A 108,828-nucleotide genomic window follows, 5' to 3' on the forward strand; every position below is an offset into this window, starting at 1 on the left:
GTGGAGAGAGCTTTTGGCATTGGGCCCTCGGCGCTGACGGAGGCCATGGGCATGCTCAACCACCATTTCGCAGCAGCCGCCTGATCGGCGCAGAGCGACAGCCTACCTCTGACTGCCGCCAATCTTTGCAACAGAGCCCACGGTGGCAAGGCCAACGGCTGCCGAGAGAGCGAACATCGCAGTCTTCGGGATCGCGGGCGCAAGGACGTTGACGAGGATGGGCCAGAAGAATCCGCTGTATGCGAGCACGTAGAAGATGCCGGTGAGCAGCGAGCGGTCTTCAATTCGAGCGATGAGCGGGATTGCCCGCAGGCCAGCGGTGAGCAGGAACCCGTAGGCGCAACCCAGAAGCACAGCCGCGGGGAACAACAGAGGCGTGTACCGAGTAAATTCCATTCCCGCACCGGCGATCATGCCGAGGCACAGAAGCACCAGGCCGCCGACGAATGCGGTGCCGAGTCCCTGGCGTAGCGCCAGCCGCGAAGCGACCGGCTGCACCAGGACGCCGCTCAGCAAGGTCAAGGCGGCTACGGCCCCCGTTGCGGCAATGCCGGCCTCCCCGAGATCCGCGGTCTGCGGGAGCACGACAATGGCTGCGGCTATGCTTCCGAACACCCAGGGAGCGGTGGGAAGCACCAGGCGAAGAAATAGCGGGTTCCGAAGCGCCGCGCCGATTGTCGGCCGGTTCTTCGCCGACGTGCGCGGCGCGGTCTCCGGGGCGGACCAGACGATCGGAGCGACACAAAGCATCAGTCCGATATGGACGAGATACGGAAGCGCTGCAGGGAGGATCAGCCATTGAGCCAGTCCGCCCGACACCAGCGGCCCCAGTGCGAAGCCGCTGGTAAGCGCGACCGCCGTCAGGATGGGGGCCGACCGTCGGGAGCCGGAGCGGTCGTTCAACTCGCTGAGCCACACCGTTCCTGGACCAAAGGCAGCGCCGGCAGCAAGGCCGACGATCACTCTGCCGAGGGCGAGCAGCCCGAAGGAGCTGCCGGCGAATAGCAGCACGCCGGAGCCGACGATCGACACGAGGATCACCGCCCGCATCAGGTTGCGTCGCCCCCAACGGTCCGACAGCCGCGCACCGAAGAGCAAGGACGGAAAGAGCCCGAGCCAGTAGGCGGCGAACACCACGGCGATGGCGGTACCGCTGAGGACCTTCGCGTAGACGAGGAGCATCGGGGCGAACATGTTCGCTCCCCATCCGACGGCGAACATCGCAACGGCGGGACGGTACGGGCTCTTTGAGGTGATTTGCTGTTCTTGCATGCCGATCCTGGTGGTGCGACGCCACAGGTTCGGTTCAACGAACGGGAAGGATTTCGAGTGCGGGCGTGTCGAATCGACCCGTTCACCTCAATCGGCCGGATTTCGGCGATGCCTGGCGACGCCCTGCGATGGTCGGCCTTGCCATCGTTGGAATGTCAACGGGGGCGTGGAAACACGGTCATGCGTCACTGCGGCCAGGCGGGACATCGTCCCCGCCCAAACCGTGGTTTTCCTTGCATTGCTTCAATGCCGGTGACCGAACGCCGGGTGATCGTGGTCGTGGTCGTGGTCGTGCCGCCCCGGACTCTGGCGCAGATTGCAGGCGTTCTCGTCCACCTCCGAGTTCCAGTCGATCGCAACGGTGGCGTGCTGGATGTTGAACTGCTCGCGTAGTGCCTTGTTGACGAGCTTGACCACCGCCTTGGCTTCATCGTCGCTCTGCGGACGGATGTGCAGCGTTGCCATCGTCCGGCCGGAGGTGAGCTGCCACACATGGACATGGCTGACGGCCGCCAAGCCGGGCACGGCGCCCAGCAATCCACGCTCCACCTTCTCTGGAGAAGCGTCCTCGGGCGCGCCTTCCAGCAGGATGTGCAGCGACTTGGCCAACAGCTTCCAGGCACTGCGCAGGATCAGTGCTGCCACGGCCACCGAGAGGATGGGATCGATGGGCGTCCAGCCCGTGTAATAGACCACGATCGCAGCGACGATCGCGCCCACCGAGCCCAGCAGGTCGCCCATTACATGCAGGATGACCCCCTTGACGTTGACGTGGTCGGTCTCGCCGCGCGTCATGATCCACAACACCAGGAAATTGACCAGCAGGCCGACGATGGCCACGATCAGCATGGGGCCGGCCAGGATTTCAGGCGGCGCGAAGAAGCGCTGCCAGGCTTCGTATGCGATCCAGCCCACGATGGCGAACAGCGTCACGGCGTTCACGAATCCGGCGATCACCTCGAAGCGTAGATAGCCGAAGGTGCGCTTGCTGTCGGCAGCGCGCCGGCCGAACCGGAATGCGGCATAGGCCAGGGCCAACGCCGCCGCATCGGTCAGCATGTGGCCTGCATCGGCCATCAGGGCGAGGGAGCCAGAGAAGGCTCCGCCGAGCGCCTCCACCACCATGAAGGTGAAGATCAGGACGAAGGACAGCAGCACCTTGCGCTCGTTCGTGCTGGTGACGGTCGGCGCGTGCGAATGGTCGTGGTCATGACTGTGACCATGATGAGAGTGGGAGTGGGACATCGGGGGCCTCGGCCGCTTGGATTGACGATGCAAGAAAATATAACACATGAACATATGTTCATATGAACTATATGAATCAAGCTCGCTCGCAACGTGGCGGCGGTATCCGGGGCATAAGGCTTGGGGTTGGGCAACAGCGACCCTCGACGGGCCGCTGTTTGGCATGACCGACCTGGCGTCGCGCCCGGCTATTCGTCGCCGTGGTCTTCGGCGATGTGGATGGCCATATCCAGCAGCACGTGGCTCACGTGCTTGTCCGCCACTTCGTAGAAGATCTGCTTGGCTTGGCGCACGCCTTTGACCAGGCGAGCCCCGCGCAGCAGGCGCAGATGGTGGCTCACCAGCGATTGCGAGAGTTCGAGGCTTTCCGCGATGTCGCCCACCGCGGACGGCCCTTTCATGCAGAACAGCAGGATGCGCAGCCGCGACGGATCGCCCAGCAGCCGGAACGTCTCGGCCAGGATGGTCACGTCGTTGCCGGACAGCGATGCCAGATCGATGCTACTGCGGGGACTGTCGGTTGATTTCTTGCTTTTGGTCATTTCTCGGAGACTCCTATCCTTGGAAGGTCGTCCCTGCCTTCCCGGGACCGACGAAGCTGCGGCCATCGACAGGGAACGGTGCCCATCTGCAACATAGTGCTTTACCTTCCCACGATGGTAAGCCGCAAGCTATGCCCATGTCGAACTTCAACTGTGGAAAGTAAACCATGAGCATGCCAAGCATCTCAGATAGCCGGGCCGCGTTAGCCCCTATCAGTCTGCCCATCGAGGGCATGACCTGCGCGAGCTGTGTCGGCCGCGTGGAGGCTGCCCTGACCAAGGTCGAGGGCGTGGACAGCGTGTCCGTCAACCTTGCCACCGAGAAAGCGGAGATCCGCCTGGCCGGCCCGGTGGATCGCGCGGCGCTGATCCAGGCCGTGGAGAAGGTGGGCTACGAGGTGCCTGCCAGCGTCGTGGAGCTGGCGGTCGAGGGCATGACCTGCGCCTCGTGCGTGGGCCGTGTCGAAAAGGCACTTAAGGCGGTGCCCGGCGTTGCAGAGGCTGCCGTTAACCTTGCGACCGAGCGCGCCACCGTGCGCGGAACGGCCTCGATGGATGCCTTGGTGGCCGCGGTCCAGAAAGCCGGCTACGAAGCCAGGGCTGTCGATAACAGCGCCCAGGCCGACGACGAGGCTGCGGAGAAGAAAGACGCCGAACGGGCCGGACTCAAGCGCGACCTGATCCTGGCCGCCGTGCTGGCGCTGCCGGTGTTCGTGCTCGAAATGGGCTCGCACCTGGTCCCCGGGGTGCACCATTGGATCAAGTCCACCATCGGCATCCAGCAGAGCTGGTATCTGCAGTTCGTGCTGACGGCGCTGGTGCTGGCCTTCCCTGGACGGCGCTTCTACACGAAAGGCTTCCCGGCCCTGATGCGCCTGGGGCCGGACATGAATTCGCTGGTCGCGGTCGGCACGGCCGCGGCGTTCGGCTACTCGGTGGTGGCTACCTTCCTTCCCAACCTGCTGCCGGCGGGAACGGTCAACGTCTACTACGAAGCAGCCGCGGTCATCGTGGCGCTGATCCTGCTCGGGCGGTTCCTGGAGGCGCGCGCCAAAGGCCGCACCTCGGAGGCCATCAAGCGGCTGGTCAAGCTGCAGGCCAAGGAAGCGCACGTGCTGCGCGATGGCCGCGCGGTGGATATCCCGATCCAGGATGTGGCGTTGGGCGACATGGTGGAGGTGCGTCCTGGCGAACGGGTGCCGGTCGATGGCGAAGTGACCGACGGCCGCAGCTTCGTGGACGAGTCGATGATCACCGGCGAGCCGATCCCCGTCGAGAAGACGATCGGCAGCACGGTGGTCGGCGGCACCGTCAACCAGAAGGGGGCGCTGACGCTGCGCGCCACCGCCGTGGGTGGTCAGACGATGCTCGCGCAGATCATCCGCTTGGTCGAACAGGCGCAAAGCTCCAAGCTGCCGATCCAGGCCGTGGTGGACAAGGTGACACTGTGGTTCGTGCCGGCGGTGATGCTGGCAGCGACGCTGACCTTCTTGGCCTGGCTCATCTTCGGGCCGTCCCCGGCGCTGACCTTCGCACTGGTCAACGCGGTGGCCGTGCTGATCATTGCCTGCCCCTGCGCCATGGGGCTGGCCACGCCCACGTCAATCATGGTCGGCACCGGCCGGGGCGCGGAAATGGGCGTGCTGTTCCGCAAGGGCGAGGCGCTACAGTTGCTTCGGGACGCCAAGGTGGTCGCGGTGGACAAGACCGGCACGCTCACCGAAGGCCGCCCGGTGCTCACCGACCTGGAGATCGCGCCCGGCTTCGACCGCAGGCAGGTACTCATGCAGGTCGCTGCCGTGGAATCGCGTTCCGAGCACCCGATCGCCCGGGCCATCGTCGAATCTGCGACGGAGGGAGGCACCACGCTGCCGACCATGGCCGATTTCGATTCGGTCACCGGCATGGGGGTGCGCGCCACCGTGGATGGGGTTCGTGTCGAAGTGGGTGCCGATCGCTTCATGCGCGAATTGGGTTTGGACGTCGGCGGCTTCGCCGGAACGGCCGAGCGGCTGGGCAACGAAGGCAAGTCGCCTCTGTATGCCGCCATCGACGGCCGGCTGGCCGCCATCATCGCGGTTGCCGATCCGATCAAGTCCAGCACGCCCGCCGCCATCGCGGCCCTGCACCAGCTCGGCCTGAAGGTGGCGATGATCACCGGCGACAACGCGCGCACGGCGCAGGCCATCGCCAGGCAATTGGGCATCGACGAGGTGGTGGCCGAGGTGCTGCCCGAGGGCAAGGTCGAGGCGGTGCGCCGGCTGAAGGCCACCCACGGCCAGATCGCCTATGTGGGCGACGGCATCAACGATGCGCCTGCGCTGGCCGAGGCCGACGTGGGTCTGGCGATCGGCACCGGCACCGATGTGGCAGTGGAATCGGCCGACGTGGTGCTGATGTCCGGCAACCTGCAGGGCGTGCCCAATGCCATCGCGCTGTCCAAGGCCACCATCGGCAACATCCGCCAGAACCTGTTCTGGGCCTTCGCCTACAACACGGCGCTGATCCCCGTGGCCGCCGGGGCGTTGTACCCGGCCTGGGGCGTGCTGCTGTCGCCGGTATTCGCCGCTGCGGCCATGGGCATGTCGAGCGTGTTCGTGCTCGGCAACGCACTGCGCCTGCGCCGCTTCCAGCCGCCGCTGGATACGGCCTCCGCGGCTTCACACTGAGAAAGGAGGACGACCATGAACATCGGTGAAGCGTCCACGGCATCGAAGGTCTCGGCCAAGATGATCCGCTACTACGAGGAAATCGGCCTGATCCCGCCGGCGAACCGAACCGACGCGGGCTACCGCGCCTACACGCAGTCCGATGTGCACCGGCTGCATTTCATCCGGCGCGCGCGTGATCTCGGATTCTCGGTCGCCGAGATCAGGGACCTGCTGGGCCTTTGGAACAACAAGTCGCGCCAGAGCAGCGACGTCAAGCGCCTGGCCCAAGAGCACATCGAGGACCTTGAGCGACGCATCGAGAGCATGTTGCAGATGGCCGAGACGCTTAAGACGCTGATCAGTTGCTGCGCGGGCGATGACCGGCCTGACTGCCCCATCCTGCATACCCTTGAGCAGCCGGACGACAACGATGGAGAACCCGAGGCGCGCACGGGGGCAGTGCAACGCCGACGGCGCACTCCTGCATCAAAGAAGGGCTCACGAGCACGCTGAGGACGTCGGGCGGGACAGGAACTCTCCATCAGGATCAGTGAAATGTTCCTGCCGCTGAGCGACTAGAGCGTCCTTAGCCAGCGAGAGATACGGGTTTCCTCCTCAAGGCGACCGCCAGCGACAGCACGGCCAATGCCAGAGGAATGAAAGACACCCAGAGTACCGTGGTCCAGCCATAGGTACTGAGCAATCCACCGGACAAGAAGGAGCCTACGGCCATCAATCCAAAGACGATGAAATCGTTGAGGGATTGAACCCGTGTCTTTTCCTCGGGGCGGTGGCATTCCAGGACCATCGCGGATGCTCCCAGAAAGCCGAAGTTCCACCCCAGGCCCAGCAGGATCAGCGTTGCCCAGAAATGGGCGACGTCGATACCTGCAAGGCCCACGGCAGCGGAGAGCCCGGTCAGCAGCAGACCCACGGTTGCCACGCGGCCCGCGCCGAAGCGTTTGATCAGGCTTCCGGTAAAGAAGCTCGGCCCGTACATGGCGATGACGTGCCATTGAATTCCCTGGTTGGCCGATTCCTGCGAATGGCCGCACATGTGCATCGCCAGCGGCGCGGCCGTCATCAGGAAGTTCATCAGCATGTAGGTCACCGCGCCGGTGATGGCCGCCGCAACGAAGCGCGGTTGTCGCGCAATCACCGCCAGCGGCCTGCCTCCGGCCACCTCGGCCGCCGTGGGCATCGGCAACCGAACCCCCAGCAGGATGAGCGCCGACACCGCTGCGACAGCGCCTTGTGCGAGGAAGGTGGCCGCAAACATGTAGGGCGGCCACATGTTCATCGTGTAGTTCACGAGCTGCGGCCCCACGACTCCGGCCGCAACGCCGCCCGCCATGACGAGCGATAGCGCACGCGCACGCCGATCCGGTGCCACGCCGTCAGCCGCCGCGAATCGGAAGGTCAGCACTACGGCGGCGTAGCCGCCACCCAGGAAGGTTGCCAGGCAGAACAGCCAGAACGAGCCGATGATGACCGCGAGCATGCCCAGCAGCCCAGTCAGCACGCCGGCCCCGGTTCCCACGAGGAAGGCTGTGCGACGCCCGTGACGCCGGGCTATCGCTCCCGCAGGCAAGATGCACGCGGCCATGCCCACCACGAAGATCGAGATGGGCAAGGTAGCCAACACGGGAACCGGCGCGAGCATGTCGCCGACGATTGCCCCGGTGGCGTAAAGCACGGTCGAGTTGGCCCCCGCCAGCGCCTGCGCGATGGAAAGGCGCCAGATGTTTCCGCTCTGCACTTTCTCGGGCAGTTCGTCCGAAGCGCCTCCGATGGAGGCTGTACCGTTATCTGTCATAAGTTCTGGCTTTCGCTCGGAAGCCCTGCGCGCAGGGCTGGATTGGTCAAATTCAATCTGGGCGGTTCATGGTCAACACCATGCGGAACTTCACGTCGCCGGATTTCATCCGCTGATAGGCGTCGTAGGCCTTTTCCAGAGGCATGGTTTCGATCCAGGGTCGCACGTCTGCCAGGACGCTGAAGTTCAATGTCTTCTCGTTCTCGTAGGGCGTGCCGGTGATCGAGCCGAGGATGCTGCGCTGGCCGCCGACCAGCAGGCCGGCGGGCACTTGCAGGGGCTGCTTGCTCGGGTTGAGCACCACCAGTCGCCCCTCGGGTGCCAGACCGGCCAGTAGCCCCGATACCGTTTCGGCATGGTCGATCATGGTCACGATGGCCTGTGCGCCGCCCAGGCTCTTGAGCCGGGCGGTCGCGTCCTCCTCGTTGGTGTCGATGTAGAGGTGGGCACCCAGCTTCAGTGCATCTTGCGCGATGTCGCTGCCCCGGCCAATGGCGATGACCTTGAATCCCATGCGACGCGCGTACTGCAATGCCATGTGCCCCAGGCCGCCGATGCCCAGGACGGCCACCGTGTCGCCGGCCTGCGCGCCGCATTTCTTGAGCGCGTTGAAGGTCGCAATGCCGGCGCACAGAATCGGCGCGGCTTCCTCGGCATCGAGTTCGTCCGGGATCGATACCAGCCCGGTGGCCCGCGCCAGCATCATTTCGGCGTAGCCACCGTCGCGGCTCGCTCCTGTGATGGGCTGGTTCAGGCAAAGCTGGAAGCGTCCCTGCCGGCACTGCACGCATTCATTGCAGTGTCCTCCCATGCGGCCCACGCCCACGCGCTGTCCCACCTTCCAGATCGAGGGGGTGTGCTCGCCGAGCGCGGCAATGCGGCCGACCACCTCGTGTCCCGGTACGCGCGGAGGTTGCAGTGCGGGATCGGCTCGCTCGATGTCGCTGGCATCGGCACCGCAGATGCCGCAGGCTTCGACCTCGATCAGCACCTCGCCGATACCCGGCAGCGGTGCCGGGCGCTCCACCAGCTCAAGGAAGCCCGGCCGGGTGACTTGCATCGCGCGGTAGGTAGTCTTCATGGTCGCTCCAAAAATCGTTGAAATAGGCCAAGGGCGTCAGGGCAAGGCCGAGGCCAGGCGGCTCAATGCCTCATCGACCACGCTGCGCGGGCAAGCCAGGTTGATGCGCATGAAACCTTCGCCGGCCGCTCCGAACTTGTGCCCCGGGTCCAGCCAGAGCCGCGTGCGACGCAGCAGGAAGTCATGCAACTCGGCCGGCGGCATCCCGAGTGCGCGGAAGTCCACCCAGGCCAGGTAGAGCGCGTCGGTGGGCGTGACGGTCAGCGGTAGCCCCAAGGCCTCGACCTGCGCGGCGAAGTGCCGCTGGTTGCCGCGCACGTAGTCGAGCATGGCGTCCATCCATGGTTCGCCGTGCCGGTAAGCCGCTTCACAGGCCGCCGTGCCCATCGTGTTGACGAGGAACACGCCGTTGCGCTCGCACTGCGTCCAGTACCGCTGCCGATGGCGTTCATTGGGGATGAAGATGTTGGCGCAGGAAAGCCCGGCGATGTTGAAGGTCTTGCTCGGTGCCGTGCAGACGATGGTGTTCGATGCGATCTCTTCGTCGAGCATCGCCAGCGGAACATGACAGCGCCCCTCGCCGAACACCAGATCCTGGTGCACCTCGTCGGAGACGATCAGGATGCCGTGCCATTCGCAGATTGTGGCCATCGCCAGCAACTCTTCGGCCGTCCATACATTGCCGGTCGGGTTGTGCGGATTGCAGAGGATGAACAACCGGGTGCCCGGCTGGATGGCGGCCTCGAACGCCTCGGGATCGAAGCGGTAGCGGCCCGCATCCAGCGTCAGCGGTGCCAGGGCCAGGCGGCGGCCGTTGTTGACGACATCGTGCAGGAAATGGAAATAGACCGGCGTCTGCACCAGCACGTGGTCGCCTGGCTGGGAGAACGCCTGGACCGCCATGTTCAGCGCGCTGATGACGCCCGGCGACTGCACCAGCCATTCGGGCCGGGCCTGCCAGCCGAAGCGGCGCGCTTGCCAGTCCACCGCGGCTTCACGGTAGCTGTCCGGTGTGCCGCCGTAGCCGAGCACGCCCATCTCCACCTGTTTGCGCAGGGCGTCGAGGATCGGTGGAGCTACCCGGAAATCCATATCGGCCACCCACATCGGCAGCGGATCGGCCGCTTGTTGCTCGGGCGTCAGGAACGCTCGCCCATGTTCCCACTTCATGGAGTTGGTGGTGCGCCGGTCGATGAGGGTGTCGAAGTCGTACATCGCTGTTTCTTTCCTCTGTCAATGCAGGACGGACGCCGCCGTGTTGGGGGCGCACAACGCTTCGACCCCAAGGCGTGCTGCCTCGATAGCTCCGGCCACGTAGCCGGGGAAGTTGGGCGACCATTCGCTGGCGATCCCGACGATCCGGTTTCGCCAAGGGCCCTCGGTCGAACTCCTGGGCGGTGGAATCGGATGGTTGAGGTCCGGGTTGTCATCGCCGGCAACCGCGGTGTACGGGTCGGCGGCCCAGTCCTTCAAGAATTCCGCCTTCGGCCGCGCTGCCTTGTCTCCGAACAGCCGGACGAACTGGGCGCGACAGTGGGCAAGCAATACCGCGTCCGGTGTCTGGCGCCGCACCTGGGCGGGCACGCCCAGAAACCCGAACAGCGCGGCGTCGCCCTGGTTGGACGAGGCGTCGTGGATCTCGCCCATCGGCCCGACCGCGCTGCGCGCCTCGCCGGACAGGCCTTGCTCACGCCAGAACGGCGCGTCATAGACAGCGACGTACTTGGCATGGGGCGCCATCCAGGTTCCACATGCCTGCCATCGCCGCTGCAGCACGTCCGGCAGGGCCGGCGTAAACTCGATGGTGCTGGTGGCGAGCTTGGGCGGGACCGCCAGCAGGACATGCGCGACGTGGTAGGAGGCGGCTTGTCCGAGCGCGTTGTCGGTTTGCACCTCGATGCGATCGTCATGCTGCCGCAGACCCGTCACCTGGCGACCGTGCACGAGCCGGTCGGCAGGCAGGCGGGCGCGGATGGCGTCCACGAGCGCGCCCATGCCGCCAGCCAGGCGCAGCGCGGGCGGCGCGGAGGTAAAGCCATCGACACGGCTTGGCGCATGCGCCCTGGACCGCTCGATCAGCATCTGGCCGTCTTCATGCTGCTGGACGGTCTCCAGGCCGAGCTGTTGCACGAGCTGCTGCAGGGTCGGGTGCATTGCCGGCCAGTACCAGGTCGCACCCAGGTCGAAGCGCCCCATGATCGACCTCTCGGCCGTGCCATCGTCATGGTTTCTGGAAGCATCCGGCCAGGAAACGATCCGGCCGCCGAAGGTCCCTCGGGCCTCCAGCACCACGTAGTCGTGGATGCCGCGCTCCTCAAGCAGCGCAGCCGCGTACAGTCCGCTGAGGCCGCCACCGACGATGGCGATGCGTGCATGCTGCATGGCTATACCTCCACCGCCGCCGCGGCCAGATGGCCGGTCTTGAGATAGACCGTGGCACCGTGTTCACCGGCGCTGATCTGCGCACGATCACCCACGGGCAGGCGTATCCAGCTTCTGCTGTCGCAGCGCTGGTCATCCACCATCATCTCGCCGGACAGTACCAACAGCTCGGTGCCGCCGTCGGGATCTGCCGGCAGCACCTCATGCGCTGCCAACCGCTGCAAGCTGACCTGCTCAACAGCACTGGAGAACAGCCGGCAGACCTGGCGGCCATCCTGATGGGACCAGGCGGCCGGGTCCAGCGTATCGATGCGCACACTCTGCCGGTCGTCCGGCTGCATCTGCCAGAGCTTGACGAAGATCAGCGCGCCTTCGCCGCTAGAGGGCTGATGGCTGGAGCCAGGCGGGTTGCGCAAGTACCAACCTGCCGGGAAGTGGGCGTCACCTTCGGAGAAGGTCCCCGACAGCACGAGGATTTCCTCTCCACCCGGATGCGGGTGATGCGGGAACCAGGAATCCGGTGCGTAGCGCACGATGCTGGTAGCCCGGGCTTTCTCCGCACCCACGCGGTCCAGCATTACGCGCTCGACCCCTCCTTGGGGGGAAGCGACCCACTGATGCTGGCTGGGCGTCACGATGGCTCGGCGCGAGAAATCGGCGTTGATGCGCATTGGGAATATTCCTGTCGCAGCAGAAACGCGAATTGGCCCGGATCGCGGGCCAACCCGTCGTTGCCTGCATGGCTTACTTGCTGGGCAGTTGCGCGTGGGTATCGAGTACCCGCGCCGAATAGACGAGTGCTGCACCGGCATTCAGGGCAATGGCGACCCCAAGCGCTTCAGCGATCTCTTCCTTGGTGGCACCGTACTCCGCTGCCTTTTGCGTGTGCACGGAGATGCAGCCATCGCAGCGCGTGGTCACGGCGACGGCCAGGGCGATCAGCTCGTGAACCTTGGGGTCCAGGTGCCCGGGCTTGGCGACGAATTCACTGAACTTGGCCATGCCCTCCATCACGTCGGGGACCAACGCAGCGAAATCGCCCACACGCTCTTGCAGCGCGCCTCGGTATGCGTTCCAGTCTTGCATCATGAGATCAACCTTTCTTTGTCAAAAAATGCCGGGTGGGCGGTGGGCACACCCGGCAACGATGAGCATCACGCAACCTGGTAGATGCGCACGTCGGGATCGGCTTCGAGCAGGGGCTTCAGACCCGCCACCACGTCGGCGGTGAACAGCTCGCTTTGCAGGTAGGCGCTTGCGTTCTCCTTGGTGTCGAACCCGTGCAGCACCTGCACGTCTTCGTCGCGCACGAGCAATTCCTTCGACTTCGCGCCGGCGATGGTGTCGAGGAACGGGCCCTTGTACTTCTGGTAGACACCGGCGGCGGCCGCGCGGTTGGCGTCGGCGATCTTGAGGGTGATTTGCAGATAGACCATGTGCATTTCTCCTAGATAGGGTGATGAAACAAACGCAGGTAGGGGCAAGCGCCAATGCTTACCCGTCGTGCCTCAATTGCGGCCAGCCATGACGCCGCCGTCCACGTCCCAGATCGCGCCAGTCACCCAGCCCGCCTTGTCGGAGAGCAGGAAGACCACAGCCTCTGCGACATCCTGCGGGGTGCCGACGCGGCCAATGGGATGGAAGCTGTTGAAACCTTGCATCGCGCCATGCACTTCGGCTTTCGGAATGAAGCCCTCGTAGATCGGGGTTTCGACCACCGCTGGCGACACGGCGTTGACGCGGATGTGCTTGGGAGCCAGCTCCATCGCCAGGTGCTGGGTCAGGGAGTGCAGGCCTGCCTTGGCCATCGAATAGGCGGAAGACGGGGTGGCGGCGATGGCCTGCTTCGCCCACATCGAGCCGATGTTGACGATGGCGCCCGGCTTGCCCTTGGCGGCAAGATTGCCGGCGACCTTCTGGGTGATGAAGAAGAACGCCTTGTTCAACTTCATGTACTGGTCATAGTCGGCGTCCGAGTGTTCCAGGAAGGGCTTGGGGAAGAACACGCCGGCAGCGTTCACCAGCAGGTCGATGTCGGGGTGCTGTTCGTCGATGGCCTTCAGCAGCGCGGCCACGTCCTCGTCCTTGGTCAGGTTCGCGGTCAGCGCCGACACCTGGCCCAGCGCGGCCAGCTCCTTGCGCGCTTCCTCGGTTTTCTCGGGGCGGTTGCCCACGATCACCACGTTGCCGCCCTGCGCCAGCACCAGCCGGGCCGTTTCCTTGCCCATGCCGCTGGTGCCGCCGACAACGAGTAGCTTCTTGCCGCTAAATTGATTGCTCACTGTGAATCCTCTCTATGCTGGGGATCGCGGCGTTGCCGACAAGAAAAGCTGTCGTGCGTCGTTGGGACAATTGGCCTGTGCCGGCCGCCGCCTTCGTAACGGATATATTCAATCCACTGGGGTATATGAATTTTTCCTCGATTCCCATTCCTAGACAAATGAGATAAAGTTTTTCTGTGTAGAAGAAAAACTTTATTGCAATGAAATCACCCGTCCACCTGAATGCCTTGCGGGCGTTCGAGGCCAGCGCGCGCCACCAGAGCTTTTCCGCGGCAGCGGCCGAACTGAACGTGACGCCGGCAGCCGTTGGTCAGCTTGTGCGCACGCTGGAGGACGCGCTGGGGGCGCCGCTGTTCGAGCGGAGCAGCAGTGGGAAGGTGCGGCTGGTGCCGACCGAGGCGGCCGAGCGCGCGCTACCCGATATCCGGGCCGGGTTCAGTCGGTTGACGCTGGGTATGGAGCGATTGCGCGAGGGATCGACCAGCGGGGTGCTCACCGTGACGGTCAGCCCGGCGTTCGCCGCCAAGTGGCTGCTGCCGCGCATCGACCGATTCCAGGCCGCGTGCCCGGATACCGACGTGCGCCTGGACACCAATCACAAGTCGGTGGATTTCGTGGCCCAGCGGATCGATATCGGCGTGCGCTACGGCCTGGGGAACTGGCCGGGCCTGCAGGCCGACAAGCTCATGGATGAAGAAGTGTTCCCGGTGTGCTCCCCGGATCTGCTGCGCCAGCGCGGAAAGCTGCGTAAGCCGGGCGATCTGGCACGGCAGACCCTCATCCATGACCTGTCGATGGTCGGCCATGCGGGCTTCCCCACATGGGAGGCGTGGATGGAGAAAGCCGGAGTGGCAGATGCCGCGATGATCTGGCGCGGCTTGCAGATCAACAATTCAGCGGCCGTCCTGCAGGCGGCAATCGAGGGACACGGCATCGCGCTCGCGCGCAGCGTCATGGCGCGCGACGACCTGGCAAGTGGCCGCCTGGTGCGGCTCTTCCCCGACGTCAGCTTTGCTCTGGAGGTCGCCTACTACGTGGTTTATCGCCCCGAGTGCGCCAGCCTGCCAAGGCTGGTGGCTTTCAGGAACTGGCTGTTGGATGAGGCGGCGTCGCAGAACGAGCCATCCGCTATCTAGGCGATCCCTTCGCGTGGGCCGCCAGAACGCCGGGGCGGTGCCTTCGTATGTTCGCGTTTTCGGGACGATTGCCCCGTTCCAGATCGCCCGGCATGGAACGCTTGAGGCGAATCTGCCCGCCGTGGGACGATGGTGCCAATGTATTAGGCTGAATTGTTCAGAAGAGCATACGGAGGGATTCATGCAATCGAGCAAGATTCGCGGGCTGGCGCTTTCTTGGCGGGTGGCTGTAGCAGGACTGGCTCTGGGATTGACCATGACAGGTGGGGCCGCTGCCCAGGATGCAAGCCATCCCGTCATCGCTGGCTATGGCGCGATCATGCCTGCGAAGGATGTCGCCAATGCCCCAGACCCATCGCTGCGCTATCGGGTAGCGTTCGAGGTTACGCGGTCGGCAAGCGACAACAAAGAGGTCAACCCTGCGCTTGATCGGGTTGCCCGCTTCGTGAATTTGCTGGGAGCATCGGGAGTCCATCCCGCTCAGGGCGACATCGTGGTGGTGATTCACGGCCCGGCCACACCGTCGATTCTGACCGATGCCGCTTATCAAGCGCGGTTCCACACGGAAAATCCGAATGCCGCGCTGGTAGCGGCACTGCAACAGGCCGGCGTCAGCGTCCACGTGTGCAGCTACGCACTCGCCAATCAGAAGATTGAGAGGAGCGCCGTTGCCAAGGATGTAACCATCGACGTCGCAGCGATGACTACGCTTGCGACCCTTCAGTTGAAGGGCTGGGCGCTGATCTCCGGTTGACGATTCAAGCATTGGGCAGGCCCGTTCAAGAAACATCGCTGGACCGGGGTGCCGAGCCAAGGTGCTACGGCTGCACGGATAGGTAGGGGTTGTTCGGCGGGAGTTCGCCGAACAGTCCCGCAGGGTCTTGCAGCAGGTAGCCATGCAATCGGCGGGACTTCCTCGGGCCAGTGACTTCGCAGGTCCAGATGTTCAGGCCGTTGGCATGTTTACGGTGCAATTGCAGCCGCTCGAAGCGCTTTTGCACCCACTGCCAATCCTGCAGGTTCTCCTGCTTGGCCAGCGCGCCTACCTGCAGGTGCTCTTGCGCATACCGCTGGAACACGCCGGGACTGACCAGGTATCCGGTATCGCTCACGGTATGCACCAGCGCCTTCGCATCGTTGATGATGAGCCGGTGGGAGGCGATGCCCTGTTGCAGCCATGCCATGAAGTGCTCGCCAGACGGTTGCGTCGCCGAGGACGTGGGTACGGGTACAGGAGCCGGAACCGGCGCGGCTGTATTGGGTGGTGCGGCAGGCGCCTTGTCCAAGATGGCTTCCGCGTTCTGCGTGGCGTCGGGCGAATCGCCCATTCCCACCATCGCCAGCATGTCTTCCATCACGTCGGGCATGGCCGGGGCCTTGGCTTGGGGAGACGGCGCGATGCTGCCGCCTTCCCACGGCGGAGCCTCTTGGCTTTCCACGGTGGACGTCTTGCCGTCCACAGGAAGGGGAAGCGATGCCTCGGCCTCTTTGTCCGCGGGTGCCGTATCGATCGCTACCGTGCCTGCGAACGGAGGCGGCCGCTCGTCAGGCTCCCAAATCAGTGCCGGTGCGAGGCGCAACAGGGTGAACGAGTGGGACCAGCCGGTCGAACTGGTCACGGTCGCGCGCCAGATCGCCTTGCCTTCGGCCGTCGGCTGCAACATGCGGTGGTCCTGGAGCACATTGAACACGGCGGTGTTGTTCGCAGGGATGCCATCGACGCCCTGGGACAGTAGGTGTGCGCGGAGCTTGTCGGAAACGGTCTTGCTCACCAGCCATAGCGCATCCTCGGTGAGCCAGCCATCGGAGGCTTCGGGTTGGTTCAGTTTCAGCTCTTCCTTGAGCAGGTAGCGCAGCCCGTTGACCAGCTTGCGTTGGAGCGAGTGCTTGGGTGCGGCCATGGCGCGCGCGGGATCGCCGCCCAGCTCCTGGGCGACGGAGGCGCGGTCGGCTTGCACGACCAGCTCGCCCAGCACCCCGGCGTGCTCATATTGCCCAGCCAGCACGTAGAGCAGCGGTGCCCACAGGGACGGATAGCCGCTGAGCCAGTCGAGCAGATCTCGGTCGAGCAGTTGCCGGTAGAGCAAGCCCGTCGCGGCGCTGTGGAGCCGGTACTCGCGATCGTCGCGGTAGCGGAAGCGGTACGGCTGACGTAGGGGGCCGTGCCATGGGTGCCAGGTGCTGCCATCGGCCAGCTCGACGTGCAGATCGACCGCCACCTTGCCGATGTCGTGCAACAGTGCCGCGTAGGCGACGGCCGCAGTCCAGGCTTCGGCCTGCGCCGCCTGATCCTCGGGGCTGGCACCGACGGGTAGCAGATGGGACTGCCGCAGCTTCAGGCCGTAGGCGACGATTTCCAGGCCGTGGTCGAGCATGCCGCCCAGGTAGGCATGGTGATGTGCCTCGGAGGCCGGAAAGCCCTGGACCAGCTCGGCGTAACGCTCCAGCGGCGCACGGTACAAGGTGGCGAACTGTCTGCGCGAAAGAGAGGTGCGTTGCCAGATGTGCTCCAGCAACTTCTGCCGGCGCGGGGTGGCCAGCAGCGATGCGGCCGACTCCGGCCGCATCAACCCTTTCGGGAGGTCGATGGCGGGCGGTGGCGATGGAGCGGCGGCGACCGGGGGCCGTTTCCGCTGGAACAGGGAGAGCATGTCGATGTCCTCATGGCGGGCCGGCCAGGAGGCCTTTTGGCCTTTTCGAGGTAGGGCCTTTCCCCTTGCGCCCCATTCCCGTGCCGTTTCGGCCCTTTGGCCTTTCACCGTTTTGGTATAGCGGGGCTTGAGCTGCGGCTCCAGCGTCAATGCGGAACTCGCTTGAATGGATTGGACGGGGACCCAGCACCGCCCTCGGCCTATGCTCCGAGAGCGCTTTCACCAGGTAGGTCGTTGCCAAGGCGACAAAGTTGACAAAGGCGACAAAGGCGACTAGAGTGAATCCTGTCTCAAACCTACTTGGGAGATGACCATGCCCACTGCGATCGAATTCATTGCCGACCGTCTGCCGCGCGTCACCGTGGAGGATGTGCGCCGTTTCGCGGATACCGTCGAAATCCGCAATGCCCCGGCTTTCGCGGCCGAGTTGCAGGCGTTCATTCACGAGCGCGTGGAAGCGGTGAAGCTGCCCGCCAACCTCGAAGGCGAAACGGTGGCGCAGGCCTTGGAGCGCAAGGCGGCTGCGCTGCGCGCCGACACGCGCTGGGCACCGACTGAAACCGACGTCCAGCGAGGCCGCGCCGTGCTGCTCGAAGCCTTCAACCAGCCGCACAACCTGCCGCCCGCCGAGTTCGCCAAGCTGGCCGACAAGTCGCGCCAGCAGATCTACAAGGACATCCTCGCGCGCCGGTTGCTGGCGCTGAACGTGGGGCCGCGCGGCCAGAAGCTGCCCGACTGGCAGCTCGACCCGGTGAAGCAGCAATTGACCCAAACCGTGCTCCAGGAGATCGATGGTATCGACCACTGGACGATCTATCGCGCGCTGTCCGAACCGCTCGAAGGCTTGGGCGGCCGCTCGCCGGTGGATGCGGTGACGCATGGCACGATCGACGACGTGGCCGAGGCCGTGTTCAACGTGCTGGGCGTGCAGGTGCATTGAAGCGAGACCGTCATGAGCCACGAGCTGCCTTCGTTCCTGATCGATGCCGGTGAACTGCTCCAGCATGTGAGCCGCGTCGCCTATCGGGGCAGCCCCCTTTACTACGGCCGCAGCGGCACGAATCGCTACGATGACCCGGCACGGGCCTATGGCGTGCTCTATCTGGGGCGCGACCTGCCTACGGCGCTGATGGAGTCGGTGTTTCACAAGCACCAGTGGCTCGCGGACACGCAACGCTCGATCGCGCTGAAAGAAGTCCAGAGCCGGTTGGTGCGTGCCGTAGGCGTTCTGGAAGACGTGCGCCTGGCCGACCTCACGGCACCGGGCGTCATGGCGGGCTACTTCGGCCTGAACCTGGAGCAGTTGGCCAGCCGCGACTACACGTACACGCAGCAGGTGTCTGCCCAGGTGCATGCGATGTGCCGAGACGACCGCCAGCCTCTGTTCGACGGCGTGCTCTATCCGTCGCGCAACAACTATCCCGACAAGAGCATCGCACTGTTCGAGCGGACGGGATCGAAAGTCGGCGTTGTCGAGGACATCGACCTGGTTGACCATGTGGACTGGCCGCGTTTCGTTGCCACCTACCGCATCGGCGTGGAGCCCGATCCCGGTCCGGCTGGGCCATAGGACGAAGCGTCCTGAAGTAGCAAGAAGACACGTTGACGCCACGAACCGAATGAAGTGGAGCAAACTGGAATAGGTATTCCTCAGTAGTAGGAGACGACCATGAACACCACCACCACCCGCATCAGCACCGCAGAACGCCTCGGCCGCGCATTTGGCCGCGGATGGCGTGCGTATGCGCGAGGCGAACGGCGTGTGTCGAACTGGTTGGCATCCAAGGGGATGCCGCTGGCCGCCGCTGCCGTGCTGGTGTGGATGGTCAAGCTGGCCGCGCTGGGGGTATTGCTCTACACCGCCTTCTGGCTGGCTCTGTTGCTGTTGTTCGTCATGGTGGTTGCCTGGATGGCCCGCAACGCCGACTCGGGCGAAGCGTTGCCCGAGCCAGAGTGGCGAAACGGACCGGCAGGTTTCGGCCTTTACACCTACGATGGTTTCCGCATCGATCCTCATGTCGAGGATGACTAGCGGTGTTCACTTCTTCGCCACTGCATTGATCGCGATACTTCCGCCTTTCCCGCCGGCGGCCTTGGCATCAGCGGTCGCCCCGGCGAGGCCTTGCAGGACGTTGCCGGCGCGAACGCCCGCCCAAGCCAGCGCCATGATCCAGAACGTAGGCAGCACGATGAACATCGTGCCCATGACGAACATCATGAGCATGTCGCCGAAGGCGTTGTTCAGCCCCACCAGCGGATCGAAGTTGGTATGCGGCCGGTTCCACCCGAAGCCCCACCCATAGAGCGCATCGAGGATGGTGCTGTCGATCCAGCGGGCGAGTTGGAACCAGAAATCCGTGAAGAACAGCGCGAACTGCACGACGCTGACGGTAACGACTGTCTTGAGGTCGTAGGTGCCCACGAGCAGCACAAGCGGGATGCAGATGACCAGCGCCATCTTGAGCAGGGCGAGCACCATCGGTACGGCCTGGCGTACTACATCCATGGCGGGGAATGCGGCGATCGCCCCGACTGTCATCCCCACATCGCCCGCGGCACGGGTGACGATGTTCGGTAAGGACTTGTCGATCTGACCGCCGTAGTCCGTATAGACGCTGCCCTGGTTCAATTTCTGCTGCCGCGGTGACGCGATGGCGCGGATCACCGAATCGTCCACCTCGGCCCGGCTCAGGAACCCGGCCCAGCCCGCCAGGCGATTCAGCAGGCTCGGGTCCACTTGCCCCAGCAGCCGCGCGCGCAGGCCGTTGCTGCCGTCTGACCACCACTGCCTGCAAGTCGGGTAGCCGCCGCCATTGGCTACCTGCGCGAGCCCCGCATCGCGGGTGTCGTCATAGGGCCATGCTTCGCGCGCCGTGCTGGAGCGGTAACTGTCGTAGTAGCCACCCGTGTCCGTGAAAAAGCGCGAGCCGATCCAGGTCACGTCGTGCATCTGTTGCTCATCGAGATCCGGGCGCTGCATGAACAGCTTGGCGCGCGCCGGCCCGTAGCAGTCCCGCGAGAAATCCGCCACTTCCTGGGCCAGCACCGGGTCGTCGATACGGGTCGCGTCGATCTCCATCCGCATCTGCCGCAGGTCAGTGCCGCACGGGATCGCAGCCACCGAGGCGCTCGTGACGGCACGCGAAAGCGCGTGCATGAAGGCCCACCAGACCGGCACCTTCGCCGACTGGTTGTTGATGGTGCTGAAAGACTGCGACCAGCCGGTCTCCGCGGGCTGCGGCACGCTGACTTGGCACTGTGCCGAGCGTGAGCTGTCGTATTGGATGGTGCTGAGGTCCACGTCGATGAACGGAATGCCGGCGAACATCACCACCACGATGGCGACGAAGACCCGGTTCTCGATGCGCGCGGCCGAGAGCACACCCTTGTTACCTTCGTCAGCGCCTTCTGCGCGGGCCTTCAGCCATTCCTGCACGACGATGGCGACGAACGGCAGCGCGAACACACCGCTGGACACCAGTACGGCCCAGATGCCGTTGTTGACGATCCAGGACACGAGGGTGAGGTAGTACTCCAGGTAGTCGGTCGTGAAAAGCGTCATGGCCTTGATCTCCCTCAAGCGGCCTGGGTCAGCAGGCCGGCCTCCAGCGCGACGATGGCGGCGACGCCGGCGATCTCGGCGCGGATCAGCCTGCGCCGCGCCTGCCCATCTGTCCCGCTTTGGTCTTCGCGGGCCAGCACCCGGCGGCGCATCCAGAGCCATCCGTAGGCCGTTGCCCCATACACGCCCAGCCGCCAGATGAAGAAATACCCTGCCGAGGCCGCCAGCCACCGCTCCCAGGCCGAAACACTGCCGACCAGGTAGATGCCCGCGACGTTGACCCCCACAGCGGCGGCAACGGCCAGCACAAACCACAGCAGGGTTTTCGCCGCGCGCCGGCTGAACAGCCAGCGCAGGGGGCGCCAAGTCATGCGCGCCTGGTTCATGGCTGACTCCCCGGATTGCCCTTCTGGAGCTGGTCGAGACGATCAGGCACCGGGTCGCCCTCGTAGATGCCGCGCGAGCCAGTCGCGCGCGCGCCGTGGCGCTGGATGATCGCCATGGGCGAATTGTTCGCCAGCTCGCGCCGCAGCTCCAGTTCCGTCTTGAGGTTGCGGATTTCGCGGTCGAGTGTGTCGCTCTCCTTGTTTACGGCATCCACCGCAAGCTCGTTGGCCGCGACGTTGGGCTCCTTCTTCCCCGTGAGCAGCGTGCGCTGCAGCAGCAGCGCTTTCTCCAGCACGGACGACAGCGCGACCTCGGACGCCAGGCGCTGCGACAGCAGATGCTGGTCGGGCTCGTCGCGCAGTGCTTCGATCACGCCGCGCGTGATCGGCAGCGATGCACTGCCGGCCTCGCGCAGGTTCTCCGGCGTCGTGTTCTTCGCCTTGGAGACGAGACCCTGGAGCGCCTGCAGCTTCGCGTCGTACTCTTCCTGGATCAGCGGCGTCAGCCCGACGCCGGGCGTCGTCTCGGTCTTTGTGCAGGCATCGCAAGTGCGTTGTTCCTTCTCGCCGAGCACGCGCGTGGCCCACTCGACGGCCGCCTGCGGCGAGGCCCAGGTCTGGCACGAGAGGCTGCTGCAACTGGACGGCGCGATGGACGACGTATCGGTCACGCCGCGGCCGTTGACCAGGTTGTAGCCGGCGCGGGTGACATCGCCGACGACCTTGATTGCGGGCTGACCGGAGCCGCCCGCGTTGCTGCCCCCGATCCACGGCACGCCGTCATTGCCGCGGCGCGTCTCGGCCTGCTCGATGGCCGAGACCGCATCCGTACTCGACACAGCATCGCGCAGCGCCAAGCCTTCGGCCATCTGGCTCCAGCCGAGCTGGCCGCCTGCCGTGTCGGCCATCTTCTCGGCCATGGCACGGCACGTCAGCTTGGAGCGGTCGAAATCGAGACGTGCCTGCAGCACGCCATTGGTAAGCAGGTTGTAGAGGCCGGGATCGGCGCGCTGGATGATCAGCGCAGGCAAAGACGCCACCGCGCTGGTGGCGCTCTGGATCACTGACGACATGATTTGCTGGAAGCCGTTGGTGATGCCGTTGAGCTGGTTCTTCAACGTGGTCTGGATGCTCATGTCGCCGCAGATCAAGTTGCTGTTCCAGCCCACGCCCACCCCGAGGGAGCGCATGCCGGCCGCGCGTCCCATCGACACGGCACTGCCGCCGCCGATCGAGTACATGACGTCATCGCCGATGACGCTGCCGCTGGTCTGGTAGCCCAGTTGGCCCCAGGCCACGCCGCTGGCCAGCGCGAGCGTGCCGGCCAGCGCCAGGACGATCTTCGTGTGGCGTGCCTGGCGGGAGAGCGGATTGAGTGCGGTACGAATCTTCATGGTGCCACCTCAGTTGAAATCGACGCTGCCGAGGAAGACCTGGCCCTTGCGTTCGCAGCAGGCATAGGGCCGCCACAATGCCCAGGCGTAGTCGCCTTGCTGGGCCTGGGTCAGGAAATCGTTACGCGGGAAAACCGTGCAGGACGAGGACAGAACGGGCGTGAGTTCCTGCCACTTCCCGGTCGATGCGTCGCCCTCCACCAGCGCGCCGGCAGGCCAGTAGCCGGGCCGCGAATCGGCGAGCAGCGGCTGATAGACGTGGATCTGCCCGCGGCGCGTGACAACATCACCTGCACGTTGGGCCACCACGGCACCAGCTTTGTGGTCGTCGGTCTGGTGCAGGAAGCCGCCACGGGGATACACGTTGCCCCAGAGGTTCATCGTGGTGCGTGCGCCGACCTCGCGCATGCCTGGAACCAGCGCTTCCGGGTAGGCCATCTCGGGCACGTTGTAGCGCCAGGCCAGCGTATCCAGCGTGCTGAGCAAGTACGGCATGAACGCCGTACCCGCGCCCTCGCAGAAGTAGCCCGACGACGAGACGAACTGGTTGAACACCTCGACGCCAGGGTGGCCGATCACGTCGGCGTTCTTGAACTTGGCGAGGTCGTTCTCGTGGTCTTCGTTCGTGGTTCCGTCGCCGCCTGCTTGGGCGGATGGGTTGGGCGTGCTCATCGCCCGGACTTCGACCCAGGGGTTCTCGCCGGTATTGCTGTAGCTGGAGACGACGGCATCGGGGATGTAGTGGCGAACCTTGATAGACGTGCGCACGGTGCAGCCGGTCCAAGTGCAGTAGAGCCAGTAGCAGATGCCGACGACCCGGTATTCGAGGCAGTCGGGCGATGCCACCGAGCCGACGACGGTGGCGGTGTCGAGGGCGTAGCTTCCGGTGGCACTGAGTAGCAGCACGGACGCCACGCCAGCGCGCAGGCGCCTCAACAGGTCGAATGGTCGGGTCACGGCTGGTTCCTCCGGTACTGCTCGATGCGCGCGACGGCGCGAGCCACGTCCGGTTCGCCGTAGACCACGTAGCGTTGGTCTACGACGACGGCCGGGATGCCGGTGATGCCCAGGCTCCATGCGTCTGTGACGCCCTGGTATGCGGAAGCGATGTGTCGCTGGAGATCGGCACCGCCGCTGGAGAGCCGGCGCCTGACGATGACTGTTGCCTGTTCGGAGTCGGCGGACAGTCCCGCCGAAAGCTCCGCTTCAATCCGGTGGGCTTCGTCCAGTTCGATCAGCCGTTCGCCGCCCATGGTCTTGACCGGGTGGCGACTGTCGGTGACGACCACTACGTCGGCGGCGAAGGTGGCCGGGCTGAAAACGGCCAGGGCGGCCGGCAGCGCGACGGCCAGGCCGAGGGTTCGCCAGCCCGGCGCGAACCTGGAAAGAGATGCTGGCATGTCGCGTGCCCTTGAAGTTGATCAGGACAGTAGTCAAACGCGAAGCCGATGCGGCCCCAACAAACAATGCGCATCGCGGACTGCCCGCATACCTGCTTGTCTTCCACCCATGAAAAAGCGGAGGCCGAAGCCTCCGCATAGATCAAGGAGCCGATGTCATTGCTACAGCATGTCGGATTCCGCGAACGAGTACGGTGTACCCTGGCCGACGATGAGGTGATCCAGCACCCTCACATCGATCAGTGCCAAGGCAGTCTTCAATGTTTGCGTTATCGCGCAGTCTGCGCTTGATGGCTCCGTACAGCCAGAAGGATGTTGGTGCGAAAAAATGACGGCTGCGGCGTTCAGTTCCAGGGCACGCTGCATGATCGGGCGCGCATGTACCGTGGCCGAATGGATCGTGCCCTTGAACATCGGTTCGTAGGCGAGTACCTCGTGCTTGTTGTTGAGGAAAACGACAGCGAAGATTTCGTTCGGCTCGGCGACCAATTTCAGGCGCAGGTAATCCTTGACAGCGGTGGGCCCATCCAGGAATGGCCCCTTCTTGAAGATCCGCTGTTCCAGCAGCGCGATGGCTTGCCGGATGATCCGGTCATCAGATTGGGACGCTGGGGCAAAACGTGGCTCCACGCAGGAGCCATTGACGATGAGAGACATGGCGAACCTCCAGAATGTAGACGGAAGGCGCCACCCTGGGAGGGCAAGCCCTCCTGGGGATGGAAACAGCGGAGCAAGTTGCATCCACCACCGCGCAGCGGTGATTGTTCGCAGCCAGGATGCGAAGCGAACGGGTAGCGGTCAGCGCGGCAAGCCGAGCCGTAGCCTCCAAGACCGAGGGCTACCTGGGCATGTCGCCGACAACGTCGGCAGGCATTTCGGATGTGGGGGTGGTGACCACGGCCGCCGCATCGCTGGCCGGGTTATCGGCCGCCAGCATGTCCATCGCCGACAGCAAGGCGTCGCCCTCGATCGGCCCCTGCAGCAGGATGGCCTGTCCCGTCTGGCGATCGAGCAGGCGCAGCGACGGCGTTGCGGTTACGCCGCTCTTGGTGGCTTCCGCGGCTTGGGCGCGAATGGTCGCATCGGGATGTTCGCTTGCCATGCACTGCTCGACGGCCGGTGTGGATTCGGGGTAGCGCAGCCCATCCGGCAAGCCCTGGCCGTCGCTGCGCGTATGGGCATAGACCCATTCGACTGCCTGCCAGAACGCTGCATGCCCGCCTGCTTCGGCGGCGCACTCGGCCAGGCGGGCCTCGGCCGACGCGGCCGGCTCGTGCGCGGCCAGCGGCTGGTGGTGCCATTGCAGCGCCACGTCGGTGTTGTTGCCGACCCAGTGCTTGAGCTGGGGGAAGTACTCCCGGCAGAACGGGCATTCCAGGTCGGCATAGAGCGTCAGCGTGAAGCGACCCTCCGGGTTGCCCATCTGCCAGGGCGGGCCGGAGGGCTGCATGATGCTGGCCGGCGCGGGCGGCTGTGGCGAGGAATCACCGGGCGACCGGGACACCAGCCAGATCAGCAGCAGCGCGACCAGCGCAGCAGCCAATACCCAAGGCCAGCGGAGCCGCCGATTGCGACGGCGGAACGCCTGGACCTGCATCGGGATGGAGGGACGTTTCGGTTCCATGGCGTTCTCCGGCTTACGACAGTTCCAAGGCCGGCGACTCGATGCCGCGTGCTTGGTCGATCTTCTCGGCTACCTTGAAGGCCGCTTCCAGTTCGGTGCAGCCGTATTGCTGCATGAGCTGGTAGCGCTCGGCCTTCTCTTCGGGTTCGGTCTGCGCAAGCGCGAGGTACAGGCTTGGCGGCACGGCGCGGAACAGCACTTCCATGCTCTTGGAGAGGATGACTCCCTCGGTGAACTTGCCCGCCTCCTTGCGGGCCGACAGCATCAGCGCCTTCTGCGCGGGCGAGAGTTCGCGGAACCGCGCGATCTTCTCGACTTCATCGGGTGGCATGCTGAGGCAGATCCACCACTCGATCATGTTGAGCATTGGCTCCGCGGCGCGTGGCAGGTCGTCGATGTTCTGCGTCGCGAGCCAGAACCAGGCCCCCAATTTCCTCCACATCTTTGTAATTTTCACGACGTAGGGCGCGAGCAGCGGATTCTTCGTGATGATGTGTCCTTCGTCGGTCACATTGATGATCGGGCGCCCCAAATACTGGTCGCGTTCGGCGATGTTGTTCACCGTGCTGATCAGGCTGATATAGGCGATGGAGAGCTGTGCGTTGTAGCCCTCGCGGGCGTAGGTCGCCAGATCGACCAGGGTGATGTCGGCTTCCGGCCATGGTGTGCCGTCGCGGTCAAACATCTCGCCATCTGTGCCTTGGCAGAACATATCCATCGCATCCGCCATTTCCAGCAGTCGCACGCGGCGCATCTCGGGCAGCGTTGGGTCCTGGCCGCGGGTGCGCAGTGCATTGCGCACGTCGCGCGTGAGCACCGTGCGCTTCTCGGCCACGCAGTGCTCGGCGGCGTCGAGGATGCACTGGCGGATAAGCGAGCGATCGGCCCGCGTCATCCGGGCTTCTTCCTTGTCCTCGCCGCCGGTGATCATCAGCCGTGCCGTGATCTCCAGTTCGCCCAGCACGTCGCGCTGCTCGTCTGCCTCCATCGCCGCGACATCCGGTGGCAGGTCTTCGTCCAGCGCATCGGCATCGAGCGTCTGCACGTCGCTGGGCGTCTCGATCAGCCGGCGCGCGTCGGCGAAGGGGGCCAGGCTGATGCCCGAGCCGGGGGCCAGCTTGACCCGGTTCACGGTCAGGCCCAGGCGCTTGGCGAAGTCGCTGAACAGGCCGAAGCTGTTGCCGGCTTCCACGATGAACAGCCTTGGCCGGTAGATGGCCGTGACCTGATTCAATAGGTTGTTGAGCGTGGCGCTCTTGCCGGAGCCGGTGGGGCCGAACAGGAACAAGTGGGCGTTCATCTGTCGGTCTAGGCGGTTGAGCGGATCGAACGTGATCGGGCCGCCGCCGCGGTTGAACACGGTGATGCCGGGATGCCCGGTACCCTGGGCGCGGCCCCACACCGGCGATACGTTCGCGATGTGCTGCGCGAACATCAGTTGGGTGTACCACCTGCGCCGATCCTGGCCGGGGTTGTAGCAGCACGGCAGCCAGCGCAAGTAGCTGTTGAGTGGCGCCACCTCGTCGTCCTCGCGCACCGGCTGCAAGCCGGCGTTGAGCATCACGTTCGCCAGGTCCAGGCCGCGCCGGTCCAGTTCCGCCTCGTCGCGCCCGCGCAGGTAGAACGCCAGCGTTCCCCGGTAGAGCTTGTGCGCGCTGCCGATCAGGGACCGCGCCTCCTGCACGTCCTTGAGCGTCTGCTCCGACGCCAGCGTCTCGCCCACGGCCTTCTTCGCCAGGTGGTTCAAGTCCGCTTCCAGCACATCCTGCGGTGTGGCGACCATGGTGAGACACATCAAGGTGTCTTCCGGCATCTGGTCGAACAGGGTGTTGATCGCATCGCCCTTGCGGGTTTCGCCCGTCAGGTGACCCGTGGCGGGCGGCATGCGGAGCCGGTCGGTGATCAGCACACGGTGCGGCATGCCGTCGAAGTACCAGGTGCCGTGCTCCACGTCGGAGCGTGGCTGGCCGAAGAACAACCGCTGGCTGAAATCCCGCCCGCTCGCCAGCTCGATTTCGCCTTCCTCGGTCTCGTCGGGGTAGCGCGCCAGCGCGTAGAAGCGCTCCCGGTCCTCTGCACTCGGCCCGAGCATCGCGGGGCGCGGATTGAACCACCGCAGCAGCCAGTCGTGGACGTCGGCTGCGACCATGCGCCGTGCCTGGATGCCGGCGTTCGCCAAGCCGCCGCACAGGCGGTCGCAGACGATGTTCAGCATCTGCTCGGGTGTCTGGCCGCGGCGGCTTGCCTGCCCGGTGGCACGGCGATAGATCACCATGCGCACCCGCCGCGTCTGGCCGCGCCAGCGCAGCCGCGTGACTACCGTGTCCTCGAACAGGCCGCCCGGCTTGGCGACCGCGCGCAGATGGTGGCCGAAGAAGCGCAGGTAGAATTCGGTGAACGCGGTATCCCGGGCGCGCGGCTGCACATAGTCGCGCAGGGTCTGCATGTACTGGTCGAAGCTGGGCTCGTCCTGGGCGTAGAGCTGGAGCACCCAGGGGTTTTCGTCCAGCTCATCGAACGAGTCCTGGAGCGCGTTCTCCAAGGCATCGCGGGCATGCGCAAGCCAGCCGGGTTCCCGGCCCTCGGTGCCCAGCGGCACCAGCTCGTAGAAGGCAGCGACCGACTGCCCATCCTCCAGCAGCATGGACTTCGACTGCGGCAGGAACTCCACCCAAGGCAGCAGTTCCGCGAACGACGGTGCGACGTCGTACAGCGCCTGCTCGTCGGCTACCGTCGCCGGCCTGCGGCCCTGGACCGCTGCGCCAGGTTCGGGGATGCCGGCCTGGCGCAAGGCATCGACGTGGCGCTGCCAACCGTCCGGCTGCTCGTCGTCGCTGGCGCTGGATGCGGCCAGCTTCGGCCAGGGAAGTTTCCAGCGCATCAGTATTCCTCCACGCGCTCGCCCGGCATGGCGTACTGCACGCGCTGATAGAGGGGGAAGACCGTCGTGTAGCCCGGCACAGGTACAGGGTCCGAGCCCGCCAGGTGCGGATACACGTACATGACGAGATCGGGATTCGGCAGCCGGTGGAACTGGCGATAGACCTCGTTGCGCGCGGTGCGCGTGTAGCGCGTCTGCTCGGCGGGCGCGGCCTGCACGTCGGCCTCGGTCAGCGGCCGGCGCAGGCTCTGGCGGGCATCGAGCAACTGCCGGCGTGCCGCCTGGCCGGCGCTCCCGCCGCCGTCGCCGGCGTTCTGCTGCCAGATGTCCATCATCGTGCTGTCGCCGTGGGGCAGCAGCTTTTCCTTGCTGGTGGCGCAGCCGCCGAGCACCGCGACGGCGAGGGCCAGCGCCAGGCCCCTATTCAAGTTCGAGAGCATGGCTTTCTCCTGCGCGGTGATCGACCTTGCGGCCTTCGGGATCGAAGTCGATGGCGAGCGGCTTTTCGAGGTGGACGGCGACCTTCGCGCCGGGCTGGACATAGACGGCCGCGAACGCCTGCCCGTACAGCTTGTTCACCCAGTCCGCCATGTCGCGCACGCCACCGGCCAGGATGCGGCCCACGGCCTCGTTGCCCGAGATGCCGACGCTGCCGATGGAACCGTCGGCGCCGACGTAGGACATCTGGCCGCTGTCGCTGTCGATCAGCGAGGCCACGCCGGCACCGGCCGCGGTGATCAGGGCCTGCGAGCCGAGGTACTGCTGGGCGTTGCTGCGCCGCTCGCCGCTGACGCAAGGGATGCCATACGGATCGCTGATCCAGCCCAGGCCCCCGGTTTGAGAGTTCTGCTGCTGGTTGTTCTGCTGGTTGCCGTCGCGGTCTTCGGGGATGGTGCGGATCGTGCCGTCGTGGAAGACGAAGGTGATGCTGCGCACCTGACCGCGCACGCACGAAAGCGTCCAGTCGCCCGATGCGGTGCCGGAGAACACGGCGCCGGCCACGTCCGGGATGTCAATCCCGTTCGCGGTCAGGTTGTCTGGGCCGACCAGGATTTTGAACGGATACGGGTCGTTCACCGTCCCGTCGATCGGCACGCGGCCGATCAGCGCCGTCATCGCGACCGACCCCATCAGCGTCGAGTTGGTTGGCACGGTATAGACCGGCTTGGCGCTCTTGACGCCTGCCGCACGTGCGCCGGCGTTCGCCACGGTTTCCGCGGTCGTTTCCAGCGTGCTTTGCGCCGGGCCGAAGCTCGTCGGGAAGCTCATGCCGCTGCCCGCGCCACGACTGCCGTTGCGTCCCTCGGCCTTCTTCGCGTCGTCCGGTTCGACCCAGCGCATGCCGCCTTCCATGCCGGCCTCGTCGCCGTCGCGCAGCCCCAGGCCCACGGGCAGATCGGCATGGCCGCCGCCGCGCCCGCCGATGCTGTCCAGACGCCGCTGCAGGTCGGCGAGCAGCCCTTCGGTCTGCTGGCGCGCACTGGCCGCCTGTTCCTGGTCGCGGCGCAGGTTCGAGCGTTCGGATTCGAGGGCCGAATTGATGCGCTGATCGATGGAGTTCTCGCGCTGGCGCAGGCGCTGGTTTTCCTCGCGCTGCGACTTGTTGTCGGTCAGCGCGGTCTGAAGCTCGGTGCGCAACTGCTTCACCTGGGCGACGAGCGTTGCCACGGTATCGCGCGGGGTATCGCCTTCGATGCCCAACGCCTTCATTTCCTCGGGCGTGAGCTTGGAACCGGCATCCGCGGCGGGCGGTGCCGACGTGCTTCCGCCGGAGAACAGTCGGATGGCAACGAACAGCACCAGCAAGGCGACCGGGATCATCAGCCACTTGAGCAAGCCGTTACTGCGCATGGCGGGCCTCCTTGCCGTCCTCGGCTTCCGCTTCCGGCTGCGGCAGGTGCGCAGCCGGGTCGAAGCGGTGGATCGCCGGCAGCAGCGATTGCGCGAGGCCGCGTCCGCGTGTCACCAGGTACAGGACGGTCGTGTCCTCGGGCGTCCCGCGGGGGCCGAGCGCTTCGTGCTGGAAGGTGGCGGTGAGGAAATCGCCTTGCAGCACGCGCGGGTCGAGCGTGACCCAGCCGCTGCTGCTGTTGGTCAGACGCACGGCGGTGACCCACTGGTCTTCCAGACGCCACGACGCGAGAGCGACCGCGCGCACGGGCAGCGTCGGCATCAGCGTGCCAAGGTCGAGGCCACGGCGCAGGTTCACCCGCATGACGCCCGCCAGCGGCTCCACGGTGCGCAGGGGCGCGTAGAGGTTCTGCGCGGCGAAGCGCGTCAGGACGACCGGAACCGGCGTCTCGCGCCGCGCTGCCCGAGCGACTGACTGGTCCTGGGCGCGCGCCGGGTCCTCGTCGGCACCGCCTGCCTGATCGCCATAGCGCGCCGGGGTGCTGCTGCCCTCGACGATGCGCACCGGCTCCAGCTCGGCTTCGCCGTCCTTGGGCGGCTCGGCCGCGATGTCGAGCAGGATCAGCGCGCCGGTGTCGGCGTCCTGCAATTGCAGCCGCGTGGGCTCGATCGGCTCGCTGGCGCGCAGGTACACCGCGCCACCCGCGCTCTGCACGCGCAGGCGTTCGCCCACGCCTGCGGGCACGCCCACGCGGACGTTCCGGTCGATGAACACGATGCGCTCCTGGCCGACCTTCAGCGGCACCGCCAGCGGCATGCGCTCCCAGCGCAGGATTTCCACCGCCTGAGCGGGGGCCACGGCGACGGCCAGCAGCCCCAGCAGCGTGAGTACAGGATGCTTCATGGGGTGTTTTCTCCTTGGGGCGCTTGCGGAGACAGGCCGCCAGGCGCCGGGCGCGTCGGCTCCGGGGCGCTGATGCGCTGGGGCGCACCGTCGTAGCAGTCCAGCGCCAGGCCGAACGGGTTGCGGGCGGGATCGACGTCCACCCGCGTGACTTTCACCGGGTAGCGCACGAGAGCGCGCTTGACCTGCTCGGCGCCGTAGTACTCGTCGGCGGTGATGTCGAGCGTCACCACCCAGTCGCGGTCGGAGACCACGCGCACGCGCGCCGTGGGGTCGTCGCCGTAGCCGCGGCCGGGGATTTCGTAGATGCCGCGCACGCGCTGGCGCAGCTCGCCCGTGCTGCGGCGGTAGTCATAGTCCGCGCGCAGGAAGGCCTGGCAGGACGGGGTGAGGTACGGCGAGAGCGTATGGAGGTTGCGTGCGTAGTCCTCTTCGCCATTCGTCGGCCAGCGGTTCAGCGTCTGGAACACGTAGAACGTGAACGCATAGACCGATTCGGGCGGTACCTCCCACCATTTGCGGGTACTGCCGGAGCGCAGGTCGGGCGGGACGTGGATGGTCAGGTCGCGCGGGGCGCTCCACCAGCCGGCGCCCATGACCAGGGCGACGACGACCAGGGCCCCAGCGCCCAGGCGGAGCGTCTTGATGTGCGCCTGCAGGTGCGAAATTTCGTTCTTGAAACGGCTCATTGCGTGCTCCTGCGTGTGGTCCAGAAGCCCGAGCGCGAGATCAGCGCATGGCCGCCCACCCAGCCGGCCATCAGTGGATGGCGAGTGGCGATTCGCCATTGCAGTTGCCGATACAGCCAGGTGTCGGGACGTCCGCGCTTGAGCCGGCGCAGGATGCCGCCGCCGACGAAGATGCCCAGGGCCACACCCAGGACAACGAACGTCGGCGCGATGGCGATGGTGCGGAACACCCAGGACAACGGGGCACCGACCAGCAGGCCGGCGGCACCGGACAGGCCGCAGCAGATCCACAGCTCGTCGGCGGTGAGGCCGCGCACGACAACGGGATGACGGTTGAGCCGGTGCGGAAGGAACGTGACCGTCCCGTCCGCACGGACGTGCTGCTGCTCGGACATACCGGCCTCGCCTTACAGGATGCCGGTGGCTTCGGTGAGTAGCCAGATGCCGATTACGAGCAGCACGGCACCGATCGCGACGGTGAGGCCGAACTGGCCCCAGGTCTTGCGGCCGGTATGGATCTCCGCGTAGGTCCCGTAGGCGTGATAGCAGACGCCGATGAACATGGAGGCCACCACCAGCAGGGCCACCAGCATGATGATGTCGTAGCCGTAATTGCGGATGGTCTCCATGATGCCGTTGCCGGTGCCACGGGTCGGGTTCTCCAACTGCGGCAAGCCTTGCGGATACGACAGAACCGGAGGCGTGGCGAAGGCCAGCGCCACGGCGATGCGTTGGGCGATGCGGGAAGTGAGGATGGTTTGCATAGTCAGTCCCTTCAGGGTCAGGAGAGGAGGAAAAAAGTCAGCACGAGGTACATCGCCAGGAAGCGGACGACGACGCCGAGAAACTGGCGCTGGTTGAGTCGGTTCTCGGCCCAGCCGACATAGGCCGTGCGGATGGCCCAAACGCCCCACACGAGGAGCACCGCGAACACGACGCCGATCAGCACGGTCGCCATCGCGGAAGGCGCAATGCCGCTATTGGCTTGAAATGCCGAGATTTGGGCACCGTTCATGGCTTGCCTTCCGCAGTCGCCGTCGGCGATGGCGAAGCGGCCCGCTCGGCGCGGTAGTCGCCGGCCAGTTCGGAGGGATCGCGCGGCTGGGCACGCGACGGTGCGAGATGGGCCTGGATGCCGGCGCGCACGCGCGCCAGGTCAGCCAGCAGCCGCGGGTAGTCGAAGTGGTAGCGCTCGCCCGGCTGGACGGGGGCATGCGCGGCGCTGTCGGCGACGGAGCGCTCCAGCGCGCCGAGCTGGCGCAGCGCGGCGACCAGCTCCTGGCGCTGTGCGGGGGATTCGGCCAACGCCATCGGGGACTGACCCAGCAGGGCCGTCACGAGAAAGATGGGCACGCCGCGATGCGCGGCACGCTGCCAGATCGGAGCCAACATCGCGCCATTCCTGTGTGATCAGCAATGGCTTGATCGTGGGCAGCGAGGGGCTTTTAGGCCGCAAACAATAGGAACTCGCGCATGCCCGGATTGATGACCTAGAGGTACTTCTTGAAGCTCCCCGCGGTCAGGGAGACCGCCAGCCCCAGCAAGGCGGCGCTCGGCAGCAGGATCAGCAGCGGATGCACCGAGATCGGCAGCGCGAGGTACGTGACCCACGGCAGCACGGCCAGCGGCATCAGGCTCGCCTTCGCGCGGTGGTAGATGAAGCCGGATTCCCGGCCTGCGCCGAACCGGCGCACGTCCCGGCGCACCAGGCCGTCGATCAGGCCAACGAACGCGGCGGTGAAGATCAGCGGCAGCGTGAGCACCAGGATCAGAAGGCGCACCAGGAACGTGAGCGTCGTGAAAGCAGCGGCGATCAGGTAGCTCTCGGTCCAGACATAAACCTGGCTGATGTAGTAGCGGAAATTGTGCGTCTGTCCCTGGCTGGGAGCGCGGGCGCGTCCGGCGGTCTGGCTCATGCGTTCCAGCAGACCGGAGCGCACGAATACCCATTCGTAGCCGGTGTCCACCAGCTCGTGCGCCGTGCGCCCCGGCTCCTGCACGACCACGCTGCGCGTGAAGTGGCTGGACAGGTGCCCCAGTTCGTACTGCAACATCTCCTGCGAGTGCCGCCAGCCCTGGTCCTTCCAGAACAGGTGCATGCCGACGCACTCCACGACGATCGAGAACAGCAGCGAGCCGATCAGTACCCCGAGCAGCCGGAACGGCAAGGTGATGGTGCCGACGATCAGGCCCTGGCGCTGGTTCTGCTCCCTCTGCGCAGTCGAGGCGGCGTCCTTCATTGCGAGGCCTCGTTGCCGGCGCCATCGTCGCTGACGGTGGCCACCGCGGGAGGTTCGGCCGGAGCGGCGTCATCCAGCAGGTCGTCGGGCAGGCCTGTCTCCTGCAAGGCCGGGGAGCTGGTGAACTCCCACCACTGCGTCGCTTCGCTGTAGCTCTGGCGCATGTACCCGGCCAGTTGCTGCAAGTCTGCCGGCATCACCTCGTCCGGGTCCGGCGCCGGCAGCGGCATGCGCACTTTCCAAAGCTGGCCGCCCTGCAGCAGCGCGAAGCACTGGCCCTTGGGCAGGCCGACGACATGCGACGGCTCGATCATCGGCACGCTGGACATGCTGATGCGGTCCTGGGTGTTCGACGTGAAATCCGTCGCCCCGCGAATGTCCGAGCTGTCGGTCGCGCCGCTCACGATGGTGGTCGTATAGACCTCGACCTTCGGCAACTGCCTCGTTAGGAGTTCGGCCGTCGCGGTCTCCCTGACCCTCAGCATGAACAAATTGTTGAAATTTCCGATCACCTGACCGGCCTTGGCGCGGTTGCCGATGCGGGCCTCGATGTCCGAGAGGGTCTGCGTGTAGGCCGTGACTTGCAGGCCGGCACCGCCGCCTTTGTTGATGAGCGGGATGAACTCGTCGCCCATCAACTCGTTGAACTCGTCGGCATGGACATTGATCGGCACGCGCGCACCGGCCGATGCTCCCGGCAGGCCATCGTCGATCCCGTGCTTGTAGATGTGCCCGGCGACCGACACGAGATCGCTGAACATCGAGTTGCCCACCGCTGCGGCGACCTCGGCGTCGGACAGCGCGTCCAGGCCCACATAGACGATGGCCCTCTTACGGATGATCTGCATCCAGTCGAAGATCGGGCGCGGGTCGGTCAGGTCGGAATAGTTCGGGGCCAGGAGCTGGGCGATCTTGCCGCTTGTCAGCTTCTCCAGCAGCGGAAGCAGCGATGCGACGATCTTGTCGAAGTACGTCTTGTCGTAGCGAACCGCCGAGCGCAGGCCATCCAGCACCGGGTCGTAGTTGCGCGCCTGCGAGAGGTACTGCTCCAGCGCCACCACGCGCTTCTCGCGCCCGATCATGTTGCGCGGGATGTTCTTCTCGTTGAGCTTGGCCTCGATCTGGACGATCACCTCCCAGGCCTTGGGCTCCGTCTTGGCGAAGTAGTGCTGGGCGTACTCGATGAACAGCGCGTCGATGTTGATGACGTGCCGCTGGATCAGCATGTAGTCGGGCCGCTGTCCCAGCTCCACCAGGGCGCGGGCGATGATGTTGACGAATCGCCACGCAAACTCTCGGAAGGCGGCTGAGTTGCCTTCGCCGGAAAGCTGCCCCGCGACGCGGGTGGCCACCTCGCTGATGCGGCCGAAGCGGCCCACGGCGTTGTAGCGCGCGGAAATGTCCGGCCAGCCCAAATGGAAGACGTAGAACTCGCGCTCGCGGCCCGCTCGCTTGGCCTCGACGTACATCCGCTTGAGCAGGTCCGCGTCCCCCTTGGGATCGATGACGATCACGACCTCGTGCTCGTCCGCGGCGTTCTTGCGCCGGATGTCCTGGGTCACGAACAACTCGGCCAGTCGCGTCTTGCCTACGCGCGTAGTGCCCAGCACCAGCGAGTGCCCGACGCGCTCGCCCAGCGGCAGGCTGACGTCCACCTCGTCGGGTTCGATGCCGTGCAGGCGCGGCAGGCCGCCAACAGGCGGCAGCGGCCGCACCGGGTTGAAAGGCACGTCCCAGCCGGTGAGCGCAGGCAGCCGGGACAGCGGGAACGGGGCGAACTCCAGCCGTTCTTCCAGGCGACGCGCCAGCCGGTAGGCCGGTGTCGGCTCGGCGTAGCGGCGGAACTCCGGCCGGTACGTCTGCATGAGCCTATGGGTATGCTTCTGCTCCCACAAGAACCCACGCCCCACGAACAGCCGCTGCTGGCTGACCGGCACGTCCCTGCTGGTCATCACGTAGCGCGGCAGGCGGCGGATGTTGCGCCGGTAGCGCAGGATGACCCGGGCATCGCGGTAGCGGATGGCGCCGTAGGCCCCGAACGCCAGCGCGCTGCCGACGCCCATGGCGGGGCTCAGCGCGAGCGACCAGGGTGCCACCAGGGACAGAAACGCGGCGCCTGCACACGCCGCGACGGTATATAGCTCCACCGCTGGGCGAAGCAGTACCTCAACTGGCTGTTTCCCCGACATGGCTTCATTGCTCGATGCCGGTGGCCGTGATCAGCGCCGGGTAGTGCTGCAGGCCCAGGCGCTCGGCCAGGTCGTCGCCGGACACGGGTGCGAGCGGCACGCCGGGCACCAGGGCGCGCAACCGCGCCAAGGCCTGCACGGTCTCGATGTTGACCACCAGGCCGACCGCGCCGCGCTCGCGCAGCGCAACCGCACGGCGACGCAGCCAGGCCCGGGAAGTTTCGTCGTCGCCGACGACCACGAAAGGCCGCAGACCCGGAGCCTCGATGACCCGCTGCGCGACGGTGCCGGGTGTGAGCTTGGCGCTGCGTACCGGCAGCATCGCGGCCTCGTCTGCCGGCGTGGAGGGAACCTGGGGCATCGGGATCGGCGGCCGGGCCGGCGCTCCGGCGCGCGGCTGGAGGTTCAGGGCTTCGTAGTACGGCAGCGCCGCCGCGCCGCCCCGGTCTTCGACCACGATCAGCGGCTCGCCGGCACGCGAGGCCAGCGGCAGGCCCGCCAGCAGTACGAGCAGACCCCGAAAGGCCAGATGGGATGTCGTCATGGGGATGTCTCCTGGCGCGCGGCGAGGGCCGCGGCGGCTGGGCGCGCGCCCTGCACACGGGCAAGGTGGCGGGACACGCTACGGCGATAGCGGGCAGCGGGTTCACCGCCCGCGGGGCGGTGGTAGCGGCCGATCGCCAGCAACCAGTCCTCGCCGGGGGCGTGCTGTTCCTTCAGGATCTCGGCAGCGGTGGCGAGGTTGCGGTACGGGTCGAGCAAGTCGCACGCATTGGCGTAGCGCCGCTGGTGATAGCCGAGGTTGATCTGGCCCAGGCCCGCGTCGATGCGCGTGTGCGGCGTGGAGCGCATCGCCTGCTGGAGACCTGCGCAGGCATCGGCGCGCGTGGCAAAGCGGCGCGACTGGCCGGCGACGTTGAGGGACCACGGCCACGGGACGGTGCGACCGTTGCGGCGGATGCCGCTCTCCTGCAAGGCCACGGCGTAGAGCACCGTCGAAGGGATGCCTGCTCGCTGGGCGGCAAGCTGGTAGGCCGGTGGCGGAACCTCCTGGGCCTGGGCTACGCAGGCGCACAAGCCAGCGACGAGCATCAGTGCGCGCAGGGGGACGGCTACGGCTGGCGCTGCCATTGGCCGTTCACCTCGCGCACGACCGCGGGCAAGTCGCCGGGCAGGCCCAGCGACAGCCAGCGGCCGCCGTCATGGTTCAGCGTGATGGTGCCGCCGCGCACGCGCGCAGGATCGACGTTCGCGCGCTTGGCCCAATCGCGGATGCGCCCGTCGTCCTGGCGGCTACCCACCATGTACAGGTCGAACTCGGTGCCCGCCGATTGCAGACGCTGCACGAGCTGGTCGCAGGCCGCGCAACCGTCCTTCACGAACACCGCCGTGCGACCCGAGCCGCGCGTGGCTCCGGCCGCTGGCTTGTCGTCAGGCAGGTTTACCCGTTGCATGCCGGGGTTCAAGCGCTGCCAGGCCTCGTCGTAGGCACGCTGATAGGCGAGCAGCTTCTCCACGCGGCGCGCTTCGACTTGCACTTGCAGTTCGGCATAGCGCCGCCGTTCTTCATCGGTGCGGGCCTCGATGCCCAGGGCCGACAGCGGGTCCAGATTGGGCGAGTAGATGCCCAAGGGCCCGTCCATCAGTTCGCGGTAGCGCGCCCATTCCTGTGGTTGCAGCCCCCAGTCGCTTGCCACCCGGTCGTCCAGGGCGCGGGTGGCCAGCGGGCGCTCCTGGCTCTGCGCATTGCGGGCGGGAGCGGAGGTGGGCTGCTGGGCCCAGGCGGGCCACTGGGCCGAGGCCAGCAGGAACGCGGAGAGGATGATCGACGGCTTCATGGTGTGCTCCGATCAGGGAATCGCCACGCGGCGGATTTGGGCGCCGGCCTGGAACACCGCGGTGCTGCCCTCGACGGTCTGCAAGCGCCACGGGCCGACCGCATCGCCGGGCAGCAGCACCTGGAGCTGGTCGGGCGTGAAGTCCCCGCCGCTCGGCGCGACGGACACGCTGCGCTGGCCGGCGCGCAGTTCGGCACTGACGATGCGGAACGGGAACGGCGGTGGTTCGGATTTGGCGGCGGGCTTGCTCGGTGCGCGAGCCGCGCGCGCAGCGGTCTGGCGCGTCTTGATCTGCTCGACCTCGGCGCGCAGTGCCTGAAGATCGTCGGCAGCGGCGTAGCCGCTGAGCGATTTCTCGACCTGGGCCGCGCGTGCTTCCAGGATTTGGCGGGTGTCTTTGAGGTCTGCCGCCGTGGCGACGGCCGGACGCTGCTGGATGGCCTCGACGGCCTCGGCCAGGCCTGTTGCCTGCGCTTCCAAGCGTTGCAGGCGGGAATCGAGGCGATCTTGGTCGGCCTGGTCGTTCATGGCCTGGTAGCCCAGGGCCACCAGAACACTGAGGCCGATCAGCCAGAGCCACATCAGGCTCTGCACCACCACGGCGGCCGTTGAACGGTGGGCGGGCTGCGGGGCGTTCATGGCTGACCTTCCGATGCCTCGGGCACCAGCGGGAACGTCTGCACCGCCTCGGTGGCGGGCGGCGCGGGTACGTTGTCGGCGGTCATGCTGTCGCCGGGCCGCTCGAAGCAGATTTGCCGCGCGCGGTCATCCGCGTGCAGTTCCCAGGCCGGACCAGCCAGGGTGAGCAGCGCATCGCGCAGGGTCATGGGGCCGAGGTGCAGGTGCGCCGCCGGCAGCGGCAGGGTGTACAGCTCGATCACCGCGTGCGCCGTCCGGCACAAGCCGTAACCGCTGCGCTTGAGCACATGCCGTAGCCCGTCGCCGACCGTGGCGCGTGCATCCTCGGGCATCGACACGTCGATGGTCTGCAACAGCAGGTCGCGCTGCGCTGCTGTTGGTGCCAGTTCCACGAGGGTGTAGCGGTCGTAGCGCACGACGGGGATGTACTCGGGCGCCTCGGGTACGGGCGCGGCCGAGACTTCCTCGATGGTGTCGGGCGCGACCGGCGCGCTCGCCGTCGCGCAGCCGCCAGCCAGCACCGACCAAAGCAGGCCGAGAAAACCCGCCAGCAGGCGGCGTTCGGGATGGTGAAACCAGGGGGGAGAGGGGCACATGGCTCGGCGTCCTGAAACATCGAGCCCTCACCATCGCCGCTCAAGCGGTGCGCGGCAGCAAACAATACGATCTGCGGATTATCCGATTATCGGCATGCCGTTAGTGACGGCCGGGTCGCTCCCCTAGGACAGAAGCCATGTCGGGTGGATCAGAAGCCCTGCGCCAGCGGTGGGTCATGATCGTCTGTTCAGAATGCGAGTTGCGTCCACAAGCCTGCCTCGTGACTCTCTATCCGCACGTTCGCCATCTCCTGCAGCACGCGCTTGCCTACTGCTGCCAGACGCAGGTGACGATTGGGTTTCCACTCCACACCGATCACGTGGTAACGCTCCTGCATGCGTGGGTCGATGTCCAGGCTCATGCGAGTCATGTCGTGGCGGGTGAACAGCGCATACCGAGGGGTGATCTGGTGGCTCGCCCATGCCGACCATCCACGCTGGTCATCGTCACCGGGCTTGGTGACCCGGGTCCAATTGTCGGCGTGGAAATACTGCCCGCCGATGCGTCCACGTTCGCCGACCCAACTGGCCATGGCATTCCAGCGCCGCGCGGTGTGCTCGCGCGGTTTGTGACCGGCATCCTGGGCGCGGGTGCCGCGGTAACCGCCCACTGCCAGCTCTAGGCGTTTGCCTGGCGTCCAGCCGAGCCTCATCTCAACATCGGCCCGCTTGCCCAGGCGAGGTCGCTGGAAGCCCGCGCCGGTCACGATCGATGCGGCATAGGTGAAATCCCCACGCACATACTGGACGTGCGCTCCGTAGTCTGCCGGTGCGCCCATCTTGGTACGTGCGATCAGGCCGGCATCGATGTAGCGGTAGCCTTCACGCATTGACTCCTGTTGAATCCATGCCGTCGGCGCATTACCCAGACGCAGCCAGCGGCCCTTGCCGAAGCTGCGCTGCAGGTAGGCATGGCGCAGCCACACGTCGCTCGGATCGTCGTTGCGCAGCCACTGCACGTCGGTCGTTACCTGCGCTGACCAATTCTGGTTGAAGCGATGGTCAAGGGTAATAAAAGTGCGCTTCAGATCCAGCGCCGGGTCTTCGTCGGCGCTGGTCACGTCGCCTCGGTCGAGCTGGCTGGCGTTGATGAATATTTGCGCCGACACGTCGGTGGCAGGTGCCACATTCACTGCCAGCGCCGGTGCGCAGGACAACATCAGTACCACCGGCAGTGTTTTCCAAGGAATGAGCCGGACTGATTCTCCCCTGGTCTCGGTTGCTGCGCGTGGCATGCCTTCGACTGCATGCGACCCATAGGGTGCGTGCAGCCCCATATGTCTATCAACACCCTTAATAGCGCGCATCAGCGGGCTTCTTATCGTTGGGCCAGTCCTTACCCTTGGGCGCAAAATCCGGGCGATCCATGTGGGTGAAATATTCGGCCACGTCCACGGCCTCTTGGTCAGTGAGCCCTCCTTGGCCGAGTGGGAAATGGGTGCCAAATGCGATGGGCATGTTCCGCTTGACGAAGGCCGCCGCTGTGTAGGTGCGGGCCATGCCGGCGCCGATGTTGAAGGACTCGCCGCCCCACAGCGGTGGATAGACCATCTCGCCCTTGGCGTTCCTGACACCTTCCCCGTTCGCGCCGTGGCACAGCGCGCACTGGGCGGCATAGATGCGCTTGCCGTTCTCGGTGTTGGGGATGAGCGTTTGATCGACCTTGCCCACGCCGCGGCCTTCCACCTTGTCTTCGGGCTTGGTTTCTCGCTTCATCCAGTCGAAGTAGGCGACCATCGCCTTCATCTCGTCGCTGGTGATGGGCAATGGCTTGCCGTGCATCGAGCGCTGGAAGCATCCGTTGATGCGCTCTTCCAGCGTGATGACGCGACCTGCGCGCGAGGCGTAGCTGGGGAAGAACGCGGAGACCCCGACATAGGGCGAGCCGTCGGCCACCGTGCCGGCATTCAGGTGGCAACTGGCGCAGTTGAGCTTGTTGCCCACATTGCTCGGCAGCATGCGCGCCGTGTCGATGTTCAGGCGTGCCCCCAACACCAGTTGCTCCGCGTTCTTTTCCTTGAGCATCTCTGCCAGGCGCGGTGTCTCGAACGGACGGTGATTGTCGGCGGTGGCGTCAAGGTGCTTGCGGGCGCGGCTTACTTCGCTGGCTCTGATTTCATGAGCGTCGGCCCGTCCCCAGGCGCGGCGTGTGAAGTTCAGGATTTCGGCGATCTCCTGGTCGCTCAACTGCGCGAACGAAGGCATCGTCAGTGGCCGTGCATGACTTTGCGTGACCGGCGCCTGCCAGCCCGTCAGCATGATGTGGATCAGCGTGGCCGGGTCCTGCGATTGCAGGGTGTTGTTGCCGGCCAGCGACGGGAACGCATTGGGTACACCATCGCCGTTGGAGCGGTGGCAGTCGGCACAGAATTGCAGGTAGCCAAGGCCACCGCGCGTAGTGAAGATGTCACCGGGCACTTCGCCGGGTTTGGCCATGCCACCAGTCCGGTACGGTGGGATGCCAGACTCCGGGCCCTGGGCGAGCTGCATGGGTAGGTCGTCCTCGCCGGGCGGCAACGATTTCAGAAAGATGCCGATGGCCATCAGGTCGTCGTCGGTCATGTACTGGGTGCTGTGCTGCACCACATCCACCATGTTGCCGGAGACGGTGCCGTGCTTGTTGCGTCCGGTCTTGAGCATCTCGGCGGTTTCCTCCGGGGTCCAGAGGTTGCGCAGGCTCAGAGCACGCCAGCCTTCGACGGTTTCACCGGCCAGGAACAGGTGGCCGGCGGAGCCCTCGCTGGTCATGGTCTTCTCCTGGAAGCCAACGCCGCGAGGCGTGTGACAGGCACCGCAATGGCCTAGCCCCTGCACGAGGTACGCCCCTCGGTTCCACACCTCGTTCTTGTCCTGCACAGGCTGGAAGGGTTCGTCTTCCAGGAACACCGCGTTCCAAAGCGCCAGCCCCCAGCGCTGGTTGAACGGAAAGCCCATATCCGAAGGCCGATTCGCTTGTTCGACGGGCGTGACGCCGTGCATCAAGTAGGCATAAAGCGCCTTCATGTCGTCCGGCGTCATCTTCGCGTAGGACGGGTACGGCATGGCCGGATACAGGTTGTGACCATCGGCCGCCACCCCAAGGCGCATGACGCGGTCAAACTGCTCCAGGCTGTAACCGCCGATGCCCGTGGCCTTGTCCGGCGTGATATTGGTGGAATAGAGCTTGCCGAAAGGCGTTTCCAGCGCAAGGCCACCTGCCATGGGCTTGGAAGGCTCAGACGTATGGCAGGCAACGCAATCGCCCAAGCGCGCGACGTAGCGGCCCTGTTCAACCAGCTGGTGCTGCTGCGGGGTCAACTCGGTCGCGCCGCTGACCGGGAGACCATCATCATTCACTGCGACACGGGAAGTGCGCGTGTTGAACACGGCCACCGCCAGCCATATCAAAAATACCGCTCCCACCAATGCGACCGAAAGCATCAATAGGCGGCGCTTCCTGCCGGAAGGATGTGTGGATTCGAGAAGGTGCCTCTTGGCCATTGCGAGCATCCATTGACGTCCAATGACTGAAGTATGGGTGCTGGCCGAATTTGTTTGATTGATCTAAATCAATCGGTAAGTTTATGATTTATATTGAAAAATAAATCCCTGATAGATTATTTCATATGTCGATTAGTTGAAAATTAAGACTCGTTCTTTATCGTTTTAATGGCTCGGTGGAAATAAAGGCGGCGACTGGTTGTTTTCTTTTCCGATGCGTCGATGGGTGATTGAAATATCTTCTGGTTTGCTGCGGGACGTAACTCCTGGTCTGCGTCCGCGTGTCAAAAAAACAGGCCCCGAAGGGCCTGTGAAAACGCACATCGAACTTGCCGATCAAATCTGAGCCGGCTTCAGGCCGGGATCGACCTGCGCCAGTTGGGCGTGCGACCAGCAGCGCACGAGCTGCCCGTTCTCGCCGAGGGGCCGATTCGCCACGGCCGCCGAATGCTCGTCGGTGTCGCTGGTGTCGTAGCAGACAACCTTGATCTCGCCGCTGTCGCAGCGAATGGAGTGGATCTGGCCGTCGGTCATATCGACTACGACGACCTGCGGGACAAGGCCCAGTTCGCGCGCTGCCGACACGATGGCTTCCTGTTCGGCCATATCAAAGCAAACGAACGGTCCTTCATACCCGGATTCCTCGGCCAGTGCTTCGGCCTTGTCGTAGTGGACACCTAGGTCGTATTCCTCCTGGGTGGCGCTGACGATGAATACCGGCATGTCGGGCATGCCCGAAGCGTTGACGCAGGCGACCATGACTGGCGTGCCGAAGTCACTACGATGCGTGACCGCGGTCGATACGGTGGCCGCAGCCTCGTCGCCGTCATCCAAGCCCATGCGCTCCCGCATTTCGGAGACGAACGTCTCGGGAGGCATAAGACCGTAGCGCGCCAAGCGTGCCGGGACATCTTCTGCGCACAGGTTTCCGTCTTCGATGCGCTGTCGCAGGAAATCAGCGATCTCGGCTTCCAGTTTCAGGCGGGCGCTGACGGTTTCGGAAGATTGGGTGTTGGTGCTCATGGAAATCTCCTTGGGATAAAGAGCGCAGCCACGTACACGGAGACCGTGAACGTGGCTGCTAGGTGGGAACAACGGAAAGCCGGCGGCGCTAGGCCGGCGTTGGCGTGGGGATCAGGCGGCGACCAGTTGCCGGGCCAATGCGACCTCGACGGAATCACCGTCCTGGTTGAGCACATCCAGGCCCGATTCGGGTACGTCGCCCGAGGTGGACTGCGAGACCATGATCTTCTTGGCCATCAGCTCCAGGCAGGTCATCTGCGAGGAACCGGCGTAGCCGAGGTAGATCACGCGCACCGGCTGTTTCTGTCCGATGCGCCAGGAGCGGCGTGCCGCCTGCTGGAGCGAGTACACGTTGTAGCCCGACTGCATGAAAACGATCGTCGGGAAGTCCAACAGGTCCAAGCCCGTCTTGACCAGCTCGGGGTTGGTGATGAGCACGTCGATGCCACGGTCCAGTTGCTCGGCGATCCAGTCCTCGCGGCGGCTGGCGTCCACGCTTGCGCGCAGCACCGCCACCCGAAAACCTTCTTGTTCCAGCAGCACCTTCAAGCGCGATGTGGTGTCGCGCGTGCCGGTATAGACCGTGTACGCCAAGACCTTGCGGCCCTGCGCCTTCTCTTCCTTGCAGATGTCGATCAGCTCGCGCTCTTTCGGCGTCACCTCGAACTCGTTGAACTGAGCCGGGACGAACGCCAAGGTGTTGCGCGTGCGCGGATGCACCACGGTTTCCGACCGGAAGCAACAGTCCGGCCAGGCAAGCAGCACGTTGAGCACCACGCCCAGCAGCGTCGTATCGCGTCGCGCCAGAGCCTGTTTCAGCTCCGCGGTCAGCCGACCCGCCAGGTCGCGGTAGGCCGCGGCTTGCGCCGTGTCCATTGCGACTTCACGGAACTCCTCGTCATACGGCGGCAGGACGTTGCCACCGATGTCCTTGAGCTTGAGGAAAATCGTGAACGGCAGGATGCACCGCAAGACCCCTTTCGGCCCGAAGCCGGGAGCCTTGACCGTGCGCACCGATACCTTGGTGCCCTTGGCCGTCTTGTGCGCCGTGCCGGCGCTCTCGGAGTAGATGTCCTTCAGGACGCCGTGATCGCGCATGAACGCCATCGCGGCCGAAGTCATGCTCCCACTCGTGCTCGGGCGGTAGCCGTCTTCGATCATCCGTCCAGGCAGTGCCCGGAACAGCAGGTGGAACAGGTCGTCGCCGTAGCCGCCCATCAACGTGCCGGTCAGCAGCAAGGTCTTGCGAGCCTTCGCCGCCAGCACGCCCATGGCCTGGCCTTGGGCGCTGCCACCGTTCTTGTACTCGTGCGCCTCGTCGGCGATGAGCAGGTCGAACGTGCCCTGTGGCAGGTAGCGCTTGATGAACTCGGACGGCTGGTAGCCGCCTTCGCCGAAGCCGAACTCCATGTTGGCCATCGCTCTTTCCATGCGATGCGCCTGGCGGTCAGAGAAGACCAGTTCGCCGTTGCCATCCATCAAGTTGATGAACTCGTGGATGTTGTCGCCCAGCATCGACGCCAGGAACCCGTCGCCGAACTTCTGCATCAGCTTCTGCGCGGTGACTTCCCCGATCGTCGGGATGCGCTTCAAGGCTTTCAGCACGGCCGAGGACTGGTCGCTGCCGGACAGGCTGCGCGGGCGGATCAGCGTCCACAGGGGCGCGGCGCAATGGCTGCACTTCCTGCGGTATTCCTCGGCTTGGAGCGCGACCGGATTGACCGGCTCGCCATCGAGGTCGGTGATGACCGTGCCGCAGTCCGGGCACGCAGCCACGTGGCCGTGGCGGGTACGCCGCTGGGTGAAGACGGGCTTCCAGTGGAACCCCATCCGCATCCGCACGCGCCCCAGGATGAAGAACTCCTGGCCCGTGGGGTGTACACCCAACTGCTCGCGCAGCTTGATGAGTTTGACCAGCGTATCCGGTCCGTTGAGCACCCAGACCTTGGCACCTGCTACGGTTTCCTGGATCTCACGCCGCCACTTGTAAACAAGGTGCGGTGGCGAGAGAACTAGGGTGCGGCGGTAGCCTTCGGCGTTGAGCACCGCGGCCGTGGCGATGCCGACGGTCGTCTTGCCGCAGCCCATCTCGCCGTTGACGATCGCAGCGCGTTCGCCACGGTCGATCAGCAATTCGGCAGCGGCGTGGACAACTTCGGCCTGGGCCGGGAACAGCTTGCGCTTGAGGCCGGCGACGATGAGTTGCCGGCGCGTCTGTGGCTGGCCGTTATAGACCGGCGGGTTTGCGCTGTTGAGGGCGTCGAGCAGTTCGTCGCCGAATTCGCCGACGAAATCCTGAAGGCTCAGGGTCAGAGGGGAAGATTCCGCATCGAGCAGTTCGCCCTGTACGGGCGTGGCTTCAGCGGCGGTGGTTTCGAGATCGAGGGACATGGTGATGCTCCAAAGAAAAATGGGGCATGCACCACCCCCAGCGGGGCAATGGCATGCCCCGCAGTGGGAAGGAAATCGGCACTTGGCCGAGGTGGTCGAAGTTGCCGGCCGTGGCGGCCTGCTGGTGAATCGTGCTCAGTCTTCGGACGACAGCACGATGGCGGTGACGTTACGGCCTCCATCTGTGATGATGCGGATGGCGAGCCCTGGGTGGATCTCGTAGTGCGATTCCAGCGGCGCACCCGATTGAAGTGCAGTGGTATTGGCTTGCCATTGCTGAACGCTGACATCACCCCAGTCGCCACGAGCGTGCCGTCTGAAGTACGGAATCGGGTCCAGATAACCCGCTTGCATGAGGCGATTAACGCTTCTACTGAATATGAGAGCACCGATTGGGAACGCCAGCCTTTGGCTATAGGTTTCGATGCGATGTGATGCCATGGCTTCCTCCTTGATGAGTCATTGAGCCACGACACTCCTGACGGAGTGAAGTAGCTCCGTCAGATGGATGAAGTTGACGAGGCAGCTCCTTCAGAGCATGTCGCGTTCTTCGGGAAGCTGGATCACCGTGGTCTGGTGGTCCTCGCTGGTCTTGACGATCAACACCAGTTCGGGCGTGATCCTGAAGTGGGAGATCATCAGATCGTCCCCACGGATTGCGACGTCGTTGGCTTGGCGGGTGGCCTCGTCGGTCTCGCCCCAGTCACCGCGCACATGGCGCTGGACATAGGCCAAGGGATCGATCAGGCCTTTGCGGGCCAGCCAATGCACCTTCTCGCTCAACTGCAACGTACCTGGTGCGAACAACGGTTGTTTCTGCGGCGCGGGCCGCTTGAACAGGCTTGAGAACATGGGTGTTTCTCCTTCGATGTGGTACAGCAGGACGGCAGGGCGTCCGGTGGATTAACGGATGGTCAGGACCTCGCCCCGTGTAGCGGAGTCGGGTGTCATGTCCCACGCGCGGATGACAGGCACGAACTTGTCGGTGAGGATGCGGGTCTCGGCGACGGAACCGTCTTCGCGTTCGGTGAATTCGCGTTGAAGCGTCTTGTCCTTGTGGGTGTCACCTTTGACGACGAGTACGCGCCCGGTCTTGGAGCGCACAACCCCCGAGATCGCGCCTGCGGCCAGGGCCAGGGCGAGATGCCAGTGGGACAAGGCACGCGCCGGTGGACGCAGCGACTGCTGCGCGGCCCCCAGGTGCGTGTCCTGCGATGGCCAGAGACCTTGCAGCCGGCCGACTTCATCGGCGAACTGCTCCGGCTCCATCGTCACGCGGAAGAAGTGCTCCGGTTCGGCCGGACTGGCGGGGACGATGTACGGCAGGAACGGCCATTCGCTCGGCAGTTCCTCGGCTTCGACTTCGCCAAGCCCAACCTGCAGCAGCAGATTGCGCACGGCCTTGAGACCATCGGGTGCCAGCTCGCGCTGACGCACCCTGCGGCCGAAGATCACCACCTGCTTGAACTGCGTCTCCACCGCTCGGTAGATCCGCAGGTCCGTGTAGTGGCGTGTCAGCCAGCCGACCAGCTCCGCATCGAGCACGTAGCCGGGGACGATGAAGACCAGCACGCCGCCATACTGCAGCAGCGACAGGCTGCGCTGGTAGAACAGTTTCTCGAAGCGGGGACGGCCCTGGCCTTGATAGCCGATGTTGCCGTTGACGTCCTTGGACAGATCGCCATACGGCGGGTTGAGCCAGAGCAGCCCGAAGGACTGCTTGGAGATCATTGTGTCCATCAGGTCCGCGTGCAGGCAGTGATCGACCAGGCCGCGGGCATGGCGCGCCCGTTCCGCGTCGAACTCGACGGCGAACGCCTTGGCCTGCTCGCGCCCGAGGGCATGAGCGGCTTCGGCGATCGCCACGCCTTCGCCGGCGCAGGGATCGAGGATGCACATCGGGCCATCGCTGGGCATCAGTGCGTTGAGGGCTCTTTCGAGCGTGGGTTCGTCGGTCGGGTAATACCCGTTCTTGGCGAAATTGCGGGCGAGCCGCGGGAACATGAGGGCCATGGAAGTCTCCTGGTTGGCGGGGATGAAGTGCGAGAGCACGCCTTGGCGTGCTCTCGCGGGTGGGTCAAGCCGCTACCGCTTCCGGCGTCCAAATCTTGGCCGGATAGGGATAGGCGGTGAGCACGTCACTGTGGATCAGGGAGCCCAGCGCCAGGGTCAGCGCCGGCACGTCGATGGCGAGCCGATGGCCTTCCAGCGGCCCGAGGGCGAACGGAAGACGGGCCAGCATCTCGCGGGTCTGTAGCAGCTCCAGCACGGTTTCGCGCCAGTGGTCGAGCAGCGGCAGTGGGCAGGTGTCCCGTACCAGCATCCACAGGCGGTCAAGCCGGTGGGCGCTGCCCTTGGGCAGCAATGCCAGTGCGCTGGCGTTGGCCTTGTCGGGCTTGACGCAGCGGCGGTCGAACAGCCACACGTTGGACAGCGAACCGAACAGCGTTCGCCGGTAGGCGCGGGTCATGCGCTTTTCCAGGCGATCGACGTTGCTGACGAACACCGGGACGCTGCCGCCCTGGTCGGTGATGACGTGGAACTGGTCCAGGCCCTGTTCGTCGCGCCCGAGGGTCAGACGAGCGAGGAACTGCTGGACGGCGGTGTCGCGCGCCCAGATCGACAGGAAGATCAGATTGCCCTGGTCATCGCCGACGCAAGCGTCGGCCATCACGTCGGAGCATTCGTCGATGCGATACAGCGTGGTGGAAGAAGTGTGTGCGGGCATGGTGGTGTCCTCGGATCAACGGGAACAGCACCGCCCGCTGGGGCAAGTACTGCCCCAGGGGGTGGAAGAAAGCCGCTCAGTCCGGCTCGAACTGCCGGGTGTGCGGGTTGAAGTGCAGCGCCTCATCTACCGAAGTGATTGGCGTGAAGCCCTCCAGGTAGATGTTGTTGAGGTACTGGTCGCGGTAGGTCAGTGCCTGCCGTGCCTGTTCCTCAGTGAGGCCGTTACTGATGAAGTACTCCAGCATTTCCTCGTCGGACGAAACTTCGTCGTTGGACAGACTCCCTTCAACGAGCTTCAACAGCGAGGGCGGAAGCGCAGCCAGGATCGGGTCCATGTCGGTTCCTCCTGGCTCAGGCCATCAGCGCTGCGGTGGGTGCCGCAGGTGCCGTGGGTGTGCGCCGCCGCGCGTGGTAGGCGCGAACGCCTGCGCGCCAGTCGGCGGACTGCTCCGGTGCGAGATCCAGATAGGACAGCGGGCACTAGTAGTACGGGTGCATGGACTCGTCCAGCGGCTTGTAGCCCCACTGGCCGCCGTTGCGTTCGAGCAGATCGCAACGGATGTAGCGCAGGGATTGACCCGGCTCCAGATGACGATGCACGCCTTCGACTTTGGCCGTCACTTCCGCGACGGACCACAGGACGTTGCCGCGCAGAGCGTGGGCGATGACCTTGACGCTGGCGCGCTCGGTCTCTTGCGGTGCGATCAGTTCCGCGATCAGTTCAGACCGCGATTGGGGGGAGAAATACCAGCCCATGAAAGGCCTCCTGAAGAATCGAGCCGGAGGCCTCCCCGTGGGGGAGAGCCCCCAGCGGGTGATGGAGTGCCGCGCGTGCGGCGATGGAGTCCGGTGCGGACTAGGAACCGCAACCGGCTGGGCAGTAGCCCAGTTCGATGCCATGGGAGCAGTAGCCGTTTGCAGCGTTCCACTCCTGCGTTTCCTGCCGTTCGGCAGGCGTTGCGTAGTCCCATTCCTGGGTCGCGATTTCCAGGGCCTGAGCCCGCTGGTTTTCCGGCAACCGACTGGCTTGCGCGTCGATCTCCGAACTGAAAAGCGTGACCCAGTGATCCCAGGACAGGCCGCAACCACGCTGGGCGTGCTCGGCGGCCGTCTTGCAGACAGCGCGCCACGCGGGTTCGTCCAGCGTGGAATGAGGTGCATCGCAAGCGATGGTGGACATGATGGAGACCTCCAGAAGAAAGCCGGAGCCTCCCCCGCATGGGGAAGGAACCCCGGCGGGTGGATGAAGAACACCGCGGATGCGGCGTCTGCGATCACGCAGGTTGCAGTTCGGCCTGGCGGCTCCACTCCTGCGTCTTGAAGTCCAGCGCGTAGCCCAGTTCACCCAGGCGGGCGATCTGCGCGCGCAGGGTGCGACGGTCGATGGTCGAATCCAGTTTCACGGACTCACCCAGCGGCCAGAGCAGCCCGAACAGTGCGGCGTCGCCATCTTCGGTGCTGCCGGGGGCAGCCGCCGCAGCGGGCGTCGGCGCATCCACGCCGAAAGGCGTGGTATCGACCATCGGGTCCGCGGACGCCTGCACGGATGCGGGCTTGGCGGGTCTGGATGCCTTGGTGGACTTGGCCGGCGTTGCCGCAGGCTGCGCCCCCAGTTCTTCATCGAGCGGATCGATGTCCTGGGTGGAAAAGCTGCGAATATCGTCGCGGCTCAGTTTGTCAACGCCGAAGAGCGTCATGCCATCCAGGTTGCAACGAATCTCGAACTTGATGCCGCCCCGCATGGGGATCGGGTTCGGAAAGATGTAGCGGATCACGAACTCCCCGTCGTACTTGCCTTCGGGGTATTGCTCCAGCTCCGCGTCCTTCACCGCGAAGTTTCCGATAGGAGTGACGAGGTAGCCGACGCAGAACGGACCATTGCGGCCGTGGATTGTGCGAATCGAAAGCTGGCCTGATACGACGATGGGCAGTGCCGATCTTGTGGATGCCGATGTGGCTGCCATGATGGTTCTCCTTGGGGAATAGGAAAAAGGCAAGGCCCCGTGAGGGGCCATGCCGGATCAGAACGAAGCAGCCAATGCCGGCTCCTGCTCCTCGACTTCACCTGCGGGCTCGCGCTCGGCGGGCTCGACAGGCTGGTCGGCAGCGGTTTCGGCGGCAACCTCGGCTTCGGGCGCGGGTGCGTCCTCGGCTTGCGGCGCCTCGGCTTGCGTCTGGCTCGTCGGATAGACCTGGGTGCCGTCGATCTTGATGAGACCGATGTGGACCAGCGTCGATTCCAGGCTCGCTCCCGGTTCCCCGGCGCGCTCGCCCTTGGTGCGGATGTACGGATCGATCTTCATGTCGTTCAGACGGAAGGCGATCAGCACCTTGCGGTCCCCTTCGATGGCCTGCACGCACCGGCGAACCAGGTGCTCGGCTTCAGGGGTGGCGACGATGGTGTCGAAGTACCGATATTCCGGTTCACCGACAGGTCCGGCCAGCGCCGCGACGCAGCACGACAGGAACGGATCGCCATCCTTGGGGGAGACGTCCTTCGGACGGCTGAGGTAGCCGATGCCGCGGGTGATCAGCTCGTGCTGCTTGATCGAAGCCAGTTCGGCCCGGTCAAGCGGCTCGGCCTTCAGCAGTCGCGCCTTCAGAGACGCGGCGGCCTGGCCTTTGTGCTCACCCTTGTCGCGGATGTACGCATCGCCCCAGAGGTCGCCGAGGCGAAAGCGCACCAGCGGCCGCTGCTTGGGATCGTCAACGCCGATGTAGCGCTCGACCAGTTTCTTGGCCTCGGCACCCGAGACCTTGACGTCGAAGTAGCGGTAGCTGGGGTCCTTGGCGGAACCGACCAGCGCGGCGATGGTGCATGCCAGGAAGGGCTGCGCACGGCGGCCGCCCCGGACGGGAACCTCGCGAGCACGCTGGATGTAGCCGATGCCCGAGGTGTGGAGGTCGAAATACGATTTCTCGTTGGACGTGGTGCTCATGGTGAATCTCCATAGGGATGAAGCGGAGACACACCGGCCCCACGCATGCGGGGAAAGGTGCGTAACCCCGCGGTGGGTTGATAAGGCGAAAGCATCCGCCACCAGGACTGGTGGCCGCTCGCGGATGGATGCGGTGCGAGCTGGCTCGGTCACGCAGTGGGAACTGCGCGGCAACCTCGAAGACCGATGGTTGCCTGGCATGTCGCTGACAACGTCAGCAGGCATGGGGTCAGCATGGCCGGGCCTCGCGCGCGCGGCAGCAATCAATCGGCATCCGGGCGTTTCCTTTTTTCCGGGTTGCCTGGTTCCGCCCAAAAGAAAGCCCCCAAACTGGGGGCTTCAAGGGGGACGGGGACATTTCTGGGCTACGCCCATTCCACCGCCGCCAGTGACAGATACGTCGAGGTGACGGTCAGCTCCAGATCGTCCGAGCTTTGCAGAATGCGGGTGAAAACGCGGTCCGTCGGGTCGAAGAACTCGCCGAAGTCGTCGCCACCCAGCTCGGCGCGCGCCAGTTCCCACCAGTCATCGAACGGGTCGGTATCCGGGTTGCAGCCGACGGCATAGGCCAGCAGCTTCACGCGGCCATCGGGGCGGCGCTCCCCGTGCTCGGCGAGGAAGTACACGCCTTGGTCCTTGGCGAGGACAATGCGGCATTGGTTGGCAATGGCCTCGGTCAGCACGGGGCGCATGTCGGAGCCTTTGAATCGCAGTGACATGGTTGATCTCCTGAAGAAAAAGGCCTTCCACCCGAATGGATGGAAGGCCTGTGGGACAAGTCGCCGGTGGGCTGCGGATTCAGCCGTAGTGCCGCAGGGCTTCCTGCCACGGAACGAAGCGCGCATCGCCACCAGTCGAGAACGGAAGGCGCAAGCGCCCGGTCTCTTCCGTCGAGAAGCGCGTCGCCTGGTCGAACGGAACCCAGCCGAACTCGTTGGACCAGAAGCCGGCACCATCGTTGCTGATGGCTGACTCGTTGGGCGAATGCACCACCCAGCAGTTGCTTGTCTCGCACGTCATGCCGCAACCGCCTGGCGTCGCCGGGTGGCCTTGGCGTCGATCACGCTCACGTCGATCAGGCGCCAGCGCCCGTCATCGATGAGCCGCTCCAGCACTTCGCCGAGCATGTCGAAATAGACCTCGTCATGCCGATCGACCAGTGCGCCGTCCCGATGCAGTTCCACCACGTAGGTGTCGCCGCCGCGGTCGTAGAGGATCGTCACTTGGCCCTCGAACTTCGCGGTCGAGACCGTGAAGCTGATCGCCGGAGGCGTCTCGATGATCTTGGACGGCTTGGGATCGACCCAGGTGAAGTCGCGGGCGCCCGCGTCGACCAGCATGTGGGTGATGCGCCGGAACCCGTCGGGCGCCGGCATTTCCTCCAACTGCTGGATGAGCTGGCCCAGTTCCATGCACTGCGGCTCGGGGATGGGAAGCTTGGCCGGCGCGGAGCCGAGGATGTGCGTCTTGATGGTGTAGGGTCTGCCATCTGACGTGTACTCGGTGCGCTCTTCCGGCGTGTCCGCGCGCAGGCCGTCGAAACGGCGCCGTGCGTAGGGCTGGACATGCACCTTGGCACCCTCGCTGGGAACGGTGGTGACCAGGTTGGGATCGAGCACCGCGAACTCGCTGGGCTTGAGCTTGACGACGATGGCGTCGTCGTTGGCCGCGACCACCTTGCCGTCGAAGGGCTGGGGATCGATGGCGAAGCCCAGCGTCGAGGACTGCGGCTGATCATCGAACACGCGGTACTTGAACGACCGCACGTTGCGGGGCACATGGCCTGCGACAAGCGAAGGCATCATGGATTTGATGAGGGAACGGTCCATGGGAATCTCCTTGAGGAAGAACAAGGGATTCCCCGCCCGCAAGGGAGAGGTCCCTTGTGGGTGGATGGACGCGGAGCGTCCGTAGGAAGAAACGACCAGCACGGTTTCCCGCGCTTGCAGCCTCGAAGGTCTCGGCTGCCTGGGCATGTGTCGGCAACGCCGACGAACATGGCGCAAGGATGGCCCTGGGCCGGGCTACTCGCCTGCATGAAATGGCATTTCGCCGCACCCGGTTTCCTGTGCTGCGGGCAAGAAAAAGCCCCTCGAAAGGGGCTGGTCGGGTCAGGCTTCGTACACGAAGTAGTGCTCGCGCTGACGCGGGAAGAAGACATGCTTCCACGTGTCGCCGTTGGTGTTGCCACCGTCGAAGACGACCATTTCGTAGTCGTCAATGTCGGTATCTACCAAGTCGGCGCTGGCGATATGGCGCATGTGCAGCGTGCCACGCATGCGCTCGAATACCAGGATCTGGCCGATGGCGTCGTCCTGGCTCATGGCATTGACGCAGGCTCCGAGTTGGTGCTCGAAGTCGGGTACGCGCGAGGTGAGTTCAGGGAACATGAGGGTGCTCCTATGAAAATGGACCAGCCCGGCTCCTGGCGAGGAGTCGGGCCGGCTTGGGGGAGACAAAGAGGAAGGCCGGTGCGTGGCGAGGCTGCTAGGACTCGACTAGCGGCAGGCCCAGCAGCACGGGAGCGTCGGCGTCGAGGATCAGGATGCGAACATCGGCCTGGCCAGCCAGTTCAAGGATGTTCGCCAAGTCGTCCGGCATGCCCTTGTTCCGGTGCTCTTGTCGAAGCTGCTCTGCGCTGATGCCCACGGCGTGCTCCAGGTTATGGTCCGTCCAGGGCGTGGAGATCAGCTTGACGCCGATCGCCGGGCTGTACGGAACCCGGAACGCGATGAACAGAAAGGCCTCCGGCGTGGCGAGGTCAGCCAGGTTGGCGAGGTACTGGCCGGTTTCCTGGCTGATGTGTGCGGTGCTGATTTCCCAGCAACGGCTGTAATAGCCGGTCTCGAAACTCAGGCGCTGCACGGCTTCCCGCGCGGCCTCTGCCGAATAGGTGTCACCGACGTGAACCGGGCGACCGTCGAAGTCCTCGCCATGGATGGCATAGACCACGGCACCGATCACGCCCTCGCCGCCGACGCCTTCACCGGCATCGCACTCGGCCAGCGCTTCGGCACCCAGGGGTTCGGGGCTGTTGCTGACCACCGCGACATCGCTGCTGACGATGCAGGAGGATGAAACCAGTTCCTCGTCGGAGAAGTGCTGTTGGCTCGGGTGGATGTTTCGCCAGACATGCGGGCTTCCGTCCTCGTAGCTGATGGACAGCGTGCGGACGATTTTCAGATTCCAGTAGCCGCGGAGAAAGGGATTAGGTTTCTGGGACATGGGAACTCTCCAGATTGAATAATGGAGCCAATTCCCGCCACCGGAAATTGGACCCGGTGGGTTGAAAATGGAAAATGCGTCAGGCGGCGCTGATCGTTGGCATCTGGGCCAGTCGGTCGGCGACGCGACGGCGCACATTCAGGCGGAACTGCTCGTCGTTGATGCCTGCGAGCAGGTTGGCGGCCTCCAGCGCGATCAACGCCGAGGCCTCTTCGATGTCGGCGGCCAGGATGGTCTTGCGTAGTTGGTCGCCGAGTTGGAGCGCTTGCGAGGACGTTCTGAAGACCTGCACCTCGCGGCTCAGGTAGCAGCCGTTGCCGCCGAACTCGAACAGCCTCGGCTTGCTGCAGTACCAACAACCCTCGAACTGGATAGCGGTCAGGCGATGGCCGTCATCGAAGCAGGAGGCGATCAGAAGCAAGGCATCCAGGTCGGCGCTGTCCTCGAACTGGTGGTGTTCGATCAGGTTCTCCAGCTCCGCGTCCTGCTCGGCACCGAAGTGAGAGGCCAGTCGTTCGAGCAGAGACGGAATCGACAACTCTTCGTCGTCGGGCATGGGGATGCCGAGTTGTACGGCCAGGTCTTCAAGACCGTCCAGCACATCCGTCCATTGCGGATCATTGTTCTCGGCGATTTGGGCGATATAGGCCGCCCCATTGCCGGGGTAGGTTTCGTCCAGCGCGAACGCGCTGAACAGCGCCTTGATGACGGGGGTAACACGCTCCAGAACGAGAACGCCCGTGCCTTCGTAGTAGTTGTTCGCCATGGTGGCTCCTTTCGAGAAAGCGGAGCCAGCCCATGCGGACGATGGCATCCGCAGGGTGATGAAGAAGAAATTGAGGGACATGGCCTTGTGGGCGCATGTCCCTCTCGGGGGGGGAACGAAAAGCAGTGGTGCGCCGGGGACCGGCTCACCAGCCGTTGTAGTTCACCAGCAGGTCAGCGATGACCTTGCGGCGTTGCAGATCGAGACCGTCGAAGTCCGACAGTCCGTTGAAGTGGCAGCGCTTGAGCATGGCACCGCCCTCGCGCGCGTTGTAGAAGCTGACCATGGCGGACAGGAACATGCGTTCCCCGCTGCTCAGGACGCCTAGGGCGTCGTTGAGCTGCAGCATGTTGGGACGCAGATCCCACTTGCTCTTGGCCTGGTTCAGACCTTCGCGGGTGCCGTCGCCGAACCATTCGGGGCCAGCGATCTCGACACCGCGCTTCCAGGCCTCGAAAAAAGCTTGGGGCGCGGCCGCGAAATGCTGTTCTTCCCGCATGATCTGATCGACGACTTCCCGTGGTAGAAGCTGGTTCATGACGTGATTCCTCCAGTTGGATCAGGGAATGGCGAGCTGGGACCAGCCGCCTCTTTCGAGGGCACGCTGGGCCGCGGCATAGCTGCGGAAGTACTCGCGGGATTCCCGCGAAACCGGGCCTTCGGTGTCGCGCGTGCCGATGTAGTGGCCGGCGGCGCTTTGCAGGACTTCAAGCGGCAGGAACTTGCCGCAGTAGGTCAGGGCCAGTTGGCCGAAAGAGGCTTGCTGGGACATGGACGGGCTCCTTGGAAAAGCGGGGCCTCGTCCCTCACGGGATGGCAGCTCCCGCACGCGGTTGATAAAAAGCATCGACGTCACGGGGACGCGCGTCCGCAGACCTGATGCGATGCGGACTGGTGGGCAACGCGGGAGAGACCCGCGGCAGCCTGGAACCCTGGCTGCTGGCATGTGCTGACGAATCAGCGAACATGCGGGCAGCTTCGTGTGCGGGCCGCTCTGCGTCAGTTGGAAAACGGTATCCGGCCCAGCCCCGATTGATGGGCACCGAAAAAAAAGAAACCCCGCATCGAGTGCGGGGCTGTCAGGAGAGTGCGTCGGTGCTGTGTCAGTCGGGCTTGTCGCCCAGGACATGCTGCTTCCACAGCTCGAATGCCTGCTCGGGTGCAAGCTCGGCGAGGATGACGATGGGCTGGGCCTGCCGAGCGCGCAGCGAAGCGAAGTACGCCTTGCGGTCGGCGATGGCCTTGAGCTTGATGCCCTTGATGAACAGCAATTTGCCGTCCTTGATGAACAGCACCTTGTTGCCGATGTCGCGGTTGAACGCGGCTCGCATCTTGCGTTCCGCGTGCATGGCGTCAGCCAGTTCATCGACCAGGAAGTCGAGCGTCATGTCGATGTAGTGAGGGTCTTCGCCCTCCTGGCCGAGGTCGAGCGGCGCAGGCGGCAGGCCCTTGGCGAAGGCTTCGGCCTGCGCCAGCAGCGGTGCCTTGCCGTTGAGCGCGTGGAGGAAAGTCGAGCCGCCGTGGCCGTCGTTGCGGGCCTCGGCGATGGGAGTGCCGTCGAACACGACGGTGGCGCTGAAGCACATCGTTTCTTCGCTGGCGAAGTCGGCCACTTTGAGGTTCTTCAGCGTGATGCGGTCTTGCTTGGTGATGTTGTCCATGGGAAGTCCTGAAATCGACCGGGTGGCGACATGCCCCCGACGGGACGTGGCGGCCATCCCGTGGGTTGGAGAAAAGAGGCATCGATGCCCCGGTGGGCAGCGTTCGCCGGTGAGATGCCGAGGCGAACTGGTGGGTGGCGCGGGTGGAACCCGCGGCAGCCTTGACACCCTGGCTGCGGGCTGCTGCCGAACCATCGGCAATGCAGGAGGGAGAATGGCGCGGCCCGCAGGCTGCGTCGCCGATCAATCCGAAGCGGTTGAGCCCGTCTTGTGCAGGTACTGCACCAGGCGCTGGCCCAGCCATGCCATGCACGGGACAGCCATGGAGTTGCCGATCGCCTTGTAGCGTGGAGCGTCGGCGGCGGGCTTGCCGCGGTACGGGATCAGCGTGTAGTCGTCGGGCATACCTTGCAGCCGCTCGCACTCCACGGGCATCAACCGCCGCACACGCCAGTGCGACCAGTCGCCGGGGCCAGGGTCGTTCCAGTCGTAGCGGAAATGCGCCTCGAAGTCGGGAGCCAGGACATAGGGCTTGTCCGCACCGCCGCCGCTGGTGCGCAGTGCGCCCGCTACGGTGCCGCCCAGCTCGGCGGCAAGACCCTGCTCGCGGCCGCGCAGAGACACGCAGGCCACCATAGGCACGCCGTAGCCCGGCTTGCCGTTGGACAGCACGGTGCAAGCGACCTGGCCATGGCCCGACTCGAAGCGCACTTCACCGCGGTTGTTCTGCGCGAACGCGATGGCGGGCACGACCCCGGCGTTCGCATGGCTGTTGCGATGGCCGCCAGCGCGCAGCGTCGGCGTCAGGTCGAGCGTGGCATCCGCGCCGCTGCCCTGGGCGGTGAAGGCGATGATCGGAACGCCCTTGCCGGTGCCGTCCTCGCTGCTGCCCTTGCCGTTGTTGGCGGTGTCGAGGGTGTGGGCGATGCTGCCGGCGACCGACTGCACCATGAACGTCTCGGTGCGGATGTCGTGCTTGGGGCCAGCGGCCATCAGGCATGCCGCCACATCGACAGGGCCAATGCCGCCGCTGAATCCGAACGTCGTCGTGATCTTGCCGTAGGGCTGCTTCAGTCCTGCGAATCCTGCAAGTCCTGCGCATGCGCCTGCTGCTTCAGCACCCGGTCCAGCATCGTGGGCAGCTTCTTGCCACGGCGCGCGGCCCGCACAAGAATCCCCGAGCAGGCCTGCGCGCTCAAAAAGTACTTCTGCGGGATCGAGGTCATTTCCACCACTTGCCACAAGAAACACGCGCTTGCGGCGTTGGGCGACACCGAAATATTGAGCGTCGAGCACGCGCCAGGCGATGCGGCGGCGGGGTCCAGACACACAACCAGCGTGCGCCCACCGACCCCCTGGCGGCTGGAGCGCACGGCTTTCTCCGGCCAGTGCAGCGAGGAATTGACCGAAGGCATTGCAGCGGTCATTGAGCACGCCGGGGACGTTTTCCCAGACGAGTGTGGCCGCGGGGCGGCGGTCTTGGTGGCGGATTTGGTCGATGGCATTGGCAAGCTCCACATAGGCAAGGGAAAGGGCTCCGCGCGGGTCATCCAGCCCGCGACGGCTACCTGCAACGCTGAACGACTGGCACGGCGTGCCGCCGACCAGGATGTCGGGCGCCGGCACGGTGCCGGCGCGCACCTGGCGGGCGATCGCGGTCATGTCGCCCAGGTTGGGCACGCGGGGGTAACGGTGGGCGAGCACGGCGCTCGGGAACGGCTCGATCTCGGCGAACCACGCGGCTTCGAGGCCGATGGGCTGCCAGGCGAGGCTCACGGCCTCGATGCCGCTGCACACGCTGCCGTACAGCAGTGGCGCGGCCTGGGGCGCACCGCGTGGGGTGCGAGGTTGCGGGTTCATGGCGGGTCTCCTGTTCGTGTGGCCCTGGACCGTGTGGCCTGGCCGGACGTTGATTGGCAGGAGAAAGGCGCCGAAGGCCTTGCGGCCTTCGGCTCGGGAGGACGGAACCACCCGTGGGCTGTTGCAGGCCGGTCGTCGCTAGAACCGTCTGCTGTCAGCAATCGCACCCGGCGCATATCGTGGTTGGCGCCGGCATCTTCTGGCGCACATCCGCGCACAAAAGGAGCCCAGTTTTTCGCCGTTGGGCACGGCATCGAATACCGCTGACCACGAAGGGTCTCCGGGTGGCTCGCAGCCTGGCAAGCCATCGGGGGACCCTTCGCAGAGGCGGAAAAATGCAGATCAGCAGAACACGCCGGGAAACCCCGGACACGGTTCGCGGAGAAGCTACCTTCAGGCCCCGCGGCCGGGGGCGGCCGAGCGGGACGCGCACACGGACAAGAGAAGGCGTTGCGCGCTGGGCGTCCCGCAGGGCGTGCGGGACATGGGCCACGCCGCCGATGGCGGGCACGGCTCTCGGGGAGCGGGGTCGGTCAGGAGCCCTTGCGGCCGCTACTGCGCGGGCGCGAGGCACCGCGCTTGGACGTGCCGGAATCGACCGGCAGCGTGCCTTTGCAGTCGGGGTAGCGACTGCACGACCAGAAGGGGCCGGTCTTGCCGGTGCGCTGGCGCGTCGGTGCGCCGCACTGCGGGCAAGCGGGACCCTGGGGAACCTTGATGGACAGCGAGGTGCTGCCGTACTGCACGATCAGTTGCGAAATCCATGCGGCCTGCTTGCCGATGAACACATCCAGGGTGAGCTGTCCGGCCTCGATCATGTCGAGCGCCTGCTCCCACACGGCGGTGGTTCCGGGGTCGGCAATCGCCGCGGGCACAGCGTCGATCAGCGTGAATGCCGCATCCGATGCGCGAATGGAGCGTCCTTTCTTCACGAGATAGCCCCGCGTCAGCAGGCCGGTGATGATGTTGGCGCGCGTGGCTTCGGTGCCAATGCCCGTCGTGTCCTTCAACTTCTGCTTCAGGCGCGGGTCGGTCACGAAGCGCGCCACGCCTTTCATCGACTTGACCAGTTCGCCCTGCGTGTAGGGCTTCGGAGGCAGCGTCTTGAGCGCCTTGACTTCGGCCTCGGCCACTTGGCATGCCAGGCCCTCGCGCAGCGCGGGGAGTACCTGGCTGCGCGCGGTGGTTTCCCCGTCCTCGTCCGCTTGCGGCTCGGCCAGCACCAGGTGCCAACCCTGGGCGGCCACCTGCTTTCCGGTGGCCACCAGCTTCTGCTGGCCGCAGGACAGCTCGGCGATCGTGCGGTCGAACTCGTGGTGAGGGAGGAACTGCGCCAGGTAATGCGCGCGGATCAGCCAGTACACCGCCAGTTCCTTCTCGCTCATAGCCGAGAGGTTCGCGGGTTCCAAGGTGGGAATGATGCCGTGGTGCGCCGTCACTTTGCCGTCGTTCCAGGCGCGCGAGCGCTGGGAGCGGTCGAGCTGGCCCATGATCGGGCGCAGCGAGGGGTCGGTCTTGAGCAGGCTGTCCAGAACAGTCGGCACCTCGGCGAACATGCTTTCGGGCAGGTAGCCCGAATCGGAACGCGGGTACGTGGTGGCTTTATGGGTCTCATACAGGGCCTGGGCGATCTCCAGCGTCTCCTGCACATCCAGCCCAAGCTGCTTGGAACAAACCTCCTGAAGCGTTCCCAGGTCGAACAGCAGCGGTGGCCCTTCGCGCACGCGCTCGGTCTCGACTGACACGACCTGGGCGCTGCTCGCAGCGCGGATCTGCTGCGCGGCCTGCTGGGCGATAGGCTGCTGCAGGCAGCGGCCGGCATCGTCGGTGCAGCCATCGGGCGGAACCCACTGCGCGCTGAAAGCCTGTCCACCTGCGGACAGGGACACGTCGATGGCCCAGAACGGCACCGACTTGAAGGCCGCGATCTCGCGGTCGCGGTCCACGACGAGCTTCAAGGTCGGCGTCTGGACGCGACCGACGGACAGCACGCCGTCGTAGCCGGCCTGACGCCCGAGCACCGTGAACAACCGGCTGAGGTTCATGCCCACGAGCCAGTCGGCGCGTGAGCGCGCAAGCGCCGAGTAGTACATCGGCAGCGTGTCGGATGAGGGCCGCAACTTGCCGAGCGCGGTGCGGATCGACGCATCGTTGAGCGCCGACAACCATAGCCGCTCGATGGGGCCGCGGTAGCCGCACAGGTCGATGATCTCGCGGGCGATCAGCTCGCCCTCACGGTCGGCATCGGTGGCGATGACCAGATGGGTCGCCTTCGCCAGAAGCGCCTTGACGACCTTGAATTGCGTGGCGGTCTTCGGTTTGACCTCGACCCGCCACTGCTGCGGAACAATGGGCAACTGCTCCAGCGACCAGCGCTTGAGCGCCGCGTCATAGACCTCGGGAGCTGCCGCTTCTACGAGATGGCCGATGCACCAGGTAACGGTGACGCCAGAGCCGCTGAGACAGCCTTCACCGCGCTGCGTCGCGCCGAGAATCCGGCCAATGTCTTTGCCCTGGGAGGGCTTCTCGCACAAGAACAGCCGCATGTCCGTCCATCCGATTTCCGTGGTTCATTGAGTTGCTGGAATCGAGGATGCCGAGCACCACCAGGGGCAGCAGCAAACAAGCCGCATGCGGTGGCGACCACTTTCACGGGATGGAATGGCGGGGACGGGAGTGGCGTGCGGCCTGGGGTGTGCGGTTCGGGAGCCGCGGTTTTCGGGAGCGCGTGGAAGCCGGTGGACGTTGATGGAGCTATCCCCTGGGGATAGCTCGCGAGGGCGTGGGACGACGGACGACTGCCGCCGCCCCATGCTGCATCACTTCCTGCGCTTCGGCTCCTTCGGCGCGGCCGGTTCCTGGGCGGCTTGGGGATTCGGCTGCGTGTCCTGCGTGGTCTCCTGCTGCCTGGGGCTGAGGGTCACGGACTCGATGCGGAACGGCAGGATGCCGACGCTGCGCGCGTTGATCTGCCAAGTCTCGCGCGGCTGATCCTCGTTGTCCGTCCAGGGTTCGCGCTCCATGCGGCCGACGACCAGCACGCGCATGCCTTTCTGGTACAGGTCCTTCCAGTGCGCGGCATCGCGGTGCCAGATTTCCACCGGCGCCCAGAAGCCGCCGCGATCCTCGAAGTCGCCGCCCTTGGTGGGGACGGGGTTGTCGAAATACACGTTCAGCCGCAGCAGGCGCCGCGGTTCGTCGTTGCCGTTGGGGAACTCCCGGTACTCGGGGGGCGAACCGATGTTGCCCTCGCCAGAAAAATGCGTGCTCATGTTGCAATCTCCGTGGTGGTTGAAATACCCGCACCTGGTCGGCGACGGGCGCGTGCTGGGGTGCCCGGCGCGATCACCGATCGCGCAGTGCGGGTGGGGTGGACTTGAGCCGGCGCAGGTAGGCGTCTTCCGCCTCGGCGGCCTTGCTGGCGCACTCCTGGGCCTGCCTGCCCAAGGTGTGCAACAGGCTGATCTGCATGTTCAGCGTGATGCGTTGAAGCTCGATCGCGTGCAGGTCGGCCAGCAGGTTGACCGGCGTGCTGATGCTCGCCATCAGCTCCTGCCACAGGGCCACGCCCATGGCCGAGCGGTCGTGCCTGCGCCAGCGAAGGAACGTCGTTCCCGCGCCAGTTGCCTGCTGGGCCAGCTCCACGGGCAGCAGATGGAAGGGATGCCCGGCTGCCTGTTGCAGCACCTGTCGCTGCGCCAAGCCAATCAATTCGTCGCGCATGGCGAAGCACTGGCTGGCCCAGGCCTCCAAGTCCCCTTTACCTTTAAAGGGTTTTAAAAGGCCTTTTTGAGAGCCTGCGTGTTCCAGCCTCATGAAGGCGGTCTGTTGCAGGGGACGGAAGTAGCGGGTTTCGCGATTCGGGTCGCTCATGCCTGCTCGTCCTCGCCGGCTGTCGCTTCGGAGGCCTCGGTGGCGGCGGCTTCGTCACTGGCGGATGGTGCTGCGGCAGGACCGTCACCGCGCTGCTGCAGGCCACGGCGCACGATGGGCGGCGCGAACTTCGAGCGGCGCGTGCCTTCCAGCACGTCCTGCGGCAACTCGCCGAATTTCTCCAGCGCCGCCCGGGCTGCGGCGTTCTTCGCGGCGAAGTCGTCGCGGGTGCAGCCCGAGTAGCGGTACTGCTGGGCCAGCGAGAACAGGCTGCGCAGTGCATGGGCGCCTTCGTTGAGCCAGCGTTCGAGCGTCGAGCGATCGATCAGCGCAGTGTGGTGCGCGAGGATCAGCTTGCGGGCGATGTCGTCGTAGTCGGCGAGCAGATAAACGGCGGCAAAGCCGAGCTGCGCATTGACGAACAGCGGCAGCTTGACGGGCTGTACGTTGAGGTTCTCGCCCAGGGTGAGTGCCGGCGGCACGCTCGCGAGAGCCTGGTCCACCTGCTCGCGCAGCGATTGCAGCGTGGCCTTGGTCTGGTCGAGCTTGTCCTCGATGCGCAGCATCCAGAAGTCGCTGTACGGGTCGTCCTGCTCCGAGCCGCGCCGCATCTTGTTCATCTGGGCGATGTAGCCGTTCAGGCCGACGATGCCCGGTCGTCCCTCGGCGGCGGCGCGGCCGTGCCAGATGCGCGAGGCGTGGTGCGTGTGCAGCGTCAGCGACATCGCGCTGCGCAAGGAGCCGAGATTCAGTTGCAGGGGTTCGTTGGTGGTTGCCATGGTGTCCGCTCGTTGTTGGAAAAGAGCGGCCAGCTTCGGCAGGAAGCGGAAGGCAGTCAGTCAACAAACCGAAACCCGCCCGTCCCCGGTTCAGGGCGCGGCAGGTGCATGCGGCGCGAGCTATCCCCAGGGGATAGCTCCATGGAACGCCAAGGAACGCTGCAAACCCGGATCAGTGCGGACAAGGACGATCCCGCGGCAGGCGATCGGGGCTTGGCGTGCAGCGGTTCGACGTCGTAGCTGTCAGTGGAACTATCCCCTGGGGATAGTTCCACTGACAGCCACCGGCATCCACTTCACCGCCTTGCACGCCTGATTACTTGCTGGCGAGCAGATTGCGCAGTCGCTCGATGTGCAGCTTGGCGACTTCTGGCGGCACAGGCTTGCCCTGCGGCTGGGATGGTGGCGGTGCTGGTGGTGGCCGCTCATTGGGTGGAGCAGGTGCCGACGGCGCGTCTTTCTTGGCCCAGGCGTTGAACTCACCATGGATGGCCCGCTGGATGATGCCGAACAGATACCCCGCAGGATTGCGGATGCCGTGGCTGCTGCATCGCGTGGCCCATTCGTCCAGCACGGCCTGCCTCAGCGAGGCATCGACCTGCTGCAATGCCACCCTGGCGCCTGTCTGCTGCTCTGCCTTCAGTTCCGCGAAGCGCTTGGGCCATTGCAGATCGCCCAGCGCGCGCGCTTGCGCGGTAGTACGTACTTCATCAATACGACTACTACGTACTGTACGGGCCTGCTTCGGATTCCGAAGAGAGGCGTCTGGCGCGGGTTTCGGCCCTGCTTCGGATTCCGAAGTGGGGTCATCGGGATTCCGAAGAAGGCTCGTCGGCCCTTCTTCGGAATCGTGAGTGGCATCCTCATGTGGATAACTTTCGGTCGCCGTGATGCCTTGGCTGGCGAGGCGTTCGGCCAGGACCTGCAGCCGTGACGGCAGCGTGCGGCCGGACAGCAGCGGGTCTTCCGCGATTTCCTTGAGCGTGTTCAGGCCGACCATCTGGACGGCCTTGGCCGAGTGGCCGAGGGAATGGCTGACCAGCGCCAGGTAATCGGCGTCGAGCTGCATCGCTTCAAAGGGCGTCAGCGGCTCGTCGTGCAGGACATAGAGGTTGCCGAGGATGCGGCCGGTCTTGGGATCGCGGCGGCGCCGCACCAGGCTCAACCATCGGGTGAGGCGCAGCAGCGTCAGCGCTCGCGCCACGGTTTCGTGCGAGGCTTGCCCGGCGCACGGCATCGACGCCAGCCAGGGCCGAAGCTGTTCATACGTCGGGAACGCCGTCACGCCATCGTCGTTGAGCATCAGCCGGAAGACCTGCCAGGCGTTGCGCTCCAGCGGCGTCAGGCGACGGTCGAGGAACAGCCGTCGCGGTACGGTCTCGTGCCGGTTGCCGCTGAACAGGAAGGCATCGCCAGACGCCGGGCCCGTGGGCATCGCGACAGGCGTGGGTGTGGGCGGGGGCGCATCGGCGTTGGGCTTGGGCACAAGGTCTTTCAGCGCAGCGTCGAACAGGTCTGCGAGTGCGATGGGGCCACGACGTGGTGCGGTGTCGTCCACGGCCATGGTCAACCCAATCCCTGATCGACCCAGCTCTTGATCGAGGCCCAGACCACCGACAGAGGCAGCGACATGCCTTCGGCCAAGTCCATGGCGGCATCGAGGATGGAGGTCTCGTCTTCGAGATCGACGTTCCTGCTGCTGGTCACGGCCTTCCATTGCCGCCACAGCTCCGTGTCCTGCTTCTCGTCCAGCACGGGATGGCGACCCTTGCGCTTGGGCAGGCCGAGGATTTCGCGGCGAAGCGCCACTTCCTGGTGGGTCAGGCCGTAGAAGCGGCTGACCATTTCGGTGCTCGCGCCGAGGCGCAGCATGCGATCGACCGTGGCGATCTCCTTCTCCACGTCCTGCGCCTGCCTGAGCAGACGCAGGAGCACTTCGCGGTTGACCGTCACCGAGCACCACGAGACGTTGGCATTGGCCAGCACGCTGATCAGCGCGGGATGCTTGAGGGCGTCCAGCTCTTCCTCGCCAAACCCCATCAGCTTGCAGCGGCGCAGTTGCCCATTGCGCAGGTCATAGAGGGCCTGGGCGATGACGGCCTGGTTGAGTGGGTGTGGTGCGGACATGCTGGCCTCCCTCGCTTACGTTCCAGCGTCCGCAGCGCCGGCGTCCAGGTCGAGCAGACGGCGGGCCAGCCGCAGCAGCCGGAACAACTTGACCAGTGCGGTGTCGCTCAGTCGCCGGGTTGCGTCGCCTTGTCCGTGCAGCAGCGCCGACAGGTCGATGACGAATTGCCCGTTGTCCAGGCGGACGTCGGCGGGCTGCTGACCGGACAGGCATGCCAGCAGCGCCAGAACGGCACGACCCAGCGGCCCCGGGTCCTGGGCGTAGGCACGGCAGGCGAAACCGATGCCGTCTGGACGGTCATCGATGCACTCGTCCAGGCGGGCCTCGTCCGCGATCTCGCGGGCGAACTGCGCGACGTGGATGCGCAGGCGCTCGGGCGTGTCCAGGCTCGCGTCGATGTACCAGACATCAGAGATCGGATAGAGCCCGCCGGCCTGTACGGGGATGGACTGCAAGACGTTCGCCGAGAAGTCAGGCGGCAGCGCATCGCCCAACTGGTCGGCGACCATGCGCTGGATGGACTGAAGCCGTTCGGTCGTTGGCGCCGGTGAGACGATGTGCTTCTGAAGCAGGTGGTCGTCCGCTGTCGGACTGGCCGTGCCCGCCTCGTTGGCATCTGCGTCGCTCTCGCGCGTTGAGGTGGGAGACGCAGGGCTTGCAGGCTGCGCTGTCGGTGCTGGCCCTGTGGTGGGCGGCGAGGCGTTGGCAGGTGGGCGCGCGATAACCCCAGGCTCCGGCAAGGCGGGCGGCGTCGAGGATGGCGTCGGATCGCTGACCAGAGCGCGCTGGCGGCTCTCGGATTCGGTCATGTCCAGCGCGAGCACGTCGTAATCGACGCCCAGCAGCTCGGCCATCTGACCGATCAGCTCGTCCTGTACGCGCTGCGCGGAGAACTCGTCGGCCTGCACATCAAACTGCGACAAGACTTCCTGGAAGAACTCGTCGAAGTCCTGAACCAGCGTGCGGCCCTTGGCGTAGCGCTCCCACGCGAACATGCAGGCCTTGCGCATGACCGACAGGCGTTCGACCTGGTGGCGGCCGAGGCCGCCATAGAGCACGGCGGGGATCGCCGGCAGGAGGTAGCGCACCGCGTCGTTCATGCGGCTGATGTGCGACTGCTGGACCGGGAAGCCATCGGCGGCCAGGCGGCGGGCTAGTTCGGACTGGCTCAGGGCGGCGCCGCTTTCCTGCTCGTAGAACTCGCGCGCCTTCTCGACGCCGAGGGCGCGCTCGATGAAGGTGAGGCCGCCGCGCAGTTCGTTCTCGGCCAGGTGGCCGGTCAGCATGACGACTTCGCCGCGGCTGGGCCACGGCCGGAACAGGCACGATATGCGGAAAAACTGCTCGTCCTTGGTCTCCGACCACAGTTCGCGCAGGATCGCCAGCCGCGTGTTGCCGCCGTTGCGGATGATGTAGTGGTCCTCGCCAGGCCGTCGGGTGATGGCCGGTGCCGCATCCAAGCCGCGCTCGCGGATGGATGCCTTGATTTCCTCATAGGCCGGATTGCGCTTCTTGCGCGGGTCATGGTCGTAGGGGCGTAACTGGTCCAGGGTCACGACCATGGGTGTGTCGGCGATCGGATCGCTCAAGGCCGACGCGGCCGGGCCGCTGCGCTCGAACCCGGCCGCGAGCAGCTTGCCGGCCATCTGCTGGGAGGTGATCTCAGCCATGGCTGCCTCCCTGCGCCTGGGATCGGGCCTCGCGCTCGGCGCGGCGGATCTGCGCACGGGCGTTGAGGGCGGCCCGGTGGTCGCTGGCCGTCGAACTGGTGTAGATCGCGGCACAGCCTGTCTTGGTGAATTTGAGGTGGCCGCCCGGCGTGCGTTTGACGTGCCAGCCTTCACCGACAGCGAACTCGATCAGGGCGCGCAGCCGCTTGTGGCCTCGGGCCAGTTCATGTGCATTCGCCATGGGGCCTCCTGCCATCAAGAGGGACTGGCGAACGGCCGGACACCGCGGCAAATCGGTGTTGCCACTGCGGGAACAGCTCGCCAGCGAGGCCGCGCATGGTTTCGAGCGCGGCGGGGGCGACTCTGCCCGGTGGCTGGCGGTATTCGACCCGATGGACTGGCAGGCCGCGCGTCGCGGCGCGCGGATAGGCTTCGATGGCCGGCACGTCGGTGGTCAGCACGCGGATGCCGGCGTGGTCCTGGAACAGGTCGCGCAAGGCCTGCTGGATCAGCCGGGCGTTCGCCGACACGGGGTGGACGCGGTTGATAAGCAGGTGCAGCGGTGGCGGCTCGATGCCGAGGTGCCGGTACGGCGCGATGTCTTCGAGCAACTGCATGGTGCCGCGCCGCAGCTCGCGCGCCGCGAGGATTTCCGGGGTCACGGGCGACAGCGCAACGTCGGAGGCGAGCACCGCCATCTCCAGCAGCACCGAGCGCGCGCCCTGGGTGTCGATCAGCACCAGGTCATAGAGGGGAGCCAGGACCGGCAGCAGGTGCCGTAGCCGCAGGCGCCCATCCGGCGCGTGCAGCAGCAAGGTGTTCAACTCGCCCCGGTGGTCGTTGGACAGCACCAGGTCCAAGCCCGAAATGATTGTGCGGGACACGAGCTGGCCGAGGTCGCGCTCGTTGAAGGCCAGCAATTCATAGATACCGCCGGGCGCGCGGTGGGCCAGCTCGTAGTACGAGGACAAGGTGGGCTGCACGTCGAGATCGAGCAGCAGCACGCGCAGCCCCGCGTCGGCGACGAGCCCGCCCAGGTTCGCGGCCGTGGTGGTCTTGCCGACGCCACCTTTCGTTGAAATGATGGATACAACCTGCATGGCGTTCTCCGTGTGAGGATGGAAGGTCCGCGGGAGAACGGGTCAGGCCCGGTTGTTGACGCGCTCGGCGATCCACTGATCGATTTCGATGGAATCCCAGCCGACGGCGCGCACACCCAGGCGCAGCGCCTGCGGGAACTGGCGCTTCTTCATCAGGTTGTAGATGTGGGCACGCTTGAAGCCGGACTTCGCTTCGACTTCTTCCAGACGCAGAATGCGGCGCTCGTTGGGTGGCAGTACAGGTGTTTGCGACATGGCGGTCACTCCTGAACGCTCAGTGGCGTTTGTTGGCGTGACCTCTATTCAATAGACACGGCTGCGGAAAGACATTGCAAATGCAATCTCCGCGACTGCACATACAAGCTGGCAATCCTCAGAGCGTGGCGCTATGCAGCCGGCGCCTGGCCGTGGCGAACTTGCCGTTCAGCGTCCGCTCGGCGATCCCCATGACGCCGTGGTGATGGGCGACCAGTGCGCTGACCACAGCCTCCTGCGTCTTGAAGCTGGAGTACGGCGTGCCCGAGGGCGACTGGCCGAGCATCAGCTCCAGCATGCCCCCGATGATGTTCAGGTAGGTGGCCTCGGCCCGATCGCTGATCGGGCACTGCGCGCAGGCGGGAATCACCGTGGACTGCTTGAGCAGCGCGTCGTGCTTGTCCTGCAGCTCGCGAAGTTGGCGCTTGGACTGTTCCAGGGCGGATTTCAGGGCGAGCTGCTCAACCAGCATGGCTTGCCCAGTCTCCAGCGAGATGAAGGGATGGGCGATGCGCTCGCTGCGGGAGAAGAGAAAGCCTGGTCGCTGTTCGGGGTAGTGCTGGCGCATCCAGCGCTTCAGATCGACATGGCGGACGGTGAGGTCGGGAGAGTCGATCAGCTCGGTGTCGTGCATCGTGATGCCGTCCCGCCCGAAGGGCAGCTCCCCATTGAGGATGCCGTCATAGATGCGTTCGGTGTACAGCCGCAGTTCGCCCCAGCGTGGGCAGTCCAGCGAAAGTGGCAGGTTCCGGGGCGACGAAATCGAGGCCAGGATCACCTGCTCGTACCGCAGCAGCCCGGCCCAGCGGATGGACGCTTCGATCGGGAGGTAGAACACCTTTGATGTTGGTGCATCATTCTTGTTCTCGTACATGCTCGGTCTCCTTCCAGGAGAAGAACTACATGGCCGACTCCTTTGCCGCCGACATCATGGTCGGCCTGTTACCTGTGCAGGAAACGAGTCCCGAGGCTCGCTTCGTCATGGGGCTTGAGTACTTCTCACCAGTTCGCGCCGCTGGTAGCCGTCGTATGCTCGGTGTGCAAAAATCCATTGATCGCTAGAAGGTCAATCGCCGGAAGGTGGGTTCGACAGCGACGCGCACGCTATCAGGGTCGTAAGAAATTGCGGCCCCTGCAAAACCCACTAGGTATGACTAGATATGCCAGCGGTTTCACGAGGTGCGAGGGGGCGGCAGTGGCCGCCGAACGTCCGGCCGGACGTAGTAAACCCGCGCCTGTGATGCTTGTTTCCGCATCCTGATATATCGACAAAGGCAACGTGCGGTGCGTGCCGCTCCTTGACAGCATCCGAACTAGGTCAGCACCGGAACATCGGCCTAGCCCTCATCGCCGTGGGATGCGGAAGCAGAGAGTGAGAGGTAGGAGGCCAGTTCGAGACCACCGCCGCCGACGTAGCGCCGAGTGTGGGTCGGGTGTGCTGCGTGCAGGTCTATAGAGGTCAGTGGAATTCTTTGGAAGATCTTGTTGGCGAGGATGAAAAATTAGGCTACAATTTAGGTCTTCGCTGGCCACCTCGGCGAAGAAAGGGTTTGGGAAACAACGACTTATGCGCCTAGTGCAAGTCTCGTTTCCCGCTCCAGATTCAACGCAAAAGCCCTGGCCCAGTGCCGGGGCTTTTGCGTTTCAGGATGGCGCCGCGCTGGCCCGCAGATGCCGTGCGAGGCGGGGCGATTCAGTGATCTGCCTCTTCCCATCCGGCGTCCTTCTGCTATCATTTCGGGCTCAGACGCGGGAATAGCTCAGTTGGTAGAGCACGACCTTGCCAAGGTCGGGGTCGCGAGTTCGAGTCTCGTTTCCCGCTCCATCTTTGGCGAAACCTCGGATCACCGGGGTTTTGTTTTTTTCAGCGATGGCCTGGTGGCAGAGTGGTCATGCAGCGGACTGCAAATCCGCGTACGCCGGTTCGATTCCGACCCAGGCCTCCATCGTGTTCCGGAGCACCCCGTGTTCCGTTTGAAGCCCGCGCAAGCGGGCTTTTTTGTGTCCGAGGTGCGTGTGAACGTGCGGCTGGGCCACCTGCCGCGCGTGCTAGCATCGCGGCGCCGCGGAGGCTCGCCCCGCGTGTTCGGCCCGGGTGGCGAAACTGGTAGACGCAAGGGACTTAAAATCCCTCACCCTCGCGGGTATGCGGGTTCGATCCCCGCCCCGGGCATTCCTTCCATTCAGATCGCGGCCATCGTGGGGGCCGCACAGCCGCGATCACGGCTGCCCGGGTGCTTTCTCCGGAGCCGCAGTGCCCAGCGCCTTCCACCCGTCAGGGCCGAGCTTGCGCAGGGTGTCGATGTTGCGGCGGTAGATCTCGTCCGGGTCGCTCATCGCCTCGGCAGCCCGCTCCACGCTGGCTTCCCGCAGCAGGTGCAGGGTCGGGAAGGGCGAGCGGTTGGTCGCGTTCTCCACGTCGTCCGGTGCGGTGTCGGCGAACTGGTAGTGCGGATGGAAGCTGGCCACCTGCAGCACGCCGTCGAGTTTGAGCGTCTCCACCGCGGCATCGGCCACGTCGAGGAAGTCGTTGTAGTCGAGGAAGTCACCCAGCACGTGCGGGTGGATCAGCAACGTGGTCTCGCACTCGGCGGCATCGGCCGCGGCGAGGCTCTGCAGTTCGCCGGCGAGGTCGTCGAGCAACGCGTCGGTGTCGCGCGCGTGGCTCACCGCGTAGCGGATGCGGCCCTGGATGAACGGCGCCCGCGCGAACGGGCACAGGTTGAGCCCCACCACCGCACGCTCCACCCAGCGACGGGTCGCTTCGACATAGGGAACATCCTCCGGCGTCAGGCCGGCGGTGATGAGGGAAGGCACGTCGGACATGGCGGGTTCCTCGCAGCGAGGCGGCGACTATAGCGGTCCGGATCCTGCGCGCGCATGCCGATCAGAACTCCACGATCTCGACCGGCCCGGCATGCTCTCCCGTGAGGACCTCGGCAAACGCCGCTGCTTCGGCCAGCGATTCGCCGGGATGCGAGCTGGTGAGCACGAATCTGGCACGGCCGCCATCGCCGATGGCTACATCGTCGGCCACGTCCTCCAGTCGCTCTGCATCGCGTCCGACGATGCCGATGAAGGTGACGCCATGGTCCAGCCACGCGGCAACGCGGGAAGCGAATTCGGGGTGATATCCGCGCAGGGAATGCACGACGATCTTGCGGGACTGGGTCATGGCTTCTGGAGCGTTGTAACGTCGAGCTTGGTTATAAGCCAGCCGATCCCAGTGCGCCACGATGGACGCTTGCATGTGGCCGCGGTCGCCTCAACCATCCCCTGCATGACCGAGCTGCATTTCGACAACGCCTTCCTCCGCGAGCTGCCTGGCGATCCCGAGACGGGGTCGCGGATGCGGCAGGTGGATGGCGCGCTGTATTCGCGCGTGGATCCGACCCCGGTGACGGCTCCGCGTCTGCTCGCGCATTCGGCCGAGATGGCGCAGGCGGTGGGGTTCAGCGAGGCGGACGTGGCCCAGCCGTGGTTTGCCGAGGTGTTCGGCGGCAACCGCCTGCTCGACGGCATGCAGCCATTGGCCAGCAACTACGGCGGGCACCAGTTCGGCAACTGGGCCGGGCAGCTGGGCGACGGCCGGGCGATCTCGCTGGGCGAAGTGGTGACGGCGTGCGGCGATCGCTGGGAGCTGCAGCTCAAGGGGGCCGGGCCTACGCCGTATTCGCGCACGGCCGACGGCCGCGCGGTGCTGCGCTCGTCGATCCGCGAATTCCTGTGCAGCGAAGCGATGCACCACCTGGGCGTGCCGACCACGCGCGCGCTGAGCCTGGTGGGCACCGGCGAGTCGGTGCTGCGCGACATGCTCTACGACGGGCACCCGGCGTACGAGCCGGGCGCGGTGGTGTGCCGGGTGGCACCGTCGTTCCTTCGCTTCGGCCATTTCGAGCTGCCGTTTGCGCGTGGCGATCACGCCCTGCTGCGCCAGCTGGTGGAGTTCACCATTCGCCGCGATTTTCCGCACCTGCACGGCGAGGGCGAGGCGCTCTACGCCGCATGGTTCGGCGAAGTGTGCGAGCGCACGGCCCACACCATCGCGCACTGGATGCGGGTAGGTTTCGTGCACGGCGTGATGAACACCGACAACCTGTCGATCCTCGGCCTCACCATCGACTACGGCCCGTACGGCTGGATCGACAACTACGACCCGGAGTGGACGCCCAACACCACCGACGCCGGCCGGCGCCGTTACCGTTTCGGCCAGCAGATGCAGGTGGCGTGGTGGAACCTGTCGCGGCTGGCCTCGGCGATCTCGCCGCTGTTCGCCAGCGTCGAGCCGCTGCAGGCCGGGCTGGACTGGTACGCCAGTACCTATGCCACGATCGAACGGCGCCACGCGGCGGACAAGCTGGGGCTGGCCGAGTCACGCACCGAGGACGATGCCCTGCATGCACAGCTGCGCGGCCTGATGGCGCAGGCGCAGATCGACATGACGCTGTTCTATCGTGCGCTGCTGGATTTCGACCCGGCACAACCCGGGCCGACGCCGGCGATGGAGGACGCGTTCTACGACGCCGACCTGCGCCGGCAGCACGACGCCGCGCTGCGCGACTGGCTGGCCCGCTACACGCAGCGGCTGGCGCAGGATCCGCAGACCCGCGAGCAGCAGCGCGATCGGATGCGGCAGGTCAATCCGCGCTACGTGCTGCGCAACTACCTCGCGCAGGAGGCGATCGATCAGGCCACGGCCGGCGACCTCTCCGGCGTGCACACCCTGCTCGAGGTGATGCGACGGCCGTACGACGACCAGCCCGGTCGCGAGCACTATGCGCAGAAGCGGCCGGACTGGGCGCGCGAAAAGGCCGGTTGTTCGATGCTGTCGTGCAGTTCGTGAGCTATCGCGCGGGGCGTGCTCGCGAATGAGGCGCTGACGCTCAGCGCAGCGCCTGCGCCACGAACTGGCGCAGCTGGCTGGCATTGAGCGCGCCGGACTGGCGCGCGATCTCGCGCCCCTCGCGCAGCAGTACCAGGGTGGGAATGGAGCGGATCGCGAAGCGCTGCGCCACCGCCTGCTGTGCGTCGGTGTCCACCTTGGCCAGGCGCACCCGTGGCTCCAGCTCTTTCGCGGCCGCGGTGAATACCGGTGCGAAGCCGATGCACGGCCCGCACCAGGTGGCCCAGAAATCCACCAGCACCGGCAGGTCGCCGCGGCCGGCAATGGCGTCGAAGTTGGCGGTGGTCAGTTCCACCGGATGGCCGGCGAACAGCGGCTGGTGGCAGCGCCCGCAGCTGGGCTGCTGGGCGATGCGTTCGGCGGGTACGCGGTTGAGGGCGCTGCAATGCGGGCAGGGAACGGCGAGGGGCGAGGTCATGGCGCGATCCGGAGACGGGAATGCTCCCCAAGATGATGGCCGGCGCGCCGGGAACAAGCCCCTGGCAATTTTCCCGTCGTCAGCTGCCTGAACGGGTGGCCGTCCGCTCGGTGCATCGCGGCCAGCGCAATCGATCGCGTACGGGTCGGTTCATGGATCGCGCTATTTCCGGTTGCGCGCGATCCAGTTCCGGTAGGTCCGGTAATGGTGAATCGCAAAGCCGGCGAAAGACGGATGGTCGTGCAGTGCCAGCTCCACCGTCCGCAATGCCTGTTCGAACACGTTCGGCCCTGCCTTGTCGAAGGTGACCTTCTCGAGCTCGTTGGGCGAGACCTCGAGGCCGATCACCACCTTCTTGCCGATCCGGTCGGCATAGGCGATCTCGCTGGCGGCGAGCGAGAGGATGCTGTCGCTGCCCGCGGCCTTGTGGCGGTAGTCCATCAGGGCGACGTAATCGAACAGCGCGATGACGTGCTCGCTCACCGGACGCTTGACGCCTTTCCATTCCAGCTCGATGCCGTCCAGCCAGAACGGGATGGCCGGCCCCACGGCCAGGGTGGCGTGGTATTCGCGCTTGATCGCCATCAGCGCGTCGCCCATGTCCAGGAACCCGGCGAGCAGGCGCTGGCGGGTGTCGTCGTTCCATTCGTCGAGGATGTGCGGCTCGATGTCCAGGTTGGCGCCGTCGAAGCGCGCGGTTGCCGGCGCGGCGGCGTTGTACTGCACCACCCGGCGGAACATGTCCTCGGCCTGCTTGCGATAGGCGGGCAGCACGTATTGCTCGGTGTGCAGGTAGCTCGAACCCAGCAACGCATACACCTTCATGTGCTGCCGATGCAGGCGCTTGATGAAGGCGCGGTACAACTCCGGATGCTCGACGATCAGGTTGTGGCCCTGGTACGCATCGGCGTAGAGGTACACGGTGTCGATGTGCTGCCACTGCAGATAGATCACCGCTTCCCGCGCGACGGCCGGATCCTTGACCATGGCGTAGGACTCGGCTTCCCAGGTCCATACGGCGCGGCTGATCCCGGCCATCGCGCTGATCGGCAGCGCGCACAGCAGCACGATCAGGCACCAACGGGACGTGCGACTCACGGCGCGCCGCCGACCGCGGTGCTCCCATCCACCGGCATGTGGTAACGCCCTTGCCCGATCGGTTTGCCGGTTTCCGGATCGGACGGAAACACCGATACGTAGCAGCGACTGCTGCAGGCATCGGGACGTTGCAGTGCCAGTTGCACCTGCTGGTGCCCATGGGCGAGCAGCTGCAGGGCACGGCCGGAGGTTTCCTGCAGTTCCCGGCCATCCTCGGCGGTCAGAACCACCAGTGGCACAAACGTGCGGCTTTGTCGTGCATCGCCGTTGTCGAACCGGGCCGTCAGCTGCAGGTTGCGGCCGACCTGCGCCACCTCGATCGATTGCGTCGACAGGCCATGCACCACCGGCGCGTCGCCGGCTGGTGGCAGCGTCTGCGGGGCCGCCTGATAAGCCACCAACGTGGGCTTGGCGCCGTCCGGAGCCAGTGCCAGTTTCTGCATGAAGATCGCATTTGCCTGCTCGTAGCGTTGCCGACGGAGCGTCGCCCAGGCGAACGCCGCCGCGTCGTCGCTCGGCAGCAGGTGCATGCCTTCCTGCAGCTCGAACAGCTGCCCGTTGTGCAGCCACCAGAGGCCGGCGAGGAAATCCGGCGCGCTGGTCTTGGTCTGCTGCAGGGGCAGTTGGTGGATGTTGCGGAAGCTGTCGTCCGTGTCCAGGGCGCCGCCCAGCCACGGTGTCTGCGCCGGCCGTTTCAGTCCGTAGGTGTGCGACAGCAACGCCATCAGCGACGGCGTGACGTCCAGATGCGAGGACACGGCGCGAAAGTGCCGGGTCTGCTTGAGCAGCGGCGAGAAGATCACAAGCGGCACGCGGTAGCGGTCGATGTGCTCGCCCATCGGGATCTCCGGCAGGCGATGGTCGCCGGTGATCACGAAAATGGTGTTGGCGTACCAGGGCTGCCTGACCACCGTATCGAAATAGCGGCGCAGTTGGTCGTCGGTGTAGAGGATGGTGCTGTAGATGTCCGCATTGGCCCGGTAGGCGGCCAGCTCGCCGTCCGGAATGTGCATCTCGCGCAGGCGCTGCTCGAAGCGCGCGAGGTAGGCGTCCTGCCCTGGAAACTTGTAGGCGGTGTGCATGGAGATGGTCTGCATCGCCAGCAGGAACGGGGTGGGCTGTTGCGTGCTGTCGGCCAGCACGCGCGACACCAGTTCCTTGTCCGGGTAACCCCATTCGCTGAAGGGGTTGAGCGCGTAGCCGGGGCCGAAGGTCGTCTTGTCCACCAGCTTCTGCACGCCCTGCAACTGCATGAACTCGCGTTCGTGGTCGAAGCCGGTGTCGGTGCCGTTGTAGAACGCGGTGTGGTAGCCCTGTTCCTCCAGCAGGTTGAACAGCCCGGGGCCTGGGGGCATGCGCGCACCGAGCGCGGTGAAGCCCTCCCGCGCGAACGGCGCCGAGTTGAACAGGCTCGGCAGCACGCCGAAGGTGCGGCCCTGGTTGGCGAGGAAATTGTCGAAATACAGGCTGCGCGTCGCCAGCTCGTCGAGGAACGGCGTGAAGCTCCCCAGCGACGCCTGCGTGCCGGAGAACGAGCGGCCGAGCCCTTCGACCACGATCACCACCACGTTGGGCGGGCGGCCGTCGGACGTGGGCGCGAAGTACGCACCCAGCGTGTCCGGCGTCTGCTCGGGGTGCAGGAACGGAAACTGCGGATCCAGCGGTGGCATGTCAGCGCCAGCCGCCGCCGCCTCGCCGGATGCCGGCACCGGCGTAGCGCCGGCATGACTGGTCGACCAGCGCCAGATATCGGCACCGAACCACGCCAGCTTGTTGCTGGCCAGATCGCGCGCCGCGTCGTTCTTGAGTGCCTGCGCGCCGGTGGGGAGCGACGGCAGCCAGGCGAGCAGGCCGGCGATCAGCAGCACGCTGGTCCATCGCATGCTGCCTTCGGCGCGGCGGCGCGCGCTCACGTACAGGCCGCCCCACAGCAGCAGCAACGGCAGGCCGAAGGCCAGCACGCTGCGCAGGTCGAACGGCGTGTCGGACAGCGTGGTGTGGATTTCCCCCACGCTGTATCCGAACAGATCCGCCCCCAGCGGCACGTGCGCCACCTGGAAGTACTGGTTGAGCGCGGCCTGCACCACCACGAACAGCGACCACAGCATGCCCAAGGCCACGAGGCGCAGACGCTCCCGTCGCAGGGCCAGCAGCGGAAGCGACAACAGCAGCAGGATCGGCACCGCGCGCAGCAGTATCAGCGCAGCCTGCGCCAAGGCAATGCCGGCGATGGTCCACGGCTGGCCGCCGTCGACGCTGACACCGGCGACACCACTGACGACTGCGCCTGCCACCAGCGCCAGCTGCGCCAGCACCAGCGCCGGGAACGCGGCGGAGAAGCGCGACCAGGCGTGGCCCGGTTGCGGGGAAGTGGCAGACAGTGCCCTCACCACAGCGTGTACAACGTGAGCGAAACGATTCGTTCGTTGACGCCGGCCACGTCACTGCCCTTGGCGTAACCGGCGCTTGCCTTGAAACCCCAGCGCGGCGACAGGTAGTGGCTCCACGCGGCGCTGAAGGCGGCACTGTGGTTGATCACCTGGGTGTCGAAGCGGTTGAGGTCGGTGCTGCGGCCGTTGCTGACGCTCAGCTCCACGTAGTCGTAGGCATCGCCACGGTAGTAATTGCGCAGCTGTAGGCGATTGCTCCAGCTGCCGGAACCGACGCCGGGCACGTATTGCAGCTTGTAGCGCGCGTACCAGTTGCCCCAGTAGCGGCCGACGCCGACGCCGTAGAACTGGGTGTCGCTGGCGAAACGCAGGTGATCGACGCTGGCCGACAGCTCCCAGCCCTGGCCCACGCCCTGGAACACTTCCGCGCGCCATTCCTGCCGCGGCAGCACGCCCGAGCTGGGGCCTTGCTGGTAGCGCAGGTTGGCGTAGGCGCGCGACCAGAGCGGCACGTAGCCATCCAGCGCCAGCGCATGGTCGCGGGTGCCAAAGTGATCGGCGCGCAACAGTTCCAGCGCGAGCGAACCCTGGCTGAAGTAGCGGCGCAAGGACAGGTCGGCATCGTTCCAGCCCTGCTGTCCGCCGGTGAAGCCGGTGTGGTTCCAGCCCAGCGAAGCCCCCCAGTGGTACTCGCCGCCGAGCTCGGCGGCGCGCGGCAGCAGGCTCTGCCGCAGGCTGTTGATCTCGGCGGCGTCCGCCCCGAGCGCTGCGGCCGCGTCGAAATCGGCGCGAGCCGCGCCGAGCTGCCCCAGGTCGCGCTGAGCACGTCCACGCGCGACATACGCGCGCGGCTCGCGCGGCGCCAGGGTGATCCAGTGCGCATAGGCATCGACCGCCTGTTGCGGGCGATCGCTCCAGCGGTAGAGATCGCCCAGCGCCGACCAGGCATCGGCGTATTCCGGGCTTTGCCGGACCACCGTGCGCAGGTCGCTCTCGGCCGCGGCGTATTGCTCGTCCCAGGCATAGGTGCGTCCGCGTGCCAGCAGCAGATCGCCGTTGCCGGGATGCTCGGCCAGCAGGGCCGTGTAGCGCTCGATCGCCAGCTTCTTCTGGCCGCCGGTGGCGAGCGCGCGTACCTGCACCATCTGCGTCGCCAGCGAGTCGGGCGCGGCGGACTGCGCCATCAGGCAGGGCGAGATCGCCGCCGCCGTCAATGCCAGCAGCAGAGGCCAGCGGGCGCGGGGCGCGCGCGCGCAAGGGCGGGGCGTGACTAGGGAGGGATTCCTGCGGGTCATGGATGGACGCTCCCCTCGGCTGGCGTGTCGATGGGCATCGTGTCGTTTTCATCCAGGTTGTGTTGCCACGAGGCATCGCGACGGATGGGCCCCCATCGACGGTGTTTGCGCAGTCCCAGCAACCAGAGCAAGGTGCCGTAGAAACGCCAGCAGGAATTCATCTGGCGGTAGCCGAAGTTCTCCAGCACCGCCACGGCGAACAGGCGCAATTGCTGCGACGGCCGTGCGTACAGGCCGAAGGACAGCTCCTCCAGCAGCATTGCGTTGACCGACAGCAGCATGCCCATGCCGACCGCTGCCGCCAGGAAGATCAGGAACGCCTGCAGCGGCACCAGTCCGGCCAGCGCCAGCACGATCATCGACACATAGCCGACCACTTCGATGAGTGGGCCGAGAAACTCGAACACCAGCATGAACGGGAAGGCCACCCAGCCCGCCGTGCCGCCGCGCCGGCTGAACATCAGGCCGATGTTCGACCACAGGCTTTCGGCCAGGCCGCGCTGCCAGCGCACGCGCTGGTGGCCCAGCGAGGTGACGTCTGTCGGCACCTCGGTCCAGCACACCGGGTCTGGTACGAACACGATGCGGTAGTCGCGCTTTTCTTCGCGCAGGTTGCGATGCAGCCGGACCACCAGGTCCATGTCCTCGCCCACCGTATCGCCGCGATAGCCACCGATGGCGATCACCCGCTCCTTGTAGAACACGCCGAACGCGCCGGAAATGATCAGCAGCGCGTTCATGGGCGACCAGCCCATGCGTCCGAACAGGAAGGCACGCAGGTACTCGATCACCTGGAAGCTGGGCAGCCACTGGTTGGGCAGGCCCACCTTGGACAACATGCCGTTGTTGACCGTACAGCCGTTGAGCACGCGCACCACGCCGCCACTGGCCACCACGCGACCATCCTCCAGAAACGGACGCACCACTCGCGAGAGGCTCTCCGGCTGCAGGATGCAGTCGGCATCCACCACGCAAAACAGCGGATAGCGCACGCAGTTGATGCCGGCGTTGATTGCGTCGGACTTGCCGCCCTTGGCCTTGTCCACCATGCGCACGCGCGGGTACCGCGCCGAGGCGTAGACGCCCTTGACCTCTTCGGTGTGCAGCCGGGCGCGATAGGCCTCGGGCACCTTCACCAGGCCAAAGGCCTCGATCAGCGCCGCGCGGGTGCCGTCGCTGGAACCGTCATTGACCACGACGATCTCGAACAACGGGTAGTCGGTCTTGAGTAGCGAGTGCACCGAGGCCACCACCGACTTCTCCTCGTTGTGCGCGGGCAGCACGATGCTCACCGGGGGCTGGTAATCGCGCAGGCCGGGCGGCAGGTAGTTGGCCCGGTATTCGCGCATGTAGCGCACGATCTGATAGGCGGAGACGTAGTTGAGGAGCAGGTAGGTCAGGTTGATCGCCACGAAATAGATCATGAAGATCCATTGCATCGACGCCAGCACGTGGTCCCAGGAGCCGTGCCAGAACATGGCCAGGGGCGCATTCCAGTGGATGCTCATGCCGCAACCCCCAGGTCGTGCTCGGAAAGCACTTGATCGATGATGTCGCGGCCGTAGGCGTCGCTCTGTCGTTGTTGCATCTGGCGCAATTCAGTGGTCCCCATGCCCGGCAGCATGTGCAGCGCCTGGGCGGCGCGATAGCGCACCCACCACACCTGGTCGGCCAGCAACGGTTCCAGGCGCTGGCTGTCGGCCGCCTCGCCGATGCGGCCGAGCGCCGATGCCGCGTGCATGCGCACGTGCCAGCGCGATGCGCCGAGGAAGCCCGCCACCCGCTCGCGATCCTGCTTGTCGTTCACCAGCTGCAAGCAGACGGAGATGGCGTGGTCGTCGGCCGAGGTGTCGAGCAGTTGCCGGATCACCCCCGCGGCATGCTCGGGGTCGATGTCGGCAAGGAACCGCACCAGCTTCACCATGTTGCTCTTGTTGGCGCGAAGCAGCGCGTTGTCGAGTTCGCGCACCGCGCTGCCATCTTCATTTCGGGCCAGCACGCTGGCCACGTTGCCCGGCATCCAGTCGTCGCGCTCCATGATCATCGGCACGAACTTCGCCATTGCCTGGGGTGGATCCACCTTTCCCAGCGCATGCGCAGCGCACAGCGAGACAATCGGGCTGCGGTCGTTCAGGAACGGCACCAGCTCGTCAAACACGCGGTGGTCGCGTAGATGGCCCAGCGCCACGATGGCCATGGCGCGGTCGTGGTAATTGCCGGGCAGCATGTGTCGCGCTGCGTCCATCAGGCCCACGCGATGCCCCAAGGGCAGAAGTCGCGCCGAGTCCGCCTGCGACAGCGATTCGTGGGTTGCGTTCCAGGCTTCGATGAAGCCGGCCGCTTCATCGCGTGCCAAGGGCCGTACCTGTACTTCTTCCCCCGCCAGCGTGTGTCGCATCACCTGCAACCAGTGTTGCAGCGCGCGTTTGTTGCGAAGTTCACGCTTTTGCGAGTGCGCCCGCAGGCAGACGATCACCGTCAGCAGGCCCAGCGCAAGCAGCAGGGTGAGCGCGGCCACCCAGTAGGCCACGGCGAGCAGCGTCGCCCCATCGGCAGCAATTTCCTTCACATACCCTCCTTCGTCGCCCGTGCCTCACGCTTGTGAAACCTCGGTCGACTATCATGACGGGTGTGTGACATGCATGCTTCGTACCAGGCGCTGGTAACGGATTCTGGTTCATGCTCCCTCGTTCATGGAGATCAGCGATCTCGAAGCCGGCCGCCCCGCGCCCGCGGTAATAGGGCTGGGTGGCAGACTGCCCGCAAGGCTTCGCCTGCGCAGTACCAGCAGGCCGGGGAGCGGCGGTTGGTCGAGACGCCGGGCAAGGCGATGTGAACCGGCAGCGCGGCCGCTGGTCTTCCAGCAGAAGGTGCCGACGCCCTGCCAGATGGGCAACCCGCGCCTGGCGTGGTGTCCGTGGAAATGGTTCGGCGGCCGGCCCGCAGGGACTTCGATGATGGTCGGAGCGCCGGGGCTGGGCCGGCCGGGCTCCCTGTGGTCAGCTGCCTGAACGGCCGGCCGCGAGCTCAGTGCGCCGAGGCCAGCGCCGTGCGTACCGCGCGCTCGATGGCGTCGTAGCCGCCTTCGCCGATATGGGTGTAGACCACGCGGCCCTGCCGGTCGATCACGTACTGCGCCGGCCAGTATTGGTTGTGCCAGGCGTTCCAGGTGGCGTAGGCGTTGTCCTGCGCGACCGGGAACGTGATGCCCAGGCGCTTCACCGCGGCCAGCAGGTTGCCGGTGTCGCGCTCGGCCGCCAGCTCCGGCGTGTGTACGCCGACCACCACCAGGCCCTGGGCGCGGTACTTCGCATCGAGCGCCTTCACCTGCGGCAGCGCGTGCAGGCAGTTGATGCATTCGAAGGTCCAGAAGTCGACCAGCAGCACCTTGCCACGCAGTCCGTCGGTGGTGAGCGGCGGCGAATTGATCCAGCGGGTGACGCCGGTGAACGCCGGAGTGCGGTCGCCGGCGGTGAGCGAGGTCTGCGCGGAAGCCGGCAGGGCAGCGAGGGCGAACAGCAAGGCAAGCAGAGGGCGCAGCGGGAAGCGTGGCATCGGGGCATCTCACAGGAGCGGGCGGCGGGCGCCCGCGGTGCTTCCCATACGACGCAAACGGCCCGCCGGTTACCCGGCGGGCCGCTGCATGGCGAGATCGACCGGCGGCTTACTTCACGCCGTACAGCGCCTCCACGTCGGCGCGCAGCTGCGACTGGCTGTCCGGGCGGGCGTAGAACATGTGGCCGCCGGCATAACTCTTGACCTGCACACGGTTGGGATCACCCATTGCCGGCATCTGGTCGACGATCAGCACCGAGGCCATGAACGGGCAGGAGAGGTCGTCCCAGCCGTGGGCGATCAGCACGCGCAGGCCCGGATCGTTGGCCACCGACTCACGCAGCTCGTTCACCGAGCCGCGGTTGGCATCCTTGTCCTGGTGCCACAGGCGATTCACCTGGTAGCTGAGCGCGTTGTAGCGCGCGTCCACCTTCCAGCCGACGGTCTTGGTGACGAAGTTGACCATCGCCGTGGTGGTGGGCGCGATGATCCCGTTGAGGATCGGATCGCCGGTCATCTGGCGCGGCGCGTACGGGAACGGGTCCCACGCGGTGACGTTGGAGTCGTAGCGGCTGCCCAGCTTGCCTTCGGCGCGGTAGACCTCGCGCAGGTAGGCCTGGGTTTCCAGCCGCCCGCCCGAGCGCTTCACGAACAGCGGATCGAGGCCGGTCAGCTCGGTGACCTTCTTGATCATCGCCTCGGTGGCGGCCGGATCGCTGCGGCCCTTCATCAGCGCGGTGGCGTACTCGTTGCGGGTATAGGCGACGATCGGCGCCATCGCTTCGGCGCTGAGCTTGTGCTCGCGCTCCAGGTTGGCCGCGGCGATCGAGGGCAGGGTGAGCATCCACGGCAGCGGCGAGACGTTCTCGTCATCCGACGCGGCCGGATCGAGGTAGGGCGACACCAGCACCAGGCCGTTCATCGCCACACCGAGCTGGGTCTGCAGGTAGTCGGTGACGCGCGGCCCGCGGAAGCCGCCGTAGCTCTCGCCCACCAGGTACTTGCGCGAGTCCATGCGGCCGTTCTTCACCAGCCAGTCGTAGACGATGCGCGAGAGATACTTGATGTCGTTGTCGGTGCTGTAGAACAGCTCGGTGGCTTTCTTGTCGTCCACCAGCGCGCGGCTGTAGCCGGTGCCGATCGGATCGATGAAGACCAGGTCGGTGAAGCCCAGCCAGGTGCCGGGGTTGTCGCGCAGCGTGGCCGGGTCGGAGGGATTGGCGCCCTCCACGCCGAAGTTCACCCGCTTCGGGCCGATCGCGCCGAGGTTGAGGTACACCGACGATGCACCGGGTCCGCCGTTGAGCGCGAACGTCACCGGGCGGTCCTTGCCGGGCATGGTGTAGGCGGTGAACACCACCTCGCCGGTGATCTCGCCCTGCTCGTTGCGCACCGGCAGCGAACCTACCGTGACGGTGTACTTCAGCGTCTTGCCGTCCACCGTGGCGCTCTGCGTGATGTGCGCGTCGGCCGGCAGCGGCGGCAGGTGGAAATCCTTGTCGGCGACGGCGGGCGCGTCGGCCGCGGCGGGTTTGTCGGCGGCGAAGGCGAGTGTCGTCGTGCCGACGGTCAACGCGGCGAGCAGGGCAAGCGAAAGCGTGTGGCGCACGGTGGAGTCCTGGCGGGGAAAGTCCCCGACCGTAGCGGTCGGGGCGCGCCGGCGACCGTGCAGGAAGTCATGCTCCGGACCAAGGTCCGGGGGCGACCTCACTTGATGCTGACCAGCTCCACGTCGAACACCAGCGCGGCGTTCGGCGGGATGTCGCCGCCGGCGCCACGGCTGCCATAGCCCATCGCCGAGGGCAGCAGCAGGGTGCGCTTACCGCCAACCTTCATTCCGGCCACGCCGTCGTCCCAGCCCTTGATCACCTGGCCGGCACCGAGCGGGAAGGTGAAGGTGCCGCCGTGGTCGAACGAACTGTCGAACTTCTTGCCGTGGTGGTCCGGCGCCTGGGGGTCGTAAAGCCAGCCGGTGTAGTTCACCTCCACCGTGTCGCCGGATTTGGCCACGGCGCCGGCGCCGACGGTCTGGTCGATCGTCTGCATCGCGGGGATGTCGGTTGCCGTGGAGGCGTTGCCGGATGGGCTGGAGCAGGCGGCAAGCAGCAGCGGAAGCAGGCAGAGCAGACGGCGCATGGGAAAGACTCGCTGTTGAGTGAGCCGGCATTGTAGCCGGCGCTCTCGCTGCAAGGCCGCGCCTGCAGTTGGTAGCTCAGCGACACCGTCAGCCTGTTGTTCCAGCAGGCCGCGCCACGGCTGCGCAAGGCGACGCGCCTCGGCCGGCGAAAGACGCGAATGCGATGCTCGAGCCGGGACTCAGCCGGCGTCCGGCGCGCCTTCGGGGGTGCCGCGGCCCAGCACGTCGGGCAGCGGCTGGCCCTGCTCGGTGAAGCTCAGCGACACCGAGTTCAGGCAATGGCGCTGGCCGGTGGGCGGCGGGCCGTCGGGGAAGACGTGGCCGAGATGGCTGCCGCAGCGCGCGCAGACTTCTTCGGTGCGAACCATGCCGTAGCTGGTGTCGCGGATGTAGCGGATGTGCGCGTCATCGTACGGCTGGAAGAAGCTCGGCCAGCCGGTGCCGGAGTCGAACTTCGCGCTGGAGCGGAACAGCGGAAGACCGCAGAAGCGGCAGGTGTAGACGCCGGTCTTCTTGTTGTCGAGGAACACGCCGCAGAACGCCGCCTCGGTGCCGTGCTGAAGCAGCACGCGATGCTCGTCGGCGCTCAGCCCGGAGGTGATCGTCTCGCGCTGCGCATCGGTGGGCGGGGTGAGGTCGAATCGGGACATGACGGCTCCGTGGCGGTGGCGATCCCGGAAAGGTGGGGGCGGCTTGGTGTTGTCCAAGCCTGCGAGGCGGGGCCGGCAGGCCGCCGCAATCGGCCCCGCCTCACGCCAGCGCCTGCAACTGGCCCTGCACGTCGTTGATGGCGTTGCGGATGCGCTGGCTGAAGACCGAATCCTCGTGGTGGATCAGCACCAGTCGCTCGGTGGCGCGGGTCATCGCCACGTAGAGCAGGCGCGCCTCCTCGGTCTCGTCCTTCCCCGGCTTGGGCAGCGAGCCCAGGCCCGGGATGATCACGAACGGGAATTCCAACCCCTTGCTCGAGTGCATGGTCACCAGCTTCACCGCATCTTCCACCACGAACAGCGTGCGCTTGGCGTCGCCCTCGGCCAGCCGGCTGGCGATGCCTTCGCGCTTGAGCGCCTCGTGCAGCTTCTCGCCCTCCCACTGGTTGCGGAAGATCACCGCCATGTCCGACAGCCGCCGGCCGTTGGCGGCCTCGTCGCGGATGCACTGGATCAGCACGGTGAGCTGGGCGGCGGCGGTGTCGGTGCGGATCAGCTCGGGGATCGCGCCGCGGCGCCCGGCGCTCTCCGGCGCGATCAGCGGCACGCCGTCATCGTCGCCGGCGCTCTCGATCAACAGGTCGCTGGCGAAGCCGCGCGCGACGGAGAGGATCTCCAGCGTGTTGCGGTAGTTGAGCTTGAGAATGGTGGTGCGGCCCTGCGCCTGCACGCCCAGCTCCTTCCAGGTGAACTTGCGCCGGTCGCTCTTGCCGTAGATGTTCTGCGCGTCGTCGTACAGCACCAGCAGCGAGTTGGTGCTGGGATCGACCATCTGCACGATCAGCTTGTACCAGTCCGGCTCGAAATCGTGGCCTTCGTCCACCAGCACGGCGCCGTACTGGAAGCGCGGGATTTGCCCGCGCTCCACGCCCGTCATCACCCGCTCGACCATCTGCTCGAAGAAGTTGTCGCTGCCTTTTTCCGGCAGGTCGACGTGGTAGGTCACCAGCATCTGCCGGCACCAGGCGTGGAAGTTGCGCACGCTGACCTTGTCGGCCAGGCCGCGTTCGCCCACGAGTTGATCGAGGCGCGAGGCGAGCGTCTTGTTGTAGCAGAGCACCAGGATGGGTTTGGCCATCATCCGCGCCAGCTGCAGGGCGCGGAAGCCGAGGATCATCGTCTTGCCCGAGCCGGCCACGCCGTGGATCAGCCGGTGGCCGTCGCCGAGCGAGCGCGCCAGCTGCTCCTGCTGGGCGTCCATCACCTTGATCAGCTCGGGAATCTCGATCGCCTTGGCCGGCGCATCGGCGGCCGGGAACAGGCCAAACTGGCCCGCGCCCGGGTCCACCCGCAGTTCGGGAAACAGGTGCCAGCGCACCCGGTCGATCTGCGGCAGGGTGAGCGCCACCGGAAAAACTTGCGGGAACATCGCCCACAGCCGCTCCTGGAACGCTTCGGCCTCCACCGTCTCGTAGATCTCGTCGCGGCAGATCACCAGGTGCGGCGGGATCACCGCCTCCAGCCCGGCCTCGTCGAACTGCTTGCGGCTGATGTTGGCCAGCACCACGCCCCAGCCCCACGGCATCACCAGCTTGCCGGCGTGGCGATGGCCGGGCGGGTAGTGCAGCGCCGGGTCGCGCTGCAGCACCACGCCCACTTCCAGCGCAAAGGCGCGCGCCTGCAGCAGGGGATTGTTTTCCTTCACCGTGCCGCGGTCGGTGATCAGGGTGAACTGGGTGCTGTCGGCCTGCTGGATGGTCTCGGCCTTCCAGTCCTTCACTTCCAGCACCAGCAGGCCGCGGCGCGGGTGCACGATGACGAAGTCGGGGTGGCGTTGCTTGAGGCCGACGGGCACGTCGTACCAGATCAGGTAATCGTCTTCGAGCTTCTGTTCGAGTCGTTCCGAGACGCGTTTCTCGCCGCTGGTCATGCGCGGCAGGCAGCTGTTGCGGGTGGGTATGAGGGTGGCCATCCAGCGTCCGGCGAGTTTTCCTACGGCGAAAGTAGCGAAACCCCGCAGGCTGTCAACGGCGGGCACGCCCCCGGCAACCGCGGCCCGGCGCGCGTTTCGCGCACGCAGGTTCGCGCAGCGCAGAAGCGACGGTTACCATGCGCAGGCCGCCAGGGTAGGGCACTGAGCGGGCAGCACGTGATGCCCGTGAAGGTCGGTCGAGGGGGAGAGGATGCCGGTTCAGGTCGAAACGCTGTCGCTCATCAACGCCGTGCAGGCGTTGGCCCTGGGGTTGATGCTGTGGGCCGGTACGCACGGCGACAACGGTCCGACCCTCATGGCGATCCGCCTGCGCGCGCTTGCGCTGGGCATCGAGGCGGCGGGCTACGCGGTGCTGGCTCTGCAGGCGTTCGTTTCGCCGGCTGCCCTGCTGATGGGGGGCAATGCCCTCAACCTGCTCGCGCAGGCAATGGTGGTGGTGTCTATCCGGATGCTGCTGGGCAAGCCGCTGCGCATCAAGTCGGCCACGGCGGTCGCCGTGCTCGGCTGGGCCGGCGTGGCGTGGCTGGGCATCGTGTATCCCGATTACCGCCTGCGCGTGCTGTGGGGGTCGCTGGCGATCGCCGCCAACGTGCTGCTCAACATCGAGGCGCTGCAGGGGGGCTGTCGCGGCGGCGGCACCCGCGCGCGTTGCGTGCTGCTGTGGGTCTACCTGTTGGCGCTGGCGCTGGTCCTGTGGCGCAACGGCGCGCTGTGGTTCGGCGACAATCCGCCTGATCAGGTCGTCACCCCCTCGCCGGTGAACGTGTTCTATGTCCTGCTTTCGGGCATGCAGCCACTGCTGGCCAGCATCGGGTTCCTGTTGCTCTACAACGAGATCCTGCGCCGCGAGCTGCACGACCTGGCGCGCATCGATCCGCTCACCGGCGTGGCCAATCGACGCGCTATCGGCGAGGTTTCCGAGCGCATGCTGCGCGAGGCGCGCGCCTGGCGCGGTTCGGTGGGCGTGCTGCTGGTGGACGCAGATCACTTCAAGACCATCAACGATCGCTTCGGCCACGAGGGCGGCGACAAGGTGCTGCAGTCGCTGGTGACCTGCATCCAGAGCATCCTGCGTACCGACGACATCGTCGGTCGCGTCGGTGGCGAAGAATTCCTGGTGCTTTCGCCGGGCGTCGATGCGGAGGGGGTGCTCGTGCTCGGCGAGCGCATCCGCAGCACGGTGGAGCGTGAGGTGCTGCAGATCGACGGCGAGAGCCTGCGGCTGACGGTGTCGATCGGCACGGCCGTGGCCGGGCCCGGCGAGTGGGACATGAACACGCTGCGACGTCGCGCCGACGCGGCGCTGTATGCCGCCAAGCGCGCGGGCCGCAATCGGGTCGTGGCCGGTGCCGAGTTGGTCGCCTAGGAGCCCGTCGAACTTTGCTTGAGGCGAAAATCTGGACCGCGCAGCCGGATTTGCAACCCGGCCGACCAAGTTCGACAGGCTCCTAGCCTCCCTTCAGCGCATCCCAGCGATGCAGCGAGCGCGGATCGCGCCCCAGCCGGCGGCAGGCGTGCGCGGCGATGCCGTCGGTGAGCGCGGCGCGGAACACCGGCGCCATCGCCCACAACGCGTGCGCGGCCATGCGCGCCTGCGCGCGCTGCACCGGCGTGCGGCGCAGCATCCGCAGCGCCCACTCCGGCAGCAGGGCGGCACCGGCGTGCAGAAACACGTCACGCGACAAACCCGCCGCCGGCACCGGCAGGCGCACGTTGCCCAGCACCTCCAGCACCACGCGGGTGCGCTCGGTCCAGGCGAGGGTGGGACGCACCTGGCGGAAGTAGGCCAGCACTTCGGCTTCGCTGCGCGGCACCTCGCGTGCGCCCAGCGCTTCGGCCACGCGTCGCGACTCGTCGTAGTAGCGGTCGGCCGCGCCCTCGGGCAGGCGGATGTGGCTGTAGCGACGGTAGCCCTGCAGGAAGCTGTACGCCTCGGTGGCGTGCACCCAGGTGAGCAGGGCCGGATCGTTGGCCTCGTACGGACGGCCGTCCTCCGCCACGCCGCGCACCTGGTCGTGGATATGCCGCACGCGCTCGATCAGCGCCTCGGCGGCAGCGCGCGGCGCGTAGGTGGTGCCGCCGACGAAGGTGGTGGTGCGGCGCAGCCGACCGACCAGATCCTCGCGGAAGTTCGAGTGGTCCCACACGCCGGCCAGGGCCAGCGGATGCAGGGTCTGCAGCATCAGCGCGGCGAGGCCGCCGGCCAGCATGCCGGGGAAGTCGGCGTGGACGCGCCAGGTGGCGCCGTCCGGATCGAACAATCCCGGATCGCCCACCGGCGCGTCGTAGTCCACCACGCCACCGCCGTGGCGCGGAAAGGCTTCCACCACCCAGCGACGGATCGCCGCCTGGGCCGGGCGCGTGACGAGATGCAGGGGTGTGGGCATCACGCGATCTTAGCCGCCACGCATGCGGCAGCCGCGCCGCGGCGGCTGGACTGCGGCAACCTGCGCCAGTGGCGCGTGCGCGACGCGCTGCGCCTTATGCCATTTTCGACGTTTGCATCGGCGGCGCGATGTGCTATCCATAGACGCATGTCGACCCGCTCCTTCCACGCTTACGTCTGGTTTTATGGCTATCCGAAGCCGCAGGCGGAGCCAGGGGCGCGATCGTAGGCAACACACCGATCCCACCGAATCCTGAAAGCCGCCAGCCCACCACTGGCGGCTTTTTTCATGGCCGCAGTGGACCCCGAACCCGAGGAGCCCCGCCCCATGAATCCGTCCACCGACGACCTGCGCATCCGCGAACTGAAGCGCCTGAGTACGCCCGCCGAAGTGATCGGCGATTGCGCCACCCCTGATGTGGCGCATCGCACGGTCAGCCGCACCCGCGAGAAACTCCACGCCATCCTGCAGGGCCGCGACGACCGTCTTGCCGTGGTGATCGGCCCGTGCTCGATCCACGACACCCGCGCCGCCATCGAGTACGCCCAGCGGCTCGCCGCCGAACGCGAGAAGCACGCTGACGCGCTGGAAATCATCATGCGCGTGTACTTCGAGAAGCCGCGCACCACGGTCGGCTGGAAGGGGTTGATCAACGATCCGGACCTGGACGGCAGCTTCCGCATCGACCGCGGCCTGCGCCTGGCGCGCGGCCTGCTGATCGGCATCAACGAGCTGGGCGTGCCGGCCGGCTGCGAGTTCCTGGACATGATCACCCCGCAGTACATCGCCGACCTGGTGAGCTGGGGCGCGATCGGCGCGCGCACCACCGAGAGCCAGGTGCATCGCGAGCTGGCGTCCGGCCTGTCGTGCCCGGTGGGCTTCAAGAACGGCACCGACGGCAACGTGAAGATCGCCGTGGACGCGGTGCAGGCGGCGTCGCAGCCGCACCATTTCCTGGCCGTGACCAAGGACGGGCGCACCGCCATCGCCACCACCGCCGGCAACGGCGACTGCCACGTGATCCTGCGCGGCGGCAGCGCGCCGAACTACGACGCGGCCAGCGTGGAGGCGGCCAGCATCGCCATCGGCAAGGCCGGCCTGACCCCGCGCCTGATGATCGATGCCAGCCACGCCAACAGTTCCAAGAAGCCGGAAAACCAGCCGGCGGTGGTGGGTGACGTGGCCGCGCAGATTGCCGCCGGCGAGTCGCGGGTAATCGGCGTGATGGTCGAAAGCCACCTGGTCGCCGGCCGGCAGGATCTCGTGCCCGGCCAGCCGCTGACCTATGGCCAGAGCATCACCGATGGCTGCATCGACTGGGATGCCTCGGTGGCCGTGCTGGCGCGGCTGGCCGAGGCGGTGCGCGCGCGCCGGCAGGCCGTTCGGCAGGTGGCTTGAGCGGAGCGTCGTCAGGCTCGACCGATCGGACGTCAGGATTCCAGCGTCGCGTCCAGCGTGATGGTCGCCTTGAGCACCTTCGACACCGGGCAGCCGGCCTTGGTCGCCTGCGCGATGCGCTCGAAGGTGGTGGCATCGGCGTCCGGCACCACGGCCTTGCAGGTGAGGTGCACCGCGGTGATGGCGAAGCCGTCACCGTCCTTGTCCAGCGTGACCACCGCCTTGGTGTCGATGCTGTCGGCGGTGAGTCCCGCTTCGCCCAGTCCCAGCGACAGCGCCATCGAAAAGCAGGCGGCGTGGGCGGCGCCCAGTAGTTCTTCCGGATTGGTGCCGGGGCCGTCCTCGAAGCGCGAGGTGAAGCCGTACGGCGCCTCGCGCAGCACGCCGGTCTCGGTGGAGATGCTGCCGGTGCCGGTGCGCAGGTCGCCGGACCAGTGGGCGGACGCGGACTTCTTCATCGGATGTTCTCCTCACCATGGCGAGCCGTGCCGGCCCGGTCGACGGTGCATCGTGCGCGCCGCCACATTCACGAAACGCGAAATCCTGCGATCGCTGCGATGCGGTGACGCCGACGCCGCAGGCCGTATGCTTGCGCTTTGCCACCGAGTGCCGCGCATGACCGCCCCGTTCGACATCCAGCACGACGAGCGTGCCCATCGCTTCCAGACCGTCGTCGATGGACAGCGCTGCGTATTGGTCTACAGCCTGGGCGGCCCCGGTGGCATGGTGATGACGATCGACCACACCGGCGTGCCCGCGGCGGTCGGCGGGCGCGGCATCGCGTCGGCACTGGTCGAGGCGGCCTTCGCGCTGGCCCGCCAGCGTGGCTGGAAGGTCGAGCCCGCCTGCTCGTACTCGGCGGTCTGGGCACAGCGTCATCCGGACGTGGCCGACCTGCTCGCCTGAGCTCGTGCCGCCCCCGACGCACACACGGACCCCGCGCATGAACCCCAACAATGAGACGAGCCCGCCCACTTCGCCATCGCCGGAGCGCGGCTGGCGACCGTGGCGCTCGCTGCGGGCGCGTCCGCGGCTCAGCCTGTCGGCGGCGATCTTCGTGTTCGTTGGCGCCGTGCTGATCGGTGGCGCTGGCATGCCGATGGCGCCGGCGCTGCTGCTGGGATTCGACGTGGGCGCGGCGGTGTTCCTGGGTGGCATGTGGCGGCTGTTCGACCACGCCACCACGGCCAGCATGCGCGAGCAGGCGCGTCGGCAGGACGCGGGGCGTTGGGGCATCCTGTGGAGCGCGATCGGCGTGACCGGCGTGGTGATGATGGCGCTGGGCACGGAACTGCACGCGGCCGAGAGCGGCGGTGCGCTCACGCTGGCGGTGGCTGGCATCAGCATCGTGCTGGCGTGGCTCTTCATCAACGTGATGTTCGCGCTGCACTACGCGCACGGCTTCTACGGCGACTACGGCAGCCAGCACCAGGGGCTGGACTTCCCCGGCAAGCAGGAGCCCGATTACTGGGACTTCGCCTATTTCTCCATCGTGATCGGCATGACCTTCCAGGTCTCCGACGTGCAGATCACCAGCCGCACGCTGCGGCGCATGGTGCTGCTGCACAGCGTGATCGCGTTCTTCTTCAACGTGTTCATCATCGCGGTGACGGTGAACATCGTCGCCGGGCAGGCGTGAGTCCCGGCGGATGATCGGGATCGTCGGCAAGGACGGCGAGGGTTTCCGCCTGCTGCTGCCGCGCGCGTGCAGCGTGGTGGACGGCCGCCTGCGCGTGGTGCCGTTTCCGCCGCGACGCATCGTGGCCAGGTTGGGACTGTTCAATGCACTGGTCACGCTGACCGTCGTGGCTTGCCGGCTTGACGACCGCCGTGGTCAGACCAGTCCGACGCACGACTGGGTCTACCTCGCTGCGCTGGCTGCATTACTGGTGGAAGCGGTGTTCAAGCTGCGCTTTGTCATGCGGCGCAAGGCGATCCGGGTGGAGCTGCCGTTGGACTTGCGGCCGATTCCGTCGTGGCTGTGGGCCGAGCACGTGCAGTTCTTCGCCGCGCTGGTGGTCGCCACCGTGGCCAGTATCGAGCGCGACCATCCGCGTTATGGCACGCCGTGGGAAGTGCTGGGCTGGCTGGGCGTCGCGATGATCCTGCTGCCGTGGTTCAACCGGTGGAGACTGTGGCGCCGCCAGCGCGGTTGAGATCGGCGAGCATCAGTCGCGGAAGTTGTCGAACTGCAGGGGCACGTCGGCGTCGCTGTTGCGCAGCAACGCCATCGCAGCTTGCAGGTCGTCGCGCTTCTTGCCGGTGACGCGCAGCTTCTCGCCGTTGATCTGCGCTTCCACCTTGAGCTTGGCCGCCTTCAGCGCGGCGATCAGCTTCTTCGCGGCCGGCTGCTCGATGCCCTGCTTCACGGTAATCTTTTGCCGCGAGCCGACCACGTTGGTTTCCGCATCGGCGATGTCCAGCGCGCGCAGGTCGATCTTGCGGGTGGACAGGCGCGTGGTGAGGATGTCGCGCATCTGCTTGAGCTGGAACTCGCTGGCGCCCACCACCGTGATCACCAGGTCGTCCAGTTCGAACTTGGCGTTGCTGCCCTTGAAGTCGAAGCGCGTAGTGAGCTCGCGGTTGGCCTGGTCCACGGCATTGGTGAGCTCGTGCTTGTCGACTTCGGAAACCACGTCGAAGGAGGGCATGGCGGCATCTCGGGCGGTGAGGGGAAGATCGCCAGTGTAAGCCAGTCGCCGCATGGGATAATCCCCGCCCGCCTCCACGACCCGTCATTCCAGCGCACGCTGGAATCCAGTGCCCTCATGCCCGCATTCAGCCACAGCCGCCGATTTCTCCTCAGCCCGACCACGAGCGACCGCCCATGAATGTCGACGTGCTGGTGATCGGCGCCGGGGCCGCCGGCCTGATGTGCGCGATCACCGCCGGCCAGCGCGGCAAGCGCGTGCTGGTGGTCGATCACGCCAACAAGCCCGGCAAGAAGATCCTGATGTCCGGCGGCGGGCGCTGCAATTTCACCAACATGGGTACCACGCCGGCGAACTTCCTCTCGGCCAACCCGCACTTCGCCAAGTCGGCGCTGGCGCGCTACACGCCGTGGGACTTCGTCGCGCTGGTGGAGAAGCACCGCATCAAGTACCACGAAAAGGAACTCGGCCAGCTGTTCTGCGACGAATCCTCCAAGCTGATCGTGCGCATGCTGCTGGACGAGTGCGCGGCAGCGGGCGTGGAAGTGCGCACCAGCTGCGCGGTAAACCAGGTACGCAAGGTCGAGGGCGGCTTTCGCGTGGGCACCGCTGCGGGCGAGGTGCACGCCACGTCGCTGGTGGTGGCCACGGGCGGCCTGTCGATTCCCAGCATGGGAGCCACCGGCTTCGGCTACGAATTGGCGAAGCAGTTTGGCCACACGGTGCTGCCGACCCGCGCCGGGCTGGTGCCGTTGACCTTGAGCGGCAAGCACCAGGAGCGCTACCAGGACCTGGCCGGGCTCGCCCTGCCGGTGAGCGAGGCGAAACTCGGCCGGCAGGCCTTTCGTGCCGGCCTGTTGTTCACCCATCGCGGCCTTAGCGGCCCGTCGATCCTGCAGATCTCCAGCTACTGGCAACCAGGCGACGACCTGCGCATCGACCTGTCGCCCGACGTCGACGCCGGCGACTGGCTGATCGGCCAGCGCGCCGATCGCCCTGCGGCCGAACTCAAGACCGTGCTCGGTGAGCTGCTGCCCAAGCGCCTGGCGCAGCGCCTGTGCGAGCTGTGGTTCGAGAGCCGGCCGATGCGCCAGTACCGCGAGGCCGAATTGGCCGACATCGGCAAGCAGCTGCACGACTGGCCGATCACCGCCAGCGGCACCGAAGGCTACCGCACCGCCGAGGTCACGCTGGGCGGGGTGGACACGAACGAGCTCTCCTCGACCACGATGGAGTCCAGGCGCGTGCCCGGCCTGTACTTCATTGGCGAGGTGGTGGACGTCACCGGCTGGCTGGGCGGCTACAACTTCCAGTGGGCGTGGGCCTCGGGCCACGCGGCGGGCGAAGTGGCCGGCTGACGCGGCAACGGGCCGCGCTTCGCGAGGACTGAACGCAGCGCGTGCTTTCATGCGCGGCTGATTCCCCGCAAGGAGACCCGCATGAAAGTCGGTTTTATCGGTCTGGGTGCCATGGGCAGTGCGATGGCGAGCAATCTGCTCGCCGCCGGCCACGGCGTGACGGTGTGGAACCGCTCGGAGGCCGCTACCGAGCCGTTGGCCTCGCTGGGTGCGAAAGTCGCCCGGACGGCCGATCGCGCCGTGCTCGGCGATGCGGTGTGCTCGATGCTGGCCAACGACCAGGCGGTGCGCGCCGTGTTCCTCGACAGCGGCCTGCTGGACGCGATGGACCCCGGCACCGTGCACGTGAACCACGCCACCATCTCGGTGGCGCTGGCCCGCGAGCTGGCCGAGGCGCACGCGGCGCGCGGGCTCGAGTACGTCGCCGCGCCGGTGTTCGGCCGGCCGGATGCGGCCGCCGCGGCCAGGCTCAACATCGTGGCGGCCGGCAAGGCGGCGGCGATCGACAAGGTGCGTCCGCTGCTGGACGCCATGGGCGCCAGGGTGTGGCCGATGGGCGAGACGCCCGAACGCGCCAACGTGGTGAAGATCGCCGGCAACTTCATGCTCGCCGCGGCGATCGAATCGATGGCCGAGGCTTCCGCGCTGACCCGGGCCCACGGCGTGGGCGCGGCCGATTTCCTCGAGGTGATGACCTCGACGCTGTTTGCCTCGCCGGCCTACCAGGGCTACGGCAAGCTGATTGCCGAGGAGCGCTACAGTCCAGCCGGTTTCGCCATGCCGCTGGGCCTGAAGGACGTGGGGCTGGCGCTCAGCGCCGGTGAGGCCACGCGCGTGCCGATGCCGTTCGCCGGCGTGCTGCGCGACAACTTCCTCGACGCGCTGGCCCACGGCGGCGAAGCGCTGGACTGGTCGGCGCTGGCCTTGGTGGCGGCGCGGCGCGCTGGTCTCGATAAGCGCGAGGACGTCTGAGCGACGCGGCTTCACTTGGAGGAGCCCGCTCGCGGGCGATGCCCTCGCTCTGAAGCCAAGTTCAAAGCCAAGAGCATCGCCCGCGAGCGGGCTCCTATACGAATGAAATCTCAGCGGGTGGCGCGCCGGCTGAGCCAGATGTCGAGCTGGTTGGCGAACGCCTGGCGGTCGCGCGGATGGAAGGCAGAGGGGCCGCCGGTGTCCACACCGGTGCCACGCAGCTCCTCCATGAAGTTCCGCATCGACAATTGCTGGGCGATGCTGTCGGAGGTGAACGGCACGCCGCGCGGATTCACCGCCTGCGCGCCCTTGTCGAGCACCTGCGCGGCGAGCGGGATGTCCTGCGTCACGACCAGGTCGCCCGCAGCCACGCGCCGCACGATCTCGTCGTCCGCCACGTCGAAGCCACCCGCGACCTGCACGCTGCGCACGTAGCGCGAGGGCGGCGTGCGCAGCGCGTGGTTGGCGACCAGGGTGATGTGCACCTGCGCGCGCTCGGCGGCGCGGAACAGGATCTCCTTCACCGGCACCGGGCAGGCGTCGGCGTCCACCCAGATCTGCGTCTCGCTCACGCTGGCGTCCAGCGCAGGGTGCCATCGACAATCGTGTGTGTGCGTCCGCCCACCCACACCGCGCCGTCGGCGTCGATGTGCACGAGCAGGCGCGCGTCGTAGCCGATCTCACGGCCCTGGCTCACCGCGTAGCCGCGAGCCAGCGAGCTGTGCGGCTCGGCGTGGGCGAGGTAGGCGGCGAGCAGGCCGTTGGCCGCGCCGGAGGCCGGGTCCTCGACGATGCCGGCGCCGGAGGCGAGCGCGCGCACCGCCAGTTGGTAATTTCCGTTAGACGACGCACTGCGGGCGAACGCGCAGATGCCCATGCTGTCGCTGGCACGGCCCAGCTCACCGATCGCGGCGTGATCGGGCTGCCAGCTACGCAGGGTGGCTTCGTCGGCGCATTCGACCACCCACCAGCGCCGCCCGCCGTCGACCAGGGCCGGCGGCAGTCCCCCCGTCGTCACGCCGGCGAGGGCAGGGCGCAGCAGCGGGTGCGCGTCGTTGCCGATGGCGAGCACGGCGGCGGCCGGCGAACGCAGCAGCAGCTGGCGATCGTCGCCCGAGCCCTCGACGCGGATCGGCAGCACGCCGGCCTGGCATTGCTGCCACAGCAGGCCGTCGCGCGGTGCGGCGATGCCACAGGCGAGCACGGCGTGTGCGCTGCCCACGCTGGGATGGCCGGCGAAGGCGATCTCCTTCGTCGGCGTGAACATCCGCACGCGGTAGCTGGCCGACGGTTCGGTCGGCGGCAGCAGAAAGGTGGTTTCGACCAGGTCGGTCCAGCGGGCGAAGCGCTGCATCTGCGCGTCGCTCCAGCCGCGGGCGTCGGTGACTACGCCCAGGTGATTGCCGCCGCCGAGGCTGGCGGCGAAGACGTCCAGATGCAGGTAGCGAAAGGTGTCCATCGGGCTCGATCCGGCGCGACCGGCGCCTTGGGCCGGCCATGATAGCCGGGCGATCACGCAGGCCCGATCAGCCTGCCAAGCGACCGAAGCCGAACAGCGCGTCCAGCGGATGCCGCCTGCCCTGGATCGCGTCGCGCACCATCGCCGCGGCGATGGTGCTGTAGGTGATGCCGTTGCCGCCGTAGGCCATCACGAAGTGCACGCGCGGATCGTGGCCCGGCGCGTTGCCGATGAAGGGCAGGCCGTCGTCGGTTTCGGCAAACGTGCCGGCCCAGCTGAACGCCAATTCCGGCCGGCTGTCCGGCGCCAGTTCGCGCAACCGGCTCATCAGTTTTTCCACCTTGCGCGGCAGCACGGCGGCCCGCTTGGCGGGCAGGTCGAGGCGGTCATCCTCGCCGCCGATGATGATGCGGCGGTCGTCGGTGGCGCGCAGATAGACGTACGGCCGCGCCGATTCCCAGATCACGTTGTCTTCCAGCTGCAGTGGCAGCACGTCCATGGGCTCGGTCACCAGCGCGTAGCTGGAGTGGTTCACCGCCACGCGCTGCTTGAGCCAGCGCTGGGTCTCGTAGCCAGCGGCCACCACCAGATGTTGGCAACGGACCTGGCCGCCGTTGGCCAAACGCAGGCGGATCTCCTGCGGTTCGGCGGTCCAGTCCTCGACGCCGCCGGCGTCGTGCACCCGCACACCGCGCTCGCGCAGCTGGCCGAGCATCACGCGGGCAAAGCGGTACGGATCGAGCCGGCCCGCATGTGGCGTCCACAATGCCAGCGGCGCGTCGATGCCGAAGCGTTCGCGCACGCTGGCGCTGTCCAGCTGCTCCACCGGCAGGCCGTGCCGCTGGCGCGCCTGATACTCGCGCTTCAGTGCCGCCACGTGTCGCCGCTTGCTGGCGAAATACAGGCTGCCGCAGGGGCGGAAACCCACCGGCACGCCCATCCCGGCGACAATGCCGGCCAGCGTGTCGATCGCTTCGTCGCAGGCTTGGTAGGCGCGCGCGGCCGTCTCGCCGTAGCGCTGGATCAGCTCCACCAGCGGCGTATCGATCTCGTACTGCAGCAGCGCGGTGCTGGCAGCGGTGCTGCCCCAGCCAGCCTCGCGGCGGTCGATCACCAGCACGTCCATGCCGGCCTCGGCCAGCGCATGGGCCATCAGGCTGCCGGTGATGCCCGCGCCGATCACCGCCACCTCGCACTGCGCGTCGGCCGTGAGGGCAGGGAAGTCGTCGATCAGCCCGTTGCTGACTGTCCACCACGGGTAGCCGCTTTTGGTATCCATCCACGCAGCATGCCGATGCCGGCCGTCAAGGGTGCGTCACGGTCGACAGCGTGCGTGCCGCCCGCCAAGATGGCCGGCAGTCTCGACTACCGATGGACCTCATGACGATCACCCTCATCATTCTCGCCGTGACCTGCGTGGTCTCGTTCATGGCGCTCAACAACGGCAAGCTGATGGATGACCTGCTGCTGTGGCCGCCGGCCATCCAGCGCAGCCGCGAGTACTACCGGCTGGTGACCTACGGCTTGGTGCACGCGGATTTCGGCCACCTGCTGTTCAATATGCTCACGCTGTTCTTCTTCGGCCGGGCGATGGAGCCGTTCTACGCGGCGCGCCTGGGTGCGCTGGGCTTTCTGCTGTTCTACATGGGCGGGCTGGTGGTCTCGATCCTGCCGACCTATTTGAAGAACCGCACGAACGCACGGTATCGCAGCCTGGGAGCCTCCGGCGCCGTATCGGCCGTGCTGTTCGCCTTCGTGCTGCTGGCGCCGTGGTCGCGCATCTACGTGTTCGTGGTGCCGCTGCCCGCAATCATCTACGGTCTGCTCTACACGGCGTACTCGATCTACATGGACAAGCGCGGCCAGGACAACGTCAACCACAGCGCGCATCTGTGGGGCGCGGCCTACGGCGTGGCTTTCACGCTGCTGATCGAGCCGCGCACGCTGTCGCATTTTCTCTATGCGCTGTCCCATCCCGGTGCCGGGTGACCGCAGGGCCACACCGCCGCGGCGAGATGGATGAATCCACAACGGCATGCGGCGGTCGCCCATGACAGGCGCGGGGGCGGGCGCAATACTCGCCGAGGAGTGAGCGTCGAGCGCCGGCTTCGATCAAGAGCACCGATCGGAAGCGCCGCCCGTCACGAGCACCACTTCACCGATCACCGCAGGAGATAGACGCATGGCAATGACACGCAAGTCGGCCGCGAAGAAGTCCGCGGCAAAGAAATCCACCGTCGGCAAGAAGAAGCCGGCGGGCAAGGCTGCAGCGAAGAAGGCGACGGTCAGGAAGCCGGTCGCGAAGAAGGCTGCCGCGAAAAAGACCGCCGTAAAGAAAGTCGCGGCCAAAAAAACACCCGCCAGAAAAGCGGCCGTGAAGAAAGCGGCGGCCAAGAAGGTGGCAAAAAAGGTTGCCGTGAAAAAGGCAGCCGTAAGGAAGGTGGCGAAAAAGGCCGCCGCCCAGCGGCCCGCGGTCAAGAAGGCGGCGCCGAAAAAGCCCGCCGCCACGAAGACTGCCGCCAAAAAGACCGCCACCAGGAAGGTCGCGACTCCGGCCAAGCCGGTCGGCAAGACCGCCGTCCGCGCGATGCCGGCAAAGAAGCTCGCGGCACCAAAGACCGCAGCGAGCAAGCCCGCAGCGAGCAAGCCCGGCGTCACCGTACCGGCACCCAAGCGCGCCCCGGCTGCTCCGGCGGCCGCACGCCGTCCGGCCAAGGCCAACTCTGCTGCGCCGGCAAGCGCTCCGCGCGCGACGCCGGCCGAGGCGGCACCGGTCCGGCACATCAGCCCGGAGGAAGCGGTGGCGCACATCCAGGCGCTGCTCGACGCCAAGCACGAGCGCGATCGTCAGGGCCCCAGCTGGCCCGGCGCCGATCAGTCCGCCCATCCGGCCGGTGGTCCGAGCATGCATGCCGACGCACCCGTGACGGCCACGGCACCTGCCGCGGTGGCGCACCAGCGCGGCGACCAGGGCAAGCGCAGCAAGGGATGAGCCGGTTCCGGAGCGAATCAGGGCGCGTTCATCGGCCGGGATTAGCGTGAGCGTCGGTCGCACGTCGCGCCCTTTCGTCTCCGGAGCGGTGTCATGAAGAAATGGTTGCTGGGTGGTGCGGTGGTCATCGCCTCCTCCCTGCTGGGCGGCTGTTACGTCGCTCCCGACTACGGCTACGTGCGTGGCGGAGGCTACGGCGGCGACGCCTATTACGGGCGCAGCACCACGGTCTACGACGACGGTTACTACGCGCCGGGCTATTACTCGCCGGACTACTACGGTGGTTACGCGTACCCGGGCGGCGTGAGCATCGGCGTCGGCACCACATGGTACGGCGGCTCGCGCGATCGATATCGCCATCGCGACCACGACTATCGCCAGCGGGACCGCGACCGCGACGACCACCGCGACGACGGCCGCCATGCAGGTTCGTGGAACGGCGGCGTACACGACGATCGCAGCGGATGGAACGGTCGCGGCGGCGATGGGGGCGGACGCGATTCGCGCCGCGACGATCACCGCTCCGATGGCGACCGCAGCGGAGGCGGCGATCGCCGTGACGGTCGTCGCCGCGATCGCGATCACGACCACCGTTGAGGCAGGATGGACGTTCCGGAGCGATCCTCCCGAACGTCCCTGATGCCTTCGTCTCTCTCGTTTCGCCAACCGATCCGGCGCCTCGGCCGTCTTGCCGCACTCGTCATGCTCGCGATGGTGGCCAGCGGCTGCAGCAGCGTTCGCTACTACGGCCACGTCACGCGCGGCCAGCTGCGCCTGCTGCACCAGCGTCAACCGCTGCCGCGGGTCATCGCCGATCCGCGCACCCCGCCGCAGCTGGCCCGACGCCTCACGCTCGCCATGCAGGCGCGAGCGTTCGCCTCCGCGCAGCTGGCCCTGCCGGACAATCGCAGCTACACCAGCTACGTGGCGCTGGACCGGCCCTACGTCGCGTGGAACGTGTTCGCCGCGCCACGCTACGCGGTGGAGGCGGTGCCGCAGTGCTTTCCGTTTGCCGGCTGCGTGGCGTACCGCGGCTACTTCCGCCAGGCGCTGGCCGAACAGCGCGCCGCGCAGTTGGGCGGGCAGGGGCTGGATGTCTGGGTGGGGCCGGTCCCGGCCTATTCCACGCTCGGCTGGTTCGCCGACCCGATCCTCAGCTCGATGATGCGCTGGGACGACGACGAGCTCGCCGGCACGATCTTCCACGAGCTGGCCCACCAGCGCGTATATCTGAAGGGCGATACGGCCTTCAACGAGTCCTTCGCCACCTTCGTGGAGCGCGAGGGGGTGAGGCAATGGCGGCAGTCGCGCGGCCTGCCGCCTCCGGATGATCGCGAGCGGGCGATGGAAGCGGGCTTCACCGCGCAGGTGCTGGCACTGCGCGAGCGACTGCGGAGCGACTATGCGCGTGGCGGCGACGAAGCGACGCTCGCGGCCCGCAAGCGCGAGGACATCGCCGCCTTCCGTCGCGACTACGCCGCATGGCGCGACCGCGCGTTTCCGGGCGATCACCGCTACGACGCCTGGGTCGCCGCGCCGATCAACAATGCCCGGCTGCTGCCCTTCGGGCTGTACGACCGCTGGACCGGGGCATTCGCCGCGCTGTTCCGTCAGGCGGACCGCAACTGGGCGTTGTTCTATCGCCGTGTGCGGGCACTGGCGCGACTCCGGCCGGCCGCACGCGAGCAGGCGTTGCGAGCGCTGGACGCGCCGGCTGCTGCGGTCCGGTGACGCCGGAAGCGCGGACGGCCGCCAGTTTTTCGTCAAGCCGCTGCGTGTCCCGCAAGAATGCCCCTCTCGCAAGAAGCTGACGCCTTGACCGCACGGCAGCTGAATATTTTTGTCGACGCCCTTGAACTTCTCCGGCGCGATCCACACAAAGGGGTCGTATCGCCGTGACGGCGACAGGAAGTGGTCCAGAACAACGAGCCACTGAGGGGTCGGCCCCTTCCTCCCCCGGATCGCCGACCTGACAAACCCCGGCATGCCCCTCCCCTGGCTGCCGGGGTTTTTTTATGCCCGCGGCGCGATTCGCGCCGATAATCGCAGAGCTTCCGCATGGACCCGCCGATGATCATCCGCTCGCTGCTCGACACCGACCTGTACAAGTTCTCGATGATGCAGGTGGTGCTGCACCAGTACCCGGGCGCGGAGGTGGAGTACCGCTTCAAGTGTCGCAATCCGGGCGTGGACCTCGTGCCGTACATCGACGAGATCCGTGGCGAGCTGGAGCAGCTGTGCACGCTGCGCTTCACCGCCGACGAGCTGGATTACCTGCGCAGCTGGCGCTACATCAAGAGCGATTTCGTCGACTTTCTCGGCCTGTTCCAGCTCAACGCCAAGTATGTGGAAATCACCCCTTCGGATCGGGCCAACGGCGAGATCGAGATCCGCATCCGCGGGCCGTGGCTGCACACGATCCTGTTCGAGGTGCCGCTGCTGGCGATCGTCAACGAGGTGTACTTCCGCAATACCCAGCCGCAGCTCGATCTGTCGGTGGGACGCGAGCGCCTGGCCGCCAAGATCGCCCTGCTGCGCGAGACGCCCGGCTACGCCGACTGCCGCATCGCCGACTACGGCACCCGCCGGCGGTTCTCGCGCGCCTGGCACGAGGAGGTGGTCACGACCTTGCGCGACCAGTTGGGTCCGCAGCTGGCCGGCACCAGCAACGTGGCGCTGGCAAAGCAGCTCGGCCTGACGCCGCTGGGCACGCTGGCGCACGAATACCTGCAGGCGCATCAGGCGCTGGGACCACGCCTGCGCGATTCGCAGGTGGCCGCGCTGGAAGCGTGGGCGCGCGAATACCGCGGCGACCTTGGCATCGCGCTGTCCGACGTGTACGGCCTCAACGCGTTCCTGCGCGATTTCGACATGTACTTCTGCAAGCTGTTCGACGGCACCCGCCACGACTCGGGCGACCCGTTCGCCTGGGGCGAGCGGGTGCTGGCGCATTACCGCGCCAACCGGGTCGACCCGCGCAGCAAGATCCTGGTGTTCAGCGACGGGCTGGACATCCCGCAGGTGATGAAGCTGTACGCGCACTTCCAGGGGCGCTGCCAGCTTGCCTTCGGCGTGGGCACCAACCTCACCAACGACGTGGGCCCGATGCCGCTGCAGATCGTGATCAAGATGGTCCGCTGCAACGGCCAGCCGGTGGCCAAGCTCAGTGACAGCCCCGGCAAGAACATGTGCGATGACGCCGCCTATGTGGCCTATCTGCGGCAGGTGTTCGAGATCCCGGCCGAGGCCGGCGGTTGAGTCCGCGACGGGGCGGTGTGCGTATCCTGTCGGTCGGCGCGCTTCAGCGCCGGCCAGGCGAGCACTAGCAGCGAGACGACGCACGCGAGGGCGGAAATGATCAGGGGCATGGGCGCAGGACCGGTGGCCAGGCACCCACCATAGCCGGCGTCGAACGGACGGCCATACGGCGATTTCTCATAACCATATGCCGGCGGCCGCATCCGCGACCCGCCAGCCACACGAGGGACAGGACATGACCGATATCTACGACTTCACCGCCCGCGACATCGACGGCAACGAGCGTTCGCTGGGCGAGTTCCGCGGCAAGACGCTGCTGGTAGTCAACGTGGCTTCCAAGTGCGGATTCACGCCGCAGTACACCGGGCTGGAAAAGCTGTGGCGCGAGATGCGCGATCGGGGCGTGGTGGTGCTGGGTTTTCCCTGCGACCAGTTCGGTCACCAGGAGCCGGGCGACGAGGCCGAGATACGCAACTTCTGCAGCACGCGCTACGAGGTGAGCTTCCCGATGTTCGCCAAGATCGAGGTGAACGGCGCCGGTGCGCATCCGCTGTACCAGTGGCTGAAGAGCGAGGGCAAGGGGATTCTCGGCAGCGAGGCGATCAAGTGGAACTTCACCAAGTTCCTGGTCGATGCCCAGGGCCAGGTGGTGAAGCGCTACGCGCCGACCGACACGCCCGAGAAGATCGGCCGCGAGATCGCCGCGCAGCTCGGCTGATCGCGCCGCTCAGGGCCGGGCGGTGTCGCTCGCCAGCCGTTCGGCGATGGCGTCGAGCTCGTGGCTGGCCGGCGGATCGCCTGCGGCCGGCTCGTAGTTGTTGAGCAGGATCGCGAAGGCCAGGTGCTGGCCCGTTGCGCTGGTGACGTAGCCGGCCAGTGCGTGCACGTAGGTCATCGAGCCGGTCTTGGCCTGCACGTTGCCGGCTGCCGGCGTGCCGCGCATGCGGCCGATCAACGAGCCGTCCACGCCGGCCAGCGGCAGCATGTCGCGCAGGCTCGCCGCATAGGGCTGCACCGCGAGGTATTGCAGCAGCCGCACCATCGCCGAGGCGGTCACCAGGTTCTGACGCGACAGGCCGCTGCCCTCCTCCAGTCGCGCGTCGGCGGGCTGAATGCCGATGCGGTCGAGCAGCTCGCGCAGCGCGCGCAGGCCCCAGACTTCGGTGCTGGTGAAGCCGGTGGGGGGCGCGTCCGACTGCATGGCCAGCGTCTGCGCCTGCACGCCTGCCATCAGCAGCAGGTTCTGCAGATAGAGGTTCTGCGAGCGCTTCAGGCCGCTGCGCAGGATCTCGCCCAGCGGCGGCGAGGCGATCTCGCCGACCAGGGTGGCGCCAGCGGTGAGGGCGGTGTCGTCCTGCGGCCAGTGCACTATGCGCACCCGGCCATCGAGCCTGACGCCGTGGCGGGCGAGCGCTTCGCGCAATTGCTCGGCGGCGACGCGTGCCGGGTCGCTCATCGCCACGCGCAAGCGCCGTGGCGCGCTGCCGGCCGGCAGACTGCCGAAGGCGTACAGCGTGTCGCTGCCCGGTGCCCGGTAGAGATTGAGGTCGCTGGCGCTGCTCGCCGGACCGGTCATCAGGCGGCTGTCGATGGCGGGAATCGCCAGCGGCGGATCCATCGCGACGTCGGCGGCGCGACCGGCGTGCGCGGCCGGTGTGAGGGTGAGCCAGCCGCTGTTCTCGTCCACGCTCAGCGCCGCCGCGGGCGCGGCGAAGGCACCGAGCAGATCGCCCACTTCCCAGCCCGAGCCGATCGGCGGGCCGGCGAAATACGTGTCGTCAGCGACCAGGTCGCCGTGCACGCGACGGATGCCGTGCGCCGGCAATTGTGCGGCGAGCCGATCGGCCCAGTCCGGACTGGCCGAAGTGCCCAGCGTGGGATCGCCCATGCCGTACAGCACCAGCGGTCCGTCCAGCCGGCCGCGGCGGATCGGTCCCTTGGCCAGCAGCCGGGTCGCGGTGTGCTGGTCGGCGCCCAGGCGATCCAGCGTCAGCGCGGCGGTAAACAGCTTGGCGGTGGAGGCCGGTTCGAGCAGCCGGTCGGCATCGTGGGCGTAGAGCGTCTGCCCGCTGTCCAGCGACACCACCTTGATGCCCCAGCTGGCGGCGGCGAAGCGCGGCGAGCGGATCAGCGCATCGATGGACGATGCGATCGAGGCGTTTGGCGTAACGGCGGTGGGCGACGCCGATGCGGCGCGCGAAACCGGTGTGATGGCGAGGGCGATGACGAGCGCGGCGGCCCGGGAAATGAGTCGGTGCATGGCTTGCAGTATGGCGACAAGGGCCGCGCCGTGCAGGTCGAAAAGGGTCGATCTGTTAGGCTTGGATCTTCGTGCCGGCTTGCCGCCGGCGGTTTTGCACCTACGACGCGAGACTCTTCATGCAGATTGCCGACCACACCGTTGTTTCCTTCCACTACACGCTGACCGACGACCAGGGCACCGTGATCGACAGCTCCGCCGGGCGCGAGCCGCTCACCTACATGCATGGCACCGGCCAGATCGTGCCGGGGCTGGAGAAGGTGATGGCCGGTCGCGTGGCGGGCGATCAGTTCAAGGTCGACGTGGCGCCGGCCGAAGGCTACGGCGAGCGCCATGCCGAGCTGGAGCAGCAGGTGCCGCGCGAGGCCTTCCAGGGCGTGGACGACATCCAGCCCGGGATGCAGTTCCAGGGCCGCGGTCCGCAGGGCGTGATCAACGTGACCGTCACCAAGATCGAGGACGGTGTGGTGCACATCGACGGCAACCACCCGCTCGCCGGCCAGACGCTGCACTTCGACGTGGAAGTGACCGACGTGCGCCAGGCCACCGAGGAAGAAACCGCGCACGGCCACGTGCACGGCCCGGGCGGCCACCATCACTGAGGCCGCCTGCCGCCGCTGCCCGCGTCGAACCCGGGTACGAAAAACGCCGCCGTGAGGCGGCGTTTTTCGTGGCGGCGGCGAAGCTCAGTACCAGTCGAGCAGCGACACGCCCACGCCCAGGTAGGTGGCGTTGTGGTTGTAGTCGATCAGGCTCTCGCCGTAGCCCTTGAACAGCTCCATGTAACCGCGCAGGTTGCCGCCCACCGGAAAGCTCCAGGTGAACTGGCCGGCGCCGTGGCTCTGGCTGCCGCCGCGCAGCGAGTGGCGCAGCATCAGGCCGAATTCCTGGCCGTTCCACTCGTGCACGATCTGCATTTCGCCGCGGCCCATGTAGTTGCTGATGTCCGGGTTGTCGTCGGTGCCGCGGCTTTCCGGGATGCGCCACCACGGACGCAGCATCACGGTCCAGCCGTTGCGCTCGAAGCCGACGTCGGCGATCACCCGGTTCCAGCTGCGCGACAGCGGGTTGGAGCGGCCGTTGGACTGGTGGTTCAGGCCGATGCCGAGCAGTCGGCCTTGCCAGCCGAGCACGTCGTAGTGCGTGCTGAACACCAGCATCGCCTCGGGCTCGTAGTTGGTTTCGCGGAACGGGCGCGACAGCTTCGAGTTGTAGACCTGCCAGCGCGAGGACTGGGTGTAGCCGATCCACAGGTCGCCGCCGGCATCGCCGAACACGTCCTGGACCGCTTTTGTCTTCAGGCTCAACTGGACCTTCAATTCGGCGTTCTGCAACTGCTGCGCGGTCGGTACCGTGTTGTCGGGGTTGGGGCTGGTGGGGAGTTCGTTCTGGTTGCTGGTGGCGAATACCGGCAGCACGTACACCGGCTTGTAGCCACGGATGTTGAAGGTGCCGAGCTTGGCCTCTGGCGACAGCTCCCAGCGCGAGTCGAGCAGGGACAGCGGCGCGGAGACGGCGTCGTTGCCGCCGGAGTCCTTGCCGGTGTCGCGGGCGAACAGCTCCACGTCCGCCGGGCTCGCGCGCTTCTGCGCCACCGGCAGGTTCACCCGGCCGGTGGCGCGGTCGTAGCAGGCCAGGCGCTGGGCGTCGCTTTCGATCGCGGTGCAGCCGCGGATGTCCATCGGATCGGGGTTCTGCGCCCGTGCCGGCAGTGCGTGGAGCGCGGCCGAGGCGGTCAGCGCGAACGCAAGGGAACGGGAAAAGCGGGGGGTCTTCATGACAAGGAGCCTGGGTGGAGGGGCACAAGCGGCACGGTGACACGAAGAGGCCGGCCGCACACGCATGCGGCCGGCCTCGATGCGCAAAACGTTACCGCTGTTTGGACCAGCGCGCGTATTCGGCGGCGCTGATGCGGTGGTCGCGGTTGCTGTCGGCGTAGTCGAAATCGTTGGCGAGCGGCGGATAGGCGTTGGCCTGGTCGGTGCTGATGAACTTGCCGCCGCCGGAGAGTTGCTCGAACGCGGGCGCGGCCATGGTCGGTGCCGGTGGCGGCAGTGCGCTGCGCACGGTCACTTCGCCCTGCGGGGTTTGGAATACCGCCTGGGTCTGCGTCGCGGGAGACGGCGCCATCGCCGGTTCGGCCGGTGTCGCCGGTGGGGCAGTGGGTGGGGAAGGCGCGGCTTGTCGGGCCAGGGTTTGGCCGGCGACCAGCAAGGCACCAGCTCCCATCAGGGAGATCCAGGGTGTGCGCAATTTCATGATCGATACTCCATGCCAGAATCGTGGGGGAGGGGCGCATCGCGTGAAGCCCGCCCAGGCGGTCGCGCGATGCACCGCGGCACGCTAGCAAAGAGAGTGTCAATGCCGGCTCAACCTGTTGCTGTGTCATCCGCCGCGTCCGCGGCCGATCGTCCGCTTACGCTCATACAGGCGCGCTGCCTGCAACTGCATGCGCAATGCCTGCTGCAGCCGCCACGGCGGTGCGCCCGTCCGGCCGATCTGGCCGCGATGGTGACGCGCATG

Annotated in this window: 115 protein-coding genes, 3 tRNA genes and 1 pseudogene (1 of these 119 only partly in view); 28 read left to right on the forward strand and 91 right to left on the reverse strand. The window is 66.4% G+C overall.

Annotated elements, in window-relative coordinates; all coding sequences use genetic code 11:
- Positions 1-84, forward strand: a pseudogene (locus ISP17_RS15800) (IS6 family transposase); the annotation flags it as partial.
- Between the two features lie 18 nt (positions 85-102).
- Here the strand turns inward: ISP17_RS15800 and ISP17_RS15805 are convergent.
- The 3 genes from ISP17_RS15805 to ISP17_RS15815 form a co-directional block, all read right to left on the reverse strand.
- Positions 103-1,272, reverse strand: a complete 1,170-nt coding sequence (locus tag ISP17_RS15805) for an MFS transporter (RefSeq protein ID WP_077056141.1) — start codon at positions 1,270-1,272, stop codon at positions 103-105.
- Between the two features lie 243 nt (positions 1,273-1,515).
- Positions 1,516-2,517: a cation diffusion facilitator family transporter gene (locus tag ISP17_RS15810; protein ID WP_011347529.1), complete on the reverse strand. Its 1,002-nt coding sequence runs from the start codon at positions 2,515-2,517 to the stop codon at positions 1,516-1,518.
- A 188-nt stretch (positions 2,518-2,705) separates the two neighbouring features.
- On the reverse strand, positions 2,706-3,059 hold the full coding sequence (locus tag ISP17_RS15815) for an ArsR/SmtB family transcription factor (protein ID WP_011347528.1): 354 nt from the start codon (positions 3,057-3,059) through the stop codon (positions 2,706-2,708).
- A gap of 167 nt (positions 3,060-3,226) precedes the next feature.
- Here ISP17_RS15815 and ISP17_RS15820 point away from each other — a divergent pair, with 167 nt between their 5' ends.
- On the forward strand, positions 3,227-5,728 hold the full coding sequence (locus tag ISP17_RS15820) for a heavy metal translocating P-type ATPase (RefSeq protein ID WP_011347527.1): 2,502 nt from the start codon (positions 3,227-3,229) through the stop codon (positions 5,726-5,728).
- A gap of 15 nt (positions 5,729-5,743) precedes the next feature.
- A complete protein-coding gene (cueR, locus tag ISP17_RS15825) occupies positions 5,744-6,223 on the forward strand; it encodes a Cu(I)-responsive transcriptional regulator (RefSeq protein ID WP_011347526.1) in 480 nt (159 codons plus the stop codon).
- Between the two features lie 73 nt (positions 6,224-6,296).
- Here the strand turns inward: cueR and ISP17_RS15830 are convergent, their stop codons facing one another.
- The 8 genes from ISP17_RS15830 to ISP17_RS15865 all read right to left on the reverse strand — a co-directional run bounded on the left by ISP17_RS15830 (position 6,297) and on the right by ISP17_RS15865 (position 13,271).
- Positions 6,297-7,526, reverse strand: coding sequence for an MFS transporter (locus ISP17_RS15830; RefSeq protein ID WP_011347525.1), 1,230 nt, complete (start codon positions 7,524-7,526; stop codon positions 6,297-6,299).
- Positions 7,527-7,578: 52 nt separating this feature from the next.
- Positions 7,579-8,586: an alcohol dehydrogenase gene (locus tag ISP17_RS15835; protein WP_347111595.1), complete on the reverse strand. Its 1,008-nt coding sequence runs from the start codon at positions 8,584-8,586 to the stop codon at positions 7,579-7,581.
- Positions 8,587-8,643: 57 nt separating this feature from the next.
- Positions 8,644-9,822 carry a MalY/PatB family protein gene (locus ISP17_RS15840; RefSeq protein ID WP_011347523.1) on the reverse strand — a complete coding sequence of 393 codons (1,179 nt, stop codon included), beginning with the start codon at positions 9,820-9,822 and terminating at the stop codon, positions 8,644-8,646.
- An 18-nt stretch (positions 9,823-9,840) separates the two neighbouring features.
- Entirely contained in the window at positions 9,841-10,989 is a 1,149-nt protein-coding gene (locus ISP17_RS15845) for a flavin monoamine oxidase family protein (protein ID WP_011347522.1), read from the reverse strand.
- Positions 10,990-10,991: 2 nt separating this feature from the next.
- Entirely contained in the window at positions 10,992-11,660 is a 669-nt protein-coding gene (locus ISP17_RS15850; RefSeq protein WP_046934841.1) for a cupin domain-containing protein, read from the reverse strand.
- A 73-nt stretch (positions 11,661-11,733) separates the two neighbouring features.
- The gene (locus ISP17_RS15855) at positions 11,734-12,075 is read right to left on the reverse strand and encodes a carboxymuconolactone decarboxylase family protein (RefSeq protein ID WP_206540221.1); all 342 of its coding nucleotides are present in this window, start codon (positions 12,073-12,075) and stop codon (positions 11,734-11,736) included.
- Between the two features lie 68 nt (positions 12,076-12,143).
- On the reverse strand, positions 12,144-12,425 hold the full coding sequence (locus ISP17_RS15860; protein WP_041836231.1) for a hypothetical protein: 282 nt from the start codon (positions 12,423-12,425) through the stop codon (positions 12,144-12,146).
- Between the two features lie 72 nt (positions 12,426-12,497).
- Positions 12,498-13,271 carry an SDR family NAD(P)-dependent oxidoreductase gene (locus ISP17_RS15865; RefSeq protein WP_011804727.1) on the reverse strand — a complete coding sequence of 258 codons (774 nt, stop codon included), beginning with the start codon at positions 13,269-13,271 and terminating at the stop codon, positions 12,498-12,500.
- Positions 13,272-13,471: 200 nt separating this feature from the next.
- Between ISP17_RS15865 and gcvA the strand changes: the two genes are divergently transcribed.
- Together gcvA and ISP17_RS15875 are read left to right on the forward strand one after the other, a co-directional pair.
- Positions 13,472-14,407 (forward strand): transcriptional regulator GcvA, encoded by a 936-nt coding sequence (gene gcvA / locus ISP17_RS15870; RefSeq protein ID WP_011347541.1) that lies wholly within the window; start codon positions 13,472-13,474, stop codon positions 14,405-14,407.
- 181 nt (positions 14,408-14,588) lie between these two features.
- Complete coding sequence (locus tag ISP17_RS15875; protein ID WP_228903378.1) at positions 14,589-15,161, forward strand: DsrE family protein; 573 nt, start codon at positions 14,589-14,591, stop codon at positions 15,159-15,161.
- A 64-nt stretch (positions 15,162-15,225) separates the two neighbouring features.
- On the opposite strand, the gene mobH is transcribed toward ISP17_RS15875, so the two are convergent.
- Positions 15,226-17,058 (reverse strand): MobH family relaxase, encoded by a 1,833-nt coding sequence (mobH, locus tag ISP17_RS15880; RefSeq protein ID WP_011347543.1) that lies wholly within the window; start codon positions 17,056-17,058, stop codon positions 15,226-15,228.
- 313 nt (positions 17,059-17,371) lie between these two features.
- Between mobH and ISP17_RS15885 the strand changes: the two genes are divergently transcribed.
- From ISP17_RS15885 to ISP17_RS15895, 3 genes are all read left to right on the forward strand, one after another.
- On the forward strand, positions 17,372-17,998 hold the full coding sequence (locus tag ISP17_RS15885) for a hypothetical protein (RefSeq protein ID WP_011347544.1): 627 nt from the start codon (positions 17,372-17,374) through the stop codon (positions 17,996-17,998).
- A 12-nt stretch (positions 17,999-18,010) separates the two neighbouring features.
- Positions 18,011-18,628 carry an RES family NAD+ phosphorylase gene (locus ISP17_RS15890; RefSeq protein ID WP_011347545.1) on the forward strand — a complete coding sequence of 206 codons (618 nt, stop codon included), beginning with the start codon at positions 18,011-18,013 and terminating at the stop codon, positions 18,626-18,628.
- 99 nt (positions 18,629-18,727) lie between these two features.
- Positions 18,728-19,090, forward strand: a complete 363-nt coding sequence (locus ISP17_RS15895; protein ID WP_011347546.1) for a DUF3742 family protein — start codon at positions 18,728-18,730, stop codon at positions 19,088-19,090.
- 6 nt (positions 19,091-19,096) lie between these two features.
- On the opposite strand, the gene ISP17_RS15900 is transcribed toward ISP17_RS15895, so the two are convergent.
- From ISP17_RS15900 to ISP17_RS16180, 57 genes are all read right to left on the reverse strand, one after another.
- On the reverse strand, positions 19,097-20,620 hold the full coding sequence (locus ISP17_RS15900) for a conjugal transfer protein TraG N-terminal domain-containing protein (protein ID WP_011347547.1): 1,524 nt from the start codon (positions 20,618-20,620) through the stop codon (positions 19,097-19,099).
- Between the two features lie 14 nt (positions 20,621-20,634).
- Entirely contained in the window at positions 20,635-21,006 is a 372-nt protein-coding gene (locus tag ISP17_RS15905; protein WP_011347548.1) for a hypothetical protein, read from the reverse strand.
- Positions 21,003-22,400 (reverse strand): integrating conjugative element protein, encoded by a 1,398-nt coding sequence (locus ISP17_RS15910; RefSeq protein ID WP_011347549.1) that lies wholly within the window; start codon positions 22,398-22,400, stop codon positions 21,003-21,005. Before ISP17_RS15910 ends, ISP17_RS15905 begins: the two co-directional genes overlap by 4 nt.
- Positions 22,401-22,409: 9 nt before the next feature.
- On the reverse strand, positions 22,410-23,357 hold the full coding sequence (locus ISP17_RS15915; protein WP_011347550.1) for a TIGR03756 family integrating conjugative element protein: 948 nt from the start codon (positions 23,355-23,357) through the stop codon (positions 22,410-22,412).
- Positions 23,354-23,800, reverse strand: coding sequence for a TIGR03757 family integrating conjugative element protein (locus ISP17_RS15920; protein WP_011347551.1), 447 nt, complete (start codon positions 23,798-23,800; stop codon positions 23,354-23,356). Before ISP17_RS15920 ends, ISP17_RS15915 begins: the two co-directional genes overlap by 4 nt.
- A 162-nt stretch (positions 23,801-23,962) precedes the next feature.
- Positions 23,963-24,457, reverse strand: coding sequence for a JAB domain-containing protein (locus ISP17_RS15925; RefSeq protein ID WP_011347552.1), 495 nt, complete (start codon positions 24,455-24,457; stop codon positions 23,963-23,965).
- A gap of 181 nt (positions 24,458-24,638) precedes the next feature.
- Entirely contained in the window at positions 24,639-25,424 is a 786-nt protein-coding gene (locus tag ISP17_RS15930) for a DsbA family protein (RefSeq protein ID WP_011347553.1), read from the reverse strand.
- 13 nt (positions 25,425-25,437) lie between these two features.
- Positions 25,438-28,305 carry a conjugative transfer ATPase gene (locus ISP17_RS15935; RefSeq protein ID WP_011347554.1) on the reverse strand — a complete coding sequence of 956 codons (2,868 nt, stop codon included), beginning with the start codon at positions 28,303-28,305 and terminating at the stop codon, positions 25,438-25,440.
- Positions 28,305-28,745 carry a TIGR03751 family conjugal transfer lipoprotein gene (locus ISP17_RS15940; protein WP_011347555.1) on the reverse strand — a complete coding sequence of 147 codons (441 nt, stop codon included), beginning with the start codon at positions 28,743-28,745 and terminating at the stop codon, positions 28,305-28,307. The genes ISP17_RS15935 and ISP17_RS15940 overlap by 1 nt, the downstream gene beginning before the upstream one ends.
- Positions 28,726-30,156 (reverse strand): TIGR03752 family integrating conjugative element protein, encoded by a 1,431-nt coding sequence (locus tag ISP17_RS15945; RefSeq protein ID WP_011347556.1) that lies wholly within the window; start codon positions 30,154-30,156, stop codon positions 28,726-28,728. Before ISP17_RS15945 ends, ISP17_RS15940 begins: the two co-directional genes overlap by 20 nt.
- The gene (locus ISP17_RS15950; RefSeq protein ID WP_011347557.1) at positions 30,146-31,060 is read right to left on the reverse strand and encodes a TIGR03749 family integrating conjugative element protein; all 915 of its coding nucleotides are present in this window, start codon (positions 31,058-31,060) and stop codon (positions 30,146-30,148) included. The genes ISP17_RS15945 and ISP17_RS15950 overlap by 11 nt, the downstream gene beginning before the upstream one ends.
- A complete protein-coding gene (locus ISP17_RS15955) occupies positions 31,057-31,749 on the reverse strand; it encodes a PFL_4703 family integrating conjugative element protein (RefSeq protein WP_011347558.1) in 693 nt (230 codons plus the stop codon). Before ISP17_RS15955 ends, ISP17_RS15950 begins: the two co-directional genes overlap by 4 nt.
- Positions 31,746-32,144 carry a TIGR03750 family conjugal transfer protein gene (locus ISP17_RS15960; protein ID WP_011347559.1) on the reverse strand — a complete coding sequence of 133 codons (399 nt, stop codon included), beginning with the start codon at positions 32,142-32,144 and terminating at the stop codon, positions 31,746-31,748. Before ISP17_RS15960 ends, ISP17_RS15955 begins: the two co-directional genes overlap by 4 nt.
- Before the next feature lie 12 nt (positions 32,145-32,156).
- Positions 32,157-32,513, reverse strand: a complete 357-nt coding sequence (locus ISP17_RS15965; protein WP_011347560.1) for a TIGR03745 family integrating conjugative element membrane protein — start codon at positions 32,511-32,513, stop codon at positions 32,157-32,159.
- Positions 32,514-32,530: 17 nt separating this feature from the next.
- On the reverse strand, positions 32,531-32,764 hold the full coding sequence (locus tag ISP17_RS15970; RefSeq protein ID WP_011347561.1) for a TIGR03758 family integrating conjugative element protein: 234 nt from the start codon (positions 32,762-32,764) through the stop codon (positions 32,531-32,533).
- Positions 32,761-33,141 (reverse strand): integrative conjugative element protein, RAQPRD family, encoded by a 381-nt coding sequence (locus ISP17_RS15975; protein WP_011347562.1) that lies wholly within the window; start codon positions 33,139-33,141, stop codon positions 32,761-32,763. The genes ISP17_RS15970 and ISP17_RS15975 overlap by 4 nt, the downstream gene beginning before the upstream one ends.
- 98 nt (positions 33,142-33,239) lie before the next feature.
- A complete protein-coding gene (locus ISP17_RS15980) occupies positions 33,240-33,989 on the reverse strand; it encodes a TIGR03747 family integrating conjugative element membrane protein (protein ID WP_011347563.1) in 750 nt (249 codons plus the stop codon).
- Positions 33,986-36,178, reverse strand: a complete 2,193-nt coding sequence (gene traD / locus ISP17_RS15985) for a type IV conjugative transfer system coupling protein TraD (protein WP_046934842.1) — start codon at positions 36,176-36,178, stop codon at positions 33,986-33,988. Before traD ends, ISP17_RS15980 begins: the two co-directional genes overlap by 4 nt.
- A 4-nt stretch (positions 36,179-36,182) precedes the next feature.
- A complete protein-coding gene (locus ISP17_RS15990; protein ID WP_011347565.1) occupies positions 36,183-36,722 on the reverse strand; it encodes an integrating conjugative element protein in 540 nt (179 codons plus the stop codon).
- Positions 36,719-37,309 (reverse strand): transglycosylase SLT domain-containing protein, encoded by a 591-nt coding sequence (locus ISP17_RS15995; RefSeq protein ID WP_011347566.1) that lies wholly within the window; start codon positions 37,307-37,309, stop codon positions 36,719-36,721. The genes ISP17_RS15990 and ISP17_RS15995 overlap by 4 nt, the downstream gene beginning before the upstream one ends.
- Positions 37,291-38,016, reverse strand: a complete 726-nt coding sequence (locus tag ISP17_RS16000) for a TIGR03759 family integrating conjugative element protein (protein WP_011347567.1) — start codon at positions 38,014-38,016, stop codon at positions 37,291-37,293. The genes ISP17_RS15995 and ISP17_RS16000 overlap by 19 nt, the downstream gene beginning before the upstream one ends.
- A gap of 12 nt (positions 38,017-38,028) precedes the next feature.
- Complete coding sequence (locus tag ISP17_RS16005; RefSeq protein WP_011804738.1) at positions 38,029-38,655, reverse strand: hypothetical protein; 627 nt, start codon at positions 38,653-38,655, stop codon at positions 38,029-38,031.
- Entirely contained in the window at positions 38,652-39,251 is a 600-nt protein-coding gene (gene pilL2, locus ISP17_RS16010) for a PFGI-1 class ICE element type IV pilus protein PilL2 (RefSeq protein ID WP_011347569.1), read from the reverse strand. The genes ISP17_RS16005 and pilL2 overlap by 4 nt, the downstream gene beginning before the upstream one ends.
- 188 nt (positions 39,252-39,439) lie before the next feature.
- Positions 39,440-40,558 carry a hypothetical protein gene (locus ISP17_RS16015; protein ID WP_374439704.1) on the reverse strand — a complete coding sequence of 373 codons (1,119 nt, stop codon included), beginning with the start codon at positions 40,556-40,558 and terminating at the stop codon, positions 39,440-39,442.
- The gene (locus tag ISP17_RS16020) at positions 40,545-42,731 is read right to left on the reverse strand and encodes a c-type cytochrome (protein ID WP_041835942.1); all 2,187 of its coding nucleotides are present in this window, start codon (positions 42,729-42,731) and stop codon (positions 40,545-40,547) included. The genes ISP17_RS16015 and ISP17_RS16020 overlap by 14 nt, the downstream gene beginning before the upstream one ends.
- A gap of 336 nt (positions 42,732-43,067) precedes the next feature.
- Positions 43,068-43,754: a hypothetical protein gene (locus tag ISP17_RS16025; RefSeq protein ID WP_011347572.1), complete on the reverse strand. Its 687-nt coding sequence runs from the start codon at positions 43,752-43,754 to the stop codon at positions 43,068-43,070.
- 111 nt (positions 43,755-43,865) lie between these two features.
- Positions 43,866-46,145 carry a helicase-related protein gene (locus tag ISP17_RS16030; RefSeq protein ID WP_011347573.1) on the reverse strand — a complete coding sequence of 760 codons (2,280 nt, stop codon included), beginning with the start codon at positions 46,143-46,145 and terminating at the stop codon, positions 43,866-43,868.
- Positions 46,146-46,280: 135 nt separating this feature from the next.
- On the reverse strand, positions 46,281-46,586 hold the full coding sequence (locus ISP17_RS16035) for a hypothetical protein (RefSeq protein ID WP_011347574.1): 306 nt from the start codon (positions 46,584-46,586) through the stop codon (positions 46,281-46,283).
- A gap of 90 nt (positions 46,587-46,676) precedes the next feature.
- Positions 46,677-46,997 carry a hypothetical protein gene (locus ISP17_RS16040; protein WP_011347575.1) on the reverse strand — a complete coding sequence of 107 codons (321 nt, stop codon included), beginning with the start codon at positions 46,995-46,997 and terminating at the stop codon, positions 46,677-46,679.
- A 51-nt stretch (positions 46,998-47,048) separates the two neighbouring features.
- The gene (locus ISP17_RS16045; RefSeq protein ID WP_275041783.1) at positions 47,049-48,182 is read right to left on the reverse strand and encodes a DUF6094 domain-containing protein; all 1,134 of its coding nucleotides are present in this window, start codon (positions 48,180-48,182) and stop codon (positions 47,049-47,051) included.
- Between the two features lie 40 nt (positions 48,183-48,222).
- Positions 48,223-48,873 carry a hypothetical protein gene (locus ISP17_RS16050; protein WP_011347577.1) on the reverse strand — a complete coding sequence of 217 codons (651 nt, stop codon included), beginning with the start codon at positions 48,871-48,873 and terminating at the stop codon, positions 48,223-48,225.
- 76 nt (positions 48,874-48,949) lie between these two features.
- Entirely contained in the window at positions 48,950-49,210 is a 261-nt protein-coding gene (locus ISP17_RS16055; RefSeq protein WP_011347578.1) for a hypothetical protein, read from the reverse strand.
- Positions 49,211-49,355: 145 nt separating this feature from the next.
- The gene (locus tag ISP17_RS16060) at positions 49,356-49,631 is read right to left on the reverse strand and encodes a hypothetical protein (protein ID WP_449757877.1); all 276 of its coding nucleotides are present in this window, start codon (positions 49,629-49,631) and stop codon (positions 49,356-49,358) included.
- Positions 49,632-49,731: 100 nt separating this feature from the next.
- Positions 49,732-50,055: a hypothetical protein gene (locus ISP17_RS16065; RefSeq protein ID WP_011347580.1), complete on the reverse strand. Its 324-nt coding sequence runs from the start codon at positions 50,053-50,055 to the stop codon at positions 49,732-49,734.
- A 94-nt stretch (positions 50,056-50,149) separates the two neighbouring features.
- A complete protein-coding gene (locus ISP17_RS16070) occupies positions 50,150-50,839 on the reverse strand; it encodes a DUF3275 family protein (RefSeq protein WP_011347581.1) in 690 nt (229 codons plus the stop codon).
- Between the two features lie 57 nt (positions 50,840-50,896).
- The gene (locus ISP17_RS16075) at positions 50,897-51,814 is read right to left on the reverse strand and encodes a DUF3577 domain-containing protein (protein ID WP_041855054.1); all 918 of its coding nucleotides are present in this window, start codon (positions 51,812-51,814) and stop codon (positions 50,897-50,899) included.
- Between the two features lie 365 nt (positions 51,815-52,179).
- Entirely contained in the window at positions 52,180-52,533 is a 354-nt protein-coding gene (locus ISP17_RS16080; protein WP_011804748.1) for a DUF3085 domain-containing protein, read from the reverse strand.
- Between the two features lie 79 nt (positions 52,534-52,612).
- Positions 52,613-52,834 (reverse strand): hypothetical protein, encoded by a 222-nt coding sequence (locus ISP17_RS16085; RefSeq protein ID WP_011347584.1) that lies wholly within the window; start codon positions 52,832-52,834, stop codon positions 52,613-52,615.
- Positions 52,831-53,643, reverse strand: coding sequence for a hypothetical protein (locus tag ISP17_RS16090; RefSeq protein ID WP_011347585.1), 813 nt, complete (start codon positions 53,641-53,643; stop codon positions 52,831-52,833). The genes ISP17_RS16085 and ISP17_RS16090 overlap by 4 nt, the downstream gene beginning before the upstream one ends.
- Positions 53,644-53,925: 282 nt before the next feature.
- Positions 53,926-54,204, reverse strand: a complete 279-nt coding sequence (locus tag ISP17_RS16095; protein ID WP_011347586.1) for a hypothetical protein — start codon at positions 54,202-54,204, stop codon at positions 53,926-53,928.
- A gap of 97 nt (positions 54,205-54,301) precedes the next feature.
- On the reverse strand, positions 54,302-55,039 hold the full coding sequence (locus ISP17_RS16100) for a DUF5983 family protein (protein WP_011347587.1): 738 nt from the start codon (positions 55,037-55,039) through the stop codon (positions 54,302-54,304).
- Between the two features lie 79 nt (positions 55,040-55,118).
- The gene (locus ISP17_RS16105; RefSeq protein WP_011347588.1) at positions 55,119-55,805 is read right to left on the reverse strand and encodes a hypothetical protein; all 687 of its coding nucleotides are present in this window, start codon (positions 55,803-55,805) and stop codon (positions 55,119-55,121) included.
- 145 nt (positions 55,806-55,950) lie between these two features.
- Positions 55,951-56,343: a hypothetical protein gene (locus tag ISP17_RS16110; protein ID WP_003290188.1), complete on the reverse strand. Its 393-nt coding sequence runs from the start codon at positions 56,341-56,343 to the stop codon at positions 55,951-55,953.
- Between the two features lie 21 nt (positions 56,344-56,364).
- Positions 56,365-56,577: a hypothetical protein gene (locus ISP17_RS16115; RefSeq protein ID WP_003290186.1), complete on the reverse strand. Its 213-nt coding sequence runs from the start codon at positions 56,575-56,577 to the stop codon at positions 56,365-56,367.
- Between the two features lie 331 nt (positions 56,578-56,908).
- Positions 56,909-57,466: a hypothetical protein gene (locus ISP17_RS16120; RefSeq protein WP_041855055.1), complete on the reverse strand. Its 558-nt coding sequence runs from the start codon at positions 57,464-57,466 to the stop codon at positions 56,909-56,911.
- A gap of 243 nt (positions 57,467-57,709) precedes the next feature.
- Positions 57,710-59,326, reverse strand: coding sequence for a DNA cytosine methyltransferase (locus ISP17_RS16125; protein ID WP_011347591.1), 1,617 nt, complete (start codon positions 59,324-59,326; stop codon positions 57,710-57,712).
- Between the two features lie 533 nt (positions 59,327-59,859).
- Positions 59,860-61,872 (reverse strand): DNA topoisomerase III, encoded by a 2,013-nt coding sequence (locus ISP17_RS16130; protein WP_011347592.1) that lies wholly within the window; start codon positions 61,870-61,872, stop codon positions 59,860-59,862.
- Positions 61,873-62,145: 273 nt separating this feature from the next.
- Positions 62,146-62,598 (reverse strand): single-stranded DNA-binding protein, encoded by a 453-nt coding sequence (locus ISP17_RS16135; protein ID WP_010894248.1) that lies wholly within the window; start codon positions 62,596-62,598, stop codon positions 62,146-62,148.
- Positions 62,599-62,671: 73 nt separating this feature from the next.
- Positions 62,672-63,199, reverse strand: a complete 528-nt coding sequence (locus ISP17_RS16140; RefSeq protein WP_011347593.1) for a DUF3158 family protein — start codon at positions 63,197-63,199, stop codon at positions 62,672-62,674.
- A complete protein-coding gene (locus tag ISP17_RS16145) occupies positions 63,196-63,978 on the reverse strand; it encodes a PFL_4669 family integrating conjugative element protein (RefSeq protein ID WP_011347594.1) in 783 nt (260 codons plus the stop codon). Before ISP17_RS16145 ends, ISP17_RS16140 begins: the two co-directional genes overlap by 4 nt.
- Before the next feature lie 316 nt (positions 63,979-64,294).
- Positions 64,295-65,542: an STY4528 family pathogenicity island replication protein gene (locus ISP17_RS16150; protein WP_011347595.1), complete on the reverse strand. Its 1,248-nt coding sequence runs from the start codon at positions 65,540-65,542 to the stop codon at positions 64,295-64,297.
- Positions 65,543-65,544: 2 nt separating this feature from the next.
- On the reverse strand, positions 65,545-66,105 hold the full coding sequence (locus ISP17_RS16155; protein ID WP_011347596.1) for a DUF2857 domain-containing protein: 561 nt from the start codon (positions 66,103-66,105) through the stop codon (positions 65,545-65,547).
- A 15-nt stretch (positions 66,106-66,120) separates the two neighbouring features.
- Positions 66,121-67,776 (reverse strand): ParB family protein, encoded by a 1,656-nt coding sequence (locus ISP17_RS16160; RefSeq protein ID WP_011347597.1) that lies wholly within the window; start codon positions 67,774-67,776, stop codon positions 66,121-66,123.
- Entirely contained in the window at positions 67,769-68,017 is a 249-nt protein-coding gene (locus ISP17_RS16165) for a hypothetical protein (RefSeq protein ID WP_011347598.1), read from the reverse strand. The genes ISP17_RS16160 and ISP17_RS16165 overlap by 8 nt, the downstream gene beginning before the upstream one ends.
- On the reverse strand, positions 68,001-68,876 hold the full coding sequence (locus tag ISP17_RS16170; RefSeq protein ID WP_011347599.1) for a ParA family protein: 876 nt from the start codon (positions 68,874-68,876) through the stop codon (positions 68,001-68,003). Before ISP17_RS16170 ends, ISP17_RS16165 begins: the two co-directional genes overlap by 17 nt.
- A gap of 42 nt (positions 68,877-68,918) precedes the next feature.
- A complete protein-coding gene (locus tag ISP17_RS16175; RefSeq protein ID WP_011347600.1) occupies positions 68,919-69,131 on the reverse strand; it encodes an AlpA family transcriptional regulator in 213 nt (70 codons plus the stop codon).
- 118 nt (positions 69,132-69,249) lie between these two features.
- A complete protein-coding gene (locus tag ISP17_RS16180; RefSeq protein ID WP_011347601.1) occupies positions 69,250-70,005 on the reverse strand; it encodes a hypothetical protein in 756 nt (251 codons plus the stop codon).
- Positions 70,006-70,034: 29 nt separating this feature from the next.
- On the opposite strand from ISP17_RS16180, the gene ISP17_RS16185 reads away from it, so the two are divergent.
- The 4 genes from ISP17_RS16185 (at position 70,035) to ISP17_RS16200 (ending at position 71,304) form a co-directional block, all read left to right on the forward strand.
- Positions 70,035-70,193, forward strand: coding sequence for a hypothetical protein (locus ISP17_RS16185; protein ID WP_167310314.1), 159 nt, complete (start codon positions 70,035-70,037; stop codon positions 70,191-70,193).
- A 687-nt stretch (positions 70,194-70,880) separates the two neighbouring features.
- A tRNA-Gly gene (locus ISP17_RS16190) sits at positions 70,881-70,956 on the forward strand.
- Between the two features lie 47 nt (positions 70,957-71,003).
- Positions 71,004-71,077, forward strand: a tRNA-Cys gene (locus ISP17_RS16195).
- Positions 71,078-71,220: 143 nt separating this feature from the next.
- Positions 71,221-71,304 (forward strand) — tRNA-Leu (locus tag ISP17_RS16200).
- A 47-nt stretch (positions 71,305-71,351) separates the two neighbouring features.
- Here ISP17_RS16200 and ISP17_RS16205 read toward each other — a convergent pair.
- Together ISP17_RS16205 and ISP17_RS16210 are read right to left on the reverse strand one after the other, a co-directional pair.
- Complete coding sequence (locus ISP17_RS16205; RefSeq protein ID WP_404634959.1) at positions 71,352-71,957, reverse strand: DUF1415 domain-containing protein; 606 nt, start codon at positions 71,955-71,957, stop codon at positions 71,352-71,354.
- 61 nt (positions 71,958-72,018) lie between these two features.
- On the reverse strand, positions 72,019-72,381 hold the full coding sequence (locus tag ISP17_RS16210; protein ID WP_404634961.1) for a hypothetical protein: 363 nt from the start codon (positions 72,379-72,381) through the stop codon (positions 72,019-72,021).
- 30 nt (positions 72,382-72,411) lie between these two features.
- Between ISP17_RS16210 and ISP17_RS16215 the strand changes: the two genes are divergently transcribed.
- The gene (locus ISP17_RS16215) at positions 72,412-73,974 is read left to right on the forward strand and encodes a protein adenylyltransferase SelO (RefSeq protein WP_404634963.1); all 1,563 of its coding nucleotides are present in this window, start codon (positions 72,412-72,414) and stop codon (positions 73,972-73,974) included.
- 40 nt (positions 73,975-74,014) lie between these two features.
- On the opposite strand, the gene trxC is transcribed toward ISP17_RS16215, so the two are convergent.
- The 11 genes from trxC to ISP17_RS16270 form a co-directional block, all read right to left on the reverse strand.
- Entirely contained in the window at positions 74,015-74,452 is a 438-nt protein-coding gene (gene trxC / locus ISP17_RS16220) for a thioredoxin TrxC (RefSeq protein WP_404634965.1), read from the reverse strand.
- A gap of 162 nt (positions 74,453-74,614) precedes the next feature.
- Positions 74,615-75,550: a hypothetical protein gene (locus ISP17_RS16225; RefSeq protein ID WP_404634967.1), complete on the reverse strand. Its 936-nt coding sequence runs from the start codon at positions 75,548-75,550 to the stop codon at positions 74,615-74,617.
- On the reverse strand, positions 75,547-77,940 hold the full coding sequence (locus ISP17_RS16230; RefSeq protein ID WP_404634969.1) for an LTA synthase family protein: 2,394 nt from the start codon (positions 77,938-77,940) through the stop codon (positions 75,547-75,549). The genes ISP17_RS16225 and ISP17_RS16230 overlap by 4 nt, the downstream gene beginning before the upstream one ends.
- Positions 77,937-79,235, reverse strand: a complete 1,299-nt coding sequence (locus ISP17_RS16235; RefSeq protein ID WP_404634971.1) for a YaiO family outer membrane beta-barrel protein — start codon at positions 79,233-79,235, stop codon at positions 77,937-77,939. The genes ISP17_RS16230 and ISP17_RS16235 overlap by 4 nt, the downstream gene beginning before the upstream one ends.
- A complete protein-coding gene (locus ISP17_RS16240) occupies positions 79,232-80,743 on the reverse strand; it encodes a glycosyltransferase family 2 protein (RefSeq protein WP_404634975.1) in 1,512 nt (503 codons plus the stop codon). Before ISP17_RS16240 ends, ISP17_RS16235 begins: the two co-directional genes overlap by 4 nt.
- Positions 80,740-81,804 carry a HEAT repeat domain-containing protein gene (locus ISP17_RS16245; protein WP_404634977.1) on the reverse strand — a complete coding sequence of 355 codons (1,065 nt, stop codon included), beginning with the start codon at positions 81,802-81,804 and terminating at the stop codon, positions 80,740-80,742. The genes ISP17_RS16240 and ISP17_RS16245 overlap by 4 nt, the downstream gene beginning before the upstream one ends.
- Positions 81,805-82,262: 458 nt before the next feature.
- Positions 82,263-82,790 (reverse strand): redoxin family protein, encoded by a 528-nt coding sequence (locus ISP17_RS16250; protein ID WP_404634979.1) that lies wholly within the window; start codon positions 82,788-82,790, stop codon positions 82,263-82,265.
- Positions 82,791-82,899: 109 nt separating this feature from the next.
- The gene (locus ISP17_RS16255) at positions 82,900-84,399 is read right to left on the reverse strand and encodes a S10 family peptidase (protein WP_404634981.1); all 1,500 of its coding nucleotides are present in this window, start codon (positions 84,397-84,399) and stop codon (positions 82,900-82,902) included.
- A gap of 98 nt (positions 84,400-84,497) precedes the next feature.
- Positions 84,498-84,926 carry an FKBP-type peptidyl-prolyl cis-trans isomerase gene (locus ISP17_RS16260; RefSeq protein WP_404634983.1) on the reverse strand — a complete coding sequence of 143 codons (429 nt, stop codon included), beginning with the start codon at positions 84,924-84,926 and terminating at the stop codon, positions 84,498-84,500.
- A gap of 180 nt (positions 84,927-85,106) precedes the next feature.
- On the reverse strand, positions 85,107-85,577 hold the full coding sequence (gene msrB, locus ISP17_RS16265) for a peptide-methionine (R)-S-oxide reductase MsrB (protein WP_404634985.1): 471 nt from the start codon (positions 85,575-85,577) through the stop codon (positions 85,107-85,109).
- 100 nt (positions 85,578-85,677) lie between these two features.
- Positions 85,678-87,549, reverse strand: a complete 1,872-nt coding sequence (locus ISP17_RS16270; RefSeq protein ID WP_404634987.1) for a 3'-5' exonuclease — start codon at positions 87,547-87,549, stop codon at positions 85,678-85,680.
- Between the two features lie 211 nt (positions 87,550-87,760).
- Between ISP17_RS16270 and ISP17_RS16275 the strand changes: the two genes are divergently transcribed.
- A complete protein-coding gene (locus tag ISP17_RS16275; RefSeq protein ID WP_404634989.1) occupies positions 87,761-88,936 on the forward strand; it encodes a GGDEF domain-containing protein in 1,176 nt (391 codons plus the stop codon).
- A gap of 82 nt (positions 88,937-89,018) precedes the next feature.
- Here ISP17_RS16275 and ISP17_RS16280 read toward each other — a convergent pair whose 3' ends face one another.
- On the reverse strand, positions 89,019-89,957 hold the full coding sequence (locus ISP17_RS16280; protein WP_404634991.1) for an oxygenase MpaB family protein: 939 nt from the start codon (positions 89,955-89,957) through the stop codon (positions 89,019-89,021).
- A gap of 327 nt (positions 89,958-90,284) precedes the next feature.
- Here ISP17_RS16280 and ISP17_RS16285 point away from each other — a divergent pair, with 327 nt between their 5' ends.
- Positions 90,285-91,355, forward strand: coding sequence for a 3-deoxy-7-phosphoheptulonate synthase (locus tag ISP17_RS16285; RefSeq protein WP_404634993.1), 1,071 nt, complete (start codon positions 90,285-90,287; stop codon positions 91,353-91,355).
- Positions 91,356-91,387: 32 nt separating this feature from the next.
- On the opposite strand, the gene ISP17_RS16290 is transcribed toward ISP17_RS16285, so the two are convergent.
- The gene (locus ISP17_RS16290; protein WP_404634995.1) at positions 91,388-91,813 is read right to left on the reverse strand and encodes an OsmC family protein; all 426 of its coding nucleotides are present in this window, start codon (positions 91,811-91,813) and stop codon (positions 91,388-91,390) included.
- A gap of 157 nt (positions 91,814-91,970) precedes the next feature.
- On the opposite strand from ISP17_RS16290, the gene ISP17_RS16295 reads away from it, so the two are divergent.
- Genes ISP17_RS16295 through ISP17_RS16305 form a run of 3 tightly spaced genes read left to right on the forward strand, consistent with a single transcriptional unit; the run spans position 91,971 to position 93,511 of the window.
- On the forward strand, positions 91,971-92,261 hold the full coding sequence (locus ISP17_RS16295) for a GNAT family N-acetyltransferase (protein WP_404634997.1): 291 nt from the start codon (positions 91,971-91,973) through the stop codon (positions 92,259-92,261).
- A 37-nt stretch (positions 92,262-92,298) separates the two neighbouring features.
- Positions 92,299-92,994 carry a DUF1345 domain-containing protein gene (locus ISP17_RS16300; protein ID WP_404634999.1) on the forward strand — a complete coding sequence of 232 codons (696 nt, stop codon included), beginning with the start codon at positions 92,299-92,301 and terminating at the stop codon, positions 92,992-92,994.
- Positions 92,995-93,004: 10 nt separating this feature from the next.
- Positions 93,005-93,511, forward strand: coding sequence for a hypothetical protein (locus ISP17_RS16305; protein ID WP_404635001.1), 507 nt, complete (start codon positions 93,005-93,007; stop codon positions 93,509-93,511).
- 12 nt (positions 93,512-93,523) lie between these two features.
- Here the strand turns inward: ISP17_RS16305 and ISP17_RS16310 are convergent, their stop codons facing one another.
- Positions 93,524-94,006: a YajQ family cyclic di-GMP-binding protein gene (locus tag ISP17_RS16310; RefSeq protein WP_404635003.1), complete on the reverse strand. Its 483-nt coding sequence runs from the start codon at positions 94,004-94,006 to the stop codon at positions 93,524-93,526.
- 176 nt (positions 94,007-94,182) lie between these two features.
- Here ISP17_RS16310 and ISP17_RS16315 point away from each other — a divergent pair, with 176 nt between their 5' ends.
- A complete protein-coding gene (locus ISP17_RS16315; protein ID WP_404635005.1) occupies positions 94,183-95,364 on the forward strand; it encodes a BaiN/RdsA family NAD(P)/FAD-dependent oxidoreductase in 1,182 nt (393 codons plus the stop codon).
- Between the two features lie 60 nt (positions 95,365-95,424).
- The gene (locus ISP17_RS16320; RefSeq protein ID WP_404635394.1) at positions 95,425-96,336 is read left to right on the forward strand and encodes an NAD(P)-dependent oxidoreductase; all 912 of its coding nucleotides are present in this window, start codon (positions 95,425-95,427) and stop codon (positions 96,334-96,336) included.
- 110 nt (positions 96,337-96,446) lie between these two features.
- Here ISP17_RS16320 and ISP17_RS16325 read toward each other — a convergent pair whose 3' ends face one another.
- From ISP17_RS16325 to ISP17_RS16335, 3 genes are all read right to left on the reverse strand, one after another.
- The gene (locus tag ISP17_RS16325; protein ID WP_404635007.1) at positions 96,447-96,908 is read right to left on the reverse strand and encodes a YaiI/YqxD family protein; all 462 of its coding nucleotides are present in this window, start codon (positions 96,906-96,908) and stop codon (positions 96,447-96,449) included.
- Positions 96,905-97,795, reverse strand: coding sequence for a PhzF family phenazine biosynthesis protein (locus tag ISP17_RS16330; RefSeq protein WP_404635009.1), 891 nt, complete (start codon positions 97,793-97,795; stop codon positions 96,905-96,907). Before ISP17_RS16330 ends, ISP17_RS16325 begins: the two co-directional genes overlap by 4 nt.
- Before the next feature lie 67 nt (positions 97,796-97,862).
- Complete coding sequence (locus ISP17_RS16335) at positions 97,863-99,074, reverse strand: NAD(P)/FAD-dependent oxidoreductase (RefSeq protein WP_404635011.1); 1,212 nt, start codon at positions 99,072-99,074, stop codon at positions 97,863-97,865.
- 101 nt (positions 99,075-99,175) lie between these two features.
- Here ISP17_RS16335 and ISP17_RS16340 point away from each other — a divergent pair, with 101 nt between their 5' ends.
- The 6 genes from ISP17_RS16340 (at position 99,176) to ISP17_RS16365 (ending at position 104,763) form a co-directional block, all read left to right on the forward strand.
- The gene (locus tag ISP17_RS16340) at positions 99,176-99,784 is read left to right on the forward strand and encodes a rhomboid family intramembrane serine protease (RefSeq protein WP_404635013.1); all 609 of its coding nucleotides are present in this window, start codon (positions 99,176-99,178) and stop codon (positions 99,782-99,784) included.
- A 193-nt stretch (positions 99,785-99,977) separates the two neighbouring features.
- Positions 99,978-100,787: a histone H1-like repetitive region-containing protein gene (locus ISP17_RS16345; RefSeq protein ID WP_404635015.1), complete on the forward strand. Its 810-nt coding sequence runs from the start codon at positions 99,978-99,980 to the stop codon at positions 100,785-100,787.
- Positions 100,788-100,880: 93 nt separating this feature from the next.
- Complete coding sequence (locus ISP17_RS16350) at positions 100,881-101,384, forward strand: hypothetical protein (RefSeq protein ID WP_404635017.1); 504 nt, start codon at positions 100,881-100,883, stop codon at positions 101,382-101,384.
- A 105-nt stretch (positions 101,385-101,489) separates the two neighbouring features.
- Positions 101,490-102,518, forward strand: a complete 1,029-nt coding sequence (locus ISP17_RS16355) for an aminopeptidase (protein ID WP_404635396.1) — start codon at positions 101,490-101,492, stop codon at positions 102,516-102,518.
- Positions 102,519-102,857: 339 nt separating this feature from the next.
- Positions 102,858-104,045: a nicotinate phosphoribosyltransferase gene (gene pncB / locus ISP17_RS16360; protein ID WP_404635019.1), complete on the forward strand. Its 1,188-nt coding sequence runs from the start codon at positions 102,858-102,860 to the stop codon at positions 104,043-104,045.
- Positions 104,046-104,280: 235 nt separating this feature from the next.
- Entirely contained in the window at positions 104,281-104,763 is a 483-nt protein-coding gene (locus ISP17_RS16365) for a glutathione peroxidase (protein WP_404635021.1), read from the forward strand.
- Positions 104,764-104,772: 9 nt separating this feature from the next.
- Here the strand turns inward: ISP17_RS16365 and dacB are convergent, their stop codons facing one another.
- Positions 104,773-106,305, reverse strand: coding sequence for a D-alanyl-D-alanine carboxypeptidase/D-alanyl-D-alanine endopeptidase (dacB, locus tag ISP17_RS16370; RefSeq protein ID WP_404635023.1), 1,533 nt, complete (start codon positions 106,303-106,305; stop codon positions 104,773-104,775).
- A 119-nt stretch (positions 106,306-106,424) separates the two neighbouring features.
- On the opposite strand from dacB, the gene ISP17_RS16375 reads away from it, so the two are divergent.
- Positions 106,425-106,907, forward strand: coding sequence for an FKBP-type peptidyl-prolyl cis-trans isomerase (locus tag ISP17_RS16375; RefSeq protein WP_404635025.1), 483 nt, complete (start codon positions 106,425-106,427; stop codon positions 106,905-106,907).
- 84 nt (positions 106,908-106,991) lie between these two features.
- Here the strand turns inward: ISP17_RS16375 and ISP17_RS16380 are convergent, their stop codons facing one another.
- Positions 106,992-108,083 carry a phospholipase A gene (locus ISP17_RS16380; protein WP_404635027.1) on the reverse strand — a complete coding sequence of 364 codons (1,092 nt, stop codon included), beginning with the start codon at positions 108,081-108,083 and terminating at the stop codon, positions 106,992-106,994.
- Between the two features lie 91 nt (positions 108,084-108,174).
- Entirely contained in the window at positions 108,175-108,564 is a 390-nt protein-coding gene (locus ISP17_RS16385; protein ID WP_404635029.1) for a hypothetical protein, read from the reverse strand.
- A gap of 261 nt (positions 108,565-108,825) precedes the next feature.
- Between ISP17_RS16385 and ISP17_RS16390 the strand changes: the two genes are divergently transcribed.
- Positions 108,826-108,828: the 5' portion of a winged helix-turn-helix domain-containing protein gene (locus tag ISP17_RS16390; protein ID WP_404635031.1), read on the forward strand. Its footprint extends 1,116 nt past the window's final position; the window shows 3 of its 1,119 coding nt (coding positions 1-3); the start codon lies at positions 108,826-108,828; its stop codon lies beyond the right edge, outside the window.

The sequence above is a fragment of the Dyella ginsengisoli genome, from assembly GCF_044904665.1.
GTDB classification, from domain to species: Bacteria; Pseudomonadota; Gammaproteobacteria; order Xanthomonadales; family Rhodanobacteraceae; genus Dyella_A; species Dyella_A ginsengisoli.

Excerpts from the sequence above, each read along its gene's own strand:
- ISP17_RS15930 (WP_011347553.1), bottom strand. The coding sequence starts at position 25,424 with ATGGAACCGAAACGTCCCTCCATCCCGATGCAGGTCCAGGCGTTCCGC.
- msrB (WP_404634985.1), bottom strand. The coding sequence starts at position 85,577 with ATGTCCCGATTCGACCTCACCCCGCCCACCGATGCGCAGCGCGAGACG.
- ISP17_RS16000 (WP_011347567.1), bottom strand. The coding sequence starts at position 38,016 with ATGAAGCCGTCGATCATCCTCTCCGCGTTCCTGCTGGCCTCGGCCCAG.
- ISP17_RS15965 (WP_011347560.1), bottom strand. The coding sequence starts at position 32,513 with ATGCAAACCATCCTCACTTCCCGCATCGCCCAACGCATCGCCGTGGCG.
- ISP17_RS16065 (WP_011347580.1), bottom strand. The coding sequence starts at position 50,055 with ATGTCCACCATCGCTTGCGATGCACCTCATTCCACGCTGGACGAACCC.
- ISP17_RS16100 (WP_011347587.1), bottom strand. The coding sequence starts at position 55,039 with ATGTCCCAGAAACCTAATCCCTTTCTCCGCGGCTACTGGAATCTGAAA.
- ISP17_RS16105 (WP_011347588.1), bottom strand. The coding sequence starts at position 55,805 with ATGGCGAACAACTACTACGAAGGCACGGGCGTTCTCGTTCTGGAGCGT.
- ISP17_RS15860 (WP_041836231.1), bottom strand. The coding sequence starts at position 12,425 with ATGGTCTATCTGCAAATCACCCTCAAGATCGCCGACGCCAACCGCGCG.
- ISP17_RS15805 (WP_077056141.1), bottom strand. The coding sequence starts at position 1,272 with ATGCAAGAACAGCAAATCACCTCAAAGAGCCCGTACCGTCCCGCCGTT.
- ISP17_RS16020 (WP_041835942.1), bottom strand. The coding sequence starts at position 42,731 with ATGGCCAAGAGGCACCTTCTCGAATCCACACATCCTTCCGGCAGGAAG.
- ISP17_RS16110 (WP_003290188.1), bottom strand. The coding sequence starts at position 56,343 with ATGAACCAGCTTCTACCACGGGAAGTCGTCGATCAGATCATGCGGGAA.
- ISP17_RS16240 (WP_404634975.1), bottom strand. The coding sequence starts at position 80,743 with ATGAGCATCCACTGGAATGCGCCCCTGGCCATGTTCTGGCACGGCTCC.
- ISP17_RS15810 (WP_011347529.1), bottom strand. The coding sequence starts at position 2,517 with ATGTCCCACTCCCACTCTCATCATGGTCACAGTCATGACCACGACCAT.
- ISP17_RS16300 (WP_404634999.1), top strand. The coding sequence starts at position 92,299 with ATGAACCCCAACAATGAGACGAGCCCGCCCACTTCGCCATCGCCGGAG.
- ISP17_RS15970 (WP_011347561.1), bottom strand. The coding sequence starts at position 32,764 with ATGAACGGTGCCCAAATCTCGGCATTTCAAGCCAATAGCGGCATTGCG.
- ISP17_RS16385 (WP_404635029.1), bottom strand. The coding sequence starts at position 108,564 with ATGAAATTGCGCACACCCTGGATCTCCCTGATGGGAGCTGGTGCCTTG.
- ISP17_RS15925 (WP_011347552.1), bottom strand. The coding sequence starts at position 24,457 with ATGTCTCTCATCGTCAATGGCTCCTGCGTGGAGCCACGTTTTGCCCCA.
- ISP17_RS16180 (WP_011347601.1), bottom strand. The coding sequence starts at position 70,005 with ATGTACGAGAACAAGAATGATGCACCAACATCAAAGGTGTTCTACCTC.
- ISP17_RS15980 (WP_011347563.1), bottom strand. The coding sequence starts at position 33,989 with ATGAAGGACGCCGCCTCGACTGCGCAGAGGGAGCAGAACCAGCGCCAG.
- ISP17_RS16285 (WP_404634993.1), top strand. The coding sequence starts at position 90,285 with ATGAATCCGTCCACCGACGACCTGCGCATCCGCGAACTGAAGCGCCTG.
- ISP17_RS15950 (WP_011347557.1), bottom strand. The coding sequence starts at position 31,060 with ATGAAGCATCCTGTACTCACGCTGCTGGGGCTGCTGGCCGTCGCCGTG.
- ISP17_RS16115 (WP_003290186.1), bottom strand. The coding sequence starts at position 56,577 with ATGTCCCAGCAAGCCTCTTTCGGCCAACTGGCCCTGACCTACTGCGGC.
- ISP17_RS16270 (WP_404634987.1), bottom strand. The coding sequence starts at position 87,549 with ATGGCCACCCTCATACCCACCCGCAACAGCTGCCTGCCGCGCATGACC.
- ISP17_RS16150 (WP_011347595.1), bottom strand. The coding sequence starts at position 65,542 with ATGGCCGTGGACGACACCGCACCACGTCGTGGCCCCATCGCACTCGCA.
- ISP17_RS15830 (WP_011347525.1), bottom strand. The coding sequence starts at position 7,526 with ATGACAGATAACGGTACAGCCTCCATCGGAGGCGCTTCGGACGAACTG.
- ISP17_RS16055 (WP_011347578.1), bottom strand. The coding sequence starts at position 49,210 with ATGGACCCGATCCTGGCTGCGCTTCCGCCCTCGCTGTTGAAGCTCGTT.
- ISP17_RS16340 (WP_404635013.1), top strand. The coding sequence starts at position 99,176 with ATGACGATCACCCTCATCATTCTCGCCGTGACCTGCGTGGTCTCGTTC.
- ISP17_RS16380 (WP_404635027.1), bottom strand. The coding sequence starts at position 108,083 with ATGAAGACCCCCCGCTTTTCCCGTTCCCTTGCGTTCGCGCTGACCGCC.
- ISP17_RS16165 (WP_011347598.1), bottom strand. The coding sequence starts at position 68,017 with ATGGCGAATGCACATGAACTGGCCCGAGGCCACAAGCGGCTGCGCGCC.
- ISP17_RS16075 (WP_041855054.1), bottom strand. The coding sequence starts at position 51,814 with ATGAGCACCACGTCCAACGAGAAATCGTATTTCGACCTCCACACCTCG.
- ISP17_RS15935 (WP_011347554.1), bottom strand. The coding sequence starts at position 28,305 with ATGCGCTGGAAACTTCCCTGGCCGAAGCTGGCCGCATCCAGCGCCAGC.
- ISP17_RS16375 (WP_404635025.1), top strand. The coding sequence starts at position 106,425 with ATGCAGATTGCCGACCACACCGTTGTTTCCTTCCACTACACGCTGACC.
- ISP17_RS15885 (WP_011347544.1), top strand. The coding sequence starts at position 17,372 with ATGCCCACTGCGATCGAATTCATTGCCGACCGTCTGCCGCGCGTCACC.
- ISP17_RS16005 (WP_011804738.1), bottom strand. The coding sequence starts at position 38,655 with ATGAACGCCCCGCAGCCCGCCCACCGTTCAACGGCCGCCGTGGTGGTG.
- ISP17_RS15945 (WP_011347556.1), bottom strand. The coding sequence starts at position 30,156 with ATGCGCAGTAACGGCTTGCTCAAGTGGCTGATGATCCCGGTCGCCTTG.
- ISP17_RS16140 (WP_011347593.1), bottom strand. The coding sequence starts at position 63,199 with ATGAGCGACCCGAATCGCGAAACCCGCTACTTCCGTCCCCTGCAACAG.
- ISP17_RS16250 (WP_404634979.1), bottom strand. The coding sequence starts at position 82,790 with ATGCCACGCTTCCCGCTGCGCCCTCTGCTTGCCTTGCTGTTCGCCCTC.
- ISP17_RS16080 (WP_011804748.1), bottom strand. The coding sequence starts at position 52,533 with ATGTCACTGCGATTCAAAGGCTCCGACATGCGCCCCGTGCTGACCGAG.
- ISP17_RS16175 (WP_011347600.1), bottom strand. The coding sequence starts at position 69,131 with ATGTCGCAAACACCTGTACTGCCACCCAACGAGCGCCGCATTCTGCGT.
- ISP17_RS16305 (WP_404635001.1), top strand. The coding sequence starts at position 93,005 with ATGATCGGGATCGTCGGCAAGGACGGCGAGGGTTTCCGCCTGCTGCTG.
- ISP17_RS15940 (WP_011347555.1), bottom strand. The coding sequence starts at position 28,745 with ATGCTCTCGAACTTGAATAGGGGCCTGGCGCTGGCCCTCGCCGTCGCG.
- ISP17_RS16145 (WP_011347594.1), bottom strand. The coding sequence starts at position 63,978 with ATGGCAACCACCAACGAACCCCTGCAACTGAATCTCGGCTCCTTGCGC.
- ISP17_RS15845 (WP_011347522.1), bottom strand. The coding sequence starts at position 10,989 with ATGCAGCATGCACGCATCGCCATCGTCGGTGGCGGCCTCAGCGGACTG.
- ISP17_RS16090 (WP_011347585.1), bottom strand. The coding sequence starts at position 53,643 with ATGGACCGTTCCCTCATCAAATCCATGATGCCTTCGCTTGTCGCAGGC.
- ISP17_RS16060 (WP_449757877.1), bottom strand. The coding sequence starts at position 49,631 with ATGGGCTGGTATTTCTCCCCCCAATCGCGGTCTGAACTGATCGCGGAA.
- ISP17_RS15815 (WP_011347528.1), bottom strand. The coding sequence starts at position 3,059 with ATGACCAAAAGCAAGAAATCAACCGACAGTCCCCGCAGTAGCATCGAT.
- ISP17_RS15840 (WP_011347523.1), bottom strand. The coding sequence starts at position 9,822 with ATGTACGACTTCGACACCCTCATCGACCGGCGCACCACCAACTCCATG.
- ISP17_RS16350 (WP_404635017.1), top strand. The coding sequence starts at position 100,881 with ATGAAGAAATGGTTGCTGGGTGGTGCGGTGGTCATCGCCTCCTCCCTG.
- ISP17_RS16335 (WP_404635011.1), bottom strand. The coding sequence starts at position 99,074 with ATGGATACCAAAAGCGGCTACCCGTGGTGGACAGTCAGCAACGGGCTG.
- ISP17_RS16280 (WP_404634991.1), bottom strand. The coding sequence starts at position 89,957 with ATGCCCACACCCCTGCATCTCGTCACGCGCCCGGCCCAGGCGGCGATC.
- ISP17_RS16310 (WP_404635003.1), bottom strand. The coding sequence starts at position 94,006 with ATGCCCTCCTTCGACGTGGTTTCCGAAGTCGACAAGCACGAGCTCACC.
- pilL2 (WP_011347569.1), bottom strand. The coding sequence starts at position 39,251 with ATGTGCCCCTCTCCCCCCTGGTTTCACCATCCCGAACGCCGCCTGCTG.
- traD (WP_046934842.1), bottom strand. The coding sequence starts at position 36,178 with ATGTCGGGGAAACAGCCAGTTGAGGTACTGCTTCGCCCAGCGGTGGAG.
- ISP17_RS15960 (WP_011347559.1), bottom strand. The coding sequence starts at position 32,144 with ATGTCCGAGCAGCAGCACGTCCGTGCGGACGGGACGGTCACGTTCCTT.
- gcvA (WP_011347541.1), top strand. The coding sequence starts at position 13,472 with ATGAAATCACCCGTCCACCTGAATGCCTTGCGGGCGTTCGAGGCCAGC.
- ISP17_RS16185 (WP_167310314.1), top strand. The coding sequence starts at position 70,035 with ATGGCCGACTCCTTTGCCGCCGACATCATGGTCGGCCTGTTACCTGTG.
- ISP17_RS15900 (WP_011347547.1), bottom strand. The coding sequence starts at position 20,620 with ATGACGCTTTTCACGACCGACTACCTGGAGTACTACCTCACCCTCGTG.
- dacB (WP_404635023.1), bottom strand. The coding sequence starts at position 106,305 with ATGCACCGACTCATTTCCCGGGCCGCCGCGCTCGTCATCGCCCTCGCC.
- ISP17_RS16120 (WP_041855055.1), bottom strand. The coding sequence starts at position 57,466 with ATGGACAACATCACCAAGCAAGACCGCATCACGCTGAAGAACCTCAAA.
- ISP17_RS16155 (WP_011347596.1), bottom strand. The coding sequence starts at position 66,105 with ATGTCCGCACCACACCCACTCAACCAGGCCGTCATCGCCCAGGCCCTC.
- ISP17_RS15910 (WP_011347549.1), bottom strand. The coding sequence starts at position 22,400 with ATGAAGATTCGTACCGCACTCAATCCGCTCTCCCGCCAGGCACGCCAC.
- trxC (WP_404634965.1), bottom strand. The coding sequence starts at position 74,452 with ATGACCTCGCCCCTCGCCGTTCCCTGCCCGCATTGCAGCGCCCTCAAC.
- ISP17_RS15875 (WP_228903378.1), top strand. The coding sequence starts at position 14,589 with ATGCAATCGAGCAAGATTCGCGGGCTGGCGCTTTCTTGGCGGGTGGCT.
- ISP17_RS15995 (WP_011347566.1), bottom strand. The coding sequence starts at position 37,309 with ATGGCAGCGCCAGCCGTAGCCGTCCCCCTGCGCGCACTGATGCTCGTC.
- ISP17_RS15850 (WP_046934841.1), bottom strand. The coding sequence starts at position 11,660 with ATGCGCATCAACGCCGATTTCTCGCGCCGAGCCATCGTGACGCCCAGC.
- ISP17_RS16030 (WP_011347573.1), bottom strand. The coding sequence starts at position 46,145 with ATGTCCCTCGATCTCGAAACCACCGCCGCTGAAGCCACGCCCGTACAG.
- ISP17_RS16235 (WP_404634971.1), bottom strand. The coding sequence starts at position 79,235 with ATGACCCGCAGGAATCCCTCCCTAGTCACGCCCCGCCCTTGCGCGCGC.
- ISP17_RS16070 (WP_011347581.1), bottom strand. The coding sequence starts at position 50,839 with ATGGCAGCCACATCGGCATCCACAAGATCGGCACTGCCCATCGTCGTA.
- ISP17_RS16085 (WP_011347584.1), bottom strand. The coding sequence starts at position 52,834 with ATGACGTGCGAGACAAGCAACTGCTGGGTGGTGCATTCGCCCAACGAG.
- ISP17_RS15890 (WP_011347545.1), top strand. The coding sequence starts at position 18,011 with ATGAGCCACGAGCTGCCTTCGTTCCTGATCGATGCCGGTGAACTGCTC.
- ISP17_RS16050 (WP_011347577.1), bottom strand. The coding sequence starts at position 48,873 with ATGCCCGCACACACTTCTTCCACCACGCTGTATCGCATCGACGAATGC.
- ISP17_RS15835 (WP_347111595.1), bottom strand. The coding sequence starts at position 8,586 with ATGCAAGTCACCCGGCCGGGCTTCCTTGAGCTGGTGGAGCGCCCGGCA.
- ISP17_RS16210 (WP_404634961.1), bottom strand. The coding sequence starts at position 72,381 with ATGCAAGCGTCCATCGTGGCGCACTGGGATCGGCTGGCTTATAACCAA.
- ISP17_RS16330 (WP_404635009.1), bottom strand. The coding sequence starts at position 97,795 with ATGGACACCTTTCGCTACCTGCATCTGGACGTCTTCGCCGCCAGCCTC.
- ISP17_RS16290 (WP_404634995.1), bottom strand. The coding sequence starts at position 91,813 with ATGAAGAAGTCCGCGTCCGCCCACTGGTCCGGCGACCTGCGCACCGGC.
- ISP17_RS16355 (WP_404635396.1), top strand. The coding sequence starts at position 101,490 with ATGCTCGCGATGGTGGCCAGCGGCTGCAGCAGCGTTCGCTACTACGGC.
- ISP17_RS15975 (WP_011347562.1), bottom strand. The coding sequence starts at position 33,141 with ATGTTGGCTCCGATCTGGCAGCGTGCCGCGCATCGCGGCGTGCCCATC.
- ISP17_RS16205 (WP_404634959.1), bottom strand. The coding sequence starts at position 71,957 with ATGTCCGACGTGCCTTCCCTCATCACCGCCGGCCTGACGCCGGAGGAT.
- ISP17_RS16135 (WP_010894248.1), bottom strand. The coding sequence starts at position 62,598 with ATGAGCACGCATTTTTCTGGCGAGGGCAACATCGGTTCGCCCCCCGAG.
- ISP17_RS16095 (WP_011347586.1), bottom strand. The coding sequence starts at position 54,204 with ATGTTCCCTGAACTCACCTCGCGCGTACCCGACTTCGAGCACCAACTC.
- ISP17_RS15905 (WP_011347548.1), bottom strand. The coding sequence starts at position 21,006 with ATGAACCAGGCGCGCATGACTTGGCGCCCCCTGCGCTGGCTGTTCAGC.
- ISP17_RS15895 (WP_011347546.1), top strand. The coding sequence starts at position 18,728 with ATGAACACCACCACCACCCGCATCAGCACCGCAGAACGCCTCGGCCGC.
- ISP17_RS16130 (WP_011347592.1), bottom strand. The coding sequence starts at position 61,872 with ATGCGGCTGTTCTTGTGCGAGAAGCCCTCCCAGGGCAAAGACATTGGC.
- ISP17_RS16275 (WP_404634989.1), top strand. The coding sequence starts at position 87,761 with ATGCCGGTTCAGGTCGAAACGCTGTCGCTCATCAACGCCGTGCAGGCG.
- pncB (WP_404635019.1), top strand. The coding sequence starts at position 102,858 with ATGATCATCCGCTCGCTGCTCGACACCGACCTGTACAAGTTCTCGATG.
- ISP17_RS15820 (WP_011347527.1), top strand. The coding sequence starts at position 3,227 with ATGAGCATGCCAAGCATCTCAGATAGCCGGGCCGCGTTAGCCCCTATC.
- ISP17_RS16315 (WP_404635005.1), top strand. The coding sequence starts at position 94,183 with ATGAATGTCGACGTGCTGGTGATCGGCGCCGGGGCCGCCGGCCTGATG.
- ISP17_RS15990 (WP_011347565.1), bottom strand. The coding sequence starts at position 36,722 with ATGACGACATCCCATCTGGCCTTTCGGGGTCTGCTCGTACTGCTGGCG.
- ISP17_RS16215 (WP_404634963.1), top strand. The coding sequence starts at position 72,412 with ATGACCGAGCTGCATTTCGACAACGCCTTCCTCCGCGAGCTGCCTGGC.
- ISP17_RS16125 (WP_011347591.1), bottom strand. The coding sequence starts at position 59,326 with ATGAACCCGCAACCTCGCACCCCACGCGGTGCGCCCCAGGCCGCGCCA.
- ISP17_RS16025 (WP_011347572.1), bottom strand. The coding sequence starts at position 43,754 with ATGAGCACCAACACCCAATCTTCCGAAACCGTCAGCGCCCGCCTGAAA.
- ISP17_RS16040 (WP_011347575.1), bottom strand. The coding sequence starts at position 46,997 with ATGTTCTCAAGCCTGTTCAAGCGGCCCGCGCCGCAGAAACAACCGTTG.
- ISP17_RS15855 (WP_206540221.1), bottom strand. The coding sequence starts at position 12,075 with ATGCAAGACTGGAACGCATACCGAGGCGCGCTGCAAGAGCGTGTGGGC.
- ISP17_RS15955 (WP_011347558.1), bottom strand. The coding sequence starts at position 31,749 with ATGAGCCGTTTCAAGAACGAAATTTCGCACCTGCAGGCGCACATCAAG.
- ISP17_RS16365 (WP_404635021.1), top strand. The coding sequence starts at position 104,281 with ATGACCGATATCTACGACTTCACCGCCCGCGACATCGACGGCAACGAG.
- ISP17_RS15920 (WP_011347551.1), bottom strand. The coding sequence starts at position 23,800 with ATGCCAGCATCTCTTTCCAGGTTCGCGCCGGGCTGGCGAACCCTCGGC.
- ISP17_RS16295 (WP_404634997.1), top strand. The coding sequence starts at position 91,971 with ATGACCGCCCCGTTCGACATCCAGCACGACGAGCGTGCCCATCGCTTC.
- ISP17_RS16260 (WP_404634983.1), bottom strand. The coding sequence starts at position 84,926 with ATGCGCCGTCTGCTCTGCCTGCTTCCGCTGCTGCTTGCCGCCTGCTCC.
- mobH (WP_011347543.1), bottom strand. The coding sequence starts at position 17,058 with ATGCTCTCCCTGTTCCAGCGGAAACGGCCCCCGGTCGCCGCCGCTCCA.
- ISP17_RS16015 (WP_374439704.1), bottom strand. The coding sequence starts at position 40,558 with ATGCGCGCTATTAAGGGTGTTGATAGACATATGGGGCTGCACGCACCC.
- ISP17_RS16345 (WP_404635015.1), top strand. The coding sequence starts at position 99,978 with ATGGCAATGACACGCAAGTCGGCCGCGAAGAAGTCCGCGGCAAAGAAA.
- ISP17_RS16160 (WP_011347597.1), bottom strand. The coding sequence starts at position 67,776 with ATGGCTGAGATCACCTCCCAGCAGATGGCCGGCAAGCTGCTCGCGGCC.
- cueR (WP_011347526.1), top strand. The coding sequence starts at position 5,744 with ATGAACATCGGTGAAGCGTCCACGGCATCGAAGGTCTCGGCCAAGATG.
- ISP17_RS16035 (WP_011347574.1), bottom strand. The coding sequence starts at position 46,586 with ATGGCATCACATCGCATCGAAACCTATAGCCAAAGGCTGGCGTTCCCA.
- ISP17_RS16170 (WP_011347599.1), bottom strand. The coding sequence starts at position 68,876 with ATGCAGGTTGTATCCATCATTTCAACGAAAGGTGGCGTCGGCAAGACC.